We start from the raw sequence: 81,444 nt of genomic DNA, 5'->3' as shown, positions 1-81,444 counted from the left end.
CGCATAAGCCATCGCCTTGGCGCCGCCGGCCTTGGCCAGCGTCATCGTGATCGCCGCCGTCAGCGTCGTCTTGCCGTGGTCAACGTGACCAATCGTGCCGATGTTGCAGTGCGGCTTGTTACGTTCGAACTTTTCCTTGGCCATTCTCTTCTCTCCGTCCCCTGAACAGGGGGCTTTAGTCCTAGGTTTTCAGGGGTCCGGACGGAGCGGGCTCCGTCCGGGATTGGTTGGGGTTTAGGCGGAATACTTCTTGATCACTTCGTCGGCGACGTGTTGCGGCACCGGTTCGTAGTGGTCGTACTGCATGGTGAAGGCGGCGCGGCCCTGCGACATGCCGCGCAGCGTGTTCACATAGCCGAACATGTTGGCCAGCGGCACGAAGGCGTTCACGACGGTGGCGTTACCGCGCATGTCCTGACCCTGGATCATGCCGCGACGGCCGTTCAGGTCGCCGATGACCGAACCGAGGTAGTCCTCGGGGGTCACGACCTCAACCGCCATGATCGGCTCGAGCAGCTTGGGCGAACCCTTCTCCTTCAGTTCCCGGAAGGCGGCGCGCGACGCGATTTCGAACGCCAGCACGCTGGAGTCGACGTCGTGGTACTTGCCGTCCGTCAGGGTCGCCTTGAAGTCGATCAGCGGGAAGCCGGCCAGCAGGCCGTTGTCCTTGGCCGAGGTCAGACCCTTTTCGACGCCCGGGATGTACTCCTTGGGCACCGCGCCGCCGACGATCGAGTTCTCGAAAATGAAGCCCGAGCCCGGCTCGCCGGGTTCGAAGGTGATCATGACGCGGGCGAACTGGCCCGTACCGCCGGTCTGCTTCTTGTGGGTGTAGTCGATGTCGACCTTGCGGCCCAGCGATTCACGATAGGCGACCTGCGGCGCGCCGATGTTGGCCTCGACCTTGTAGGTGCGCTTCAGGATGTCGATCTTGATGTCCAGGTGCAGCTCGCCCATCCCCTTCAGGATGGTTTGGCCCGACTCGTGGTCGGTCGAGACGGTGAAGGACGGATCTTCCGAGGCCAGCTTGGCCAGGGCGACGCCCAGCTTCTCCTGGTCGGCCTTCGACTTCGGTTCGACCGAGATTTCGATAACCGGGGCCGGGAATTCCATCTTCTCGAGGATGACGGGCGACTTCAGCGGATCGCACAGGGTGTCGCCGGTGCGGGTTTCCTTGAGGCCGGCCAGGGCGACGATGTCGCCGGCGTAGGCTTCCTTGACGTCTTCACGGTTGTTCGAGTGCATCTGCAGCATGCGGCCGACGCGCTCACGCTTGTCGCGCGAGGAGTTCAGCAGGCTCATGCCCGTTTCCATCTTGCCCGAGTACAGGCGGCAGAAGGTCAGCGAACCGACGAAGGGGTCGTCCATGATCTTGAACGCCAGAACCGACAGGGGCTCATCATCCGAAGCCTTGCGGACAACGGGCTCTTCCGTCTTGAAGTCGATGCCCGGGGTCGGCGGGATGTCCAGCGGCGACGGCAGGTAGTCGACGACGGCGTCGAGCAGGGTCTGCACGCCCTTGTTCTTGAACGCCGAGCCGCACAGGATCGGGTAGAAGGCGCCGGTCAGCACGGCCTTGCGGATGCACTTCTTGAGCACTTCGGTCGAGGGCTCGGTGCCTTCGAGGTAGGCTTCCATGGCTTCGTCGTCGAGCTCGACGGCGTTGTCGATCAGGTACTGACGGGCTTCATTCGCCTTGTCGACCAGGTCGGCCGGGATCGGGCCGACGGTGAAGTTGGCGCCCAGGGCGTCGTTGTCCCAGACGACCGAGTTCATGGCGACGATGTCGACCAGGCCGGTCAGCGAGGATTCCGAACCGATCGGGAACTGGATCGGCACGGCCTTGGCGCCCAGACGGTCGCGGATCGACTGGACCGACGCGTCGAAGTCGGCGCCGATCTTGTCCATCTTGTTGACGTAGACGATGCGCGGCACCGAGTACTTGTCGGCCTGGCGCCAGACGGTTTCGGTCTGCGGCTCAACGCCGGCGTTGCCGTCCAGCACGGTCACGGCGCCGTCGAGGACGCGCAGCGAACGTTCGACTTCGATGGTGAAGTCCACGTGCCCGGGGGTGTCGATGATGTTCAGGCGCTTGCCCTGCCAGAAGGCGGTCGTCGCGGCCGAAGTGATGGTGATGCCGCGCTCTTGTTCCTGGTCCATCCAGTCCATGGTCGCGGCGCCGTCGTGGACTTCGCCGATCTTATGGTTCTTGCCGGTGTAATACAGGATCCGCTCGGTCGTCGTCGTCTTCCCGGCGTCGATGTGCGCCATGATGCCGAAGTTGCGGTAGTCCTCGAGCTTGTGAGTGCGGGCCATGAAAACGTGCCTTGAAGTGAGTTCAGGACGCGAAGGGCGTCCTCGGGAAGATCGTACGGTGTCTGGATAAGCGGGCGCGGGCGATTTAGCTCAAACCGCCCGCGCCGGATAGTCCTAGATAGTCAGCGCCCGGCTCTTACGTAAGAGCCATGACGCTTTGAAGGCGTTTACCAGCGGTAGTGGCTGAAGGCGCGGTTGGCTTCGGCCATCTTGTGGGTGTCTTCGCGCTTCTTGACCGCGGTGCCGCGGTTGTTCGAGGCGTCCAGCAGCTCGGCGGCCAGCTTTTCGGTCATGGTGTTCTCACCACGCTTGCGCGCGGCGTTGACCAGCCAGCGGATGGCCAGGGCGCGGCGACGGTCCGGACGGACCTCGACCGGCACCTGATAGGTGGCGCCGCCGACGCGACGCGAACGGACTTCGACCGACGGCTGAACGTTTTCCAGGGCGGTGTGGAAGGTGACGACGGCTTCGACGTCCTTCTTCTTGTCGGCCAGGATATCGAACGCACCGTAGACGATGTTTTCGGCGACGGCCTTTTTGCCCTCGTACATGACATAGTTCATGAACTTGGTGACGGTCAGATCCTTGTATTTGGGATCCGGCAGGACTTCGCGTTTCTGGGCGCGGTGACGACGGGACATGGGCTGGGCCTCTTAAATCGGTATCGGAAAGCCGGATGGAACCGGCTGAATCTGGAAGGTCGGCGGGACGTCTTACTTCGGACGCTTGGTGCCGTAGTGCGAACGGCGCTGCTTGCGGTCCTTGACGCCTTGCGTATCGAGCACGCCGCGCAGGATGTGGTAGCGAACGCCGGGCAAGTCCTTCACGCGGCCGCCGCGGATCAGAACAACCGAGTGTTCCTGCAGGTTGTGGCCTTCGCCGGGGATGTAGCACACGGCTTCGTAGCCGGACTTGGCCAGACGGACCTTGGCGACCTTACGCAGAGCCGAGTTCGGCTTCTTCGGGGTCGTCGTATAGACGCGGGTGCAAACGCCGCGGCGCTGGGGCGAACCCTCCAGGGCCGGCACCTTGTTGCGCACGGGCTTGGGCTTGCGGGGCTTGCGGATCAGTTGGTTGATCGTAGGCATTTAACTCGTCTCGACTTCTGATGGAGGCGTGTGCCTGTCGGCCGGGGCGCCTCATGTCCTTCTTTTGAACGAGGCCGGCTGGCCTCGCCCGGGGTCTTTGAGGTGAGACCGTCGAACCAAACGAAAAAACCGGAACGCGCGCTTTGGGCGTTCCGGCGGGCACAGCCCGTCCGTTCGATTGTCACGATCCCGGCGAGGGAAGAATCCCCCATGCCTCGAAAGTCCGGCGCGTATATGCGCCCGGGGGGCTCAGGTCAAGCGGAGCCTGTCGGATCCCGGAGTATGGGCATCCGGAGCCGCCCTCACAATGGCCAAGCTCGGCCCCAATACGGCCACCCTGCCCGTCTCATCTTCGGTTGAGCGGAGGGCGGATGACGGATCAGGCGTTGCATTGGCCCGGACGACGGCGTGGGTCCTCCGGACGTCGCACGGCCATGGTTCCGATCGCCGTGGTCGGGTCGGTCGCCTTCCATGCCCTCGTCATCGGCTATCTCGCCCTGCGGGCCCTGTCGGACCAGGATCCAGGTCGGGACGGCCCCATCGAGGATCCGCTCTTTCCTGACATCATGCTGGTGGAACTGATCCCCTTCACCGCGAAAGACGGTCGCCTTGTCCGGGTCAATCGGCTGGATCCGGACAGGGCCATGCCCCTGCCCTCTGTCCAGGCCGGGCTGTCCCCGGCCTTCCATCCGCCAGAGCCAGGCCGACACCCCCTGCCTCACGACGCCGCCCCGGATTCCGCGGTGGAGGCCGCCGCCCGGAGGGAGGCGTCTCGCCCCGGCACGGCGCTTCGGCCTGCCGGTCCGTGGGGCGGCGACGTCTGCCGGGACCTGAGCAACCTCCGCGCCTGGCTGGCCGCCAACTGTCAGGATCGCGCCCCGCCGCCGCAGATCGAGGCGCGAGGCTCGCCTCCCCTCGCCGAAGCCCGGAGCATCGGCCAGCGCCGGCTGAACGCCTCGGAACAGCGCCGCGAGAACGGCTTCGCCCGACAGGCCGCCGCCAATGAGGCCTGGCGATCCTATCGCCGCGAGGACGGCGCCTACCCAGGCCTGATGTCCATGCTGAGGGACCAGTGACCCCCGCCGTCAGTTCGCCACGGTTTGACGGTCCTGTGCCGCTCCGAAGCGGGGTGTGATGGTCGACGCAAGCCTATTGAACGGACTGGGCCGGCGCCCCGAGGTCCGCCGCCGCGCCGTCATTCTCGTCGGCTCGGTCTCGCTTCACGCCCTGGTGCTCGGCCTGATCGGCGTGGGCCTGCTGGAGACCCGGCCTGAGCAGACCGTCGTCGATGACCGGGCTGTCTATGTCGAGATGGAGCCCCGCCCCCTGCTGGACGGCGAGACCGCCCGGGTTCCGCGTTCGGCGCCGGCCCGGCCTGCGGACGCCCCTCCCCTGACGCGGTCGCTGAGCCGTCTGTTCGCCCCGCCCAGGCTGAAGCACGAAGACGAAGACCGACCGTCCATGCCCTCGCCGCGCGCGCCGGGCGCCCCGGCCGCCGGCGCCCCTGCTCCGCCCGGCGAAGCCAACCCCTGGAGCTACCGCCCCGAAAGCCTGAGCGCCGCCGTCGGCCGGACCCTGCGCCTCAGCCCAGGCGGCTGCCGCACCATGGACGGCCATCTGGGCGAGACCGAACAGGCGATCTGCGACGAGCGGTTCAACGCGGACGCCGCCGAGGCCGGCCGTCGCCACCCGCCCGGCGCCCGCACCCTGACGCCCAGCGAGCAACGGCGTCAGGACGCCTTCGCCGCCGAGGGGCGCCGCGCGCTGGAACAGTACGAGGCCCGACGCGCCCCGCTGGGGTCCGGCGGCGGCAACGTCAAGTCGGGCGAATGCCCGGGCGGCAATCTGGGGATCGGTTGCGCGGGCTCCTTCCTCGATCCGTCGATGCGCGAGGGCGCGACCAGCACCATCCGTCAGGGCGGCAACAAGGCCCCCGGCGACCAGCACCGCCCCCTGCCCGGCCACGAGCGGTAGCCGCCGGGCGCGCTCAAGCCGCGAGAGACCGCGTCGCGAGCGGTAGCGCCAAAAGAAAAAGGGCGGCCCCGTCGCCGGGGCCGCCCTCGTTCAATTCAGCAGGGCTGAAGCGATTACTCGCTTTCGGCCAGCTCCAGCTGCAGGTCTTCCGGAAGCGGCTCGACGTTGGCTTCGCGCGTCGAGGTCAGCAGGGCGTCGCGTTCGTTGGCGACCTTCTGCAGCGACCGGAGGTAGGCGCCGGTGCCGGCCGGGATCAGACGGCCGACGATGACGTTTTCCTTCAGGCCTTCCAGCGTGTCCTTCTTGCCGTTGACCGAAGCGTCGGTGAGGACGCGGGTCGTTTCCTGGAAGGACGCCGCCGAGATGAAGCTGCGGGTCTGCAGCGACGCCTTGGTGATGCCCAGCAGGACCGGCTGGGTGGTGGCGATACGGCCGCCACGCTTTTCGACCTTCTCGTTTTCGAGCACGGCTTCCGCCACTTCGACCGTGTCGCCACGGATCAGGGTGGTTTCGCCCGAGTCGATGATCTCGACCTTCTGCAGCATCTGGCGAACGATCACCTCGATGTGCTTGTCGTTGATCGGCACGCCCTGCAGTCGGTAGACCTCCTGCACTTCGTTCACGAGATACTCGGCCAGCGCCTCGACGCCCTGGATGCGCAGCAGGTCGTGCGGATCCGGGTTGCCGTCGATGATGTAGTCGCCCTTCTGGATCAGATCGCCGTCGTGGACGGAGATGTGTTTGCCCTTCGGGATCAGGAACTCGACGGGTTCGCCCTGGTTGCCATCGGCATCCGGCTCCGGCGTGATCTTGATGCGGCGCTTGTTCTTGTAGTCGCGACCGAATTCAACGCGGCCATCCATTTCGGCGATGACGGCGCAGTCCTTCGGACGGCGGGCTTCGAACAGTTCGGCGACGCGCGGCAGACCGCCGGTGATGTCGCGGGTCTTGGCGCCTTCTGTCGGGATACGGGCGAGGATTTCGCCCGGCTTGACGTTGTCGCCGTTGGCCACGGAGAGAATGGCGCCGACGGGCAGCAGGTAACGGGCGTCAGAGCCCGAGGCCAGCTTGGCGTAGGCGTCGCCGACGGTGACGCCCATGGCCGGACGCAGGTCCGAACCGCGGGGCGACGCGCGCCAGTCGATGACGACGCGCTGGGCGATGCCCGTCGCTTCGTCGGTCTCTTCCTTGAACGACAGGCCTTCCGTCAGGTCCTCGAAGCGGACGACGCCGCCGACTTCAGTCAGGATGGGGGTGGTGTAGGGGTCCCACTCCGCCAGACGCTGGTTCTTCTTGACCTCTTCGCCGTCCTTGACGCGCAGACGACCGCCGTACGGGATCTTGTAGCTTTCGCGATCCTTGCCATCGACCATGACGGTGACGATGACGTTGCGGCTCATCGACACCAGGTCGCCGTGGGCGGCGGTGACGGTCGGGCCCGCGACCTTGATCACACCGGCGTTGGTCGCCTCGTAGAACGAGGTTTCCGCCACCTGGGCCGTACCGCCGATGTGGAAGGTCCGCATCGTCAGCTGGGTGCCCGGCTCGCCGATCGATTGCGCCGCGATGACGCCGACGGCTTCGCCGATGTTGACGTTGGTGCCGCGCGCCAGGTCGCGGCCGTAGCACATGCCGCAGATGCCGGCTTCGGCTTCACAGGTCAGGGCCGAACGGACCTTGACCGACTGGACGCCCTCGCGGTCGATGACCTCGACCACGTCCTCCACCAGATAGGTGTCGGCGGGGAACAGGACGGTGTCCGTGCCCGGAGCCTTGATGTCCTCGGCGTTGTAGCGGCCCAGGACGCGTTGACCCAGCGAGACCAGGACGTCGCCGCCTTCGACCACGGCGCGCAGGGTGATGCCCCGCGTGGAGCCGCAATCGTCCTCGGTGACGATCGAGTCCTGCGCAACGTCCACCAGACGGCGGGTCAGGTAACCCGAGTTGGCGGTCTTCAGCGCGGTGTCGGCCAGACCCTTACGGGCGCCGTGGGTGGAGTTGAAGTACTCCAGAACGGTCAGGCCTTCCTTGAAGTTCGAGACGATCGGGGTCTCGATGATCTCGCCGGACGGCTTGGCCATCAGGCCGCGCATCCCGCCGAGCTGCTTCATCTGGGCCTGCGAACCACGGGCACCGGAGTTGGCCATCATGTAGACCGAGTTGATCTCGGCGGTACGACCCGAGGCCAGGACGCGCGGCTGCGCGATCTCGCCCATCATCTCGTCGGCGACCTTGTCCGTGGCCTTGGCCCAGGCGTCGACGACCTTGTTGTACTTCTCACCCTTGGTGATCAGGCCGTCGGCGTACTGCTGCTCGTATTCCTCGACCAGGGTGCGCGTTTCGGCGACCAGTTGGGCCTTCTTCGCCGGAATGACGATGTCGTCCTTGCCGAAGGAAATGCCGGCCTTGGCCGCTTCCTTGAAGCCGAGGCCCATCATCTGGTCGGCAAAGATCACCGTCGCCTTCTGACCGCAGTGGCGATAGACCACGTCGATCAGGTTGCCGATTTCCTTCTTGGTGAGGTTCTTCTCGAGCAGGCGATAGCCGACGTTCGGGTTCTTGGGCAGCAGGGCGCCGAGCTTCATGCGGCCCGGGGTCGAGTCGATCACCTTGGTGATCTCGTTGCCGTCCTTGTCTTCCTCGGTCCAGCGCGCCTTGATGCGGGTGTGCAGAGTCACCACGCCGGCGTCGAGCGCCGCGTCGATCTCGCCCATGTTGGCGAACAGCTTGCCTTCACCCGGCTCACCGTCCTTGACCAGCGAGATGTAGTACAGGCCCAGGACGATGTCCTGCGACGGCACGATGATCGGCTTGCCGTTGGCGGGCGACAGGATGTTGTTCGTCGACATCATCAGGACGCGCGCTTCGAGTTGCGCTTCCAGCGACAGCGGCACGTGAACGGCCATCTGGTCGCCGTCGAAGTCGGCGTTGAACGCGGCGCAGACCAGCGGGTGCAGCTGGATGGCCTTGCCCTCGATCAGCTTCGGCTCGAACGCCTGGATGCCCAGACGGTGAAGCGTCGGCGCGCGGTTCAGCATGACCGGGTGCTCGCGGATCACCTCTTCGAGGATATCCCACACCTGGGGTTGCTCGCGCTCGACCATGCGCTTGGACTGCTTGACGGTGCCCGACAGGCCCTTGGCGTCCAGGCGCGCATAGATGAACGGCTTGAACAGCTCGAGCGCCATCTTCTTCGGCAGGCCGCACTCGTGCAGCTTCAGGTCCGGACCGACCACGATGACCGAACGGCCCGAGTAGTCGACGCGCTTGCCCAGAAGGTTCTGACGGAAGCGGCCCTGCTTGCCCTTCAGCATGTCGGCGAGCGACTTCAGCGGACGCTTGTTGGCGCCCGTGATCACGCGGCCGCGACGACCGTTGTCGAACAGGGCGTCGACCGATTCCTGCAGCATCCGCTTTTCGTTGCGGATGATGATGTCCGGCGCGCGGAGCTCCATCAGGCGCTTCAGGCGGTTGTTCCGGTTGATCACGCGGCGGTACAGGTCGTTCAGGTCGGAGGTCGCGAAACGACCGCCGTCCAGCGGCACCAGCGGGCGCAGTTCCGGCGGGATGACCGGAACGACCGTCAGGATCATCCACTCGGGCTTGTTGCCGCTTTCGAGGAAGGCCTCGATCAGCTTCAGGCGCTTGGAGGCCTTCTTGGCCTTCATTTCCGAGGGGCTGTCGGCCAGCTCGCCGCGGTGACGCTCGGCTTCGGCGTTGAGGTCGATGCCCATCAGCAGGTTGCGCACGGCCTCGGCGCCGATCTCGGCGGTGAAGCCGTCATCGCCGAACTCGTCCTGGTAGCGGTAGAACTCGTCTTCCGTCAGCAGCTGGTTCTGCTTCAGCGGGGTCAGGCCCGGCTCGGTGACGATGTAGTTTTCGAAGTAGAGCACGCGCTCCACGTCCTTCAGCGCCATGTCCAGCATCAGCGAGATGCGCGACGGCAGCGACTTCAGGAACCAGATGTGGGCGACCGGCGAGGCCAGCTCGATGTGGCCCATGCGCTCGCGACGGACGCGGGCCAGGGTGACTTCGACGCCGCACTTCTCGCAGATGATGCCCTTGTACTTCATGCGCTTGTACTTGCCGCACAGGCATTCGTAGTCCTTGGTCGGGCCAAAGATACGGGCGCAGAACAGGCCGTCACGCTCGGGCTTGAACGTGCGGTAGTTGATGGTTTCGGGCTTCTTGATCTCGCCGAACGACCACGAGCGGATCTTCTCCGGCGAGGCCAGGGCGATCTTGATCTGGTCGAAGGTCGGGGTGACCGGGACCGCATTGAAGATGTTCAGGACTTCCTGGTTCATCTTGATTCCTTCTGCAGCGGGGAGCTGCCTAAAATTCGAAAAGTGGAGAGAGCGACGGCCCCCTCCCCGCTTTCACGGGGAGGGGTGGTTCCGATCAGCTGTTCTCCAGCTCCACGTTCAGACCCAGCGAACGCATTTCCTTGATGAGAACGTTGAAGCTCTCGGGAATGCCGGCCTCGAAGCTGTCGTCGCCGCGGACGATGGCCTCGTAGACCTTGGTCCGGCCGGCCACGTCGTCGGACTTCACCGTCAGCATTTCCTGCAGGGTGTAGGCGGCGCCGTAGGCTTCCAGAGCCCAGACCTCCATTTCCCCGAAGCGCTGACCGCCGAACTGCGCCTTGCCGCCCAGCGGCTGCTGGGTGACGAGCGAGTACGGGCCGATGGAGCGGGCGTGGATCTTGTCGTCGACCAGGTGGTGCAGCTTCAGCATGTAGATGTAGCCGACCGTGACCGGACGCTTGAACTGCTCGCCGGTCTGACCGTCATAGACGATCGACTGGCCCGAACGCTCCAGACCGGCCGATTCCAGCAGGTCCTCGATGTCCGAGATGTGCGCGCCGTCGAACACCGGAGTGGCGAACGGAACACCCTTCGAGAGGTTCTTCGACAGTTCGATCAGATCCTCCTCGTCTTCCGGCAGCGGGGTGTCCGCGCCGTAGATTTCGGTCAGACGCTCGACGAGCGCCTGCTTCTGACCGCCTTGTTGCCAGGCTTCCAGCAGACCCGCGATCTGACGACCGAGGCCCGCGGCCGCCCAACCCAGGTGGGTTTCGAAGATCTGGCCGATGTTCATGCGCGACGGCACGCCCAGCGGGTTCAGAACGACGTCGACGGACGTGCCGTCGGCCAGGTGAGGCATGTCCTCGATCGGAAGGATCTTGGAGATGACGCCCTTGTTGCCGTGACGGCCGGCCATCTTGTCGCCCGGTTGAAGCTTGCGCTTCACGGCGACGAAGACCTTGACCATCTTCATCACGCCCGGGGGCAGTTCGTCGCCGCGTTGCAGCTTCTCGACCTTGTCTTCGAAGCGACGGTCCAGCGCCTTGCGAGCGCCTTCGAACTGGGCCTTCATGGCTTCCAGCTCGCCCATCGCCTTCTCGTCGTCGAGAGCGATCTGCCACCACAGGCCGCGCGAGAGCTCGCCCAGCTTGTCTTCGGTGACTTCACCGCGGCCCAGGCCCTTCGGACCCGAGGTCGCGTTCTTGCCCAGCAGCAGGGGCTTCAGGCGGCCGTAGACGTTGCGTTCCAGGATCGCGAGCTCATCGTCGCGGTCCTTGCCGAGGCGTTCGATTTCCGAACGTTCGATCGACATGGCGCGCTCGTCCTTGTCGACGCCGTGGCGGTTGAAGACGCGAACGTCGACGACCGTGCCGGCGACGCCGGGCGGCAGGCGCAGGGAGGTGTCACGCACGTCCGAGGCCTTTTCGCCGAAGATGGCGCGCAGCAGCTTCTCTTCGGGGGTCATCGGGCTTTCGCCCTTCGGAGTGACCTTGCCGCAGAGGATGTCGCCCGGCTGGACTTCGGCGCCGATGGCCACGATGCCCGCTTCGTCGAGGTTGCGCAGGGCTTCCTCGCCGACGTTGGGGATGTCGCGGGTGATTTCTTCCGGCCCAAGCTTGGTGTCGCGGGCCATCACTTCGAACTCGTCGATGTGGATCGAGGTGAACACGTCGTCGCGGACGATGCGCTCGCTGATCAGGATCGAGTCTTCGAAGTTGTAGCCGTTCCAGGGCATGAAGGCGACGAGGGCGTTGCGGCCCAGGGCCAGATCGCCCAGGTCCGTCGACGGACCGTCGGCGATGACGTCGCCGGTCTTCACTTCATCGCCCACGCGCACGATCGGGCGCTGGTTGATGCAGGTCGACTGGTTCGAACGCTGGAATTTGGACAGGCGGTAGATGTCGACGCCCGAGCGGGCGGCTTCCAGTTCGCCGGTGGCGCGCACAACGATACGCGTGCCGTCGATCTGTTCAACCACGCCGTCGCGGCGGGCGATGACCACGGCGCCCGAGTCACGGGCCACGACCGCTTCCATGCCGGTGCCGACCAGCGGCGCGTCCGACTGCACCAGAGGCACGGCCTGACGTTGCATGTTGGCGCCCATCAGTGCGCGGTTGGCGTCGTCGTTTTCCAGGAACGGGATCAGGGCGGCGGCGACCGAAACGACCTGTTTCGGCGACACGTCCATCATGTCGACGTCGGCCTTGATCAGCAGCTGGGATTCACCGTTGATCCGGCCGGGGACCAGATCGTCGACGATTTCACCGTCCTTGAGGGCGATGTTCGCCTGGGCGATCGTGTACTTCGACTCCTCCATGGCCGAGATGTAGACCACCTCGCCCTGGGCCTTGCCGTCCTTCACGCGACGGTACGGGCTCTCGATGAAACCGTACTTGTTGACGCGGGCGTGGGTGGCCAGGGAGTTGATCAGACCGATGTTCGGGCCTTCCGGCGTTTCGATCGGGCAGATGCGGCCGTAGTGGGTCGGGTGGACGTCGCGGACTTCGAAGCCCGCGCGCTCACGCGTCAGACCGCCCGGGCCAAGCGCCGAAAGGCGACGCTTGTGGGTGATTTCCGACAGCGGGTTCGTCTGGTCCATGAACTGCGACAGCTGCGACGAGCCGAAGAACTCGCGGACCGAGGCGGCGGCCGGCTTGGCGTTGATCAGGTCGTGCGGCATGACGGTGTCGATATCGACCGACGACATGCGCTCCTTGATCGCGCGTTCCATGCGCAGCAGGCCGACGCGGTACTGGTTTTCCAGCAGCTCGCCCACCGAACGGACCCGGCGGTTGCCGAGGTTGTCGATGTCGTCGATCTCGCCCTTGCCGTCCTTCAGGCCGACGAGGATCTGCAGGACCTTCAGGACGTCGTCCTTCTGGAGCACGCGGATTTCGTCCGAAACCTCGGGGGTTTCCAGACGCATGTTCATCTTCACCCGGCCCACGGCCGACAGGTCATAGCGTTCTGCATCGAAGAACAGCGACTGGAACATGGCCTCGGCGGCTTCCGGGGTCGGCGGCTCACCCGGGCGCATCACGCGGTAGACGTCGAACAGGGCGTCCTCGCGGCCCGTGTTCTTGTCGACCCGCAGGGTGTTGCGGACGTAGGCGCCGACCGTCACGTGGTCGATGTCCAGCACGTCGATGGTGGTGAAGCCCTTGCCTTCCAGCAGTTCGATGGTCGGGGCGTCCAGCTCGTCGCCGGCCTCGGCATAGATCTCGCCGGTTTCGTAGTTGACGGCGTCGGCCGCCAGGTAACGGGTGACCAGGGCGTCAGCAGCCAGCGACAGCGACTTCAGGCCGCCGTCCTGCAGCTTCTTGGCAGCGCGGGCGCTGATCTTGTGACCGGCTTGCGCGACCACTTCGCCGGTGTCGGCGTCGATCAGGTCGAACTCCGGCTTCACGCCGCGCCAGCGCTCGGGCTTGTAGGGGGTGACCCAGCCTTCGCCGCGCTTCTCGTAGGGAACGGTCTCGTAGAAGGTACGCAGGATCTCCTCGCCGTCCATGCCCAGGGCATAGAGGAAGGTGGTCGCCGGCAGCTTGCGGCGACGGTCGATACGCACATAGACCACGTCCTTGGCGTCGAACTCGAAGTCCAGCCACGAGCCGCGGTACGGGATCACGCGGGCGGCGAACAGCAGCTTGCCCGACGAGTGGGTCTTGCCCTTGTCGTGGTCGAAGAACACGCCCGGCGAACGGTGCATCTGCGAGACGATCACGCGCTCGGTGCCGTTGACGATGAACGTGCCCTTGTCCGTCATCAGGGGGATGTCCCCCATATAGACGTCCTGTTCCTTGATGTCCTTGACCGAGCGGGCGCCGGTCTCTTCGTCCGCTTCAAAGACGATCAGACGCAGCTTGACCTTCAGCGGAGCCGCGAAGGTCATGTCGCGCTGGATGCATTCCTCGACGTCGTACTTGGGCTCCTCGAACTCGTAGGAGACGTATTCCAGAACGGCGCGTTCGTTGAAGTCCTTGATCGGGAACACCGACTTGAAGACCGCCTCGATGCCCTGGTCCTTGCGGACGCCGGCGCGGACTTCGCGCTGCAGGAACTGCTCGTAGGAGGCGCGCTGAACCTCGATCAGGTTCGGCATCGCGACCGCTTCGGGGATCCGCCCGAAGGATTTGCGAATGCGCTTTTTACCGGTGAAGGTGGTGGCCGACGCGATCTGACCGTTGATGGTGAGACCGTTGAGGACGTCTGTCATTCAGTGTTTCCCAATCCTGGCAGCGTGACCTGCCGGAGAAATGCAGTGGCACGACACGCTTTTCAGCGGCCGCGCGTTTCGGTTTCGGCCTCCACCCTCGGACCCCGAAAGGTCCAGGAGGCCTGAAATCTATGGGCTCCCTGGGATAGGAGCCGCACCTTCGCTCGGTCGGAGGGCGACGGACCGGGCCTCGGCGCTTTCGCGCAGACTCAATTGAGCTGTTGCGGAACGCGGACATATACTCGCTTTTCCGACGAAATAAAGGCCGGTCCACAAGGAATTATGCTGTCCTTCGGATTCCCGCTTTTCACCCGCCCGAAAGCCTGCCAGCCGCGCTCGCTCCAGATAGGAATGAGCCCCGCATAGCGCCACTTTTCGGCGCGCCGGGACCCTGCTAGCGTCGCCGTATGACCCGTATCGCCCTCGCCGCCGCCCTCGTCCTGTCCGCCGCGACCCTGTCGGCCTGCGCCGCTACCGTGCCGCCCGTCATCCTGGCCGCCGCGCCGAGCGATGCGGCGTCCTGGGTTCCGGCCCAGCGCGCCTATCTGGCCTGGAACCTGACCAACCGCGGCTGGAACGTCACCCCCTCGGGCCTGCAGTACAGGCGCGTCGGCCGCGCCTTCCCCAAGGCCGCCCAGCCGCTGACGACCGACACCGTGCGCGTCCACTATCGTGGCACGCTCATCAACGGGACCGAGTTCGACAGCTCCTATTCGCGCAACGAGCCGGCCTCCTTCCCCCTGAACCGCGTCATCAAGGGCTGGACCGAGGGCGTGGCCCTGATGCACGTCGGCGAGACCTATGACTTCGTCATCCCCGCCAACCTGGCCTATGCCGGGCGCCGCATGGGCAACGACATTCCGGCGGAATCCACCCTGCTGTTCCGGGTCCAGCTGCTGGCCGTGAACCCCTAAGTCAACCGCCCTCTACAAGGCATCACCGCTCGTCCGCGAGCCTGCGACCGCACGCGCGCCCACACAACCTATGGGAGTCTATTTACTCCGTAATTGATGCATAGATTGTTTTCGATTCCGCCCGACAACCTCCCGTCCGATCCTGTTTCTGGACGAGGAGGCCTTCGCCATGGGCAAGCCGGGACTTTTGCTGACGACCGCGCTGATCCTGGTGGGCGGCGACCTGACCCATGCCCGGACGCCCCTCCAGCACGCCGGGCCCGAGCGTACCCCTACCCCTGATGCGCCCGAGGGTCGGGTCGCCGCCCCGCCCGAAGGCTTCCTCGTCCTCTGCGAACGCGATCCCTCCGAATGCCGTGAATCCGGCGAGGAGGACGGTCACGACGACGACGCCATCCGCAAGGAGGCGCACGCCATCGAATGGCGCGACGCCTTCGGCGGCCCGGCCTCCGCCGCCTTCCCGCCCGGCGCAACCGGCGCCCCCGCGGCAGGGGTCCCGCCGATCCACCTGCCCTCCCCGGCCGGAGGCGCGGCCCTGACCCCGACCGGGGCCCTGGTCATGACCGCTGAGCGCTGGAGCCTGGTGGACCACGTCAACCAGTCGGTGAACCGCGCCGTCCAGATGGAGAGCGATCAGGCCCAGTACGGCCAGGCAGACTACTGGAACGTCCAGTCCGGCCGCGACGAGCATGGCGACTGCGAGGACTACGCCCTGACCAAACGACATCAGCTGATCGCGGTGGGCATTCCGCCCGAGGTCCTGTCCTTCGGCATCGTCCGCACGCCGTGGAACGAGCTGCATGCCGTGCTCATCTTGACCACCGACCAGGGCGACATGATCCTCGACAACCTCAGCGCCTGGATCCTGCACTGGGACCAGACCGGCTATCGCTGGGTCGAACGTCAGACGCCCGGCCAGCCATTCGACTGGCGCACGGTGGAAGCCTCCTAGGTCAGAGGCGTCCATTCCTCATCGGCCGGCAAGGGCGCGAACAGGGCCTCGACCGTGGCGTCCGACACCCCGTCCAGCGTCGCCGGCGACCATTGTGGCGCATTGTCCTTGTCGACCACGACAGCGCGGACGCCCTCCTGGAAGTCGTGGGTCCGGACGATCCGCCCGCCCAGCCGGTATTCCATGGCCATGTTGTCGGCGAAGTCGGTCAGGGTCGCCCCCGTCCGCACCTGTTTCAGCGCTGCCTTCATCGAGGTCGGCGACTTGGTCTTCAGCGTCGCCAGCTGCGCCTGCGCCCAGTCCGACCCGTCCGCCTCCAGCGCTTCAAAGATCGCCTCGACCGTGTCGTGAGCAAACAGCCGGTCGATCGCCTCGCGGTCGATCGTCGCCGGCCCCGGGTCGGCCGAGCGATGGTTCGCCGCCGCCTCCGCCGGCTCGACCCCGCCCATCAGATCGGCCTTCAGGGCCATGACGTTCGCGGACGGCACGAAATGGGTGTGGATCCCCAGGGCCACCGTGTCCGCCGCCTTCAGCCGCGCCCCGGTCAGGGCCAGCCAGACGCCCGTCTGCCCCGGCAGCCGCGACAGGAACCAGCCGCCGCCGACATCCGGGAACAGGCCGATGCCCGTCTCCGGCATCGCATAGGTCGTCCGTTCGGTCGCGACCCGCACCGAAGCCGGCTCCGAGATGCCCACGCCCCCGCCCATGACGATGCCGTCCACCACCGCCGTGATCGGCTTGGGGTATTCGAACATCAGATGGTTCAGCCGGTACTCGGTCTTGAAGAAGGCCCTGGCCTCCGAGGCATCCCCCGCCCCGCTCTCGGCGATCATGCGGATATCGCCCCCGGCGCAGAAGCCGCGCTCGCCCGAATGGTCGATCAGCACCCCGACCACCTCCGGATCGTCGCGCCACGCCGTCAGGGCCTCGATCATCGCCTCGCACATCGCCTTGTTCAGCGCGTGCAGGGCCTTTGGCCGGTTCAGGGTGATCCGCCCCACGGCGCCGTCGATACGGGTCAGGACTTCGGCTTCGGACATCGGATTCTCCCGCGACGGTCTGGCGTGGGTGATAGGCAGCCCCGTCGCCCGCGTCGAGCCGCGTCGCCGCAATCCCCGCCTGCGCTTTCGCGGCGCCCTCTCCTCAGGACTTCGGCGTCACCGTCAGCTTGTAGGGAATGAACAGCGACAGCTCGAGCGGCCCCGACTGGATCCAGGTCACCCGGTTCTCCAGCCCCTCGGCCTGAACTCCGTACCCGTCGCCGAAAGCCTGCGCCGTCGTGCGCGCGTCCTCCGCCATCAGGGCGAGGATCGGCGTGCGGTACTGGGCCGGATTCAGGATCGACAGCTGCCAGTCGCCGGTGATGTTGATCAGGGTCCGGCCCGACTTGGGCGCGCTCGCCACGAACCGTTCGATCCGCCCCGAGGCCCCGTCCATGGTGTCGTTCGGCAGGATGGGCGTCTTGACGATCAGGGAGGCGGTCGAGGTGTCGGACCGGTTGCCGTCGACACCCAGGGTCAGGGTGCTGACCATGTCCTCGGTCAGGGGCGTCAGGGCGCCGTCCACCTCGATGCTCAGGTCGATGTCGGCCTGTCGCGCCGCCGCCCGCGCCAGACCGCGCAGGGTCTCGATCAGTTCGGCGCGCCTCTGGGCCGCGTCCCGCGTATCGCCCACAGCGCGGATCTCGACGATCAGATTGTCGGCGCGGCGATTCAGCCGGACGGCCGGGATCTGGTCGGGATCCCACTCCCGGACCCGCGAGCCCGTGACCACGATCTCTTCCACCCCTCCGGATTGGGCGGAAGCGGGCGTCCCGGCGGACGCTCCAAGGGCCAGGATGACGGCGGCGACGGCGGCGGCGTTCTTGATCATTGGTGGTTCCTCCCACCCAAGATTGACCACCGATCCGCCAGACTGTCACCAGTCCCTTCTCTTTGCAGGGGCGCGACGGTTGGTCTAAGCCGCGCCCATGACCCTGCCCTTCATGCCCGCCGCCTTCCCCATGGCCCGTCCCCGCCGTCTGCGCAGCAGCCCCTGGGTGCGACGACTGGTCGCCGAGACCACGCTGACGCCGTCGGACCTGATCTGGCCGCTGATCGTCCATGACGGCGCCGAGGACCGCGTGCCGGTCCCCTCCATGCCCGGCGTCTTCCGCCTGTCGCCGAAAGCCGCGGCCGCCGCCGCCGTCGAGGCCCGCGATCTGGGCATCCCGATGGTCGCCCTCTTCCCCAATGTCGACGCCGCGACCAAGGACGCGACCGGAACCGGCGCCACCGACCCCGACGGCCTGATCCCCGACTGCATCAAGGCCATCAAGGACGCCGCGCCCGGGATCGGCGTCATGTGCGACGTGGCGCTCGACTGCTACACCGACCACGGCCACGACGGGGTGGTCGAGGACGGCCGCATCCTCAACGACGCCTCCCTCGACCGGCTCGCCGAACAGGCCTTCATCCAGGCCCACGCCGGCGCCGACGTCGTCGCCCCGTCGGACATGATGGACGGCCGCGTCCAGGCCATCCGCGAGGCGCTGGAGGCCAACGGCTTCCACGACACCCTGATCCTCTCCTACGCCGCCAAATTCGCCTCGGCCTTCTATGGCCCGTACCGCGACGCGGTCGGCTCGGCGAAGATGCTGACCGGCGACAAGAAGACCTATCAGATGGACTACGCCAACTCCGACGAGGCCCTGAAGGAGGTCGCGATGGACATCTCCGAAGGCGCCGACGCCGTCATGGTCAAGCCCGGCATGCCCTATCTCGACATCGTCCGCCGCGTGCACGAGACGTTCAAAATTCCGACCTTCGCCTATCAGGTGTCGGGCGAATATTCGATGATGCAGGCCTCCATCGCCAACGGCTGGCTGGACCATGACCGCGCCATCCTCGAGACCCTGCACGGCTTCAAGCGCGCGGGCTGCGCCGGCGTCCTCACCTATTTCGCCCCGCAGGCGGCGCGGCTGCTGGGCTGACGCCCCAATCTCCGCTTGACCTCGCCGACCCTCGTTCCGCAAATGCTTAACGAACAGGCAGGTGGGGATCGGCATGGGCTTTCTTTGGTTTGGGCGGAAGAAGCCGTCGCGTGTGCCGGCTCCTCCACCGGTCTCGCTGGACTTCGCCGCCTCGCCTGACCTCGAGGTCGCCGCCGCCGGGGCCGTGGCCGCCGCGGCCGCCGTCCTGACCCCACATCACCATGGTCCGACGCCCGACGAGGCCCTGCAGATGCTGCGCGACGGAAACGCCGCCTTCCTGTCCGGCGCCTCCAGCCTCGGCCACGTCACCGCCCACGATCTGGACGCACTTCAGGGCGGCCAGAAGCCCATCGCCACCATCGTCGGCTGCGCCGACAGCCGCACCCCGCCGACCATCCTGTTCAACCAGGGTCTGGGCAAGCTCTTCATCATCCGGGTGGCCGGCAACACCGTCGACCGGCGCGGTCTGTCGTCCATCGTCTATGCGGTGAAGCACCTGAGCTGCCCGCTGGTCGTCGTCATGGGTCATACCGGCTGCGGCGCGGTCGCCGCCGCCGAGGCCGTGGTCGACGGCAAGGCCGAGCTGGATCCCTCGCTGGAGGAGATGATCGTCCCCATCCTGCCCGCCGTCCTGTCGGCCCGGAAGATCGGCGGTCACGACCTGGCCCGCCTGGCGGTCGAGGAGAACGCCCGCCGCGTCGTCGCCCGCCTCCTGACCGCCGACACCGCCCTGGCCCACGCGGTCGAAGCCGGAACCATCAAGATCGTCGCCGCCGTCAAGGACATGGTCACCGGCCGCGTCGACTTCCTCGACCTGCCCGACAGTCCGCCCACCTCCGAAGTCCACGGACACGCCTGACGGGTTTTCCGGCTCCGCTTTCGCCATTTCTTCATTCCCCTCGGCCACAACGTCAGGCGGAGGGACTTGAAACGTGGCCGCTGTTGCGTGTTTGCGAGTACTGCTGGACGGCAACCGGACAGATGTGCCGGCGGACCAGCTCGGCCCGCTGGTCGCCAAATACGCCAATATCTTCCTTGAGGTGCGCTGGGTTCACCCGCGCCACTACGACCAGCTGACCCCCTATGCCTATCTGCTCGGCGACCCCGGGGCGGAGGAACTCGACACCGTCGAACTGGCCCATCTGTCGCAGGAGCTTCAGGCCAAGCTGTTCGGCACGGGCATCGAGGACGCGGTCAAACTCGTTCTGTTCGAGGGCGACGACGAGGCCATCGACACCTTTGCCAACTGGTCGGCCGAGGCCGTTCTGGACGCCATGGAGGACCCGAGCCGTCTTCCGCAGGGCGGCCTGCTGCGCCGCATCGCCGCCGACGGCTCCCTGATCGAGGTCCCCGAGCATCCTGAGAACGCCGAGACCGCCGACGCCTTCCGCTTCGGCCCGACCATCGACACCTCCCAGGGCGTCTGGTTCAGCGCGGGCCAGACCTTCGTCGGCGATGTGCTCAGCTGCACCCCGGTCACCGCCTCGACCTATTACAGCCTGCTGGACGGCCCGGACCACCAGCCCGAGGACACCGAGACCTTCGACGCCGCCTGCGTGACCACCGCCCTGCGTTTCCTGGTCGACTTCCCGGTCCTTCAGCCGCTGATCGTGCCCGTCTCCTTCTCGACCCTGGTCCGGCCCAGCCAGCGCGCCAACTACGCCGACCTGCTGCTGGTCCTGCCAGAAGGCTATCGGGCCAAGCTCTCGGTCAGCGTCTATGACACGCCGCGCGCGCCGACCTTCCACGCCCTGAAGACGATCCGCGAGACCCTCGATCCGGTGTTCGGCGGCATCGACCTGTGCACCCACGATCCGGACTTCCAGATCCAGCAGCTGGCGACCCGCGCCGTGTCCAGCGTCACGCTCGCCCTGCCCGACGCCAAGCCCGACGTCCGGCTGGCCGCCATCCGGCGCTTCGCCAGCCATTCGGTCCACTACCGCCGCCGGCGCATCGTCGCCGGGATCACCAACATCCGCTTCCGCACCGAGCGCGAACTGGCCATCGCCCTCAAGATCCCCTTCCTCTCGGGTCCCGGCATCTGCCGCATCCAGAGCGAGCCGGTCGGCGGCCGACGCTGGGAAGCCGAGGCCCTGCCCCTGCTCCAGCTCCATCCGGGCTCCGCCATGGCCGCCTCGACGGCCGCCTAGTCGCCAGACCGCGCCAGCAGGGCGAGCAGGTCGTCCTTCCAGAACACCGCCCAGGTATGGGTCCCGTGCCCCTTGCCGCCGACGCTGTTGGGGATCAGCCGGTACTGGCCGTTGCGGATGCGCGGCGCGAACTGCTCGGACAGCCCCAGCTCCGGCGGATTGATGAAGTCGTCGGCCGAGTTGATCCACATCACCGGCGCGGTGATCTTCTCCAGATCGGCCGAGGGGTCATAGTCGCTCGAGGCGTTGACCTGATACCACAGGTCGTTGGCGTCCAGCCCGGGCAGCCGTCGCGTCTGCTGGGTCCGCGCATACACATCCACCGCTTCGGGCGTCGCCAGATCGTGCTGCAGCGGCATCGTCGCGCCACCGGCCAGAACCAGCAGGTCCACAGCCTCCCTCAGGCCCAGCTTCGGCTGTTCGACATAGTTCCCGCCCATCCACGCCGGATCGTTGCGGATGGCGTCCTTCAGCATGGTCCGCCACAACCGGTTGCGGCCCACCAGCGCCGTCGGCTCGCAGGCCAGCGGCATCAGGGCGTCGGCGAAATCGGGATGGGTCTCGCCCCAGACGAAGGCGTGCATGCATCCCATCGAGGTGCCCAGGATCAGCCGCAGGTGATCGACATTCAACCCCTCGACCAGCATCCGCCGCTGGGCCTCGACCATGTCGGCGTACTGATACTCCGGAAACGCCGCCCGCAAGCCGTCGCTGGGCTTGGTCGACTGCCCGTGTCCAAGGCTGTCGGGCATGATGATGTAGTAGCGCGTCACATCCAGCGGCTGGCCCGGCCCGAACAGCTCGCCCGCGAACTGGGGCGACAGGAAGGTCGCGCCCGTCCCGCCCGTGCCGTGCAGGATCAGTACCGCATTGGTCACCCGCCCCTCGGCGTTCCTGACCGGCGTTCCCAGCGTCCGGTAATGCATCCGCAGTTCCGGCAGCGTCCCGCCCGACCGGATCTCCAGCGGCCCGCCCACATAGTCGCCCTCGGCCGGGGTGTAGCGCGGCGCGGGCGTCTGGGCCGCAGCGGCGCCGCCCCAAAGGGCCAGCAGGATCAGGCTCAGAAGGATGCGCATGGACTCGGCTCCGGGGACGGGAGGCCGCATCCTGCACGCCGCCGCCTCCCGATCAACCATGCCCGGCTTGCCGCCAGACAGCGAAAAGGGGACGTCCTGCAACGTCCCCTCCCCGTTCGCCGGCGCGCCGGGTTCTCCGGCCTGCCGCGCCCGTTCTGGCCGCGGCAAAACTGTTCGATCCGCGAGCGGCGGGAGGCGCCGGGATAATCGCGCCTCCCGCCGCCTGCCCCGAAATCCCTCCCTCGACAGGATTCCGGCCTTGCGGACCTCGGTGTCGCCGCGCCCTTCCAGCCCGCAGCGACAGGGGACGGTCTCACGGCATCGGAAGCGCGGCAGTCGGGTCAAACCCTCAGCCGCGCCCCGAAATCGCCTGAGGCACCTCAGGCCCCCGACGCCGTCTCCGTCATCTTCGCCAGCACCTGATCCAGGCTGAAGCTGGCCGCTTTTTGCCGGGGCGGGAACTCCTTGAAGGTGGCGATGAATTCCGCGACGCCGGCCTGGGCGGGGACCAGCAGGAAGATGCGGCGGAACAGCCAGTCCCAATAGGTGTTCGAGGTGATCTCCGCCCGCTCATAGGGATCGAGCCGCAGGTTGAAGATATAGGGCACGCGCAGTTCGACGAACGGATCCTGCCAGACCTTCAGCGTGCCCTTCACCCGCTGCTCCAGGAACATCATCTTCCAGTTGTCGTAGCGCAGCGCCGCCACATCGCCGTCGTCGGTGAAGTAGATGAAGCCCTTGCGCGGGCTCTCCTCGACCTCGCCGGTCAGGTAGGGCAGCAGGTTGAAGCCGTCGAGATGGACCTTGAAGGTCGTGTCCCCGACCTTGTGGCCCTTCACCAGCTTTTCCTTGATGTCGGGTTCGCCAGCGATGGCCAGGATGGTCGGGAACCAGTCCAGATGGCTGACGATGGCGTTGGACTCCGTCCCGGCCTCGATCTTGCCGGGATAGCGGACCATGCAGGGCACGCGATAGGCGCCCTCCCAGCTCGAGTTCTTCTCGTTGCGGAACGGGGTCATGCCCCCGTCCGGCCAGGTGTTCATGTGCGGACCGTTGTCGGTCGAGTACTGGACGAAGGTGTCGTCGGCGATGCCCAGCTCGTCGATGAAGTCCAGCATCTGGCCGATGCACCAGTCGTGATAGATCATGGCGTCGTGGTACTCGGACTGCCAGCGGCCCGACTGGCCGATCAGCTCCGGCTTCACATGCGTCCAGGCGTGCATGTGGGTCGTGTTGAACCAGACGAAGAACGGTTCATCCGCTTCATGGGCGGCCCGGATGAACGTTTTGGCGGCCTCCAGGAATTCCTCGTCACAGGTCTCCATCCGCTTCTTTGTCAGGGGCCCGGTGTTCTCGATCGTCTGACCGCCCTTGCCGTCCGACCAGCAGTGCAGCACGCCGCGCGGGCCGTACTTCTTCTTGAAGTCGGGGAAGTCCTTCTCGTTCGGATAGTCGACGTGTTCGGGCTCTTCCTCGGCGTTGAGGTGATAGAGGTTGCCGAAGAACTCGTCGAAGCCGTGAACCGTGGGCAGGTGCTCGTCACGGTCGCCCAAGTGGTTCTTGCCGAACTGGCCGGTGCGATAGCCCAGCGGCTTGAGCGCCTGGGCGGTGGTGATGTCCTCGGCCTGAAGGCCCAGTTCCGCGCCGGGCAGACCCACCTTGGTCATCCCGGTGCGCAGGCCGCACTGGCCGGTGATGAAGGACGCCCGACCTGCAGTGCAGCTCTGCTCGGCATAGGCGTCGGTGAAGATCATCCCTTCCCTGGCGATGCGGTCGATGTTCGGGGTGCGATACCCCATCACGCCCCGGGTGTAGCAGCTGAGGTTGGCCTGACCGATGTCATCCCCCCACATCACGAGCACGTTCGGCTTTTTGGGCATCACCTGACTCCTTGATCGCCCGGCTCGGAGCGGCCCGGCTTCCAAGTCAGAGTCCCACGGCGGCCTGAAGCGGGGAGTCGGGTCGAACCCGCACTCCGCCCGGAGAAACGCCGCGACACCCGTGAGTCAGCAGCCGGCGCCTGTGGAAGGCCCTGAAATCAGGCCCCATTTCCCCGGGCCGCGACATTCGGTCCAGCGGGCCTCTGCGGCGCGTTAAACTGCGCGTCCGGTCTTTGACATCAGATGCGTCCCGACAGGGGCGGAAGGCGGAACTTGCACCCGGTCGAATTCGGAGTGCAAAGCATCATCGCGATTTCCGGATTTGAATTTCAATGCCTTGCAGAGAAATCCTGAGACCGGACTTCCGAATTGCACCTTTTGCACCCACCTTTTTTCGAGTGCAAAACGCCCTCCCGGCGGGCGGTCAGGGCTCCAGCCGGGCCTTCAGGCTGGACGTGTCCCAGCGGCCGCCGCCCAGCTTCTGGACGTCGGCATAGTACTGGTCGACCAGGGCGGTCATGGAGACGGTCGCCCCGTTGGAGCGGGCCTCGTCTAGCACCAGACCGAGGTCCTTGCGCATCCAGTCGACGGCGAAGCCAAAGTCGAACTTGCCTTCCGCCGCCGTCTTCCAGCGGTTGTCCATCTGCCAGCTCTGGGCCGCGCCCTTGGACACGGCCTGATAGACGGCGTCGGTGTCCAGACCGGCGGTCTTGGCGAAGTGGATGGCCTCGGCCAGGCCCTGGACGACGCCCGCGATGGCGATCTGGTTGACCATCTTGGTCAGTTGGCCGGCGCCCGAGGGGCCCATGTGCTGGATGGCCTTCGAATAGGCCATGACGGCGTCCTCGACCCGGGCGAGGGCTTCCGCATCGCCGCCGGCCATGACGCTGAGCTGGCCGTTCTCGGCGCCCGCCTGACCGCCCGAGACCGGGGCGTCGATGAAGAAGCGGCCGCTCGCGGACGCCAGCTCGGCCATCTCGCGCGCCACCCTGGCCGAGGTCGTGGTGTGGTCCACCACCACCGCCCCCTCGGCCAGATGCGGCAGGGCCTCGGTGACCACGGCGCGGACGTCGTCATCATTGCCGACGCACAGGACGAAAAGCTCCACGCCCGCCGCCGCCTCGGCCACGGTCGCGGCGGACCTGCCGCCGTTGGCCTCGGCCCAGGCGACGGCCTTGGCGGGCGAGCGGTTGTAGCCCGTGACCTCGTGACCGGCGGTCAGGAGGTGGCGCGCCATCGGGGCGCCCATGACGCCCAGGCCGGCGAAGGCGATCTTCATTCTGTCGGCTCCGATGCGGCGCCGTAGCGGCCGCGGAAGAAGGTCAGGGCCTCGCCGCCCGCGTCGTGGAAGGTCTCGACCTTGCCGACGATGATCAGGTGGTCGCCCATCTGGATCCGCTCGTGGGTCACGCACTCGAACCGCACCAGCGCCCCTGGCAGACACGGAGGGCTATGATCGGCGGGACGGACGAACTCGCCCACCTCCAGCAGTGACACGCCCTTGGCGAAGCGGCTGGCCAACGGCCGGTCGGTCGAGGGCAGGACATGGATGGCGAAGCGCTCGGCGGCGGCGAACACCGGCCAGCGGTCCGACCGCTCGTCCAGGCACCACAGCACCAGACGCGGCGTCAGCGAGACGGAGGTGAAGGAGTTGACCGTGATCCCCAGCGGTCCTGCCGGGCTGTCGGCGGTGACGACGCACACCCCGGTCGCGAAGGCGCCCAGCGCCCTGCGGTAGGCGGCGGTGTCGCGGGCGAGATCGTCGGGCAAGGGTTCGAGGGTCACGGTTCCGACCTAGGCGACCCGCCTGCCGGGAGCAAGCGTCTCAGGCGCCCGGACGCGGATAGACGGCGCCTTCGCGGCGGCCGTGATCGGTCTGGCGGTCGTATTCCTCGCTGGCCGCCCTGACCTCGTCGCTGGTCTTCTTGACCACAGCGTTCATGGCGGCGCAGTCGGCGCTGGCGCGCATCGCCGCCTGCATCTGGTCGCGCCCGGCGACGGCGATACGGCCATGGTTCCGCTCATGAGTGACCAGGGCGGCGAAGTAGGCGTCCCAGTCAGCCTCCTCGCGCGGCGACAGCTGATCCCGCGTGGTCAGGTCCGGCAGGGTCATGCGCAGCACCACCGAGACGGTCGCGGTCGCGGGCATGCACTGGCCGTCCGCGCCGTTCCGCCAGCGGGTCTGGAAGATCCAGCCGGTGCGGGCGTCGTGACGCCCCCCGTCGACCTCGACGGTCGGTCGCGCCTCATTCATCGATTCGCGGATGGACCGGGGCGAACGCCCCGTGACCGGATAGCCGATCAGGGTCACCTCCGGCAGATCGCCGAGCCCCGCCCGGCCCACAGCCTCGACCAGGGCCGTGCTGGGCGGCGCGGGCGGAACAGCGATCTGCGGCACGGACGCCTGCCCGGACAGGGCTGCGGCAAGCGCCAGAGAGCTCAGGCTGACGAACATGCGGGCGGCTCTCGTTGATGGAACCCGAGCTTGTCCGGCCTGCGCCACCCACGCAAGCGGCAGTCCCCTGAACGGCGAAATGGGAAACGCGGCGTTAACCCTGAACCGTCACCCTGTGGCCAGTTCTCCCCAAGGTCTCCTGAATGTCCGCCAGCGATCGTCCCATCCTGATCAAGAAGATCAAGAAGGTGTCCGGCGGCGGCCACCATGGCGGCGCCTGGAAGGTGGCCTACGCCGACTTCGTGACCGCGATGATGGCCTTCTTCCTGCTGATGTGGCTGATCAACACGACCGACCCTGAGCAGAAGCGCGGCATCGCCGAGTACTTCGCCCCGGCCAGCGTCTCGGACAGCACCTCCGGCTCGGGCGGCCTCCTGGGCGGCACGGCCCTGGGCCAGGACGGTTCCAAGGCCGCCGGCTCCATGTCGGTCACCGAACAACTCGCGCCCCAGGCCCCGCCGGACGCCCCGCCGGACTCGGGCTCCAACCCCAATGTCGCCTCCGCCAGCGACGAGGCGCTCGCCGCCGAGGTCTCCCGCCGCGAGGCCCAGGAGTTCCAGAGCGCCGCCGAGAGCCTGCGTCAGGCCATGCAGCGCATGCCCGAGCTGGCCGAGCTGTCCAAACAGCTGATCATCGACCAGACGCCCGAGGGCCTGCGCATCCAGCTGGTCGATCAGGAAGGCCGGTCGATGTTCGACCAGAACTCGGCCCGCCCCAATGCCCGCGCCCAGGTCCTGCTGCGAGCCGTGGCCCAGGTCATCAATCGCCTGCCCAACCGCATCGCCATCAGCGGCCATACCTCCTCCGTCGCCGGCTCCGGCCGCGCCTCGACCGCCGCCGACTGGCCGCTGTCCGCCAACCGCGCAGATGCGTCCCGCTCGATCCTGCAGCAGGCCGGCGTCGATCCGGACCGCGTCTACTCCGTGGCGGGCAAGGCCGGCTCCGACCCCCTGTATCCGGACGATCCCTCGCTGGCCGGCAACCGCCGTATCGCTATCGTCCTGCTGCGTGAGGCCCCCGTCCTGCCCATGGACACCAGCCTGTGAGCTCCCGCGGGGCATCGGCGCCACTCCGCTGTGGCGCGAATGTCCTTGCGAGCCGGCCGCGAAGCGCGCCAAATCAGGCCATGAACGGTCAGGCGTCACACTGTTGGCAAGATCGGGTGCGGACCTAGAGCCGTGACCCAGCATATCCCGACCCGTCAGCTTCGCTTCTTCATGACCGCGGTCGCGCCCTGCCCCTACCTGCCCGGCATGACCGAGCGGAAGGTGTTCGCCAACCTGCCCTTCTCGGACGGCGCCCACGTCAATGACGAGCTGACCCACGCGGGCTTCCGGCGCAGCCAGAACATCGCCTACCGCCCGGCCTGCGAGAGCTGCGACGCCTGCGTCTCGGTCCGCCTGCCGGTCCCCGAGTTCGCCTTCAGCCGCTCGCAGCGCAAGACCCTGAACCGCAACGCCGACCTGTCGCGCGCTTTGGTCGAGGCCGAGGCCACGATCGAGCAGTTCGACCTGCTCAAGCGCTACCTCGCCCAGCGCCACCCCGGCGGCGGCATGACCGACATGACCTGGGCCGACTATGTCGCCATGGTCGAGGACACGGCGGTCCGCACCCATCTGATCGAGTATCGCACCGTCTCCCCCGACGGCGGCCCCGGCGATCTGGTCGCCGTGACCCTCGCCGATCTGCTGAGCGACGGCCTGTCCATGGTCTACAGCTTCTTCGACCCCGAGCTGGAGCGCCGCTCGCTCGGCGTCTTCGCCATCCTCGACCACGTCCGTCAGGCCCAGGCCGTGAACCTGCCCTTCGTCTATCTGGGCTACTGGGTCCAGGGCTCGACCAAGATGGACTACAAGGCCAACTTCCGCCCCATGGAGGTCCTGCGCCACCAGGGCTGGATGCGGCTGGAGGACGGCCCTCAGGTCAGCGGCACAGACGTCGAGTAGCCGGTCGACGGCACGGCCGTCCCATATCCCGCACCCGGCCCGTCCAGCCGATCCGGCGGCGGCAGATCCCGCCCGCCCGCATACTTCACCAGGGCCGCGATCCGCTTCTCGATCGAGGGGTGGGTGGCGAACAGGCTGTCGATGCCTTCCTTGTCCGGCTGATTGTCCAGGAACATGCCCTGGACCTCGTCGGGCGCCTTGACCGTCGAGCGGCCGGCGATCTTCCGAAGCGCCGAGATCATGGCGTCGGGGTTCTTCGTCAGGTCGACCGAGCCGGCGTCGGCGACATACTCGCGCGTCCGCGACAGCATCAGCCGGATGACGATGGCCAGCCCGTAGCCGACGGCCGCGATCACGATCCCGATCAGGATCAGAGGCCCGGCGTTCCTGTTGTCGCGCCGCCCCTCGCCCCGGACATAGAACATCGACCGCAGCACCAGCTGGGCCACCACGCTGATGATCCCTGCGAAGATCGACGCGATGACCATCGTCCGCACGTCCTTGTTGATCACGTGGGTCAGCTCGTGGGCCAGCACGGCCTCGACCTCGTCGCGGTCCAGCACATTGAGCAGTCCCCGGGTGACGGTCACACTGTACTGCCCCTCGTGCAGGCCCGAGGCATAGGCGTTCATCGCGTCGGTCTCGATGATCCTCAGCGTCGGGGTCTTGAGCCCGCGCGAGATCGCCAGGTTCTCCAGCAGGTTATAGAGCTCGGGCATGTCGCGGCGCTCGACCTTCGTCGCCCCGGTCATGGCGTCGATGATGGCCTGGTTGCCGAACCAGGCGATGACGAACCAGACGCCCGCGACCACGATGGCCAGCGGGATGGTCGCCCCCAGCATGGAGACGGCATAGGCCAGGTCGTCGCCCAGCCCCCGCCCGGAGTTGGGCAGCAGGCCCAGTCCCATGGCGATCAGCTGGACGCCGAAGATCAGCCCGACCAGCAGGACCGGAAACATGGCCAGCAGGATGACCGACCGGGTGTTGTTGGCCCAGATGTGGGTCTGCAGACCGACCGCGCCGCCCATCTACAGAGGCCTCAGAACTTCACCGTCGGCGGGGCGGCGTTCATCGTGGCGCGCTCGGTCGCGTCCACGGCGAAGAAGGGCTTGTCCGCGCCGAAGCCGAACAGGCCGGCGAACAGCACGGTCGGGAACTGCGCCCGCACGGCGTTTAACTCGGCGACGGCGTTGTTGAAGAAGCGGCGCGCGGCGGCCAGCTTGTTCTCGATGTCCGACAGCTCGCGCTGCAGCTCCAGGAAGTTGGTGTTGGCCTTGAGGTCCGGATAGGCCTCGGCGACCGCGAACAGCCGGCCCAGAGCGCCTGTCATCATATTGTCGGCGGCGACCTTCTCATTGACCGTGGTGGCGCCGGCGGCGGCCGCGCGGGCGGCGGTGACGGCCTCCAGCGTGCCGCTCTCGTGCGCCGCATAGCCCTTCACCGTCTCGACCAGATTGGGGATCAGGTCGTTGCGCTGCTTCAGTTGGACGTCGATGTCGGCGAACGACTGGTCCGCCTTCTGGTTCAGCGCGACCAGCTTGTTGTAGCCGGCCATGACCACCAGGCCGATCAAGGCGATGATGACGACGAACATGATCAGCGTAAGCATGGAGCGCTCCTTCGATGGCCTCCCGAGTATCGCGCGCGGTCCGGGCGGCGGATAGTGAAATCGGCGTCATCACCGGCCACCTTCTCCCGCAAGGGGAGAAGGCCTATGTCCGGCATATGACCCAGGCCTCCCCGCTCATCTCGACCGAAGACCTCGCCGCCCGTCTCGGCGATCCGTCGCTCAGGATCATCGACGGCAGTTGGCATCTGGACGGGCGCGACGCGGCCGCCGAGCATCTGCAGGTCCGCATCCCGGGCGCGGTCTGGTTCGATCTGGAGGGCGTGTCCGACCATTCCACCGACCTGCCGCACATGCTGCCGACGCCCGACGTCTTTGCCGCCGCCGTGGGTTCTCTGGGCGTGTCGGAGGGCGACACGGTCGTGGTCTATGACACGGCGGGCCTGTTCTCGGCGCCGCGCGTCTGGTGGACCTTCCGGCTGATGGGGGCGAAGGATGTGCGGGTGCTGGACGGCGGCCTGCCGCGCTGGACGGCCGAGGGTCGCGCCGTCGAGAGCGGCCCTGCGACCGCGCCGACGCCCGCCCGCTTCACCCCTGCGCCCCGTCCCGGCGATGTCGCGGACCTGCCCAGCGTGCTCGCCGCCATCACCGGCGACGCCCAGATCGTCGACGCCCGTCCGGCCGCCCGCTTCACCGGCGAGGCCGCCGAGCCGCGTGCGGGCCTGCGTTCAGGCCATATGCCCGGCGCGCTCAACCTGCCCTTCAAGACCCTGATCGGCGAGGATGGCCGCATGCTGCGCGGCGAGGCCCTGTCAGCCCGCTTCGCCGAGGCGGGGCTGGATATCGACGGCCCCATCATCACCAGCTGCGGCTCGGGCGTCACCGCCGCCGTCCTGACCCTGGCGCTGGCCGAACTGGGCCGCAACAGCGCCCTCTACGACGGCTCCTGGGCCGAATGGGGCGGCCGCGACGACACGCCGGTGGCGCTGGGATAAGGGCTCAGCCCGCCGCGAAGCTGACGGCTTTCGGGCTGCGTTTCACCGCGCCTTCGCTCAGCCTGTCCAGCACCGCCCTGACAAAGGCCCGCTCTTCGCCAACCTCGGCGAAGTTGCGCTTCGGGATGAAGACCGGCGATCCCTGGATCAGGAAGACCCAGTAGGGGCCTAGCGGGAAGATCTCGGAGACCACGCTCCACCCGGCCCGTGTCTCGGTCTGGCCGGTTGTGATGACCAGCGCCTCTGCCCCGACCTCCACGGTGAAGGGCAGCGGATTGTCCACGCCGCGCTCGATCAGCTTGCGCCGGAAGTGGCGGACGGCGACCATGCGGACAAGCCGGATGCCGAGGATGACCATCGGCCAGGACACGACCAGCATGATGGGCAGATAGGTCCAGCCGGGCGCATCGAACGCCACCGCAAGGCTTGCGAAGAAACACCCCACACCGACCGAAACACCGCCGACAATGCCCCCGCCGAGGACATTCCACGGATAGCCGTTGAGCCGGGCGCACGCCCGCCCCGCCCATTTGGCGGCCTCGCCAATGTAGATGACGCCTTCGGTGCGCATCCGGTCAGACGCCCAGCGGCTCAGGCTCTTCCGCATCCGCCGCGACGCTATCGTCGCTCTCGCCGCGCGAGACCACGGTCGCCAACACCAGATCGCCTGTGACGTTCAGGGTCGTGCGGCACATGTCGAGGAAGCGGTCGACGCCCAGGATCAGGCCGATGCCCTCGGCGGGCACGCCCACCATGACCAGAATCATCGCCACCACCGGCAGCGAACCGGCCGGCACACCCGCCGTGCCGACGCCGCCGAGGATGCAGACCAGCATGACCAGCACCTGCTGGCCGATGGTCAGGTCGATGTGGAAGAACTGGGCCAGGAACAGGACGGTGACGCCCTCGAACAGGGCCGTGCCGTTCTGGTTGGCCGTCGCGCCGACGGTCAGGACGAAACGGGCGATCTTGCGCGGCAGGCCGAGCTCGGTCTCCGCCGCCTTCAGCGACACCGGCAGGGCGGCGTTGGACGAGGCGGTCGAGAAGGCCACCACCATGGGCTCGCGCACGCCGCGGAAGAACTTGACCGGCGACATGCCGCCACCGATCCAGACGACCAGCGGGTAGACCACGAACATGTGGATCAGCATCGCGCCGACGGCGACGGCCACATAGGCCGCCAGACGCACCAGCAGGTCCCAGCCGAACACGGCGGCCAGTTTGAACATCAGGCAGGCGATGGCCAGCGGGGCCAGTTTGATGAAGAGGTTGATCAGCTTCATCGTGACCTCGAGCAGGCCCTCAATGGTGCGCTGCAGGTCGTCGGTCGCCTTCGACTTGGCCATGACCAGACCGATGCCGAAAAACAGGGCGAAGATCATCACCGGCAGGATCTGGTTCTCCGACGCCGCCGTGAAGACGTTCGACGGCACCAGATCCAGGAAGAACTGGTCGAACTGGACGCTGGCCGGGGCCTTGTCGACGATCGCCGCCGCGCCCTCCGCGCCCTGGGCCAGCAACTTGGCCGCGATGGCCGGATCGACCCCGTCGCCCGGACGGAAGAAGTTGACCATGCCCAGGCCGATCACGACTGCGATGCCCGAGACCACGATGGTCAAGAGCAGGGTCTTGATCCCCGCCCGACCCAGCGACTTCAGATCGCCCATTTCGGCGACGCCGATGACCAGCGCCGAGAACAGCAGCGGGATGACCATCATGAACAGCAGCTTGAGGAACAGCTGGCCGATGGTGCCGGCGACGGCGATCAGGGTCGTCAGCCAGGCGGCCTCGGGGTCGACGTAGAAGTTCGCCGCCAGACCTCCGCCCAGACCGATCACGAATCCGATCAGCATCAGCCAGTGAAGCGGGATCCCGCCGCGTTTCGTCTCAGTCATTCGTCCCCACGAGGTCGGTGTGTCCGGCGCAGCAACAGCGCCGCAAGCTCATCAGCGGATCGGCAGGCCGTAGATCAGCCCGCCCGGCCGCGCGTTCCATTGTGCATTCAATCCACGGGCAAGGTCGAGGGCCGATTGCGCACCCAGGTTCCGCTCGAAGATCTCGCCGTAGTTGCCCACCCCCACCACGGCGTCCAGCGCCCAGTCCTTCGACAGGCCCAGCCGCTCGCCGAAGTCGCCCTCAACGCCCAGCAGGCGGCGGATGCGCGGGTCGGTGCTGTCCTTGGCAAGCTGTTTCGCATTGGCCTGGGTCACGCCCATCTCCTCGGCGAGGATGACGGCGTTCAGGGTCCAGCGGACCAGGGCCGTCCACTGCTCGTCGCCGCGCCGGACCACAGGTCCCAGGGGCTCCTTGGAGACGATATCGGCCAGAATCGCATGCTGCTGCGGGTCCGCCATGGTGGTCCGCGCCGCGGCCAGGGCCGAGATGTCGGCGGTGAAGGCGTCGCAGTCCTCGCGCCCGTAGGCCTGCCGCGCCGCCTCCTCGGTCGGGGCGACGACCGGGGTGTACTCGATGCCGCGCGAGCGGAAGTAGTCCTGGGCGTTCAGGGCGCTCGTCGATCCGGCCGCGACGCAGACCCGGGCGCCGTTCAACTCGGAGGCGCTGTTCAAATCGAGCGAGCGCCGGACCATGAAGCCCTGACCGTCGTAGTAGTTGATCCCGGCGAAGGTGAAGCGCCCGCCGAGATCGCGGTCCATGGTCCAGGAGGTGTTGCGCCACAGGACGTCAATCCGCCCGGCCGCCAGGGCGTCAAAGCGGTTATCGGCAGTCAGGGGCACGAAACGCACCTTGTCCGGATCGCCGAAGATGGAGGCCGCCATCACCCGGCAGAAGTCGACGTCGAAGCCGCGCCAGTCGCCGCGGTTGTCGGTATAGGCGAAGCCGACCAGACCCTGATGCACGCCGCAGTTCAGATAGCCGCGCCTCTGCACCGCCTTCAGGGTCGGGCTATCGGCCTTGACCACGCCCGCCTTGGGCAAGGCGCCCGTATCGGACGTCTCGACGGGGCCCGCATCGGTCCGCTTCTCGCCGCAGCTCGCCAGAGAGCCGCCAAGCGTCAGGAGGGCGAGCCCCATCAGGGCCAGACGTCGTCCCGTGCTCGCGGTGTTCAGCATATCCGGCCTCTCGCCCTCGGTTGTCCTTTTAGAGGCCTTCGGGCCTTGATCCGCAACCCGCCGAAGGCCATCGAAGGTGGATGAAGACGCCTTCCGACCGCACCCGACTGATCGCCGGCGCCACGCAGAGGGGACGCGGGCGCCGCCCGGTCAATCCGCCGGTGGAGCGCGCCTCCACCCTGCTCAGCGACCGCGCCGACCAGATGCGCGACGAAAGCCTGGGTCCGGTCTACGGCCTGGCGGGAACCACCGCCGCGCGGGAGCTGCGTGCGACCCTCGCCGGGCTGGAAGGCGCGGCCGAGAGCTGGATCGTGCCGTCAGGCCTCGCCGCCGTGACCGTGCCTCTGCTGGCGATGGCACGGCCGGGCGACGAGATCATCGCCTCCGACGCCGTCTACGGCCCCAGCCGCCGCTTCCTGAGCCGCTGGATGAGTGCGCGGGGCGTGACCGTGCGCTTCCACGCCGCCGAGGCCGACGCTGCGACAGTCGCAGCCCTGATCGGGGAGCGCACCCGGGCCGTCCTGATCGAATCCCCCGCCTCCCTGACCATGGACATGCTGGACGCTCCGGCCCTGGCTGCTGCCGCGCGGGCCAGGGGCGTGATCAGCATCATGGACAACACCTGGGGCGCGGGCTTCGCCTTCAAGCCCCTGAGCCACGGCGTCGACATCAGCGTCCAGGCCTTGACCAAATATGCGGCCGGCCATTCGGACCTCCTGATGGGCGCGATCTCGACCAACGACACCGTTCTGGGCCGGGCCATCGACGGCACGATCGAGGACATGGGTTGGCACGTCTCGCCCGACGACGCCTGGCTGGCCCTGCGCGGCCTGCGCACCCTGCCGCTGCGGATGGCCGAACAGGCTCGCTCGGCGCTGCAGGTCACGACCTGGCTGGAACAGCAGCCCGAGGTGACGCGCGTCCTCTACCCGCCCCTGCCCTCGGATCCCGGCCACGCCCTGTGGGCCCGCGACTATGCCGGTGCGGCCTCGCTGTTCGGGCTGGAGATGAAGGGCGGGACGGTCGAGGCCGGGCGCGCCTTCCTCGACGCGCTCAGCCTGTTCGGCCTCGGCTATTCCTGGGGCGGCTACGAGAGCCTGGCCACCCATGAGACGCACCAGATGGCCTGGCGTGAGACGCCCGCGGTCCTGACGGGCGAACTGCTGCGGTTCCACGTCGGGCTGGAGGATCCGGCCGACCTGATCGCGGATCTGGAGGTCGGCCTCGCCGCCTGGCGGAAGATTGCGAAGGACTAGTTGTCCTTCAGCTCCGGCATCAGGCCGAACACCACATCGCGCATGTTCGAGGACCGGGGCGCCATCGCCCGCAGGAAGTTGACGGTGTTCCCGGCCGCTTCCTGGAAGGTGAAGTTGGTGTTGGTGAAGCGGCAGTTGATGAAGTTCGGCGGCGTGCCGCCCTCATAGATCAGCCGTCCGTCCACGAACTCGCAGTCCCGGAAGGTGGCGCCGTCCAGGCGGATCACGCCCTTGAGCGTCTGGTTCTTGATCTCGGCCATGGCGGCCTCCTGAACAGGCGGCACGACGGCCGCATTGAAAACTGGCGCGCCCAGCAGGACTCGAACCTGCAACATCCCGCTTAGAAGGCGGGTGCTCTATCCGGTTGAGCTATGGGCGCCCGGGCGACGCCGAAACGTCGAATCCTGCGGCTCAAGTAGCGCTAAGCGCGATAGCCGCAACCCTTAATGAGTCCAGGACTGTTTGCGGTTGGTGGCGAAGTTGTCGGCGTAGGCCTTGAGAATCAGCGGCGGATCCTGCGGGGCGTGCAGGCGGAACGGGATGCCGTAACGGTCGGCGTAGGCGACGGCCTCTTCTTGGGTCTCGAAGGTCAGGCGGACCTGGCCGTTCATGTCCGAAGAGCCGATCCAGCCCATCAGGGGATCGGTGGTGCGCGCCGAGGCCGGTTCGAACTCCAGCCGCCAGTCCTTCGACTTGGCCTTGCCCGACTGCATCGCGGTCTTGGCGGGGCGATAGATGCGGGCCAGCATGGGGAGACTCTCGGCAGGGAAGCGATTTGAAGGGGTCTTATACCGCGTCGCGGCGAGGCGTCGAGGCCCCGGCGACTCTGTCGCCTGCCGGACAGACGAACCATTTGAACGGACTGGCGTTCTGTCGGCCTCTGAGAGGACCGACATGACCTTCACCCAACTGGATCCGACGCTGCCGGTCACCGTGGAAGGCAAGGGCAAGGGCTTCGCCTTCGCCGTGATCGACTATGGTCAGGAGCATTCGCTGATCTGGGTCACCGCCATCGACGAGACCGGCGAGATCTGGTGCGCGCCCAACGCCCGGGTGCGCGTCCAGGCCAACTGGACCATGGGCCGCCGCAAGCAGGACGGGCCGCGAGACGGCGACTGCAGTTGATCTGAAAAGGTCGATGGTCGGAGTGAGAGGATTCGAACCTCCGACCCTCTGGTCCCAAACCAGATGCGCTACCAGGCTGCGCTACACTCCGGCGGCGGGATTTGGCACACTCGGCGCCGCACCGCAAACGCGAACCGGCCCAAAAGCGCAGAAAGCGGCGTCAGTTGTGGAAGAAGGGGTGGCGAACAACGTCGCCGGCCTTGGCGCCGATCTCCTGCATCCGGCCCGCACGGACCTCCAGCACGCCCTTCGCCGGGCCGTTGGAGTTGAGCACCGCCTCCGAGAAGGGGGTGGCGTGCGAGGCGATGGAGACGATGTGGCCGTCTTCGGAGATGTAGACGATGTCCAGCGAGCTGGGGGTGTTCTTCATCCAGAAGCCCTGCTCGGCCGCGACCTCGAACTCGAACAGCATGCCGCGATCGGCCTCGAGCGGCTGGCGGAACATCAGGCCGCGCTGGCGTTCGGCCTCGTCGTCGGCGATCTCGACCATGAAGGCGTGTTCGCCGGTCGAAGTGACCACGGTCAGGGGCTCCAGCGGGCGACCGGCCGAATCAACGGGCCCCTTCGAGCCCTGGGCGCAGGCGGCCAAAACCAGGAACAGGCCCAAAACGAACAGTCGACGCGTGAAAGCCATGGGAAACGCCCTCCAGGGGGCGAACCTTAGCCGCCCGGTTTGATCTCGGCCACCACCAGTCCCTTGGGACCTTCGGCGAACACCACCCTGACCGTCTCGCCCGGGACCAGATCGTCCAGGCCGAAGCGCCGCAGGGTCTCGATATGGACGAAGATATCGCCCGGGTCATTGGCCCGCACCACGAAACCATAGCCCTTGGTGCGATTGAACCATTTGACGGTGGCGGATTCCATCTCGCCGACGGCGACCGAGGTCTCGGCGCGCGGTTGAACGCCCCGGCTGTCGGCTCTCAGGCTTTCGTAGCCTGTGCGGCGCGGCGGCGCGGCCTGGGCCTCGCCGGCTCCCAGTTCATGGACGAGCACGACCTGCCAGCCCTTGGCCCGGCGCGCGCAGTCGAAGGTGATCGAAGCGCCCTCGCCCGCGGTCTCATGGCCACAGTCCCGCAGGCAACTCACGTGCAGCAGCACGTCCTTGGCATCGGTCCGTTCGGGCTCGTCGGGCACGATGAAGCCATAGCCCTTGCCCGGATCGAACCATTTCACCCGGCCGGTGATCCGGACCACGTCCGGCGCCTCCAGCCCCTCGTAATCAGACACAGTCACTTCCCCCTGCCCGCACCTCCTGCGGAACACGGTACGTTTACCACGGTTCTGTGAACGAGAGGAAAGGCAAAAACGCACGTTTCGCGCGCGTCAGGGGAATTTGGGGCAAGACATTTGCTGAAAAGACACGACTTTCCCGCCCACGCGCAAAAACCGTCACTTCTCGTCAGGGGTATGGGGGAGGTCTCGCTGGCAGTCCCTAGGGGAGTCGAACCCCTCTCTTCAGGTTGAAAACCTGACGTCCTAACCGATAGACGAAGGGACCGCTGTGCGAGAGCAGTTGTATTTTAGCCGCCGATTTCCGGAGGTCCGCGTGGCAGTCCCTAGGGGAGTCGAACCCCTCTCTTCAGGTTGAAAACCTGACGTCCTAACCGATAGACGAAGGGACCGCTGCGCGAGAGCGGGCGATATAGCCGCCGATTCCGGGGGGCGCAACACCAAATCGACGATTGTTTTCAGGAGGCCATTCGGGGGTCGGCGACGTCCTCGATTTCGAACTGGACGCCGCGACGGCCGTTCCAATCGTCCGCCTTCAGACGACCGGCGACGCTCAAGCCTCCCTGCCCGGCCAGCAGCGCCTTGCCGAGCGGCAGGTCGGCGCAGCGCCAGGCGATGGCCTTGACCGAGGCCCCGTCCGGCCCGACCAGACGGCAGCGCACGTGGCCGCCGTTCATGGCGACCGGCTCGCGCGCCTGCACGCCCGCCAGGGCGAACAGCGGCTCCGGATTGGCGGGTCCGAACGGCGCGAGTTGCTCGAAGGTCTCGAACAGGGCGCGGGTGGCGCCGCCGGGCTCGATCAGGGCGTCGATCTCGACCCGGTCCAGCACCTCGGCCTCGACCTGTTCGCCGGACAGGCGGTCGTTGAGGAAATCGCGCAGGGCGTCGATGCCGTCAGTCTTAACGGTCAGACCCGCCGCCATGGCGTGGCCGCCGCCCGCAATCAACAGGCCTTCGTTCCACGCCGCCTGGATGGCGCGACCCAGGTTCATGCCGGGCTGGGAGCGGCCGGAGCCTTTGCCGATGCCGTTCACGGCGTCCACGCCGATGACGATGACGGGCTTCCTCCAACGCTCGCGCAGACGCCCGGCGACGATGCCGACCACGCCCGGGTGCCAGTCGTCGCCTGCGATGACGACTACGGCCGAACCGTCGTCGTGAGCTTTCGTCTGTTCAACGCGGCGCGTGGCCTCTTCGGTGACCTGGCGCTCGATCTCCCGGCGGCCGATGTTCAGGGCGTCCAGCTCCTCAGCCAGCATCCGCGCCTCGTCCGGATCATCGGTGGAAAGCAGGCGTGCGCCGAGGTCCGACTTGCCGATCCGTCCGCCCGCATTGATGCGCGGCCCGAGGATGAAGCCGGCATGGTTGGTCTTGGCCGGGCCTTCCTCGGCCTTGGCGGCGGCCAGCAGGGCCTTGAGGCCCGGGTTCTTCCAGTCCGACATGACCCGGAGGCCGAGGCCGGTGAGCGCGCGGTTGAAGCCGGTCAGGCCGGTGACGTCACAGACCGCGCCCATGGCGGCCAGATCCAGCCACTGGCGGATGTCGGGCTGCTCCCGCCCCTCAAAGAGCCCCCTCGCCCGCGCCTCGCGGTTCAGGGCGGCCAGCAGCACGAAGACGACGCCCGCCGCCGCCAGATTGCCCTGTCCCGAATTGTCGCCGGGCCGGTTCGGATTGACGACCGCCAGACACTGCGGCGGCTCCTCGCGCATCATATGGTGGTCGATGACCACGACATTCAGGCCGATGGCGCTGGCGTGGGCCACAGCCTCATTGGCCGCCGCGCCGCAGTCGACGGTAATGACCAGATCGGCGCCGGAGCCTTTCAGGGTGTCGAAGGCCTTCGCACTGGGGCCATAGCCCTCGGTGATGCGGTCGGGAACATAGATGGGCAGGTCCGCGCCCATGGCCCGGAACCAGCGGACCAGCAGCGCCGCGCTGGAGGCTCCGTCGACATCATAGTCGGCGAAGACGTGGATGCTGGAGCCTGTCGTCAGGGCGTCGAGGATGGCCGAGGCCGCGGCGTCCATGTCCATGAAGCTGGACGGATCGGGAAACAGGGCCTTGAGCGTCGGATTGAGGAAGTCGGCGCCCTGATCGGCGCGCACGCCGCGCGAGGCCAGGGCCCGGGCCAGCGGCTCGTCGAGGCCGAGGGCCTGCATATGGGCGCGGGTCACCGAGGGCTCGGCCGGACGCTGCCGCCAGGCCCGACCCGACAGCGAGCGCGAGACGTCGAGGAACTGGCTGATGCCGCCGGTCGGGATCCCCCCGGGGCGTCCCAGGTCATCTGGCATCAGAGCGGCCGGGTCGTGCGGATGCGGCGCACGGTGTGGGTCGAGGAATCCATGACCACTGTATGGGTGCTGATCAGGCCACGTTCGATCTTGACCCCGTCCAGCAGGGCGCCGCTGGTCACGCCGGTGGCGGCGAAGACGGCGTCGGTCGAGACCAGTTCGTGCAGGTCGTACTTCCGGTTCAGGTCGGTGATGCCGATACGGTGGGCGCGGGCGCGCTCGTCGTCGTTGCGGAACACGAGCCGCCCCTGGAAATGGCCCCCGACGCATTTCAGCGCCGAGGCGGCCAGCACGCCTTCCGGCGCCCCGCCCGAGCCCAGATAGAGGTCGATGCCGGTCTCGGGGTCCGTCGTATGGATTACCCCCGCCACGTCGCCGTCGCCGATCAGCATGACCTTGGCCCCGACCTCGCGCAGGGCGGCGATCAGTTCGGAGTGGCGCGGCCGGTCCATGACGCAGACGGTGATATCGCGCGGATCGACGCCCTTGGCCGAGGCCAGTGAGCGCACGTTCTCGGCCGGGCTCATGTCCAGATCGACCGTACCGGGCGCATAGCCGGGGCCGATGGCGATCTTGTCCATATAGGTGTCGGGCGCATGCAGCATGCCGCCGCCGGCCGACATCGACAGGACGCACAGGGCGCCCGGCATCGCCTTGGCCGTCAGGGTGGTGCCTTCCAGCGGATCCAGGGCGATGTCGATGGCGGGGCCGCGGCCCGTGCCCACGGCCTCGCCGATATAGAGCATGGGCGCCTCGTCGCGCTCGCCCTCGCCGATGACGATCAGGCCGTCGATTTCGAGGCTGTTCAGACCCGTGCGCATGGCGTCGACGGCCAGCTGGTCGGCCTGCATCTCGTCGCCGCGGCCGATCTGGGCGAAGGCGGCGACGGCGGCGGCCTCGGTGACGCGCACGGCGTCGGCGGCCAGGCTCGAAAACGGGATTTCGGTGGTGGTCACCGGGCGGCGTCGATCCAGCGGCCGGGTGTCGAAGGGGGCCGTATCGGCCATTGCATGTCTCCTTGAGGAGCGATGATCCCCGGATTCTTGGGTCCGGGCGAGATTAACTTGCGTCTGTGACGTCTGCTCTCCGCAGACGGCTTATTGTGGGCGCCCGACAGGCGGCGGCGCCTTGGCGCGGTCGCGCAGGGACTGGGCATAGGCGTCCAGCTCGGCGGCGGTGCGGGCGGCGTCGGGCGAGACGGGCACGGCGCTGACGCGGGCGGCGACGTCGCGCTCCAGAGCGGCCGGGTCGCCGTTCGTCCATTGCAGGGTCGAGACCTCATTGGCCAGGGCGCCGCCCGTCGCGCGCAGGGTGTTGACCTGCTGGGCCACCTGGGCCGGCGGCGGGACCGGTTCCGACGAACGCGGGAAGTCTTCCCAGCGCGGATAGGTGCGGTTGGCGTCGACCAGGGCCTGGACGCGCGGCGCCAGCGGGGAGCTGGCGTCGGTCTGGGGGTCGAACTTGCCGACGCAGGCGGACAGGCCCGAGGCCATTCCCAGCACCGCTCCGGCCATAAGCATCGGCCGCATAATCTTTTTCATAACGCGAGCGTTCATTTCAGAGCCGGTCATATGCCATGATCGCATTCGGCGGAAGGGCGGCGTGCAGTCCCCCGCGCCGGGAAACGCCGAAGGACCCCTGATGGCCAAGCGACCGACCAAGGCTTCGAAGACTGAAACGCCCGTCGCCGCGCCCAGAAAGGCCGGTCGCCCGACCTCGCCCAAGCCGCCGCGTCCCCGGGCGAAAAAGGCCGCGGAAGCCGCCGCCCAGCCCGTCGTGGAGACCGCCGCCCCTCCTGCCGAACCCAAGGCCGAACCGAAGGCGGAAGTGAAGCCTGAGGCCGAGACCGCCAATCCCTTCGTCATGCCGGGCGCCGACCAGATGCAGGCGCTGGAAACCCTGTCGATGAACATCGCCAAGGCCGCAATGACCGCCCAGTCGGCCATCGCCGAGGCCGCCCTGAGCCAGGCCGACCGGCCCGCCGCCCTGTCGCCGGATCCCTTCAATGTCGGCCCGGCCATGACCAGTGTCATGACCAGCCTGGCCGCCCGTCCCGACAAGCTGTTCAGCGCCCAGGCCGATCTGTTCAGCCGCTATATGGACCTGTGGGCCACGACCAGCCGCCGCGCCGCCGGCGAAACCGTCGCGCCCCCGGCCGACGCCCGGCCCGACAAACGCTTCAAGGACCCGGCCTGGTCCGAGAACCCGATGTTCGACATGATGCGCCAATCCTATCTGGTCACCTCGGACTGGATGAACGGCCTGATCGCCTCGGTCGAGGACGTCGATCCGATGACGCGCCGCCGGGCCGAGTTCTTCACCAAGCTTCTGACCGACGCCTTCTCCCCTTCGAACTTCCTCGCCTCCAACCCGGTGGCGCTCAAGGCCATGGCCGAGACCAACGGCGAGTCGCTGGTGAAGGGGATGCAGAATTTCGCCGCCGATCTGGAGCGCGGCGCGGGCAAGCTGGCGATCAGCCAGGCCGACTACGGCAAGTTCGTCGTGGGTGAGAATGTCGCCACCGCCCCGGGCCAGGTCGTCTGGCGCGACGAGCTGTTCGAACTGCTCCAGTTCGATGCCGCCACGGACCAGCAGTACGCCGTGCCCCTGCTGATCTTCCCGCCGTGGATCAACAAATTCTACATCATGGACCTGCAGCCGGCGAACTCGCTGATCCGCTGGCTGTCGGCCCAGGGCTTCACCGTCTTCGTCTGTTCCTGGGTCAATCCGGACAAGGACAAGGCCGGGTTCGGCTTCGACGAATACCTCGAGAAGGGCATCTATCGCGCGGTCGGGAAGGTGCTGGAGCAGACGGGCTCGAAGACGCTGAACACCGTCGGCTATTGCATCGGCGGCACCCTGATGGGGGCGGCGCTCGCCCATATGGCCGCGAAGAAGGACAAACGCGTCGCCGCCACCACCTTCTTCGCTGCCCAGCATGACTTCGAGGAGGCCGGCGACCTGCTGCTGTTCACCGACGAGCACTGGCTGAACACGGTCGAGCAGCAGATGGACGAGGCAGGCGGCGTGCTGCCGGGCGCGGCCATGGCCGAGACCTTCAACGCCCTGCGCGCCAACGACCTGATCTGGTCGTTCTTCGTGTCCAACTACCTGATGGGCAAGTCGCCGGCGGCCTTCGACCTGCTGTTCTGGAACGCCGACCAGACGCGGATGCCCAAGGCCCTGCACATGGACTATCTGCGCTCCATGTACGGCCAGAACCGGCTGTCGAAGGGCGAGTTCGAAATCGGCGGGACCCGGGTCGACCTCGGCGACGTGACCATCCCCCTCTATTTCGTGGCCAGCCGAGAGGACCACATCGCCCCGATGAACTCGGTCTATCGCTCGGCGCGGGCGTTCCGGAACGCCGACGTGACCCTGACCCTTGGCGGTTCGGGCCATATCGCCGGGATCATCAATCCGCCGGCGGCGAAGAAATACCAGCACTGGACCAACACCGCCCTGCCCGCGACCCTGGCCGAGTGGCAAGCGGAGGCACAGGAACATCCCGGCAGTTGGTGGAACCACTGGGCCGGCTGGCTTAATGAGCGGTCGGGCGAACAGATTCCGGCGCGCGATCCTTCGAAAGGGCCGCTCAAGCCCATCGAGCCGGCGCCCGGCTCCTATGTGAAAGTACAGTCTTGAAGCGTATCGAACCGAATATCCTGCTGGCGATCAGCACGACTGTCTCCCTGCTCCTGCTGCTCCTGACCGCCGTCGTCTATGGCGAGCTCGGCGCCGCCGGCGAGATCAAATATCCGCTGATGGCCGGGATCTGCATCGTCGGCTACGTCGTCGGCAACGCCCTGATGCAGCGTCAGCTCAAGCGGGTCACCCCGCCGATGATCCACCCCGACAAGCCTGCGACGGCAGCGATGGCGGGCGTGTTTCCGCTGGTCGTCATGCTGCTGGCCGCCGTGCCGGTGTTCTGGGCCGGCCACGACTACGGGCTGTTCGTGATCATCGCCTCGGTCATGACCGGAGCGACCATCGAATCCGCCATCAAGGCCCGTAGCTGGCAGTAATCAGCCCGGCTTGAAAGTCAGCGCGACGCCGTTGTTGCAGTAGCGCTTTCCGGTCGGCAGCGGACCATCGTCGAAGACATGACCCTGGTGTCCCAAGCAGCGGGCGCAGTGATACTCCGTACGCGGAATACCGATGGCCAGGTCGCGTTTGGAACCGATATTGGCCGGGTTCACGCGATAGAAGCTGGGCCAGCCGGTGCCGCTATCGAACTTCCACGCCGACAGGAACAGCGGCAGCTCGCACGCCTTGCAGACGAAGGTGCCGGGCCGGTGCTCATCGTTCAGCGGGCTGGAGTATGGCCGCTCGGTCGCCTCGTGACGCAGGACGTCATAGCTGAGCCCCGGAAGGCGGGCGCGCCACTGGGCGTCCGTCGTCTGGCGGAATGGCGAGGACGCAAACGGATCAGCGGCCGCGCTTGCCTTGCTGGACAGGGCGGCTCCAAGCGACAGGGCGCCGAGGCCTGTCAGCAACGTGCGGCGCGGGATCCGGATCGACTGGGTCATAATCCGAAGTACGCCGCCGAACGGCGAAAGGTTTCAAGCCGTCAGCTCAGCCCGGTCTCTTCCGGCAGACCCAGCATGATGTTGAGGTTCTGCACCGCGGCGCCGGACGCGCCCTTGCCGAGGTTGTCCAGCAGGGCGACCAGACGCGCCTGATGGCCGTGGCGGTCGCCGAAGACGTGCAGGCGCATGCGGTTGGTGCCGTTCAGCCCTTCCGGGTCGATGCCGGTCATGGCCTCGGTGGTCTCAAGGTCGGCGACCTCGACGAACTGCTGGCCGGCGTAGGCCTCGACCAGGGCGCCGTGGATGACCTCGACCGAGGTCGCCGGCAGGGCCGACAGCTGCAGCGGAATTTCGACCAGCATCCCCTGGCGATAGGTCCCGACCGCCGGGGCGAACAGGACCTCGTTGGCCAGACCCGTGTGCTTCGTCATTTCGGGCACATGTTTGTGGCGAAGGTTCAGCCCATAGGCGCGATAGGCGGGCGCCTTGTCCTTCTCGGGGCCTTCGAACTCGGCGATCATCGCCTTGCCGCCGCCGGAATAGCCCGAGACGGCGTTGACGGTGACGAAGGCGCTCGCAGGCACGATGCCCGCCTTCACCAGCGGCCGCATCAGGCCGATGAAGCCGGTCGGATAGCAGCCGGGGTTCGAGACCCGCGTCGAGGCGGCGATGGCCGCGCGCTGGCCCGCGTCCATTTCGGCGAAGCCATAGGTCCAGCCCTGGGCGACCCGATAGGCGGTGGAGGCGTCGATGACCCGGGTCGTGGTGTTGTCGATCATGGCGACGGCTTCCTTCGCCGCCTCGTCGGGCAGGCACAGGATCACCGCATTGGCCGCGTTCAGCGCCTCGCGCCGCGCCGCCGGATCCTTGCGCAGGTCGCCGGTCAGGGAGATGAACTCCAGATCCGAACGCCCTTCCAGACGCTGCCGGATCTCCAGCCCCGTGGTGCCGGCCTCGCCGTCGATGAAGATGGTGTGGGTCATCTGATGCTCCGGGTGGAACAGACAAAGAAAAAGGGCGCTCCGGTTTCCCGAAGCGCCCCGTTTCGTAATCGCTTTCGCGAAACGGCTTAACGCTTCGAGAACTGGAAGGAACGGCGAGCCTTGGCGCGGCCGTACTTCTTGCGTTCGACGACGCGGCTGTCGCGGGTCAGGAAGCCGTGCGGCTTCAGGACCGGGCGCAGGGCCGGTTCGTAGTGCGTCAGGGCGTGCGACAGGCCGTGGCGGATGGCGCCGGCCTGGCCCGACAGGCCCGAACCCTCGACGGTGCAGACGACGTCGAACTGGGTCTCACGACCGCAGACGACCAGCGGCTGGGCGATCATCATGCGCAGGATTTCGCGAGCGAAATACTGGGTTTGATCCTTGCCGTTGATCGTGAACTTGCCGGTGCCGGGCTTGACCCAGACGCGGGCGATCGCGTTCTTGCGCTTGCCGGTCGAATAGGCGCGGCCTTGCGCGTCCAGCTTCTGGACGGCTTCCGGAGCGGCTTCGGCCGTGGCGGACAGGCCCTTCAGGGCGTCGAAACCGGTGGCGGTGTCTTGAGTGACGTCGGTCATGCTCAGATGCTCCGGGTGTTCTTGGCCGAGCGGCCGGCGAAGTCGATGGTTTCGGGCTGCTGCGCTTCGTGGTCGTGCGCCGCGCCAGCAAACAGGCGCAGGTGCGTCATTTGCGAACGGGCCAGCGGGCTTTCCTTCGGCATCATGCGCTCGACAGCCTTCTCCAGAACGCGTTCCGGGAAGCGGCCGCCCAGCACCTTGGCCGGGGTGGTCGACTTCACGCCGCCCGGGTGACCGGTGTGGCGGTAGTAGATCTTGTCGGTGTTCTTCTTGCCGGTGAACACGACCTTGTCGACGTTGGTGACGACGATGTAGTCGCCCGAGTCCACGTGGGGGGTGTAGGTCGGCAGGTGCTTGCCACGCAGGCGCATGGCGATGAAGGTCGCGAGGCGGCCCACGACGACGCCTTCAGCGTCGATATGGATCCACTTCCTCTCGACCTCGGACGGCTTCAAGGCAGCCGTAGTGCTCTTCAGCATTTTCGAGGTTCCTGGGATAGACGAACGGGTGGGCCCGTCCCTGCAGATGCCGGAACGAACGGAAGGCGCGCTGATAGAGGAAGGGAACACGGGCGTCAATGCGCATTGAATGCGCGAATATGCTCTATATAGCTGATTTTATTCGATATTCTGAATACGGTATTAAAATACCGCACATATCGACACCCTGAATGCCCTTTCGGGGCCGCCAGATCGGCTCCAGCGCCCCGAAACGGACCCAGATCAGGCCGCTCGGGCCGCATAAGCCTTCATCGCTTCGGCCATCCAGTCGGTCAGGCCCGGCCGGATCGCCTCATAACGGGCCCGGAAGTCCGGATTGCCGGTGTAGAGGTCGGCGAGGCCCGCATAGGCCTCCGGCGTCGGCAGGGTCTTCCAGCTGATCCCGACCCAGGCGCGGTGGCGCGACAGGATGGGATCGAGGGCCGGATCATCCGCCGCCATCCCCTGCCCCATCGCCTTGCCCAGATCGGCCTCCAGTTCGGCGACCTCGGCCATCCAGTCCTGACGCTGTTGCGGCGACATGGCCTCGACCACCGCCCGGCCCGCCTCGATGCGGGGCCGCGCCTGCTCGCCGTATTTGTCGATGATCCAGGCCTCGTATTCGGCCTGCTTTTCCGGGCTGAAGCCCTCGTAGAGTTGTTTGTCCATGACGGTCTCTCGTCCTTCCAGTTCGGCGATCGTGCGGTCGATCGTCCGGGCCAGTCGGCGATAGCGCTCCGCCTCCGCCTCGATCCGCCCCCGTTGCGCGCGCAGCGCCTCCAGACGGTCGAAGCCGGCGCTGTCCAGCAGGACCCCGATATCACCCAGGGCGATGCCGAACTCCCGATGGACCAGGATCGACTGCAGTCGCAGCAGTTCCTCGCGTCCGTAGTAGCGATAGCCGTTCTCGCCGACCGACGCGGGCTTCAGCAGGCCGATCTCGTCATAGTGATGCAGCGTCCGGACCGAGGTTCCGGACAACCGCGCCAGCTGGCTGACGGTCCAGGTTCTGTTGCGCGCGTCTTTCCGCATGGACGCCTCTATCGGGCCTCACGCGGCGTGAGGGTCAAGCGCGTTTTTCAGCCCAAGGCTCTCAAGCGCGGCGCAGGAACAGCACCCGGGCGGCGCCGTAGTCGCGGGCGTCCAGACGTTCATAGCCGGGCGTCTCGATCTCGGGCTCGCCGGAGCCGCGTTCGAAAATCACCACCGCGCCGGGTTTCAGCCAGTCGCCCTTCAGCAGTTCGGCCAGGGTCTGTTCGCCCAGTCCCTTGCTGTAGGGCGGATCGAGGAAGGCCAGGTCGAAGGCCTCGGCGATCGGACCGGGGCGCGGGCCGAGGTCGGTGGCGCTGCGGCGCAGGACACGGGTCGAGCCGAACAGGTGCCAGGCCTCGACATTGTCGCGGATCGCGCCACGCGCGCCGTCGTCGGTCTCCACGAACAGGCAGAAGCCAGCGCCGCGCGAGATGGCCTCAAAGCCCAGGGCGCCCGAGCCGGCATAGAGGTCGATGACGCGAACGCCCTGCAGGCTGTCGGCCCACGAAGCATGCTCGAGAACGTTGAACACGGCCTGTCGGGCGCGGTCGGAGGTCGGGCGGGTGTTCTGCCCCTCCGGCGCGACAATGGCCCGGCCCTTCAGCGATCCGGCGACAATTCTCATGCGGCGGCGCGGCGCCGGGCCCAGAGCAGGAAACCGACCAGACCGGCCACGATCAGGGCCAGCGGGCCAGTGATCCAAAGCGGCGCCCGGGCGAACCAGGCCAGCGACAGACCGCAGCATGCTGCGGGCATGAAGGTCTGCATCAGGGTCGCCGCCAGCCGCAGGGTGAAGGGACGCCGCGGCCGGATCACGTCGGCGACGAAATAGGCATAGCCCTGGGCCAGGCCGTTCGCGACGCCGATGGCCGACACCAGTCCCAGATAGAGGCCGAAGGTCTCGATGGTCACCGGCGGTGAGTAGAGCAGCACCGAGGCGAACGGCATCAGGGCGATGCCGGCCAGCAGGATCAGGTTCAGCACGAAAACCCCGACCGTGAACCGCTGCATGCCCAGGAACAGCCGCCGGTGCGCGTTCCAGAAAATGCCCACCACCGCGAAGCTGAGGGCGAAGGCGGCCAGCATCTGCCAGCTTTCACGGAACAGGGTCGCGGCATGGCCGTCCCAGCCGTGCGGCACGTGCAGCTCGATGGCCAGCAGGGTGATCGCGATGGCGAACACGCCGTCCGAGAAGAACAGCAGCCGGTCGAGACCGGGATCGCCCTTGTGAACGAGCTCGTGCGTGTGGTCGGTCATATGAAGTCCCCCGGCGGCGTGGGAACAGGTTCCAACGCCGCCCTTCAGTCGTCAACGATGGGCGTCAGCCGCGCGGCTTGCGCGGTCCGGTCGGGCGAGAGGCTCCGGGCGGACGGCCGCTCGTGCCCGAAGGACGGGCCCCGCCTTCGCCCCGCGGCTTGAAGTCGCGCCTGGGCTTGTCGCCGTCACGCCCCCCGTCACGGGCATCGCGGGCCCAGGTCGAGGACTTGGGACCGATGATCTGGTCCTCGCGCGGCTTGAAGACGCGTTTTGGACGATCACCCTCGGGCGCAGCGCCCTCGCGAGGAACCCAGGCCTTCTTGGTCGAGGGTCCGCGCGGGCTGGGCGGCGCGGCCTTGGCCCAGCCGGTCTTCTTGGCCGGGCGGTTGGCGCGTTCGATGCTCTGGGCGGTCGCGGTCTCGGCGGCGCGGACGCGGCTGGGCTTGCGCGATGGATCGGACAGGGCCGAGCCGGACTTGCCCGTCACCACAGGCATGCCGCCGCGACGGCCGGGCACGGGGACCGGGGTCTGGACGGTGTTGCCCTGGGGCAGGTTCTCGGGGCGGATATGCTCACCCAGCAGTTCACGGATGACCCGGGGACCGACCTCCTCGACCGCGCCCGAAGGCAGGGTGCCGAGCTGGAACGGGCCATAGGCCAGGCGGATCAGGCGGTTGACGGTCAGGCCGACCGACTCGAGCACCTTGCGGACTTCGCGGTTCTTGCCCTCGGAGATCTGGACGCTGATCCACAGGTTGGCGGACTGGCCGCCGTCCTCATTGGTCTTGGCCTTGTCGATGGTCGCCTCGACCGGGCCGTAGCGAACGCCGTCGACGGTGACGCCGTCCTTCAGGGTGTCGAGCGTGGCCTGGGTGATGCGACCACGGGCGCGGGCCCGGTACTGGCGCACCAGGGCCGTGGTCGGCAGCTCCAGCGCCCGGCTGAGTTCGCCGTCGTTGGTCAGCAGAAGCAGGCCTTCGGTGTTGATGTCCAGACGGCCGACCGAGATGACGCGCGGCAGGCCGGCGGGCAGGCTGTCAAATACGGTCGGGCGACCGCCCGGGTCATTGTGCGAGGTCAGCAGGCCGACGGGCTTGTTGTAGCGCCAGACGCGCGTCGCCTGAACCGCCGCGATCGGCTTGCCGTCCACGGTGATGACGTCGTCGCGGGTGACCAGGGTCGCCGGCGTGTCGAGGATGCGGCCGTTGACCGCCACCTTGCCCAGACCGATCAGCCGCTCGACCTCACGACGCGAGGCGATCCCGGCGCGGGCCATCGCCTTGGCGATCCGTTCGGTGCGCTTGGGCTCCTCGGGCGCCGCCTTGGCGTCCTTGCCTTTAGCCGAGCCCTTGCCGAAGCCCTTGCCCGCTGCGCCCTTGTCGTCGGCCGAATAGCGTTTGCCCTTGATCGGCTTTTCAGGGCGCGCGCCCTTGTCCGGGGCATAGGCCCGGCCACCGAAGGACTTGCCGCCGGAGCCTGCTTCCTTCTTCTCCGAGGTGAAGGCTTTCGCGCTCGCCGAGCCGGGGCGCGGAGCGCCGCTCTTCGGCCGGTCGCCGGGTTTGTGCGCGCGCAGCTCTTGACTGGGGCGGGGCTTCTTGTCGTTGTCGTCTGTATGGCGGGCCATGATGAGCGGTTCATGCGCATGGCATTGGACCTTGCGCAAGCGGCGGCGGACGCAGGCGAGGTCCCCGTGGGCGCCGTCGTCGTCGACGAATCGACCGGGGAAGTGGTCTCCACGGGCGAAAACGGCCCCGTAGCGGCCCATGACCCCACCGCCCACGCCGAAATCGTTGCGCTGAGGCGCGCGGGCGCCGCATTGCAAAATTATCGCCTCACCGGCCTGACCCTCTATGTGACGCTGGAGCCCTGCGCCATGTGCGCCGGAGCCATCAGCCATGCTCGAATCGGCCGGGTGGTCTGGGCGGCGGACGATCCGAAGGGCGGCGCGGTCATCCACGGCCCGAAAATCTTCGACCAGCCGACCTGTCACTGGCGCCCCGCGGCGGAAGCAGGCCCCTACGCCGGGGAGGCCGGGGAAATGCTGAGAGGGTTCTTCCGTACCCGGCGCGGTGGAACGCGAGCGTAGAACCGGCGTTAGCCGTCCAAGCGTTGCCTTGGAGGGCTCATTCCTTGACCAGACCGGACCTGCCGCAGTCGATCATCTTTTGCGGTCTGGCGGCCCTCACCGTCCTGGCCGCCTGCGGCAAGCAGCCTCATGACGCTCCAACCAGCGGCGACGAGGTCAAGCAGCGCGCCATCGAGGCCCAGACCGCCCGCCAGCGCACCGGCGCCGAGGTTCAGGACCGGGCCATGAACCGCGTCATCCGCACCGTCTATCTGTGCAACAACGGCGAACGGCTGTCGGTCGACTTCGACAATCCCCGCCAGATGGCCACGGTGCGCAACTCCAATGGCGAGGCCGTCGACCTGTTCCAGGAACGCGCCGCCGACGGCATCTGGTATCGGGCCAGCGCCTATGAGCTGCGCGGCAAGGGCGTCATGGCCACCTGGACCGCCGATGGCCTGCAGCCGACCGACTGCCGCGCGGTCGACTAGACGAACTTCGCCAGCCGCGCATCCAGGCCTTCGCGAACCGCGGGCCAGTCCTCATCCAGAATGGCGAACTGGGCGGTGTCGCGGATACGGCCCGTCCAGGTGATCTTGTGCTTGCGCAGGATGCCTTCGTCGCGCGCGCCCAGCTTGCGGATCGCGGCCTGGCTGGCGGCGTTGACGCCGTCGGTGATGATCTCGACCCGGATTGCGCCCGCTCCGAAAGCATGGGCCAGCAACAGCCGTTTGCAGGCCGGATTGACCGCCCCTCCCCGCGCCTCGGGCCGGTAGAAGGTCGAGCCGATCTCGCACCGGCGGTGCTCGGGCCGGATCTCATAGAGGCTGGTCGTGCCGACGAGGACGCCGTCAGATTTGCGGCGCACGGCCCATGCGACGCGGCTGCCGGCGGCCATGGCGGCCATCGCCGAAGCCCACCAGCCCTCGAAATGCGGACCGTAGGCGGCGCCGACCATGATGTCCCAGGACGGGGCGTCGCAATCCAGCGCCGCGCGCATCTCGTCCGTCAGAGCGGGGGTCAGGGGCTCCAGCCGGACGAAAGCGTCCTCCAGAACCACGGCCTCGATCTTCAAGACGCGCCCTGTTCGATCAGGAAGGCCTTCAGGTCGACCGCATCGACGGTCTTCTCAACGAAGGCGTCGCCGATGCCGCGGGCCAGAACCAGCGTCAGCCGCCCGCCCTCGGCCTTCTTGTCCCCGGCCATGCGGGCGATCAGGGCGTCGGCGGTGAAGTCGCCCGCCTGTTTCAGGCGCGTCGGCAGACCGGCGGCGGCGATGGCGGCGTCGACCGTCTCGACCTCCTCCGGGTCGCACAGGCCCAGCCGGGCGGAATACTGGAAGGCCAGGACACAGCCGAGCGCCACGGCCTCGCCATGCGCCAGGGCCGCCTCCTCGAAACCGAGCTCGGCCTCGACAGCATGACCTAACGTGTGGCCGAGATTGAGCAGGGCGCGACGGCCAGCCTCCTTCTCGTCCTCGCCGACGATGCCGCTCTTGATCTCGACGGATCGAACCACGGCGCGTTCGAGGGCGGCCGGATCGCCGGTCGCGCCCCCCGCCCCGTCTCCGGAAAGCCAGTCGAAGAAGGGCGCGTCGCAGATCAGGCCGTGCTTGAGCACCTCGGCCCAGCCGGAGCGCAATTGCACCGGCGGCAGGGTGGCCAGAACGTCGATGTCGGCCAGCACCAGCCGGGGCTGGTGGAAGGCGCCGACCAGGTTCTTGCCGCGCGGGGTATCGATGGCCGTCTTGCCGCCGACGGAGCTGTCGACCTGGGCCAGAAGCGTCGTCGGGACCTGAACGAAGTCGATGCCGCGCATATACAGGGCCGCCGCCAGACCGGCGAGGTCGCCGACCACGCCTCCGCCCAACGCCACCACCACATCCTTGCGGTCCAGCCCGGTCTCCAGCAGCCGGTCCATCAGCCGTTCCAACTCGGCGAAGGATTTGGAGCCCTCCCCCGCCGGCACGGCAATGATCTCATTGCGCACGCCCGCCGCGGTCAGCGAGGCCGACAGGGCCGGGCCGTGCAGGGCCGCGACCGTCTCGTCGCTGATAATCACGGTGCGGCCGCGCGTCAGGGGGGCGATCCGCTGGCCCGCCGAGGCCAGCAGGCCGCGCCCGACCACCACGTCATAGGGGGCGAAGGCGCCGCCGCCGACCGGAACGACCGTCACGGGGAAATCGGTCATTGTCCGCCCTGCCCCACGCTGGTCTCGGCGCGCCAGGCGTCCAGCGCCTTCACGATGGCCTCGACGGCCTCGGCATGGGCGCCGCCGCCGACATCGACGGTGACGTCAGCCTGGCCATAGACGGGGTAACGGACCTCGGCCATGGCGGTCAGGGCCTCGGCGGCGTCCTTGCCGCGCAGCAGGGGCCGGGTATCGCGGCGCTGGACCCGGGCGGCGATGATCTTGATGTCGGCCCGCAGCCAGACAGTGATGGCGTGCTGCTTCAGCAGGGCGCGGGTCTCGGCGTTCAGGATGGCCCCGCCGCCGGTCGCCAGCACCATGGGCGGGCCTTCCAGCAGCCGCTTCATGACCCGGGCCTCGCCGTCGCGGAACTCGGCCTCACCCAGCCTGGCGAAGATGTCCGAGACCGTCATCCCGGCCGCCGCCTCGATCTCGTCGTCACCGTCGGCAAAGGGGAGGCCCAGACGCTGGCCCAGACGCCGCCCCACGGTGGATTTTCCCACGCCCATAAGCCCGACCAAGGCTATGGTGCGGTCATGACGCTTTTGGGCATCGGGATTCGGCGTAGGGGACGGGGAAGCCATAACCGTTCGATCCTCTACACGATGCGTTCCATGTCGCCAGACCTTCCGGGCCAAAGCTTGAGCGCAAAATCATGAGCGGGATCGTCTCCTCGCCCCGGGTCGAGGCCTTTCTGGAGATGATGGCGGTCGAACGCGACGCCTCGCCCCACACCCTGTCGGCCTATGCGCGCGACCTGGCCGACGCCGAAGCGGGTGTCGGGAAAGGTGGGCTGATCGCGGCCGACGAGACGGAGATCGAGGCCTGGTTCGCCTCCCTGTCCCTGCGCGGCCTGTCGGCGGCGACCGCGGCCCGGCGACGCTCGGCGGTGCGGCAGTTCTATAGATTCGCCCTCGGCGAAGGCTGGCGTCAGGACGACCCGTCGCGCCGGCTGGATGCGCCCAAACAGGGCCGTCCTTTGCCCAAGACCCTGTCGCGCGAGGAGATCGAGGCCCTGCTGGCCGCAGCGGGCAAGGACGACAGCGCGGGCGCGACGCGGATGCTGGCGCTGGTCGAACTGGCCTATGCCTCGGGCGTGCGGGTCTCCGAACTTCTGGCCCTCAAGGTCGAGGCGGTGCGGCGCGACCCCGCCTGGCTGATCGTGCGCGGCAAGGGCGGCAAGGAGCGGCTGGCTCCGTTGAACAGCGCCGCGCGCGAGGCGGTGAAGGCCTGGCTGGACGTCCGCGACGCGAAAAAGCCAAAGAAGGGCCCGGACAGCCCGTGGCTCTTCCCCTCGACCGGCGCCGAGGGCCATCTGACGCCGCGCCGCTTCGCCCAGCAACTGGATCAGGCCGCGATCGACGCCGGCATCGACCCGGCCCGGGTCAGCCCCCACGTTCTGCGCCACGCCTTCGCCACCCACCTGCTGGAGGGCGGCGCCGACCTGCGCGTCGTCCAGACCCTGCTGGGCCACGCCGACATCGCCACGACGCAGATCTACACCCACGTCGCTACGGACCGCCTGACCCAGGTGGTCAACCAGCACCACCCGTTGGCGAAGGACGACTGACAACGCGTCGAAGTTGATCCTGCCGCCGGGTCAACAAACCTGACTGAACCCCGCTTGCCGCGAAGCGTTACCGGCTCTAGGTTCCGCCGCTTCTCAAGGGCGGCCCTTCCCCGCTCGCCCATCCGGACGCCACATGGCCACGCACTACCTCGATTTCGAAAAGCCCATCGCCGAACTCGAGGAGAAGATCGAGGAGCTGGGGCTGCTGGCCTCGACCTCCGGTTCGTTCGAGACCGAGATCGCCGGCCTGCGCAAGAAGGCCGAGCAGCTGCGCAAGAAGACCTATGCCGGTCTCGACCCGTGGATGAAGACCCAGGTGGCCCGCCACCCCGAGCGTCCCCACTTCGTCGACTATCTGGACGGCCTGTTCACCGACTATGTCGAGCTGCGCGGCGATCGCCAGTTCGGCGACGACCAGGCCATTCTGGGCGGTCTCGCCCGCTTCCGCGGCCAGGCTGTTGTCGTCATGGGCCATGAGAAGGGCCACGACACCGCCACCCGCCTGACCCACAATTTCGGCATGGCCCGCCCCGAGGGCTATCGCAAGGCTGTGCGCCTGATGGATCTGGCCGACCGGTTCGGCCTGCCCGTCCTGTCGTTCGTCGACACCGCCGGCGCCTATCCGGGCCTCGGCGCCGAAGAGCGCGGCCAGGCCGAGGCCATCGCCCGCTCGACCGAGCGCGGCCTGACCTTGGGCGTGCCCTTCATCACCACGGTGACCGGCGAAGGCGGATCGGGCGGCGCCATCGCCCTGGCGGCCGCCAACCGGGTCCTGATGCTGGAGCACTCCATCTATTCCGTCATCTCGCCGGAAGGCGCGGCCGGCATCCTGTGGCGCGACGGCGCGCGGGCCAGGGACGCCGCCATGGCCATGAAGATCACCGGCCCCGACCTGATGGCGCTGAAGATCGTCGACCGCCTGATTGACGAACCCGTCGGCGGCGCACACGCGGACCGCGAAGAAACGGTCAAGGCCGTGGGCGACGTGGTCGAGGAAGAGCTCAAGGCCCTGACGCCCCTGTCGCCCGATCAGCTGCGCAAACAGCGGGCGGACCGGTTCTACGCCATCGGCCGCGCCGTCTGACGGAAAGCCGACATAAGGGTTCGGCCACACCTTCCGTTAACCGCTTGTCCACCGCCGCCTGACACCTTGCGGTAGTGAAACAAGCTGCGCAGCGATCATGAGCAACGGCTTCAACGAAAACCTGCGTGAAAGCGCGGTTTTCAACCTCAACAATGCCGTGACCATGGTGGTGGACGATTCGGCCTTCGGGCTCGACCTGACCACTCTCGCCCTGCGCGGATTCGGCATCCAGGTTCGCTATTCCTGCTTCAGCGCCGCCGACGCCATCAAGATCCTGCAAGACCATCAGGTCGATCTGATCCTGGTGGACTGCGAAATGCCCGGCATGGACGGCCATGAGTTCGTCCGCTGGGTGCGCAACTCCGGGCTGGAGCCCAACGCCTATACCCCGATCATCATGACCGCGGCCCACGTCCGGAAGTCCAAGGTTGGCGACGTGCGCGACTGCGGGGCCAACTATCTGGTCACCAAGCCCTTCAGCCCCTCAAGCCTGCTGGAGCGGCTGATCTGGGTCGCGCGTGACACCCGGCCCTTCCTTGAGGTCGGGGAATACAAGGGGCCGGATCGTCGGATGCGCGAGGCCCGCCCCCGCGAGCGCAACGAGCGCCGCTCCGACATGATCGCTCTCAATAACAAGCAGGCCAGGTCGCTGGCCGAGGCTATCGAACAAGCGGATCCCATCTGATGGTCGTCGTCCTCAGAAAAGAGCGGAAGTCGCGGCTGTCCGCCATGATCGACCAGGCCGGCGGCATCAGCGTCGGCGTCGCCCTGGCCCAGGCGCGGGCCAACCTCGAGACCCTGCAGGCGCAAAGCCAGACCATCGTCGCCGAGCGCGTCGCCATGCTCACGGCCCTGCCCGAGCCTGATCGCGCGGTTCCGAACGCCGCCCGCGCCGCGATGGACAACGCCTATGAGATCGCCAGCGCCGTCATCGACGCGGCCGGACCGTTCGAACTGATCGACCTGTGCACGGTCGCCGGCGGCCTGTGCGACCTGATCGACGCGGCGCCCGAAAACCGTCCGTTCGACTGGCGCATCGTCACCGTCCACGCCCAGTCGATGCAACTGATCCTGAGCCTGCCGCTCGAAGCCGTGGCGGAGCGCGCCCAGGTGCTGGACAGCCTGAAACAGGTCATGGCCAAGAAAATCCCCGCCACTTCGGGCGAGGACAGCGATGAGGTCGAGGCCGATCCGGCCTGATCACTCGCCCGGTTGCAGGGCCTCGGCCCGGGCCGCCCGCGCGCCCCGCGTCTGCTTCTTCCACAGCGCCGCATATTCCCCGCCGACCCGCGCCACCAGTTCGTGGTGGGCGCCGCGTTCGACGATCCGCCCGGCCTTGAGCACCAGGATCTGGTCGGCGTCGGCGATGGTCGACAGCCGGTGGGCGACCACAAGCGTCGTGCGGCCAGCCTGGGCCTTCCTCAGCGTCTTCTGGATCGCGGCCTCCGTGCGGCTGTCCAGCGCGCTGGTCGCCTCGTCGAGGATCAGGATGCAGGGATCGGCCAGCAAGGCGCGGGCGATGCCGACCCTCTGACGCTCGCCGCCCGACAGCTTCAGGCCGCGCTCGCCGACCCTGGTCTCCATGCCGTCGGGCAGGTTGCGGATGAAGTCCGCCAGTTCCGCCGCCTCGGCCGCCGCCCAGATCGCCGCCTCGTCCGCATCGGGGCGGGCGAAGGCGATGTTGACCCTGAGGCTGTCGTTGAACAGGGCCACGTCCTGCGGCACCAGGGCGACCGCCTGACGCAGTGACGACTGGGTCACGTCGCGCAGGTCGCGGCCATCGATCAGTACACGGCCGGACTGCGGGTCCAGCAATCTCAGCGCCAGTTTGACGATGGTCGACTTGCCCGAACCCGACGGCCCCACCAGCGCCGTGGTGGTGCCGGGCGCGGCGACGAAGTCCACGTCCTCCAGCCCGTTGGCGCGGGCGTCGTGACGGAAGGAGACGCTCTCGAAAGCGATGGAGCCGCCCCGCGCATCCTCCGCACTCGGCAGGTCGGGCGCGCCAGAGGCGTCGGCCACCTGTGGCGTCTGGCGCGTGATCTTGAGCATCTCCTCCATGTCGATGAAGGACTGACGGATTTCGCGATAGGCGAAGCCGAGGATGTTCAGCGGGGCGTAGAGGGAGATCATGATCAGGACGGCCGCGGTGACATCGCCCGGCCCCATCCGTCCCGCCGCGGCCTCGAACCCGGCCAGCACGGCCATGACGCCGAGGCCGACATTCATGATCAGCGCCTGGACGCCGTTCAGCAGGGCCAATGAGGAGTTCGCCTTCAGCGCCGCGACATTATAGGCCCCCAGCGCCCGGTCGTAGCCCTCGGCGGCGCGGGCCTCGGCCCCGAACGACTTTACGGTCTCGTAGTTGAGCAGGGCGTCGACGGCCAAACCCGCCGCTTCCGAATCGGCGGCGTTCATCACCCGCCGGTGCTCGATCCGCCAGTTGGACACGCCGAAGGTCAGGCCGGTGTAGATCACCACCACCACCACGGCGACGGCCGCGAATCGCCAGTCGTACTTGCCGCCCAGAACCGCCGCCGCCAGCGCCAGCTCCACCACGGTCGGGACCAGGTTGAAGGCCAGAATCCGCAGCAGGAAGTCCACGGCCCGTGCGCCCCTGTCCATGGTCCGCGACAGGGAGCCCGACCGTTTGGTCTGGTGGAAGTCCAGCGACAGGTTGAGCGCGTGGGCAAAGGTCTCGGCCGCCGTGCGCCGCTGGGCCGCCGCCCGCACGGGCGCGAAGACCACGTCGGAAATCTGGGGTGTCGCGGCCGAGAGGAAGCGCACCACAGCCCAGCCCACGGCGAAGGCTGCAAAGCCCAGGCCGACGGAGACACCCGCCCCCTGCCCGCGCGACAGATGATTGACTGCGGCGCCCAGAACCAGCGGCGCCAGCACGCCCAGGCCCTTGCCCGCCAGGGTCAGGAGAATCGCCCCGAACAGGCGCAGGCGCAGCTGCGGCGCGCCCGACCGTCCCACCAGCCGCGTCAGATCGGCCAGGGCAGCGAAGGTGTTGGGGTCCTCGGGTTTGTCGGTCGGCGCGCCGGCCCGGGCCTCCGGACCCTTGTTGCGTCCCCCGCGCCCGCCGCGCTCACTGCCTCTCATCGTCATCGCCTGCATATGGATGGCGCCGGACCCGGAAGAAAGGGCGACGACCGAACCATCCCCGGCGGCGAACCCCTTCCCCCGCGGCGACGCTTCGTCACACCGCCATGGGGATAAAAAATCCCTCGCCTGATCAGAGACTTAGAGCAGCTGTAACACGCCTTGACCAAAGCCCCCCTCGCCTATAGGTTCCGCGCCGAATTCAGACCCCGTCCGGGCTTGCCGGGACGCTGAGCAAACACAACCCATGTCCCTGCCTACGGAATCGCGCGAAGAGGCGATCAAACGCCTCAACGACAGCGCATCCTCTCTGGAGGCGCGGACCGCCCCTCCCATGTCGCATGAAGCGGCGGGTCAGGCGGCGGCGGGACAGGCGTGGCGCATCATCGCCGACCTGTTCGGCGGGGTGTTCGTGGGCCTGGCTCTGGGCGCGATCGTGGACTGGTATTTCCATATCGGTCCCGCAGGGTTGATCGGTGGCGTCCTTCTGGGCTTCGCCGTTTCGGTATGGATGGCCTGGCTGACGGCGCAACGCCTGATGGCCCAGGCCAAGGCAAGTGGAGTGGAGCCGAAGTCGGTTCCGTTCGACGAAGACGAAGAAGACTAAGGGGCCCATGGCTGATCCGCTTCACCAGTTTAAGATCGAACCCCTGATCGATTTCGGGGATGTGACCCTGCCTGTCGTGGGCACGCAGCACATCGCGTTCACCAACTCGCACCTGGCGATGACCATCGCCTTCGGCCTGGTGGTCCTGTTCCTGCAGCTGTTCACCGCGAAGGCCACGGTCGTTCCGGGCCGGATGCAGGCCGTCGGCGAGACGATGTTCGGCATGATCGACGGCATCGTCGATTCCATCATCGGTCACGAGGGCCGCAAGCTCTTCCCGTTCGTCTTCACGGTCTTCACCTTCATCCTGGCCATGAACTTCATCGGCCTGTTCCTGACCTTCACCGCGACCTCGCAGATCGCCGTGACCGCCACCTTCGGCGTGATCACCATCCTGCTGGTGCTGGCCATCGGCTTCGCCAAGCACGGCCTCGGCTTCTTCAAGCTGTTCGTGCCGTCGGGCGTGCCGATCGTGATCCTGCCCGTCATCGTGATCATCGAGTTCGTGTCGTTCCTGCTGCGCCCGGTCACCCTGACCCTTCGTCTGTTCGGCAACATGATGGGCGGCCACGTCGCCCTGAAGGTGTTCGCCGGCTTCGTGGTCGTGGGCGTCACCGGCGTCGTCGGCTGGCTCGGCATCCCGATCGCCCTGCTCTCGCTGGGCATGACGGTCGGCCTGACCGCCCTCGAGTTCCTGGTGGCCTTCCTTCAGGCCTTCGTTTTCGCCGTTCTGACCTGCATCTACCTCAACGATGTGGTCAACCTGGGCCACGGGCACTAAAGCCCACCCCCAGTTCGTTCCAACCAACCCACCTCAGACTAGGATAAAGACCATGGACGCAGAAGCCGCCAAGCTCATCGGCGCAGGCCTCGCAATGACCGGCATGATCGGCGCCGGCATCGGCGTCGGCAACATCTTCGGCAGCTTCCTGACGGGCGCCCTGCGCAACCCGTCGGCCGCCGGCTCGCAAATCGGCAACCTGTTCGTGGGCGCGGCTCTGGCCGAAGCCCTGGGCATCCTGTCGTTCGTTCTGGGCATCCTGCTCTACTCGGCCTGATACCCGCCTTCGAGACGGCGCGGCGCCCGAGCGATCGGTCGCCGCGCCTCTTCGCCTGATTTGATACCGGACACCTGATGGCCGCTGAAACCCACGAAGTCGTTCCCACCGCCCCGAACGCCGAGCACTCGGCCCAGGTCGGTACTGTGAACACCACCCATGCCACGACCGAGGTCGCGCATGAGGAAAGCTCGGGCGGCCTGCCGCAGTTCGAGTTCCAGCACTGGTTCGGCCAGATCGTCTATCTGGTCTTCCTGTTCGCCATTCTCTACTGGCTGATCGCCAAGGTCTTCGCGCCGCGTATGCGCAAGGTCCTGGACGAACGCGCCGACACCATTTCCACCGCCGTCGCCACCGCGCGGCAGGTCCAGGCCGAGGCCGCCGGCCAGGCCGAGCAGGCCAAGGCTGAAGTCGCCGAAGCCCGCGCCCAGGCCCGCGCCACCGCCGCCGCCGCCAAGGCCCGCGTCACCGACGAAGCCAACAAGCGCGCCGCCGAGGAAGAGGCCGTGGTCAGCGCCCGCATCGCCGAGGCCGAGACCGCCATCGGCAAGACCCGCGACGCCGCCATGACCAATGTCGCTTCGATCGCGACCGACACCGCCTCGGCCATCGTCGAGCGCCTGACCGGCAAGGCCCCCACGGCCGCCGAGGCGACCGCCGCCGTCAAGGGAGCCGCATAAGATGCCCGCATTCCTCGAGCCGCATTTCTACAACTTCGCCGAGCCCGAACTTTGGGTCGCCATCGGCCTGCTGATCTTCATCGGCATCGTGATCTTCGTCGGCGCGCCGAAGATGATCGCCGCCCAGCTGGACGCCAAGGCCGCCAAGATCCAGTCCGAACTGGACGAGGCCGCCCGCCTGCGTTCGGAAGCCGAAGCCCTGCTCAAGCAGATCCGCGCCGAAAAGGCCGAGGCTGAAGCCCAGGCCGCCGAAATGCTCCGCGCCGCCGAGGCCGACGCCCGCGTCATGGAGACCGAGGCCAAGGCCAAGCTGGAAGAAACCCTCGCCCGCCGTCAGGCCCTGGCCGAGCGCCGCATCGCCCAGGCCGAGGCCCAGGCGTCCGCAGAAGTGAAAGCTGCCGCCGCCGACCTGGCCGCGCGCGCCGCCGAACAGATCCTGACCGCCCGCGTTTCGGGTCAGAAGAGCGATCCCCTGCTCGACGCCGCCATCGCCCAGATCGGCGCCCGCCTCAACTAGAGGCCGACGCTTACGGCAACGACATCAGGCCCCGCCGGCGACGGCGGGGCCTTTTTCGTACTCAGTGAGCGGGGATGCCGCCGGCCATCAGCTTGGCCGCCTTCTTCTCGCGCGTGACCAGCTCGCCGTAAACGAGCCCCAGCACGATCCCGAACACCACATTGGTGATCAGCAGCCAGGCCACGACGCCGAAGCCGGCGTCACCCGCGAAGATGCCCGGTCCCCCGAAGAGGAAGACGCCCGTCATCATGATGACGAAGGCGCCCACCGAAAAGGCGATGCCCTTGGTGGCCTGGGTGTCGGTGGGCAGCCGGGGGCAAAGAATGCCGAACAGCGGCCCGAGGACGACGGTCCCCATCAGGAAGTGGGCGATCCAGCCGACGGCGACATTGCCGTCCATGCCGATCATATTGGCCACGATGGCCGGAAACGACGGGGTGAACCACGGCCCCGCGAACTGATTGACCGCCTCCAGTGCGAAGACGACCAGTGTGGCCGCGAAGCCGGCGACCAGTCCCTTTTTAACGCGTGACATCATAACGACAGCGCCTCCCAACGCCTTTTTCCGTTCCGATAACGCAGGGAGGAGTCTACGCCTGTCCTGTCAGGACGCTATTCGGCCACATTCACAAACGCGTGCTTCGCGCCTGCGACAACGCAAGCGCGAAAAGCGTCGTTTTCGGGGGCGGTCAGATCAGGCGAAAACGGGTTTGCGCGGGGTGCGGCGCAGGCGTTTGCGCCAGCCCTTGAGCGGCCGGTTGGCGCGGCGCAGCACCAGCTTCTCGGCCCGCAGCGCCTGTTGCCAGAACACCGGGGCGAACTCCGGACGCTTCCGCATCAGGCGGCGGAACGGATAGACCCATTTCGGCCTGGCGTACTGGGCGCGGATGAACAGCCGCTTGGCCTTCCACGAGCCGCGCAGGATCAGCACCAGACCCAGGGTGACGACCGGAATGCCGCCAGGGCCCGGCAGCGGCCCGATCAGCAGGCCCAGGATGACCACCAGCACCCCGGCGATCATCAGCGCCGAGCGCTTGAGGGCGCGCAACGGATCGCGGGAGCGAGACGAAAATCCGGAAGGGGCGAAGGCGAGGGTCACGGGAGGTCCAGATAGGAAGGCAGTCTGTTCTGACAACGTCCCCGGTGTTCTCCGGGTCCACGATCTGGCCAAGAAGCCTCGACCGTGACGACCTTGCCACAACGGTGTTTACAATCTGCTTCGGTGGCTGAACCGAGGCTGAACGGTGAAGGTTTTGTAAGCCTCGGCCGCCCTGCCCCGGTCGTGCTCAGCCCGTGATCAGAAGGTCACGCCGGTCAGCTGCTCCGATGCGGCCCAGAGCTTCGCCGCGACCCCGGCATCCAGGGCCTGGGGCTCGATCTTGCCGGGTCCCGGCGGGCCCTTCATCTCCTGCCATCCCTGCGGCCCGAAATACTGGCCGCCTGTGACGCCCGGCATCGTGGCGGCCATCAAGGTCGGCAGGGCGCCGGCCGCCGCGGAATGGCTGGCGAACGGGGTGAGCAGGCTGGTCCCCAGCCGGAACAGAAGCCCGCCCTCCAGCGCCGGTCCATTGGCGATCAGGTCGGTGCGGGCGAACCCCGGGTGGGCCGCGACGCTGGTCAGGCCCCAGCCGTTGGCGGCGCTGCGGCGATCCAGTTCGATCGCGAACATCAGCATGGCCAGCTTGGACTGCTGATAGACGGGCCAGGGCCGATAGCCATGCTCATAGTTCAGATCGTCCAGGCGAATGCGCCCGCCCCGGTGCGCCATGCTCGCCAGCTGCACCACCCGCGCTCTTTGGCCGATCGGCTGGGCCGTCAGCAGAGGCAAGAGACGCGCCGTCAGGGCGAAGTGGGACAGGTAGTTGGTCCCGAACTGCATCTCGAAGCCATCTGCTGTCGTCTGACGCTTCGGCAGGGCCATGACCCCGGCGTTATTGATCAGGATGTCGATCGGCCGGCCCTCGGCCAGCATCCGGTCGGCAAAGGCCTTCACCGAGCCAAGATCGGCCAGGTCGACCTGTTCGAAGCGCAGGACGGCGTCGCGATACCGCCCCCGGATCAGGTTGAGCGCGTCCCTCCCCTTTGCCGGATTGCGCCCGACCAGAATGACCTCTGCCCCGGCGCCGGCCAGATCCAGCGCTGTCTCCAGCCCCAGACCCCCGGTCGCGCCCGTGACGACGGCCAGCTTGCCCGACTGATCGGGAATATCCTTTGTGGTCCAGGTCGCCATGTCGCTATCCTTGTCGTCAGTGAAGTCGCCGGAGAGGCCTTGGTTGCAATATCTGCATCCAATGCAAATATGCAAGACGTGCAAGAAGACAAATTGACACCCCCAGCTGGCCTGCGCGAACGCAAGCGCGCGGAGACCCATGCCCGGATCCAGTCCGAGGCCATGAAATTGTTTCTGGCCAAGGGCTTCGAGGCCACGACGCTGGATGAGATCGCCGAGGCCGCAGGCGTGTCACGCCGCAGCCTGTTCCACTATTTCGGTTCCAAGGAAGAGATCGTCTTTGCCGCCAAGGCCGACTTTCCCGACATCGTCGCCGAGGCCATCGGTCGCCGCCCGGCCGACGAGCCCCTGCTGGACATGGTCGAGAACGCGCTCGTGGACCTGGCCGAACGCCACCAGACGCCCGAGGCCAAGGCCCTGGCGCGGTTGATCCACGACACCCCTGCCCTCTGCGCCGGCGACCAGGCCAAGTACGAGAAGATGGAGCGGGCGCTGTCGAAGGCGCTCAGCGACCGCAAGGGCCTGCCCGAAAGCGACGTGGCCTGCCGCGTCACCGCGTCGGCCGCCATCGGCATCATGAAACTGGCCACAGAGGCCTGGCTGTCCGGCGAGGACGACGGCCCGGAACCCTTCGGCCGCTCGGCCTTCGCGGCCCTGAGGCGGGTGGCGGGCTAGCCGCCACCCGTCGCGGTTACTCCGCCGCGATGTTGGTCCCGGCGGGGGCGGACCAGCGCAGCACCGGCGAGCGGGCGGCGCGGGTTTCGTCCAGGCGCTTGAGCGGAGCGTGGAACGGCGCGCCCTTGAAGCGGTCGACGTCGCCGGCCTTGGCCGCTTCCGCCAGCAGACGCATGGCGTGGATGAAGCGGTCCAGTTCCTGCTTCGACTCCGTCTCGGTCGGCTCGATCAGCATGGCCCCGTGGACGACCAGCGGGAAATACATGGTCATCGGGTGGAAGCCCTCGTCGATCATCGCCTTGGCGAAGTCGAGCGTGGTGATGTCCGTGCCCTTCAGCCATTCGTCGTCGAACAGGGCTTCGTGCATGCACGGGCCGTCGGGGAAGGCCGGGCTCATCAGGTCCGACAGGCGGGCCTTGATGTAGTTGGCGTTCAGGACGGCGTCCTCGGCGACCTGACGCAGGCCGTCCGAGCCGTGGCTCATCATGTAGCTGAGGGCGCGGACATACATGCCCATCTGCCCCTGGAAGGCGCACAGGCGGCCGAAGGCCTGGGCGGCGTCGCCCTCCTCCCGCTCGATCAGTTCATAGCCGTCATCGCCGTGCACGACCCAGGGGGCGGGCGCGAAGGGCGCCAGAGCTTCCGACAGCACCACCGGACCCGCGCCCGGACCGCCGCCGCCGTGGGGCGTGGAGAAGGTCTTGTGCAGGTTGATGTGCATGGCGTCGACGCCGAGGTCGCCCGGGCGAACCCGGCCGACGATGGCGTTGAAGTTGGCGCCGTCGCAGTAGAAGTAGGCCCCAGCCTCGTGCGTCAGGCGGCTGATCTCGAGGATGTCGCGCTCGAACAGGCCGCAGGTGTTGGGATTGGTCACCATGATGGCGGCGACGTCGTCACCCAGCTTGGAAGCCAGGTCGGCGACGTCCACGCGGCCGTCGTCGGTCTGGGCCACTTCCACGACCGAATAGCCGACGAAGGCGGCGGTGGCCGGGTTGGTGCCGTGGGCCGAGGTCGGCACCAGCACCTTGCGGCGCTTCAGATGCTGACCCGAGGCCTCGTGAGCCGCGCGGATGGCCATCAGGCCGCACAGTTCGCCATGGGCCCCAGCCTTCGGAGAAAGCGCGACCGCAGGCATGCCGGTCAGGGTCTTCAGCCAGTGGGCCAGGGTGTCCATCAGCTCCAGCGCGCCCTGCACCGTCGATTGCGGCTGCAGCGGGTGGATGTCCGAGAAGCCCGGCAGGCGCGCCATCTTCTCGTTCAGGCGCGGGTTGTGCTTCATCGTGCACGAACCCAGCGGATAGATGGCCAGGTCGATGGCGTGGTTCTTCTGGCTCAGGCGCACATAGTGGCGCATGGCCTCCGGCTCCGACAGGCCCGGCAGGCCGATCGGGTCGCGGCGGATCAGGTCGCCCAGATCGCCGCCGTCCGTGGCGGGTTCCGGCAGGTCGACGCCGGTCTTTCCCCAGCCTTCGCCTTCGAAGATCAGGTGCTCGTCCTGCAGCAGGCCGCGCGCGCCGGTCAGGGTCGCGGGCTTCGAGGTCACGGCGTTCGGGGCGGTCGGGCGGCCGACGGTGTTCATCGTGCTCATGATCAGGCTCCCAGGACCTTGGTCAGCGACTTGGCGAGAAGCTGGATATCGACGTCGAGCGTCGTCTCGGTGGCGGCGACCAGCAGGACGTCGTCCATGCCGGCGTCGGGCGCCAGACGGCTGTAGGGCACGCCGGCCAGCAGGTGGTGATCGGCCAGGGTCTGGACGACCTCGGCGGCGTTCTTCGGCAGACGCACCGCGAACTCGTTGAAGAAGCGCGGCGTCAGGATCTCGACGCCCGGAATGGCGGCCAGCGCATCGCGCGTCGCCACGGCCTTCTCGTGGTTCAGCAGGGCCAGTTTGCGCAGCCCCGTCTCGCCCAGCAGGCTCATGTGGATGGTGAAGGCCAGGGTGCAGAGGCCGGAATTGGTGCAGATATTCGACGTCGCCTTGTCGCGGCGGATGTGCTGCTCGCGCGTCGACAGGGTCAGGACGAAGCCACGCTCGCCGTCGGCGTCCACGGTCTCGCCGGTCAGGCGGCCGGGCATCTGGCGGATCAGCTTCTCACGCGCGGCGAAGAGGCCGACGTAGGGTCCGCCGAAGTTCAGGGCGTTGCCGATCGACTGGCCTTCGGCGGCGACGATGTCGGCCCCCATCTCGCCGGGCGATTTGAGCAGGCCCATCGACACGGCCTCGGTGACCACGACGATCAGCAGGGCGCCGGCGGCGTGGGCGGCTTCGGCGATCTTGGTCACGTCCGTCGCCGTGCCGAACACGTTAGGGGTCTGGACGACGACGCAGGCGGTGTCCTTGTCGATGGCGTCGATGACGGCGGCTTCGGCGTCAACGGCGGCGGCCAGGGCCTCGGTCTCGACGCCGACGGCGTGGACCACAGTCTCGGTCGCGCGGACATAGTGGGGGTGCACCCCGCCCGAGATGACCGCCTTGTTCCGGCGGGTGACGCGCGTGGCCATCAGCACGCCCTCGGCCATGGCGGTCGAGCCGTCATAGAGAGAGGCGTTGGCGACCGGCATGCCCGTCAGGTTCGCGACCTGGGTCTGGAACTCATAGAGGTACTGCAGCGTCCCCTGCGCGATTTCCGGCTGGTACGGCGTGTAGGAGGTCAGGAACTCCGAGCGCTGGATGATGTGATCCACCGTCGCCGGGACGTGGTGCTTGTAGGCGCCCGCGCCGCAGAAGAAGGGCGCCGAACCGGCCGCGACGTTGCGTCCGGCCATTTTCGACAGGGCCCGCTCGACCTCCAGCTCGCCCGCCACGCGCGGCAGGTCGACAAAGCCCTCGCGCCTCGCGGCCTCGGGCACATCCACGAACAGGTCGTCGATCGATTTGACGCCGATGGCGGCGAGCATCGCCTCACGGTCGTCGGCGGTCAGGGGGAGGTAGCGCATGGCTCGGGTTACCTTGTCATCCCGGAGGGAGCGGGGCGTTTGTCATCCCGGCCGGAGCGGAGCGGAGAGCCGGGACGGGATGGGTCATCTTGGGCGGTCCCGGTCAGTCCGAAGGCTGAGCCGGGACACAGGAAGGTCTTTGGCATGGCCCCGGATGAGCGGTGCTCTCCGGGGCTGAAAACTCAAAAGCGCGTCAGGTCCCGGCTCGGCGCTTCGCTTGGCCGGGATGACAAATTCTAGAGCGTGGTCAGATATTCGTCGTACGCCGCCTGATCGAGCAGGGCGTCGAGCTGCGAGGCGTCCGCGATCCTGATCTTGGCGAACCAGCCATCGGCTTCCGGGGCCGAGTTGACGGTCTCCGGAGCGTTGCCCAGGGCGTCATTGGCCTCGACCACCTCGCCCGAGACGGGGGCGTAGACGTCGGACGCGGCCTTGACGCTCTCGACCACGGCGAAGCTGTCGCCCTTGGTGACGGTCTTGCCGACTTCCGGCACTTCAACGAACACCACGTCGCCCAGGGCGTCGGCGGCGTGTTTGGAGATGCCGACGGTGGCGATGTCGCCGTCGACGCTGACCCACTCGTGATCCTTGGTGAATTTCATGGTGGCGATCCTCAGACGGTCTTGGGTTTGCGGTAGTAGCGGGTGGCGGCGAAGGGCATGGCGATGACCTCGGCGGCGGCGGATTTGCCGCGGACGATGACCTTCAGATCCGTGCCCAGTTCCGAATAGGCGGGGGGCACATAGCCCATGGCGATGTTGCGGCCCAGCGTCGGCGACGGGCCGCCCGAGGTCACCTTGCCGATGATGTTTCCGTCCAGATCGGCGATCTCGGCGCCTTCGCGGGCCGGGGCGCCTTCCTTGATGCTCAGGCCGACGCGAACGCGCGACGGACCCTCGGCCAGTTCCTTCAGGATGCGGTCGGCGCCGTTGAAGTTGGCGGCTTCCTTGCGCGACTTCGACAGGGCGAAGGTCAGGGCGCCCTCGACCGGCGAGGTCGTCGGGTCGATGTCGTGGCCGTGCAGCGGCAGGCCGGCCTCGAGACGCAGGCTGTCGCGCGCGCCCAGACCGATCGGTTTGACCCGGGCGTCTTCGAGGATGGTGTTCCAGATGCGCTCGGCGTCGGCGTTCGGCACGGAGATCTCATAGCCGTCCTCGCCGGTGTAGCCCGAGCGCGAGACGAAGCAGTCGACGCCGAACAGCATCAGACGGGCGCAGTCCATGAAGCCAAACTCGGCCAGAACCGGCTCGTACTTCAGCATCACCTCGGCGGCCTCGGGGCCCTGGATGGCGATCAGCGAGCGGTCGTCGAAGACGGTCAGCTTGGCGTCGCCTTCGAGGTTGGCCTTCCAGAAGGCGAAGTCCTCGTCCTTGTTGCCGGCGTTGACGACGACGAACAGGCCGTCGTGGTCAGGCTTGCCGGCCATCAGGTCGTCGATGATCCCGCCGTCAGTGTTGAGCAGCAGGGAGTACTTCTGCTTGCCCGACTTTAGGATCTGGTAGTCGCCCGGAACGAAGCGCTCGAACTGGGAAATGGCGTCGGTGCCGGTGATCTTGCACTGGCCCATGTGCGACACGTCGAACAGGCCGGCGTGCTCGCGGGTCCAGCGGTGCTCGGCCAGAACCCCTTCGTACTGAACCGGCATGTCATAGCCGCCGAAGCCGACCATGCGGGCTCCGAGCGCGCGGTGTGCGGCGTTCAGGGGGGTGGTCTTCAGGGTTTCGTCAGTCATGCATCCGGCTTTCAGAGTCGCGTCATGGGGCGGAAGCTCCGCCGTCCTCGCGCCCCCGCTGTCCTGAAGCCTGAGAGATTCCAACGCCTTGAGTAAAGGCGTCTTGCTCCGTCGGCGCGCCCTTACAGGCGGCTTTCCAGCGTCCGAATGTCCTCGCGGTCCGTTTGCCTGAGCGTTTCCGGGGCGGTTGCGCCTTCGGCTCCGGGTCGGTGTTTCCACCGCCCGATCTCTCCCGCGAGAGCGAGGCGACCTAGGCCTCGACTCTGGCTCCAAGTCAAGCGCGGCGGGCCATCACGATGCCGCGTAGGCGTCGATCTCGTCGATAAAGGCCGACTTTTCGGCCGAGGTCAGGAACGAGCCTTCGAAGCTGTTCTTCGCCAGACCGATCAGCTGTTCGCGGGTCAGGCCGACGGCTGCCGTCAACTGACGGTAATTCTCGTTCACATAGCCGCCAAAATAGGCCGGGTCATCGGAGTTCAGGGTGACGTGCAGCCCCTGCCGCAGCATCTCGGGCACGGGGTGGTCCTTCAGGTCGTCGACGACGCAGAGTTTGTGGTTCGACAGGGGGCAGACAGTCAGGGTCATCCCCTCCTTCGCCAGCCGTTCGACCAGTTTCGGATCCTCCATCGAGCGGTTGCCGTGGTCCATCCGGTCGATCTTCAGCAGGTCCAGCGCCTCCCAGACATACTCTGGCGGCCCCTCCTCCCCGGCATGGGCGACGCGCTTGAGGCCCATCGAACCCGCCGCGGCGAAGACCGATTTGAACTTGGACGGCGGATGACCGACCTCGGACGAGTCGAGGCCCACGCCCCGGATGCGGTCCAGCCAGGGCTCGGCCTTGCGTAGCGTGGCGAAAGCGGCGTCCTCATCGAGGTGGCGCAGGAAGCAGAGGATCAGCTGGGACGAGACGTCCAGATCGCTCTCGGCCGCCTTCATCCCGGACAGCAGGCCATCGGCGACCACCTGGAACGGAATGCCCCGGTCGGTGTGGGTCTGGGGGTCGAAGAAGATCTCGGCATGCCGCACCCGGTCCGCCGCCGCCCGCTGGAAATAGGCATAGGCCAGGTCGTGAAAGTCCTGCTCGGTCTGCAGGACATTGGCCCCGGCGTAATAGATGTCGAGGAAGTCCTGCAGGTTCGAGAAGTCATAGGCCGCGCGCACGGCCTCGACGCTGTCGAACGGAATCTCGACCTTGTTGCGCTTCGCCAGCTCGAACATCAGTTCAGGCTCGAGACTGCCCTCGATATGCAGATGCAGCTCGGCCTTGGGCAGGCCGTTGATGAAGGCGTCGAGGGACATGGGCAGGCTCCGGATCGGGACCCGTGCAGTCTAACCCGAAACCGGTCCCGCTACGCTACATGCGTTCCGGCGTGGCGATCCCCAGCACGCCCAGCGCCAGCACCAACTGGTCCAGCGCCGCCTTCGACAGGGCCAGACGCGAGGCGCGGGTCGCTTCGTCCGGCGCGACCAGCACCGGGCAGGCCGCGTAGAATTTGGAAAAGGCCTGGGCCAGACGATAGGCGTGTTCCGCGATCAGGTGCGGCATCCGCTTGTCATAGGCGTCCGAGATCGCCTGATCGAAGGCGTCCAGCGTCAGGACCAGATCACGCTCGGCGGGTTCGGTCACCACGATCGGGCCGGGCGTCGCGCCCTGCTCCGCCCCGCGGCGCAGCAGCGAGCGGATGCGGACGACCTGATAGAGCAGATAGGGACCGGTCTTGCCCTCGAAGCTCATGAAGCGGTCGAGGTCGAATATGTAGCTGGTGGTTCGGCTGTTCGACAGGTCGGCGAACTTCAGGGCGGCGATGGCCACCTTGTGGGCGATATCCTCGAACTCGACCGGGTCGACGTCGGCGCCCAGTTTGGCTTCGTGCAGACGGTCGCGCGCCTTGTCGGTCGCCTGGGTGATCAGGTCGTGCAGCTTGAGCACCCCGCCTGCGCGGGTCTTGAACGGCTTGCCGTCGGTGCCGTTCATGGTCCCGAAGCCGAGATGCTCCAGCTCGCCCGGTTTCGCATATCCGGCCAGATAGGCGGCGCGATAGACCTGTTCGAAATGCTCGGCCTGCCGTTCGTCGACGACATAGAGCATCAGATCGGGGTTTAGCGTCTCGCGCCGGTCGACGATGGTCGCCAGATCGGTCGTGCCGTACATGGCCGAACCTTCCGAGCTCACCACCAGCAGCGGCGGCGGGCTGGGCGCCTCAATGACCGAACCGTCGGCCAGCTTCTTCTTGCGCGTCTCGCCCGGTCCGGCGACGTGGACCACCTGGGCGCCGTCGTCCTCGACCAGCAGGCCCTTGGCGGTCAGGTCGGCGATCATCCCGGCCATGCGCGGATCGGCGTCCGATTCCCCGTTCCAGAGATCGAAGGTGACGTCCAGGGCGCCGAACTCACGCTCCAGCGCCGTGCGGCTGACGGCGACGAAATGCTTCCACAGGGCGCGATAGCCGGGGCGTCCGCCCTGCAGCTCGGCCGTCGCCTTGCGGGCGCGGTCGCGATAGGCGGGATCTTCCTTGGCGGTGGCGGCGGCGGCCGGATACAGGCGCTCGAGGTCTTCGAGGCTGACCGGGCTCTCGGCCGGGAACGGCCCCTCGCCTTCGACGAGGAAGCCGTCGGCCTTGCCCTCATCGCCGACAGCGACGATCAGCAGTCCCATCTGGAAGCCCCAGTCGCCGAAGTGGGCGTCGCCCCAGACGGTGTCGCCACGCAGGCGGAACAGCCGCTTCAGGCTCTCACCGATGATCGAGGAGCGCAGGTGGCCGACGTGCATCGGCTTGGCCACGTTCGGGCCAGCATAGTCGACGACCACCTTGCGGGACGCGGCGACGGTCGACGCGCCGGCCAGCACAGCGTCTTCGGCGACGGCCTGGGCCCGCTTCGCCAGGGTCGCGTCGGAGACCTTGAAGTTGATGAAGCCGGGCCCGGCGACCTCGACCGAGGACAGGCGCGGATCGGCGGCCAGCCGTTCGGCGACCTTGCTGGCCAGCTCACGCGGATTGGACTTCAGCGCCTTGGCGGCGGCCAGCGCCCCGTTGGACTGGAAGTCGGCGAGGTCCGGCCGGTCGGAGGGGGTGACCCGCGCGAGCGCCGAATCCACGCCTTCGGCGGCGAAGGCGGCTGCGACCGCTTCGCCCAGTTCGGACTTGAGATCGGTCATTACTGGGCAGCCGGCGGCGTCGGCGCGGGGGTGGTCGTCCCGGCGTTGACGCGGAAGCGGCTACCGTCGCGGTTGAAGTTGGCCATTTCCGGCGTCACGTCGAAACCGACCAGAACCTCGAAATTCGAGCCGCTGACGCTGACGTCCTTGCGCGGAATCACGACGGTCCGCTCTTCCTCGACCGAGGCCGTCTGCTGGCCCTTGAAGTCGACGGGCAGGTCGAAATATTCCTTGGCCAGAACGGCGGCATTCCGCTCAGTGACGGCGATCCAGTAGCGGTAGGTGCGCTGGTCGCCGGTCGCCTGGGCCCCGCGGCCCAGGTTGAACAGCACGTTCATCTGAACGGTGATCGGATCGTCCGAGCGATAGCTGCAGCCCGCAGTGACGCCTTCGATCTCGCCGGTATAGCCGACGTTGGCCAGGGCGGCGCGGTTGTCGGCCAGCTCGACGTAGCGGGCGGCGTCGTAGAGAATCTTCACATAGGGGCACGGGCCGGCGTTGGCCTGCTGGCGCAGGACGCCCTGGCGCGGACCACGGCTGGCGGGCTGCTGATCATCGTCGGCGCCCCGCTGCTGCTGACCGCTGCGATCACGGCTGCCCTGCTGCTGCGGGCCGCCGCTGTACTGGGCATGGGCCACACTGGGAAGCACGCCGGCCATCAGGACGAGGGCGGACAAGGCGGGGACAAGGCGACGCATCAAGGGAATTTCCGACAGCCGAATGGGCGCGCAGCAAAGTGTCGGCGCCCGACACCGCCACGCTGGGTGCTGATAGCGGCTAAAGCGAGGCGCGGCAAACGTCACGCGTGAAAGACGCGCGAGGGCCTTGCTCACTGTGGCGACCCGGTAGCGATTTGGCCGGGAAAGTCCTAGGTTGGGCCCATGAACGCCCATGCGCCGATCAAACGCCCGCTCAAGGTCCGCCTCGCCACCCCGCGGGGATTCTGCGCCGGCGTGGACCGCGCCATCCAGATCGTCGAACGGGCCATCGAGAAGTTCGGCGCCCCCGTTTATGTGCGCCACGAGATCGTCCACAACCGCCACGTCGTCGAGCGTCTGAAGGCCATGGGCGCCGTCTTCGTCCAGGAGCTGGACGAATGCCCCGACGACCGGCCTGTCGTCTTCTCGGCCCACGGTGTGCCGAAATCCGTGCCCGCCAGCGCCCGGGCGCGCGAGATGCTGTTCCTCGACGCGACCTGCCCCCTGGTCTCCAAGGTCCATGTCGAGGCCGAGCGTCACCACAATGCGGGCCGCCACATCCTGCTGATCGGCCATGCGGGCCATCCCGAGGTCGTCGGCACCATGGGCCAGCTGCCCGACGGCGCCATCACCCTGATCGAGACGGTCGAGGACGCCGAGACGGTGCAACGACCGGGTGACGCCCCCCTCGCCTACGCCACCCAGACCACCCTCTCGATGGACGACACGGCCGAGATCCTGAAGACGCTCAAGGCCCGTTTCCCCGAGCTGCCCGACCCGCACAAGGAAGACATCTGCTACGCCACCACCAACCGTCAGGAGGCGGTCAAGGTTCTGGCTGACGGCTGCGATCTGGTGCTGGTGGTCGGCTCGCCCAACTCGTCGAACTCGGTGCGGCTGGTCGAGGTGGCCCTGCGCGGCGGAGCGAAGGACGCCCGGCTGGTGGACGATGCCTCCCAGGTCGACTGGCGCTGGTTCGAGGGCGTGGACACTGTCGGCGTCACCGCCGGCGCCTCGGCTCCCGAGCCCCTGATCCAGGCCTTGATCGCCGCCATCGCCGAGCGTTTCGACACGACCATGGTCAACGACCCGGGCGAGCGCGAGACGGTGACGTTCAAACTGCCGAGGGCGCTGACAGCCTGACGGAGGCGGTTACCCGCGCAACTCAGGCTTCAGGCGGCCAGTAGAGCCATCGCTGCATCCAGTGTTCGCCGCGTCTGAGCAGCAGTTCACGCTCTTGCGGATCTTCATGAGCGACGGCCTCGGCGAACAGCTTGCGGGCGCGTTCGCGACAGTGATTGGCCGACAAGGCCGGCGGTGCGATCAATGCGGGAAGATGGGCCACAGCGATTAGCCTCCGATCTGTTGGCTATCCCCAACATCGCCCACCGCAGTCAAATCTCATCCGGAACCCTACTGAGGGCGGTCGCGGACTCCCGATTTAATCTTTGGAAACAACTCGCCCAAGCCCAGGCGGATTACCGCGAGGCGTCGTCGCCCTCGATGAAATCCTGGGCGAACTCGGGCTGGTCGCCGTCCTCGATGGGGTCTTCCTCGTCGGCGTCGGAGCCGCGTGAGGGATCAGGCACCTCGAAACCGGTGGGCAGGGAGAGGTCCAGCAGGCCCGCCGCCTTCATCTCCGCCGCGCCCGGCAGGTCATAGAGGCTGGCCAGGCCGAAATGCTCGAGGAAGCGGTCGGCGGTGGCGTAGGTGACCGGCCGGCCCGGCGTGCGCCGACGCCCGCGCAGCCGCACGAAGCCCATCTCCAGCAGCAGGTCCAGCGTCCCGCGCGAGATCGACACCCCGCGCACGCTCTCGATCTCGGCCCGGGTGACGGGCTGGTGATAGGCGATGATGGCCAGGGTCTCGAGCGCGGCCTTGGAGAGGCGACGCGGCTCTTCGCGCTCCTCGGTCATCAGGAAGGACAGGTCCGCCGCCGTGCGGAACCGCCAGCGGTCGGCGACGCACTCCAGCTCCACCCCCCTGCCCTCATAGCGTTTGCGCAGACCCGAAATGGCGGCGCCGACGTCGGTCCCCTCCGGCAGTCGACGCGCAATCTCGGCGGCCGACAGCGGCCCGGCGGCGGCGAACAGCAGCGCCTCGACGCGGCGCTCCATCTCGGTCTCGTCGGGAACGAACTGAAGGTCGGTCACGGCTGCAGCTCCAGCGGGAAGCCCACGCCGCGCCGCTTCAGATAGATGTCCTCGAACGCCCCGTCCTGACGCACGTCCATCGCCCCTTCCTTGACCAGCTCCAGACTGGCCGAGAGGGTCGAGGCGGTGAAGCTGGCCTGACTGGGGCCGTCGTCGCCCTCATCCCGCAAGGGTGCGACCTGATCCAGCGTCGTCCACTCCTCCAGCCGGGGCAGGACGTCGCGCAGCCAGTCGCGCGCCGCCTCCAGCCCGAAGGCTTCGACCCGCTGGCCGGGGGTATAGTGCCGCGCCTGCTCGCGCCGCCGCTGGATCACATAGGCGCTCATCAGCTCGTACAGGCTGGCGTCGATGCGATCGGACGGGATGATCACCGTCGCCTCCGGATCGCCCCGGGTGAAGACGTCGCGCTTCAGCTGGGGCCGGGCCTGAATGGCCTCGACGGCCTTGCGCATGGCGTCCAGCTTCTGCAGGCGGAAGGCCAGGATCGCGGCCATGTCCTCGGCCGGCGGCTCGTCGCCCTTGCCCTTGTCGGTACGCGGCAGCAGCAGTCGTGACTTCAGATAGGCCAGCCAGGACGCCATCACGAGATAGTCGGCCGCCAACGAGAAATTCCGCCGCCGCGCCTCATGCACGAAGGCCAGATACTGTTCCGCCAACTTCGTGATGGAGAGTTTGAGCAGGTCGACCTTCTGGGTCCGCGCCAGCGCCAGCAGCACGTGCAGCGGCCCTTCATAGCCCTCCAGATCGACCACAAAGGCCTCGCCTGCGTCGATCTGCTCGACGGCGGCGAAATCCAGATTGGGCTGGAAGGCTTCGGTCATGGGGTCAGGCTTGCGCCTCACCGACATCCGCGCCCTTCGCGGCGTCCAGACGGCCCTTCAGCATGGCGTCGAAGCGTTCGCGGGCCTCGACCAGATCCAGCGGCTCGGGCGTATGGACGATGCGGTTCAGCGCCGCCTCGGCGCGGCGGGCCGCCCCGCCCTTCAGCCCGCTGACGCCCTCGGCGACCTGACGCATCTCGGAAAGGTCGCCGTTCCAGTGGATCACCAGATCGCAGCCGGCCTTCAGCGACTTTTCCGCCCGCTCCTTCAGCGTTCCGGACAGGGCGTTCATCACCAGATCGTCGGACAGCAGCAGGCCGCCGAAGCCCAGACGCTCGCGGATCAGCCTGATCGCCTTCTTCGACTGGGTCGCCGGCCGCTTCTTGTCGATGGCGGTGAAGACGATGTGGGCCGTCATCCCGATCGGCATATCCGACAGGGCCTTGAACGGGGCGAAGTCCCAGGCGTCCAGGGCGTCGAGGTCGGCATGGACCGTCGGCAGCTCCTTGTGAGTGTCGGCGAAGGCGCGGCCGTGGCCGGGCATATGCTTGATCACCGGCAGGACCCCGCCGGCCAGCAGCCCCTCGGCCGTCGCCCGGCCCAGTTGGGCCACCAGAGCCGGATCGCGGGCATAGGCGCGGTCGCCAATGATATCGTGGGCGCCGGGCACGGGCACGTCCAGCACCGGCGCGCAGTCGACGTTGATGCCGACGGCCTTGAGATCATGGGCCATCAGCCGTCCGCCCAGCCGCGCCAGCTCGCGCGCGGTCATCGGGTCGTTGGTCGCCTTCAGATAGGCGTCGCCCGGCGGATATTTGGCCCAGTGCGGCGGGCCGAGGCGCTGGACCCGGCCGCCTTCCTGATCGACCAGCACCGGCGCGTCCCGGCCCACGCTTTCACGCAGGGCGTCGGTCAGGCGCAGGACCTGCTCGGGCGTCTCCACATTGCGGCGGAACAGGATGAAGCCCCACGGCCGTGCGTCGGCGAAGAAGGCCCGCTCCTCGTCCGTCAGGGCCGTGCCCAGGCACCCATAGATGGCGGCGCTGTTCACCGGGCTCAGCGCACCAGGCAGTCGCCGCCGGCGCCCTGAATGGCCGCGCAGAAGGCCTGGGCCCGCTCGCGGCTCAGACCGAAGAAGGTGGTGCGATAGACGGTCGAGCCGTTGGAGGCGGTGACTTCCTGCACCCGCTTCTGGGCGCCGCGCGCATATTGCGGGAAGCGGGCGGCGACGGCGGCGTATTCGCGGTCAGCGATGGCGGTCGAGGAGAAGGCGCCGATCTGCACGGCCGAGGAACCATTCGCGGCCGCCGGGGTCGGCGGGGTCTGGGTCGCCTGGGGCGAGGGACGGACCACCGGCGCGGTCGGGGTCGGACGGGTCGCGGTCGCCGGAGCCGGGCGCGCGGGCGGAAGCTCGTCGGAGACCACCGGCGGAAGCGGCTTGGGCGCCGGGCGCGGCTGGGCCTGTTCCGGCGGCGCCGTATAGGTCGGGGCGGTGTCCACCGGCGGCGTCTCGTTGCGATAGACGTCGACGCCGGCCTCTTCATCAACCGGCTGGGCGTCCAGCGGCGCCTCGACCTTCATCTGGCCCACGGGCGTGCCCACGGCCGGCGGCACGTCGTTGGAGGCGCGCAGGCCCGAACGATAGAAGACCACCACGGCGATGATCAGCACCAGCAGCACTACGGCGCTGACGATCAGGGTCACGGGCGGGGCCTTGGCCGGCGGTCCGCGACGCGCATCGAACCCGCCGCCGCGGTTGAACGGCAGGTCGTCGTCGGTCGGCGGCGTATAGGGCCCCCGGTCGCGGCTGTCGTTCGGGCGGTTGTTGTCGTCGTAGGACATGGTCGCTTGATCTCTGGGTCCGGCGCGAATCGGCGCGCGGCCTGACACTCTAACCCGCCCGCCCCCGCAGACGAATCACAGTTGGGGTGAAAATCACACCTCGCGGATCAGGTCGATGCTGAACAGCCGCCGGTGCTCCTCGATCGCATACATGTCGGTCATGCCGGCGATATAGTCGCAGACCGCCCGCGCCCGTTTGTGCCGATCGTCCACATTGGCCCGCGCCGACCATTCGGGCGGCAGGACCTCGGGCTCGGCCATGAACAGCTGGAACATCTCGGCCAGGATCCGCCGCGCCTGGCTGCGGGTCCGGTTGACGCGGTAGTGGCGGTACATGCGCTGGAACAGGAAGGCGCGCAGCACCCCCAGATCGGCCAACATGGCGTCGGAGAACTGGATCAGGGTGCGTTTGGCCCCGCGCACGTCCTCGGGCGTGACGATCCTGTCCGCCGCCAGCCGCCGCTCGGTCTCGGCCAGCACGTCGTCCACCATCAGGCCGATCATGCGCCGCACGGCCTCCAGCCGCGTCATCCGGTCGTCGAGCTCCGGCCAGTCGGCGCGCACGCTCTTCAGCACCGGCCCGATCAGCGGCACCCCGGCCAGATCGGCAAGGGTGAACAGGCCCGCCTGAACACCGTCGTCCACGTCGTGGTTATTATAGGCGATGTCGTCGGCGATGGCGGCGGCCTGGGCCTCCAGCGAGGCGAAGCTGTTCAGCCTCAGGTCCCAGTCCGGATTGGCGCTGGTCCGGGTATAGTCGGCGATGGCCTGCCAGGCCGGGTCGTCCAGCTTGTGGGTCACCGGGCCGTTGTGCTTGATCACCCCCTCGACGGTCTCCCACGACAGGTTCAGCCCCTCGAAGCCCGGATAGCGGCGCTCCAGCTTGGTCACCACGCGGAAGGTCTGGACGTTGTGGTCGAAGCCGCCATACGGCTCCATCTGCACCTGCAGCTCGTCCTCGCCCGCATGGCCGAACGGCGGATGGCCCAGGTCGTGGGCCAGAGCGATGGTCTCGGCCAGATCCTGGTCCAGCCCCAGCGCATGCGCCAGCGACCGGGCGATCTGGGCCACCTCCAGACTGTGGGTCAGGCGGGTGCGGTAGTGGTCGCCCTCATGCGCCACGAAGACCTGGGTTTTGCCCTTCAGGCGGCGGAAGGCGGTCGAATGGATGATCCGGTCGCGGTCGCGGGCGAAGGCGTTGCGCGTCCGGCTCGCGGTCTCCGGGACCAGCCGCCCGAGAGTGTCCGCCGGGATCTCCGCATAGGGGGCGAAGCCGCAGGTGTCGGCGAACGGAATGTCTTTGGAGGGCTGCTGGCTCAAGCGGGTCGCGTTTCGTGATCGGCCGGGCCTTTGCGCATGGCCCCCGGCGTCTCATATAGACAGCCATGACCAGCGTCCAACCTGCTCCGTTTGAACTGAAAGTGGCGACCCGCACGCCCGAGGGCATCGTCCTGTCGCCCAGCGCCGCGAAGCGTCTGGCGAAGCTCGGCGCCGCCGAGGGTCATACGGTCATGCTGCGCGTCGCCGTCGAGGGCGGCGGCTGCTCCGGCTTCCAGTACCAGATGGACCTCGTCCAGACCGCCGAAGCCGACGACCTGCGCATCGAAACCGACGGGCAGACCCTCCTGGTCGACCCGGTCTCGGTTCCCTTCCTCAAGGGATCGGAGGTCGCTTACGTCGACGAACTGGCCGGCGCCCAGTTCGTGGTGCGCAATCCGAACGCCGCGACCAGCTGCGGCTGCGGGGTCAGCTTCTCGATCTGAGATCTATCTTTGTTTGGGCGAACCTAAGCCTCTTCAATCCGGAACTTCTAAAGCAATAAGCCTGCTAGAGATTCGCGCGCCGGCAGCCAAAACCTTTGCTCGGTGACTACGATAGAAGTCACGATCTTCTTCATCTACCGGCGGCCCTGTTCGCTCCATGTCTTCAATGTATCTTCCATGTAAAACTCCCAGCGTCCAACGCAGACCCGAAAAGCAACGCTGCAATTCAAGTAAATCTCTCGCAATTGCGTAATCCGCAACGCTCATTATTGAAATTTCCTCAAGTTCAGTTTCAATCCTGTTCCAGAAATCAGTTTCCCAACGATCTTCCAACCACCCGAAATCGCTCTGAGCTTCGGCCGCCAAATCTACGGCGGCATTCACTAACGCACGTAAAGGCGCGATACGTTCGAAGCGCGCAGATCTCCTTGCTAGGAGGCTGAGTTGTTGGTTACGCCGGTTTTGCCAGCCCGCGACCGCGACAGCGACGAGAATGGCAAGGATCGACCCAATGGCCTGCACCCATGCAGGTGTGTCATCGGCGCGGACGTCAAACACGCCCGCGACCAAGCCGAACATCAGCAGCCAAGCGACGCAAAGCGCGCCAAACACCCAGTCCCAAATCTTCATGTCGACATGAAGCACATGGCCCACCGCGCAGGTCCAGAGGAAGATGGTCTCTCGAACACGGACCTTTTGGCGGGGCTTGCTCTAATCCCGCACTAGCCCCCCATCCACCACAAGATTTTGCCCGGTCACCGCACGGCTCCAGGGGGAAGCGAAGAACAGCACCGCGTCAGCGAACTCTTCCGGCGTGGTCACCGAGCGCAGCGGGGTCATGCCGGCGATCAGGTCGAAGACGGCGTCGGGCGTGGCGGCCGAGGCGTCCGTGGTCCGCAGCAGGCCGCCCGAGACCATGTTGACGGTGATCCCCTTGGGGCCCAGGTCGCCCGCCGCCGTGCGGGTCAGGGACAGGAGCGCGGCCTTGGCGGCGGTGTAGTCGTGATAAGGCACGACCGGGTTCTGGAACAGGTTGGTGCCGATGTTGACGATGCGCCCTCCTCCATGGCGGCACATACCGGGCACGCAGGCCTGGATGACGTTCAGGGCGCCCCGCACCACGGTCGAGAACTGGCTCTCCATCTCGGCCCAGCCGATGTCGGTCAGCACCGACCGCGCATCGCCGTTGAAGCTGTAGTCCAGCGCATTGTTGACCACCGTCGTGATCGGCCCGCCGAAGCGGTGCTCGACCGCCGCGACCATGGCCTCCACCGCCGACCGGTCGGCGACGTCGGCCTGATACGCCATCACCCGGTCGCCCAGCTCGGCGGCCAGCGCCTCGGCCTTGTCGCCGCTGGCGCGCCAGTTGATCACCACCCGCGCGCCCTCGCCCGCAAAGGCGCGGACCACCGCCGCTCCCACGCCGCGCGCCCCGCCGGTGACGAGGACGATCTGGTCGCTGATGTTCATGGCGGGCTCCTTGAAAGATACGCGGGTTCAACCCCGTCCCGGTCGCGCTTGCAAGCCTTTCGCAACAGCTAGCGCCGGCCTTATTAGGCAAGTTCCGAAATAAGGCTTGCGATTAGGAAAATCCCTAATTAGGGTTCTGCCTCATGAACACCCTGTTCAAGGCCCTGTCGCACCCGGTCCGCCGCCGCATCGTCGCGATGCTGCGCAAGGGCCCCATGGCGTCTGGCGACATCGCCGCCGCCTTCGACATGAGCTGGCCGACCATCACCGGCCATCTGAACGCGCTCAAGGAGGCCGGCCTCGTCAGCCCCGAGCGCGAAGGCCAGACCATCCGCTACCGCCTCGAAATCTCCGCCGTCGAAGAGGCCATGGCCTTTCTCATGGAGATCGCAGGAACGGGCGTGGAGGCTGAAACGCCCAGCCTGTCGCCCGCCCATTCGAAGGAGACGCCGAAA

At 67.4% G+C, this 81,444-nt stretch carries 85 protein-coding genes, 4 tRNA genes and 2 riboswitches (2 of these 91 running past the window's edge); of the genes, 30 read left to right on the top strand and 59 right to left on the bottom strand.

The window, feature by feature from the left end:
* The 4 genes from AC07U0_RS17840 to rpsL all read right to left on the bottom strand — a co-directional run.
* The coding region (locus AC07U0_RS17840; protein WP_494721319.1) for a GTP-binding protein at nt 1-144 on the bottom strand (144 nt) is incomplete at its 3' end.
* A 90-nt stretch (nt 145-234) separates the two neighbouring features.
* The gene (gene fusA / locus AC07U0_RS17835) at nt 235-2,316 is read right to left on the bottom strand and encodes an elongation factor G (protein ID WP_494721313.1); all 2,082 of its coding nucleotides are present in this window, start codon (nt 2,314-2,316) and stop codon (nt 235-237) included.
* A gap of 167 nt (nt 2,317-2,483) precedes the next feature.
* Entirely contained in the window at nt 2,484-2,957 is a 474-nt protein-coding gene (gene rpsG / locus AC07U0_RS17830) for a 30S ribosomal protein S7 (protein ID WP_207931699.1), read from the bottom strand.
* A gap of 72 nt (nt 2,958-3,029) precedes the next feature.
* The gene (rpsL, locus tag AC07U0_RS17825; RefSeq protein WP_013269204.1) at nt 3,030-3,404 is read right to left on the bottom strand and encodes a 30S ribosomal protein S12; all 375 of its coding nucleotides are present in this window, start codon (nt 3,402-3,404) and stop codon (nt 3,030-3,032) included.
* 434 nt (nt 3,405-3,838) lie between these two features.
* Here rpsL and AC07U0_RS17820 point away from each other — a divergent pair, with 434 nt between their 5' ends.
* Entirely contained in the window at nt 3,839-4,480 is a 642-nt protein-coding gene (locus tag AC07U0_RS17820) for a hypothetical protein (protein ID WP_494721312.1), read from the top strand.
* A 58-nt stretch (nt 4,481-4,538) separates the two neighbouring features.
* Nucleotides 4,539-5,378, top strand: coding sequence for a hypothetical protein (locus AC07U0_RS17815; RefSeq protein WP_494721311.1), 840 nt, complete (start codon nt 4,539-4,541; stop codon nt 5,376-5,378).
* Nucleotides 5,379-5,491: 113 nt separating this feature from the next.
* On the opposite strand, the gene rpoC is transcribed toward AC07U0_RS17815, so the two are convergent.
* A complete protein-coding gene (gene rpoC / locus AC07U0_RS17810) occupies nt 5,492-9,685 on the bottom strand; it encodes a DNA-directed RNA polymerase subunit beta' (RefSeq protein WP_494721310.1) in 4,194 nt (1,397 codons plus the stop codon).
* A 94-nt stretch (nt 9,686-9,779) separates the two neighbouring features.
* Nucleotides 9,780-13,898 (bottom strand): DNA-directed RNA polymerase subunit beta, encoded by a 4,119-nt coding sequence (gene rpoB, locus AC07U0_RS17805; protein ID WP_494721309.1) that lies wholly within the window; start codon nt 13,896-13,898, stop codon nt 9,780-9,782.
* A 407-nt stretch (nt 13,899-14,305) separates the two neighbouring features.
* Here rpoB and AC07U0_RS17800 point away from each other — a divergent pair, with 407 nt between their 5' ends.
* Nucleotides 14,306-14,812, top strand: coding sequence for an FKBP-type peptidyl-prolyl cis-trans isomerase (locus AC07U0_RS17800; protein ID WP_494721308.1), 507 nt, complete (start codon nt 14,306-14,308; stop codon nt 14,810-14,812).
* A 169-nt stretch (nt 14,813-14,981) separates the two neighbouring features.
* Complete coding sequence (locus tag AC07U0_RS17795; RefSeq protein WP_494721307.1) at nt 14,982-15,764, top strand: transglutaminase-like cysteine peptidase; 783 nt, start codon at nt 14,982-14,984, stop codon at nt 15,762-15,764.
* On the opposite strand, the gene AC07U0_RS17790 is transcribed toward AC07U0_RS17795, so the two are convergent.
* Together AC07U0_RS17790 and AC07U0_RS17785 are read right to left on the bottom strand one after the other, a co-directional pair.
* The gene (locus AC07U0_RS17790; protein ID WP_494721306.1) at nt 15,761-16,804 is read right to left on the bottom strand and encodes an enoyl-CoA hydratase/isomerase family protein; all 1,044 of its coding nucleotides are present in this window, start codon (nt 16,802-16,804) and stop codon (nt 15,761-15,763) included. The genes AC07U0_RS17795 and AC07U0_RS17790 overlap by 4 nt on opposite strands.
* 103 nt (nt 16,805-16,907) lie before the next feature.
* Entirely contained in the window at nt 16,908-17,636 is a 729-nt protein-coding gene (locus AC07U0_RS17785) for a hypothetical protein (protein WP_494721305.1), read from the bottom strand.
* A gap of 97 nt (nt 17,637-17,733) precedes the next feature.
* On the opposite strand from AC07U0_RS17785, the gene hemB reads away from it, so the two are divergent.
* The 3 genes from hemB (at nt 17,734) to AC07U0_RS17770 (ending at nt 20,885) form a co-directional block, all read left to right on the top strand.
* Nucleotides 17,734-18,735, top strand: coding sequence for a porphobilinogen synthase (gene hemB, locus AC07U0_RS17780; RefSeq protein WP_494721304.1), 1,002 nt, complete (start codon nt 17,734-17,736; stop codon nt 18,733-18,735).
* A 112-nt stretch (nt 18,736-18,847) separates the two neighbouring features.
* On the top strand, nt 18,848-19,594 hold the full coding sequence (locus AC07U0_RS17775; protein ID WP_494721303.1) for a carbonic anhydrase: 747 nt from the start codon (nt 18,848-18,850) through the stop codon (nt 19,592-19,594).
* A 73-nt stretch (nt 19,595-19,667) separates the two neighbouring features.
* Nucleotides 19,668-20,885 carry a hypothetical protein gene (locus tag AC07U0_RS17770; protein WP_494721302.1) on the top strand — a complete coding sequence of 406 codons (1,218 nt, stop codon included), beginning with the start codon at nt 19,668-19,670 and terminating at the stop codon, nt 20,883-20,885.
* Here AC07U0_RS17770 and AC07U0_RS17765 read toward each other — a convergent pair.
* The 5 genes from AC07U0_RS17765 to AC07U0_RS17745 form a co-directional block, all read right to left on the bottom strand.
* Nucleotides 20,882-21,961: an alpha/beta fold hydrolase gene (locus AC07U0_RS17765; RefSeq protein WP_494721301.1), complete on the bottom strand. Its 1,080-nt coding sequence runs from the start codon at nt 21,959-21,961 to the stop codon at nt 20,882-20,884. The two genes, AC07U0_RS17770 and AC07U0_RS17765, sit on opposite strands and share 4 nt — an antisense overlap.
* Nucleotides 21,962-22,341: 380 nt before the next feature.
* Nucleotides 22,342-23,841, bottom strand: a complete 1,500-nt coding sequence (locus AC07U0_RS17760; RefSeq protein ID WP_494721300.1) for an arylsulfatase — start codon at nt 23,839-23,841, stop codon at nt 22,342-22,344.
* Nucleotides 23,842-24,265: 424 nt separating this feature from the next.
* Complete coding sequence (locus AC07U0_RS17755; protein ID WP_494721299.1) at nt 24,266-25,120, bottom strand: NAD(P)-dependent oxidoreductase; 855 nt, start codon at nt 25,118-25,120, stop codon at nt 24,266-24,268.
* Entirely contained in the window at nt 25,117-25,626 is a 510-nt protein-coding gene (locus tag AC07U0_RS17750) for a flavin reductase family protein (RefSeq protein ID WP_494721298.1), read from the bottom strand. The genes AC07U0_RS17755 and AC07U0_RS17750 overlap by 4 nt, the downstream gene beginning before the upstream one ends.
* A gap of 40 nt (nt 25,627-25,666) precedes the next feature.
* Nucleotides 25,667-26,296 carry a DUF922 domain-containing protein gene (locus AC07U0_RS17745; RefSeq protein WP_494721297.1) on the bottom strand — a complete coding sequence of 210 codons (630 nt, stop codon included), beginning with the start codon at nt 26,294-26,296 and terminating at the stop codon, nt 25,667-25,669.
* A 143-nt stretch (nt 26,297-26,439) separates the two neighbouring features.
* On the opposite strand from AC07U0_RS17745, the gene AC07U0_RS17740 reads away from it, so the two are divergent.
* Both AC07U0_RS17740 and AC07U0_RS17735 read left to right on the top strand, forming a co-directional pair.
* Nucleotides 26,440-27,342 carry a flagellar motor protein MotB gene (locus AC07U0_RS17740; RefSeq protein ID WP_492949428.1) on the top strand — a complete coding sequence of 301 codons (903 nt, stop codon included), beginning with the start codon at nt 26,440-26,442 and terminating at the stop codon, nt 27,340-27,342.
* A 132-nt stretch (nt 27,343-27,474) separates the two neighbouring features.
* The gene (locus AC07U0_RS17735) at nt 27,475-28,242 is read left to right on the top strand and encodes an arginyltransferase (protein WP_494721296.1); all 768 of its coding nucleotides are present in this window, start codon (nt 27,475-27,477) and stop codon (nt 28,240-28,242) included.
* Here AC07U0_RS17735 and AC07U0_RS17730 read toward each other — a convergent pair.
* The gene (locus AC07U0_RS17730; RefSeq protein WP_494721295.1) at nt 28,215-29,270 is read right to left on the bottom strand and encodes a M48 family metallopeptidase; all 1,056 of its coding nucleotides are present in this window, start codon (nt 29,268-29,270) and stop codon (nt 28,215-28,217) included. The genes AC07U0_RS17735 and AC07U0_RS17730 overlap by 28 nt on opposite strands.
* A gap of 11 nt (nt 29,271-29,281) precedes the next feature.
* Nucleotides 29,282-29,851, bottom strand: coding sequence for a LemA family protein (locus AC07U0_RS17725; RefSeq protein WP_494721294.1), 570 nt, complete (start codon nt 29,849-29,851; stop codon nt 29,282-29,284).
* A 116-nt stretch (nt 29,852-29,967) separates the two neighbouring features.
* On the opposite strand from AC07U0_RS17725, the gene sseA reads away from it, so the two are divergent.
* Entirely contained in the window at nt 29,968-30,804 is an 837-nt protein-coding gene (sseA, locus tag AC07U0_RS17720; protein WP_494721318.1) for a 3-mercaptopyruvate sulfurtransferase, read from the top strand.
* Between the two features lie 4 nt (nt 30,805-30,808).
* Here the strand turns inward: sseA and AC07U0_RS17715 are convergent, their stop codons facing one another.
* The 3 genes from AC07U0_RS17715 to AC07U0_RS17705 are packed head-to-tail and all read right to left on the bottom strand — an operon-like array spanning nt 30,809 to nt 33,875.
* On the bottom strand, nt 30,809-31,411 hold the full coding sequence (locus AC07U0_RS17715) for a hypothetical protein (protein WP_494721293.1): 603 nt from the start codon (nt 31,409-31,411) through the stop codon (nt 30,809-30,811).
* Nucleotides 31,380-32,699, bottom strand: a complete 1,320-nt coding sequence (locus AC07U0_RS17710; RefSeq protein ID WP_494721292.1) for a dicarboxylate/amino acid:cation symporter — start codon at nt 32,697-32,699, stop codon at nt 31,380-31,382. Before AC07U0_RS17710 ends, AC07U0_RS17715 begins: the two co-directional genes overlap by 32 nt.
* 51 nt (nt 32,700-32,750) lie before the next feature.
* A complete protein-coding gene (locus AC07U0_RS17705; RefSeq protein ID WP_494721291.1) occupies nt 32,751-33,875 on the bottom strand; it encodes an amino acid ABC transporter substrate-binding protein in 1,125 nt (374 codons plus the stop codon).
* Between the two features lie 80 nt (nt 33,876-33,955).
* Between AC07U0_RS17705 and metC the strand changes: the two genes are divergently transcribed.
* Nucleotides 33,956-35,131, top strand: a complete 1,176-nt coding sequence (metC, locus tag AC07U0_RS17700; RefSeq protein ID WP_494721290.1) for a cystathionine beta-lyase — start codon at nt 33,956-33,958, stop codon at nt 35,129-35,131.
* On the opposite strand, the gene AC07U0_RS17695 is transcribed toward metC, so the two are convergent.
* From AC07U0_RS17695 to AC07U0_RS17685, 3 genes are all read right to left on the bottom strand, one after another.
* Entirely contained in the window at nt 35,128-35,391 is a 264-nt protein-coding gene (locus tag AC07U0_RS17695; RefSeq protein WP_494721289.1) for a hypothetical protein, read from the bottom strand. The two genes, metC and AC07U0_RS17695, sit on opposite strands and share 4 nt — an antisense overlap.
* A 42-nt stretch (nt 35,392-35,433) precedes the next feature.
* Nucleotides 35,434-35,510: transfer RNA gene (locus tag AC07U0_RS17690), tRNA-Arg, on the bottom strand.
* 64 nt (nt 35,511-35,574) lie between these two features.
* On the bottom strand, nt 35,575-35,880 hold the full coding sequence (locus AC07U0_RS17685; protein ID WP_494721288.1) for an ETC complex I subunit: 306 nt from the start codon (nt 35,878-35,880) through the stop codon (nt 35,575-35,577).
* A 145-nt stretch (nt 35,881-36,025) separates the two neighbouring features.
* On the opposite strand from AC07U0_RS17685, the gene AC07U0_RS17680 reads away from it, so the two are divergent.
* On the top strand, nt 36,026-36,256 hold the full coding sequence (locus tag AC07U0_RS17680) for a hypothetical protein (protein ID WP_492949417.1): 231 nt from the start codon (nt 36,026-36,028) through the stop codon (nt 36,254-36,256).
* 14 nt (nt 36,257-36,270) lie between these two features.
* Here AC07U0_RS17680 and AC07U0_RS17675 read toward each other — a convergent pair.
* The 8 genes from AC07U0_RS17675 to AC07U0_RS17640 all read right to left on the bottom strand — a co-directional run bounded on the left by AC07U0_RS17675 (nt 36,271) and on the right by AC07U0_RS17640 (nt 41,309).
* A tRNA-Pro gene (locus AC07U0_RS17675) sits at nt 36,271-36,347 on the bottom strand.
* A gap of 69 nt (nt 36,348-36,416) precedes the next feature.
* Complete coding sequence (locus AC07U0_RS17670) at nt 36,417-36,890, bottom strand: DUF192 domain-containing protein (protein WP_494721287.1); 474 nt, start codon at nt 36,888-36,890, stop codon at nt 36,417-36,419.
* 26 nt (nt 36,891-36,916) lie between these two features.
* Nucleotides 36,917-37,486 carry a cold-shock protein gene (locus AC07U0_RS17665; RefSeq protein ID WP_494721317.1) on the bottom strand — a complete coding sequence of 190 codons (570 nt, stop codon included), beginning with the start codon at nt 37,484-37,486 and terminating at the stop codon, nt 36,917-36,919.
* 196 nt (nt 37,487-37,682) lie between these two features.
* Nucleotides 37,683-37,757 (bottom strand) — tRNA-Glu (locus tag AC07U0_RS17660).
* 49 nt (nt 37,758-37,806) lie between these two features.
* Nucleotides 37,807-37,881: transfer RNA gene (locus AC07U0_RS17655), tRNA-Glu, on the bottom strand.
* A 66-nt stretch (nt 37,882-37,947) separates the two neighbouring features.
* Entirely contained in the window at nt 37,948-39,780 is a 1,833-nt protein-coding gene (gene recJ / locus AC07U0_RS17650; protein ID WP_494721286.1) for a single-stranded-DNA-specific exonuclease RecJ, read from the bottom strand.
* Nucleotides 39,780-40,787, bottom strand: a complete 1,008-nt coding sequence (gene glpX, locus AC07U0_RS17645; protein ID WP_494721285.1) for a class II fructose-bisphosphatase — start codon at nt 40,785-40,787, stop codon at nt 39,780-39,782. Before glpX ends, recJ begins: the two co-directional genes overlap by 1 nt.
* Nucleotides 40,788-40,877: 90 nt before the next feature.
* Nucleotides 40,878-41,309, bottom strand: a complete 432-nt coding sequence (locus AC07U0_RS17640) for a hypothetical protein (protein ID WP_494721284.1) — start codon at nt 41,307-41,309, stop codon at nt 40,878-40,880.
* 112 nt (nt 41,310-41,421) lie between these two features.
* Here AC07U0_RS17640 and phaC point away from each other — a divergent pair, with 112 nt between their 5' ends.
* Nucleotides 41,422-43,425, top strand: a complete 2,004-nt coding sequence (phaC, locus tag AC07U0_RS17635; protein WP_494721283.1) for a class I poly(R)-hydroxyalkanoic acid synthase — start codon at nt 41,422-41,424, stop codon at nt 43,423-43,425.
* Entirely contained in the window at nt 43,422-43,805 is a 384-nt protein-coding gene (locus AC07U0_RS17630; protein ID WP_494721282.1) for a hypothetical protein, read from the top strand. The genes phaC and AC07U0_RS17630 overlap by 4 nt, the downstream gene beginning before the upstream one ends.
* Here AC07U0_RS17630 and msrB read toward each other — a convergent pair whose 3' ends face one another.
* From msrB to AC07U0_RS17590, 8 genes are all read right to left on the bottom strand, one after another.
* On the bottom strand, nt 43,806-44,309 hold the full coding sequence (gene msrB, locus AC07U0_RS17625) for a peptide-methionine (R)-S-oxide reductase MsrB (RefSeq protein WP_494721281.1): 504 nt from the start codon (nt 44,307-44,309) through the stop codon (nt 43,806-43,808). It lies immediately after the preceding gene.
* A gap of 41 nt (nt 44,310-44,350) precedes the next feature.
* Complete coding sequence (gene argC, locus AC07U0_RS17620; RefSeq protein ID WP_494721316.1) at nt 44,351-45,361, bottom strand: N-acetyl-gamma-glutamyl-phosphate reductase; 1,011 nt, start codon at nt 45,359-45,361, stop codon at nt 44,351-44,353.
* A 17-nt stretch (nt 45,362-45,378) separates the two neighbouring features.
* A complete protein-coding gene (gene rpsI / locus AC07U0_RS17615; protein WP_492949406.1) occupies nt 45,379-45,867 on the bottom strand; it encodes a 30S ribosomal protein S9 in 489 nt (162 codons plus the stop codon).
* 2 nt (nt 45,868-45,869) lie between these two features.
* Nucleotides 45,870-46,346 (bottom strand): 50S ribosomal protein L13, encoded by a 477-nt coding sequence (rplM, locus tag AC07U0_RS17610; protein WP_494721280.1) that lies wholly within the window; start codon nt 46,344-46,346, stop codon nt 45,870-45,872.
* Between the two features lie 243 nt (nt 46,347-46,589).
* Entirely contained in the window at nt 46,590-47,378 is a 789-nt protein-coding gene (locus AC07U0_RS17605) for a MerR family transcriptional regulator (RefSeq protein ID WP_494721279.1), read from the bottom strand.
* Nucleotides 47,379-47,439: 61 nt separating this feature from the next.
* Complete coding sequence (gene rsmD, locus AC07U0_RS17600; RefSeq protein WP_494721278.1) at nt 47,440-48,003, bottom strand: 16S rRNA (guanine(966)-N(2))-methyltransferase RsmD; 564 nt, start codon at nt 48,001-48,003, stop codon at nt 47,440-47,442.
* Entirely contained in the window at nt 48,000-48,635 is a 636-nt protein-coding gene (locus AC07U0_RS17595; RefSeq protein WP_494721277.1) for a TMEM175 family protein, read from the bottom strand. Before AC07U0_RS17595 ends, rsmD begins: the two co-directional genes overlap by 4 nt.
* Nucleotides 48,636-48,699: 64 nt before the next feature.
* A complete protein-coding gene (locus AC07U0_RS17590) occupies nt 48,700-50,259 on the bottom strand; it encodes a pseudouridine synthase (RefSeq protein WP_494721276.1) in 1,560 nt (519 codons plus the stop codon).
* A gap of 12 nt (nt 50,260-50,271) precedes the next feature.
* On the opposite strand from AC07U0_RS17590, the gene tadA reads away from it, so the two are divergent.
* Both tadA and AC07U0_RS17580 read left to right on the top strand, forming a co-directional pair.
* A complete protein-coding gene (gene tadA / locus AC07U0_RS17585; RefSeq protein WP_494721275.1) occupies nt 50,272-50,721 on the top strand; it encodes a tRNA adenosine(34) deaminase TadA in 450 nt (149 codons plus the stop codon).
* A gap of 44 nt (nt 50,722-50,765) precedes the next feature.
* Nucleotides 50,766-51,191, top strand: a complete 426-nt coding sequence (locus AC07U0_RS17580; RefSeq protein ID WP_494721274.1) for an MliC family protein — start codon at nt 50,766-50,768, stop codon at nt 51,189-51,191.
* Here the strand turns inward: AC07U0_RS17580 and AC07U0_RS17575 are convergent.
* Genes AC07U0_RS17575 through AC07U0_RS17565 form a run of 3 tightly spaced genes read right to left on the bottom strand, consistent with a single transcriptional unit; the run spans nt 51,188 to nt 53,474 of the window.
* Nucleotides 51,188-51,775: a GNAT family N-acetyltransferase gene (locus AC07U0_RS17575; RefSeq protein ID WP_494721273.1), complete on the bottom strand. Its 588-nt coding sequence runs from the start codon at nt 51,773-51,775 to the stop codon at nt 51,188-51,190. The two genes, AC07U0_RS17580 and AC07U0_RS17575, sit on opposite strands and share 4 nt — an antisense overlap.
* Nucleotides 51,772-52,890, bottom strand: coding sequence for a 3-dehydroquinate synthase (aroB, locus tag AC07U0_RS17570; protein WP_494721272.1), 1,119 nt, complete (start codon nt 52,888-52,890; stop codon nt 51,772-51,774). The genes AC07U0_RS17575 and aroB overlap by 4 nt, the downstream gene beginning before the upstream one ends.
* A complete protein-coding gene (locus AC07U0_RS17565; RefSeq protein WP_494721271.1) occupies nt 52,887-53,474 on the bottom strand; it encodes a shikimate kinase in 588 nt (195 codons plus the stop codon). Before AC07U0_RS17565 ends, aroB begins: the two co-directional genes overlap by 4 nt.
* Nucleotides 53,475-53,545: 71 nt before the next feature.
* Between AC07U0_RS17565 and AC07U0_RS17560 the strand changes: the two genes are divergently transcribed.
* From AC07U0_RS17560 to AC07U0_RS17545, 4 genes are all read left to right on the top strand, one after another.
* On the top strand, nt 53,546-54,460 hold the full coding sequence (locus tag AC07U0_RS17560) for a site-specific tyrosine recombinase XerD (protein ID WP_494721270.1): 915 nt from the start codon (nt 53,546-53,548) through the stop codon (nt 54,458-54,460).
* Between the two features lie 133 nt (nt 54,461-54,593).
* Complete coding sequence (locus tag AC07U0_RS17555; RefSeq protein ID WP_494721269.1) at nt 54,594-55,544, top strand: acetyl-CoA carboxylase carboxyltransferase subunit alpha; 951 nt, start codon at nt 54,594-54,596, stop codon at nt 55,542-55,544.
* Nucleotides 55,545-55,641: 97 nt separating this feature from the next.
* Nucleotides 55,642-56,229, top strand: a complete 588-nt coding sequence (locus AC07U0_RS17550) for a response regulator (protein ID WP_494721268.1) — start codon at nt 55,642-55,644, stop codon at nt 56,227-56,229.
* A complete protein-coding gene (locus AC07U0_RS17545) occupies nt 56,229-56,744 on the top strand; it encodes a chemotaxis protein CheE (protein ID WP_494721267.1) in 516 nt (171 codons plus the stop codon). Before AC07U0_RS17550 ends, AC07U0_RS17545 begins: the two co-directional genes overlap by 1 nt.
* Here AC07U0_RS17545 and AC07U0_RS17540 read toward each other — a convergent pair whose 3' ends face one another.
* Entirely contained in the window at nt 56,745-58,649 is a 1,905-nt protein-coding gene (locus AC07U0_RS17540; protein ID WP_494721266.1) for an ABCB family ABC transporter ATP-binding protein/permease, read from the bottom strand.
* A gap of 247 nt (nt 58,650-58,896) precedes the next feature.
* Here AC07U0_RS17540 and AC07U0_RS17535 point away from each other — a divergent pair, with 247 nt between their 5' ends.
* From AC07U0_RS17535 to AC07U0_RS17515, 5 genes are all read left to right on the top strand, one after another.
* On the top strand, nt 58,897-59,256 hold the full coding sequence (locus AC07U0_RS17535; protein ID WP_494721265.1) for an AtpZ/AtpI family protein: 360 nt from the start codon (nt 58,897-58,899) through the stop codon (nt 59,254-59,256).
* 7 nt (nt 59,257-59,263) lie between these two features.
* Entirely contained in the window at nt 59,264-60,037 is a 774-nt protein-coding gene (locus AC07U0_RS17530; RefSeq protein WP_494721264.1) for a F0F1 ATP synthase subunit A, read from the top strand.
* Nucleotides 60,038-60,089: 52 nt separating this feature from the next.
* Nucleotides 60,090-60,314: a F0F1 ATP synthase subunit C gene (locus AC07U0_RS17525; RefSeq protein WP_477015670.1), complete on the top strand. Its 225-nt coding sequence runs from the start codon at nt 60,090-60,092 to the stop codon at nt 60,312-60,314.
* Nucleotides 60,315-60,391: 77 nt separating this feature from the next.
* Nucleotides 60,392-60,994, top strand: a complete 603-nt coding sequence (locus AC07U0_RS17520) for a F0F1 ATP synthase subunit B family protein (RefSeq protein ID WP_494721263.1) — start codon at nt 60,392-60,394, stop codon at nt 60,992-60,994.
* Nucleotide 60,995: 1 nt separating this feature from the next.
* Nucleotides 60,996-61,511, top strand: a complete 516-nt coding sequence (locus AC07U0_RS17515) for a F0F1 ATP synthase subunit B (RefSeq protein ID WP_494721262.1) — start codon at nt 60,996-60,998, stop codon at nt 61,509-61,511.
* 61 nt (nt 61,512-61,572) lie between these two features.
* Here the strand turns inward: AC07U0_RS17515 and AC07U0_RS17510 are convergent, their stop codons facing one another.
* The 3 genes from AC07U0_RS17510 to AC07U0_RS17500 all read right to left on the bottom strand — a co-directional run bounded on the left by AC07U0_RS17510 (nt 61,573) and on the right by AC07U0_RS17500 (nt 63,741).
* Nucleotides 61,573-62,049, bottom strand: coding sequence for a DUF6789 family protein (locus tag AC07U0_RS17510; RefSeq protein ID WP_494721261.1), 477 nt, complete (start codon nt 62,047-62,049; stop codon nt 61,573-61,575).
* Between the two features lie 156 nt (nt 62,050-62,205).
* Nucleotides 62,206-62,610 (bottom strand): hypothetical protein, encoded by a 405-nt coding sequence (locus tag AC07U0_RS17505; RefSeq protein WP_494721260.1) that lies wholly within the window; start codon nt 62,608-62,610, stop codon nt 62,206-62,208.
* 198 nt (nt 62,611-62,808) lie between these two features.
* Nucleotides 62,809-63,741, bottom strand: coding sequence for an SDR family oxidoreductase (locus tag AC07U0_RS17500; RefSeq protein ID WP_494721259.1), 933 nt, complete (start codon nt 63,739-63,741; stop codon nt 62,809-62,811).
* A 93-nt stretch (nt 63,742-63,834) separates the two neighbouring features.
* On the opposite strand from AC07U0_RS17500, the gene AC07U0_RS17495 reads away from it, so the two are divergent.
* Complete coding sequence (locus AC07U0_RS17495) at nt 63,835-64,416, top strand: TetR/AcrR family transcriptional regulator (protein WP_494721258.1); 582 nt, start codon at nt 63,835-63,837, stop codon at nt 64,414-64,416.
* 16 nt (nt 64,417-64,432) lie between these two features.
* On the opposite strand, the gene gcvPB is transcribed toward AC07U0_RS17495, so the two are convergent.
* The 7 genes from gcvPB to AC07U0_RS17460 all read right to left on the bottom strand — a co-directional run bounded on the left by gcvPB (nt 64,433) and on the right by AC07U0_RS17460 (nt 72,940).
* Nucleotides 64,433-66,004, bottom strand: a complete 1,572-nt coding sequence (gene gcvPB, locus AC07U0_RS17490; RefSeq protein WP_494721257.1) for an aminomethyl-transferring glycine dehydrogenase subunit GcvPB — start codon at nt 66,002-66,004, stop codon at nt 64,433-64,435.
* 2 nt (nt 66,005-66,006) lie between these two features.
* Nucleotides 66,007-67,353 carry an aminomethyl-transferring glycine dehydrogenase subunit GcvPA gene (gcvPA, locus tag AC07U0_RS17485; RefSeq protein ID WP_494721256.1) on the bottom strand — a complete coding sequence of 449 codons (1,347 nt, stop codon included), beginning with the start codon at nt 67,351-67,353 and terminating at the stop codon, nt 66,007-66,009.
* A 236-nt stretch (nt 67,354-67,589) separates the two neighbouring features.
* Nucleotides 67,590-67,955, bottom strand: coding sequence for a glycine cleavage system protein GcvH (gene gcvH / locus AC07U0_RS17480; RefSeq protein ID WP_494721255.1), 366 nt, complete (start codon nt 67,953-67,955; stop codon nt 67,590-67,592).
* A gap of 11 nt (nt 67,956-67,966) precedes the next feature.
* Nucleotides 67,967-69,085, bottom strand: coding sequence for a glycine cleavage system aminomethyltransferase GcvT (gene gcvT / locus AC07U0_RS17475; RefSeq protein ID WP_494721254.1), 1,119 nt, complete (start codon nt 69,083-69,085; stop codon nt 67,967-67,969).
* A 56-nt stretch (nt 69,086-69,141) separates the two neighbouring features.
* Nucleotides 69,142-69,227: riboswitch (glycine riboswitch) on the bottom strand.
* Between the two features lie 4 nt (nt 69,228-69,231).
* Nucleotides 69,232-69,330: riboswitch (glycine riboswitch) on the bottom strand.
* 46 nt (nt 69,331-69,376) lie between these two features.
* Nucleotides 69,377-70,384 (bottom strand): adenosine deaminase, encoded by a 1,008-nt coding sequence (locus AC07U0_RS17470; RefSeq protein ID WP_494721253.1) that lies wholly within the window; start codon nt 70,382-70,384, stop codon nt 69,377-69,379.
* A 55-nt stretch (nt 70,385-70,439) separates the two neighbouring features.
* Nucleotides 70,440-72,242, bottom strand: a complete 1,803-nt coding sequence (gene argS, locus AC07U0_RS17465) for an arginine--tRNA ligase (RefSeq protein ID WP_494721252.1) — start codon at nt 72,240-72,242, stop codon at nt 70,440-70,442.
* On the bottom strand, nt 72,242-72,940 hold the full coding sequence (locus AC07U0_RS17460; RefSeq protein WP_494721251.1) for a Tat pathway signal sequence domain protein: 699 nt from the start codon (nt 72,938-72,940) through the stop codon (nt 72,242-72,244). The genes argS and AC07U0_RS17460 overlap by 1 nt, the downstream gene beginning before the upstream one ends.
* A gap of 183 nt (nt 72,941-73,123) precedes the next feature.
* On the opposite strand from AC07U0_RS17460, the gene ispH reads away from it, so the two are divergent.
* Nucleotides 73,124-74,083 carry a 4-hydroxy-3-methylbut-2-enyl diphosphate reductase gene (gene ispH / locus AC07U0_RS17455; RefSeq protein WP_494721250.1) on the top strand — a complete coding sequence of 320 codons (960 nt, stop codon included), beginning with the start codon at nt 73,124-73,126 and terminating at the stop codon, nt 74,081-74,083.
* A 22-nt stretch (nt 74,084-74,105) separates the two neighbouring features.
* Here ispH and AC07U0_RS17450 read toward each other — a convergent pair whose 3' ends face one another.
* The 6 genes from AC07U0_RS17450 to AC07U0_RS17425 form a co-directional block, all read right to left on the bottom strand.
* The gene (locus AC07U0_RS17450; RefSeq protein WP_494721249.1) at nt 74,106-74,285 is read right to left on the bottom strand and encodes a hypothetical protein; all 180 of its coding nucleotides are present in this window, start codon (nt 74,283-74,285) and stop codon (nt 74,106-74,108) included.
* 133 nt (nt 74,286-74,418) lie between these two features.
* Nucleotides 74,419-75,057, bottom strand: a complete 639-nt coding sequence (gene scpB, locus AC07U0_RS17445; RefSeq protein WP_494721315.1) for an SMC-Scp complex subunit ScpB — start codon at nt 75,055-75,057, stop codon at nt 74,419-74,421.
* Nucleotides 75,058-75,089: 32 nt separating this feature from the next.
* The gene (locus tag AC07U0_RS17440) at nt 75,090-75,914 is read right to left on the bottom strand and encodes a segregation and condensation protein A (protein ID WP_494721248.1); all 825 of its coding nucleotides are present in this window, start codon (nt 75,912-75,914) and stop codon (nt 75,090-75,092) included.
* 4 nt (nt 75,915-75,918) lie between these two features.
* Complete coding sequence (gene nagZ, locus AC07U0_RS17435; RefSeq protein WP_494721247.1) at nt 75,919-76,965, bottom strand: beta-N-acetylhexosaminidase; 1,047 nt, start codon at nt 76,963-76,965, stop codon at nt 75,919-75,921.
* A 5-nt stretch (nt 76,966-76,970) separates the two neighbouring features.
* A complete protein-coding gene (locus AC07U0_RS17430) occupies nt 76,971-77,756 on the bottom strand; it encodes an SPOR domain-containing protein (RefSeq protein WP_494721246.1) in 786 nt (261 codons plus the stop codon).
* A 93-nt stretch (nt 77,757-77,849) separates the two neighbouring features.
* Nucleotides 77,850-79,052, bottom strand: coding sequence for a deoxyguanosinetriphosphate triphosphohydrolase (locus AC07U0_RS17425; protein ID WP_494721314.1), 1,203 nt, complete (start codon nt 79,050-79,052; stop codon nt 77,850-77,852).
* An 89-nt stretch (nt 79,053-79,141) separates the two neighbouring features.
* Between AC07U0_RS17425 and erpA the strand changes: the two genes are divergently transcribed.
* A complete protein-coding gene (gene erpA / locus AC07U0_RS17420; RefSeq protein WP_494721245.1) occupies nt 79,142-79,519 on the top strand; it encodes an iron-sulfur cluster insertion protein ErpA in 378 nt (125 codons plus the stop codon).
* A gap of 33 nt (nt 79,520-79,552) precedes the next feature.
* Here erpA and AC07U0_RS17415 read toward each other — a convergent pair whose 3' ends face one another.
* Both AC07U0_RS17415 and AC07U0_RS17410 read right to left on the bottom strand, forming a co-directional pair.
* A complete protein-coding gene (locus tag AC07U0_RS17415; protein WP_494721244.1) occupies nt 79,553-80,173 on the bottom strand; it encodes a hypothetical protein in 621 nt (206 codons plus the stop codon).
* A gap of 57 nt (nt 80,174-80,230) precedes the next feature.
* Nucleotides 80,231-80,989, bottom strand: coding sequence for a 3-oxoacyl-ACP reductase (locus tag AC07U0_RS17410; RefSeq protein WP_494721243.1), 759 nt, complete (start codon nt 80,987-80,989; stop codon nt 80,231-80,233).
* A 143-nt stretch (nt 80,990-81,132) separates the two neighbouring features.
* On the opposite strand from AC07U0_RS17410, the gene AC07U0_RS17405 reads away from it, so the two are divergent.
* Nucleotides 81,133-81,444: the 5' portion of a metalloregulator ArsR/SmtB family transcription factor gene (locus tag AC07U0_RS17405; protein WP_494721242.1), read on the top strand. It continues 3 nt past the right edge of the window; the window shows 312 of its 315 coding nt (coding positions 1-312); the start codon lies at nt 81,133-81,135; its stop codon lies beyond the right edge, outside the window.
* A protein-coding gene (locus AC07U0_RS17400; protein WP_494721241.1) for an SdpI family protein crosses the window boundary here: on the top strand, nt 81,444 shows a 1-nt sliver of it. Its footprint extends 680 nt past the window's final position; a 1-nt sliver of its 681-nt coding sequence is all that appears in the window; its start codon straddles the right edge of the window (only 1 of its three bases is visible, at nt 81,444); its stop codon lies off the right edge, out of view. Before AC07U0_RS17405 ends, AC07U0_RS17400 begins: the two co-directional genes overlap by 4 nt.

This window comes from Brevundimonas sp. GW821-FHT02A10 (assembly GCF_059422025.1).
The sequence above is the reverse complement of the archived record's forward strand: the minus strand, read 5'-3'. Positions and strand labels throughout refer to the sequence as shown.

Coding starts and splice junctions, on each gene's coding strand:
- fusA (WP_494721313.1), bottom strand. CDS start 2,316: ATGGCCCGCACTCACAAGCTCGAGGACTACCGCAACTTCGGCATCATG.
- rpsG (WP_207931699.1), bottom strand. CDS start 2,957: ATGTCCCGTCGTCACCGCGCCCAGAAACGCGAAGTCCTGCCGGATCCC.
- rpsL (WP_013269204.1), bottom strand. CDS start 3,404: ATGCCTACGATCAACCAACTGATCCGCAAGCCCCGCAAGCCCAAGCCC.
- AC07U0_RS17820 (WP_494721312.1), top strand. CDS start 3,839: ATGGTTCCGATCGCCGTGGTCGGGTCGGTCGCCTTCCATGCCCTCGTC.
- AC07U0_RS17815 (WP_494721311.1), top strand. CDS start 4,539: ATGGTCGACGCAAGCCTATTGAACGGACTGGGCCGGCGCCCCGAGGTC.
- rpoC (WP_494721310.1), bottom strand. CDS start 9,685: ATGAACCAGGAAGTCCTGAACATCTTCAATGCGGTCCCGGTCACCCCG.
- rpoB (WP_494721309.1), bottom strand. CDS start 13,898: ATGACAGACGTCCTCAACGGTCTCACCATCAACGGTCAGATCGCGTCG.
- AC07U0_RS17800 (WP_494721308.1), top strand. CDS start 14,306: ATGACCCGTATCGCCCTCGCCGCCGCCCTCGTCCTGTCCGCCGCGACC.
- AC07U0_RS17795 (WP_494721307.1), top strand. CDS start 14,982: ATGGGCAAGCCGGGACTTTTGCTGACGACCGCGCTGATCCTGGTGGGC.
- AC07U0_RS17790 (WP_494721306.1), bottom strand. CDS start 16,804: ATGTCCGAAGCCGAAGTCCTGACCCGTATCGACGGCGCCGTGGGGCGG.
- AC07U0_RS17785 (WP_494721305.1), bottom strand. CDS start 17,636: ATGATCAAGAACGCCGCCGCCGTCGCCGCCGTCATCCTGGCCCTTGGA.
- hemB (WP_494721304.1), top strand. CDS start 17,734: ATGACCCTGCCCTTCATGCCCGCCGCCTTCCCCATGGCCCGTCCCCGC.
- AC07U0_RS17765 (WP_494721301.1), bottom strand. CDS start 21,961: ATGCGCATCCTTCTGAGCCTGATCCTGCTGGCCCTTTGGGGCGGCGCC.
- AC07U0_RS17760 (WP_494721300.1), bottom strand. CDS start 23,841: ATGCCCAAAAAGCCGAACGTGCTCGTGATGTGGGGGGATGACATCGGT.
- AC07U0_RS17755 (WP_494721299.1), bottom strand. CDS start 25,120: ATGAAGATCGCCTTCGCCGGCCTGGGCGTCATGGGCGCCCCGATGGCG.
- AC07U0_RS17745 (WP_494721297.1), bottom strand. CDS start 26,296: ATGTTCGTCAGCCTGAGCTCTCTGGCGCTTGCCGCAGCCCTGTCCGGG.
- AC07U0_RS17740 (WP_492949428.1), top strand. CDS start 26,440: ATGTCCGCCAGCGATCGTCCCATCCTGATCAAGAAGATCAAGAAGGTG.
- AC07U0_RS17730 (WP_494721295.1), bottom strand. CDS start 29,270: ATGGGCGGCGCGGTCGGTCTGCAGACCCACATCTGGGCCAACAACACC.
- AC07U0_RS17725 (WP_494721294.1), bottom strand. CDS start 29,851: ATGCTTACGCTGATCATGTTCGTCGTCATCATCGCCTTGATCGGCCTG.
- sseA (WP_494721318.1), top strand. CDS start 29,968: ATGACCCAGGCCTCCCCGCTCATCTCGACCGAAGACCTCGCCGCCCGT.
- AC07U0_RS17715 (WP_494721293.1), bottom strand. CDS start 31,411: ATGCGGAAGAGCCTGAGCCGCTGGGCGTCTGACCGGATGCGCACCGAA.
- AC07U0_RS17710 (WP_494721292.1), bottom strand. CDS start 32,699: ATGACTGAGACGAAACGCGGCGGGATCCCGCTTCACTGGCTGATGCTG.
- AC07U0_RS17705 (WP_494721291.1), bottom strand. CDS start 33,875: ATGCTGAACACCGCGAGCACGGGACGACGTCTGGCCCTGATGGGGCTC.
- metC (WP_494721290.1), top strand. CDS start 33,956: ATGAAGACGCCTTCCGACCGCACCCGACTGATCGCCGGCGCCACGCAG.
- AC07U0_RS17695 (WP_494721289.1), bottom strand. CDS start 35,391: ATGGCCGAGATCAAGAACCAGACGCTCAAGGGCGTGATCCGCCTGGAC.
- AC07U0_RS17685 (WP_494721288.1), bottom strand. CDS start 35,880: ATGCTGGCCCGCATCTATCGCCCCGCCAAGACCGCGATGCAGTCGGGC.
- AC07U0_RS17680 (WP_492949417.1), top strand. CDS start 36,026: ATGACCTTCACCCAACTGGATCCGACGCTGCCGGTCACCGTGGAAGGC.
- AC07U0_RS17670 (WP_494721287.1), bottom strand. CDS start 36,890: ATGGCTTTCACGCGTCGACTGTTCGTTTTGGGCCTGTTCCTGGTTTTG.
- recJ (WP_494721286.1), bottom strand. CDS start 39,780: ATGCCAGATGACCTGGGACGCCCCGGGGGGATCCCGACCGGCGGCATC.
- glpX (WP_494721285.1), bottom strand. CDS start 40,787: ATGGCCGATACGGCCCCCTTCGACACCCGGCCGCTGGATCGACGCCGC.
- AC07U0_RS17640 (WP_494721284.1), bottom strand. CDS start 41,309: ATGCGGCCGATGCTTATGGCCGGAGCGGTGCTGGGAATGGCCTCGGGC.
- phaC (WP_494721283.1), top strand. CDS start 41,422: ATGGCCAAGCGACCGACCAAGGCTTCGAAGACTGAAACGCCCGTCGCC.
- msrB (WP_494721281.1), bottom strand. CDS start 44,309: ATGACCCAGTCGATCCGGATCCCGCGCCGCACGTTGCTGACAGGCCTC.
- rpsI (WP_492949406.1), bottom strand. CDS start 45,867: ATGACCGACGTCACTCAAGACACCGCCACCGGTTTCGACGCCCTGAAG.
- rplM (WP_494721280.1), bottom strand. CDS start 46,346: ATGCTGAAGAGCACTACGGCTGCCTTGAAGCCGTCCGAGGTCGAGAGG.
- AC07U0_RS17605 (WP_494721279.1), bottom strand. CDS start 47,378: ATGCGGAAAGACGCGCGCAACAGAACCTGGACCGTCAGCCAGCTGGCG.
- rsmD (WP_494721278.1), bottom strand. CDS start 48,003: ATGAGAATTGTCGCCGGATCGCTGAAGGGCCGGGCCATTGTCGCGCCG.
- AC07U0_RS17595 (WP_494721277.1), bottom strand. CDS start 48,635: ATGACCGACCACACGCACGAGCTCGTTCACAAGGGCGATCCCGGTCTC.
- AC07U0_RS17590 (WP_494721276.1), bottom strand. CDS start 50,259: ATGGCCCGCCATACAGACGACAACGACAAGAAGCCCCGCCCCAGTCAA.
- tadA (WP_494721275.1), top strand. CDS start 50,272: ATGCGCATGGCATTGGACCTTGCGCAAGCGGCGGCGGACGCAGGCGAG.
- aroB (WP_494721272.1), bottom strand. CDS start 52,890: ATGACCGATTTCCCCGTGACGGTCGTTCCGGTCGGCGGCGGCGCCTTC.
- AC07U0_RS17565 (WP_494721271.1), bottom strand. CDS start 53,474: ATGGCTTCCCCGTCCCCTACGCCGAATCCCGATGCCCAAAAGCGTCAT.
- AC07U0_RS17560 (WP_494721270.1), top strand. CDS start 53,546: ATGAGCGGGATCGTCTCCTCGCCCCGGGTCGAGGCCTTTCTGGAGATG.
- AC07U0_RS17555 (WP_494721269.1), top strand. CDS start 54,594: ATGGCCACGCACTACCTCGATTTCGAAAAGCCCATCGCCGAACTCGAG.
- AC07U0_RS17550 (WP_494721268.1), top strand. CDS start 55,642: ATGAGCAACGGCTTCAACGAAAACCTGCGTGAAAGCGCGGTTTTCAAC.
- AC07U0_RS17545 (WP_494721267.1), top strand. CDS start 56,229: ATGGTCGTCGTCCTCAGAAAAGAGCGGAAGTCGCGGCTGTCCGCCATG.
- AC07U0_RS17540 (WP_494721266.1), bottom strand. CDS start 58,649: ATGAGAGGCAGTGAGCGCGGCGGGCGCGGGGGACGCAACAAGGGTCCG.
- AC07U0_RS17535 (WP_494721265.1), top strand. CDS start 58,897: ATGTCCCTGCCTACGGAATCGCGCGAAGAGGCGATCAAACGCCTCAAC.
- AC07U0_RS17530 (WP_494721264.1), top strand. CDS start 59,264: ATGGCTGATCCGCTTCACCAGTTTAAGATCGAACCCCTGATCGATTTC.
- AC07U0_RS17525 (WP_477015670.1), top strand. CDS start 60,090: ATGGACGCAGAAGCCGCCAAGCTCATCGGCGCAGGCCTCGCAATGACC.
- AC07U0_RS17520 (WP_494721263.1), top strand. CDS start 60,392: ATGGCCGCTGAAACCCACGAAGTCGTTCCCACCGCCCCGAACGCCGAG.
- AC07U0_RS17515 (WP_494721262.1), top strand. CDS start 60,996: ATGCCCGCATTCCTCGAGCCGCATTTCTACAACTTCGCCGAGCCCGAA.
- AC07U0_RS17510 (WP_494721261.1), bottom strand. CDS start 62,049: ATGATGTCACGCGTTAAAAAGGGACTGGTCGCCGGCTTCGCGGCCACA.
- AC07U0_RS17500 (WP_494721259.1), bottom strand. CDS start 63,741: ATGGCGACCTGGACCACAAAGGATATTCCCGATCAGTCGGGCAAGCTG.
- gcvPB (WP_494721257.1), bottom strand. CDS start 66,004: ATGAGCACGATGAACACCGTCGGCCGCCCGACCGCCCCGAACGCCGTG.
- gcvPA (WP_494721256.1), bottom strand. CDS start 67,353: ATGCGCTACCTCCCCCTGACCGCCGACGACCGTGAGGCGATGCTCGCC.
- gcvH (WP_494721255.1), bottom strand. CDS start 67,955: ATGAAATTCACCAAGGATCACGAGTGGGTCAGCGTCGACGGCGACATC.
- gcvT (WP_494721254.1), bottom strand. CDS start 69,085: ATGACTGACGAAACCCTGAAGACCACCCCCCTGAACGCCGCACACCGC.
- AC07U0_RS17470 (WP_494721253.1), bottom strand. CDS start 70,384: ATGTCCCTCGACGCCTTCATCAACGGCCTGCCCAAGGCCGAGCTGCAT.
- argS (WP_494721252.1), bottom strand. CDS start 72,242: ATGACCGATCTCAAGTCCGAACTGGGCGAAGCGGTCGCAGCCGCCTTC.
- AC07U0_RS17460 (WP_494721251.1), bottom strand. CDS start 72,940: ATGCGTCGCCTTGTCCCCGCCTTGTCCGCCCTCGTCCTGATGGCCGGC.
- ispH (WP_494721250.1), top strand. CDS start 73,124: ATGAACGCCCATGCGCCGATCAAACGCCCGCTCAAGGTCCGCCTCGCC.
- scpB (WP_494721315.1), bottom strand. CDS start 75,057: ATGGAGCGCCGCGTCGAGGCGCTGCTGTTCGCCGCCGCCGGGCCGCTG.
- AC07U0_RS17440 (WP_494721248.1), bottom strand. CDS start 75,914: ATGACCGAAGCCTTCCAGCCCAATCTGGATTTCGCCGCCGTCGAGCAG.
- AC07U0_RS17430 (WP_494721246.1), bottom strand. CDS start 77,756: ATGTCCTACGACGACAACAACCGCCCGAACGACAGCCGCGACCGGGGG.
- erpA (WP_494721245.1), top strand. CDS start 79,142: ATGACCAGCGTCCAACCTGCTCCGTTTGAACTGAAAGTGGCGACCCGC.
- AC07U0_RS17410 (WP_494721243.1), bottom strand. CDS start 80,989: ATGAACATCAGCGACCAGATCGTCCTCGTCACCGGCGGGGCGCGCGGC.